The sequence below is a fragment of the Streptomyces sp. NPDC047017 genome (genome assembly GCF_040644175.1).
Lineage (GTDB): Bacteria > Actinomycetota > Actinomycetes > Streptomycetales > Streptomycetaceae > Streptomyces.
In genome coordinates, this window is sequence record NZ_JBEYVW010000006.1 from 236,957 (window position 1) to 351,461 (window position 114,505).

The 114,505-nt window shown below is 73.3% G+C and carries 93 protein-coding genes and 1 riboswitch (2 of these 94 cut by a window edge); of the genes, 23 read left to right on the plus strand and 70 right to left on the minus strand.

Translation table 11 applies throughout. From position 1 onward, the window contains the following. The 4 genes from ABZ858_RS12890 to ABZ858_RS12905 form a co-directional block, all read right to left on the minus strand. Positions 1-107, minus strand: the start of a protein-coding gene (locus ABZ858_RS12890) for a hypothetical protein (RefSeq protein WP_361375798.1). It extends 886 nt beyond the left edge of the window; the window shows 107 of its 993 coding nt (coding positions 1-107); its start codon is at positions 105-107; its stop codon lies off the left edge, out of view. Positions 108-120: 13 nt separating this feature from the next. Further along, positions 121-417 (minus strand): DUF4193 domain-containing protein, encoded by a 297-nt coding sequence (locus ABZ858_RS12895; RefSeq protein ID WP_005481602.1) that lies wholly within the window; start codon positions 415-417, stop codon positions 121-123. A 396-nt stretch (positions 418-813) separates the two neighbouring features. Next, positions 814-2,055: a HAMP domain-containing sensor histidine kinase gene (locus ABZ858_RS12900; RefSeq protein WP_361375801.1), complete on the minus strand. Its 1,242-nt coding sequence runs from the start codon at positions 2,053-2,055 to the stop codon at positions 814-816. Between the two features lie 6 nt (positions 2,056-2,061). Further along, complete coding sequence (locus ABZ858_RS12905) at positions 2,062-2,715, minus strand: response regulator transcription factor (RefSeq protein ID WP_007385219.1); 654 nt, start codon at positions 2,713-2,715, stop codon at positions 2,062-2,064. Between the two features lie 430 nt (positions 2,716-3,145). On the opposite strand from ABZ858_RS12905, the gene ABZ858_RS12910 reads away from it, so the two are divergent. Further along, positions 3,146-3,319: a hypothetical protein gene (locus tag ABZ858_RS12910; RefSeq protein WP_361375804.1), complete on the plus strand. Its 174-nt coding sequence runs from the start codon at positions 3,146-3,148 to the stop codon at positions 3,317-3,319. 255 nt (positions 3,320-3,574) lie between these two features. On the opposite strand, the gene ABZ858_RS12915 is transcribed toward ABZ858_RS12910, so the two are convergent. Then, complete coding sequence (locus ABZ858_RS12915) at positions 3,575-4,390, minus strand: inositol monophosphatase family protein (protein ID WP_361375807.1); 816 nt, start codon at positions 4,388-4,390, stop codon at positions 3,575-3,577. A gap of 8 nt (positions 4,391-4,398) precedes the next feature. After that, positions 4,399-5,526, minus strand: a complete 1,128-nt coding sequence (locus ABZ858_RS12920; protein ID WP_361375810.1) for a ferrochelatase — start codon at positions 5,524-5,526, stop codon at positions 4,399-4,401. A gap of 124 nt (positions 5,527-5,650) precedes the next feature. Between ABZ858_RS12920 and ABZ858_RS12925 the strand changes: the two genes are divergently transcribed. Both ABZ858_RS12925 and ABZ858_RS12930 read left to right on the plus strand, forming a co-directional pair. Continuing rightward, complete coding sequence (locus ABZ858_RS12925; protein ID WP_361375813.1) at positions 5,651-6,889, plus strand: MFS transporter; 1,239 nt, start codon at positions 5,651-5,653, stop codon at positions 6,887-6,889. After that, positions 6,849-8,168, plus strand: a complete 1,320-nt coding sequence (locus ABZ858_RS12930) for a D-arabinono-1,4-lactone oxidase (RefSeq protein WP_361375816.1) — start codon at positions 6,849-6,851, stop codon at positions 8,166-8,168. Before ABZ858_RS12925 ends, ABZ858_RS12930 begins: the two co-directional genes overlap by 41 nt. Here ABZ858_RS12930 and ABZ858_RS12935 read toward each other — a convergent pair. Next, entirely contained in the window at positions 8,092-8,925 is an 834-nt protein-coding gene (locus ABZ858_RS12935) for a hypothetical protein (protein WP_361375819.1), read from the minus strand. The genes ABZ858_RS12930 and ABZ858_RS12935 overlap by 77 nt on opposite strands. Positions 8,926-9,413: 488 nt before the next feature. On the opposite strand from ABZ858_RS12935, the gene sepH reads away from it, so the two are divergent. Further along, positions 9,414-10,445 carry a septation protein SepH gene (gene sepH / locus ABZ858_RS12940; protein ID WP_361375822.1) on the plus strand — a complete coding sequence of 344 codons (1,032 nt, stop codon included), beginning with the start codon at positions 9,414-9,416 and terminating at the stop codon, positions 10,443-10,445. A gap of 122 nt (positions 10,446-10,567) precedes the next feature. On the opposite strand, the gene ABZ858_RS12945 is transcribed toward sepH, so the two are convergent. After that, positions 10,568-11,419, minus strand: a complete 852-nt coding sequence (locus tag ABZ858_RS12945; RefSeq protein ID WP_361375825.1) for a sulfurtransferase — start codon at positions 11,417-11,419, stop codon at positions 10,568-10,570. 239 nt (positions 11,420-11,658) lie between these two features. Here ABZ858_RS12945 and ABZ858_RS12950 point away from each other — a divergent pair, with 239 nt between their 5' ends. Beyond that, positions 11,659-12,495 carry a VOC family protein gene (locus tag ABZ858_RS12950; protein WP_361375828.1) on the plus strand — a complete coding sequence of 279 codons (837 nt, stop codon included), beginning with the start codon at positions 11,659-11,661 and terminating at the stop codon, positions 12,493-12,495. On the opposite strand, the gene ABZ858_RS12955 is transcribed toward ABZ858_RS12950, so the two are convergent. From ABZ858_RS12955 to ABZ858_RS12970, 4 genes are all read right to left on the minus strand, one after another. Then, positions 12,484-13,134, minus strand: coding sequence for a thymidine kinase (locus ABZ858_RS12955; RefSeq protein ID WP_361375831.1), 651 nt, complete (start codon positions 13,132-13,134; stop codon positions 12,484-12,486). The genes ABZ858_RS12950 and ABZ858_RS12955 overlap by 12 nt on opposite strands. Before the next feature lie 96 nt (positions 13,135-13,230). Beyond that, on the minus strand, positions 13,231-14,424 hold the full coding sequence (locus tag ABZ858_RS12960; protein WP_361375834.1) for a nucleotide pyrophosphatase/phosphodiesterase family protein: 1,194 nt from the start codon (positions 14,422-14,424) through the stop codon (positions 13,231-13,233). Further along, positions 14,424-15,020, minus strand: a complete 597-nt coding sequence (locus ABZ858_RS12965) for a DUF5998 family protein (RefSeq protein ID WP_361376179.1) — start codon at positions 15,018-15,020, stop codon at positions 14,424-14,426. The genes ABZ858_RS12960 and ABZ858_RS12965 overlap by 1 nt, the downstream gene beginning before the upstream one ends. A 50-nt stretch (positions 15,021-15,070) precedes the next feature. Next, entirely contained in the window at positions 15,071-18,337 is a 3,267-nt protein-coding gene (locus tag ABZ858_RS12970; RefSeq protein ID WP_361375837.1) for a GNAT family N-acetyltransferase, read from the minus strand. A 223-nt stretch (positions 18,338-18,560) separates the two neighbouring features. On the opposite strand from ABZ858_RS12970, the gene ABZ858_RS12975 reads away from it, so the two are divergent. After that, complete coding sequence (locus ABZ858_RS12975; RefSeq protein WP_361375840.1) at positions 18,561-18,842, plus strand: HPr family phosphocarrier protein; 282 nt, start codon at positions 18,561-18,563, stop codon at positions 18,840-18,842. A 347-nt stretch (positions 18,843-19,189) separates the two neighbouring features. Here ABZ858_RS12975 and ABZ858_RS12980 read toward each other — a convergent pair whose 3' ends face one another. The 4 genes from ABZ858_RS12980 to ABZ858_RS12995 form a co-directional block, all read right to left on the minus strand. Further along, positions 19,190-19,849 carry a GntR family transcriptional regulator gene (locus tag ABZ858_RS12980; protein ID WP_361375843.1) on the minus strand — a complete coding sequence of 220 codons (660 nt, stop codon included), beginning with the start codon at positions 19,847-19,849 and terminating at the stop codon, positions 19,190-19,192. Between the two features lie 264 nt (positions 19,850-20,113). Then, positions 20,114-20,872, minus strand: coding sequence for a peptidoglycan DD-metalloendopeptidase family protein (locus ABZ858_RS12985; protein WP_361375845.1), 759 nt, complete (start codon positions 20,870-20,872; stop codon positions 20,114-20,116). A 12-nt stretch (positions 20,873-20,884) separates the two neighbouring features. Further along, a riboswitch (cyclic di-AMP (ydaO/yuaA leader) is annotated at positions 20,885-21,047 on the minus strand. A gap of 231 nt (positions 21,048-21,278) precedes the next feature. After that, complete coding sequence (locus tag ABZ858_RS12990) at positions 21,279-22,667, minus strand: pitrilysin family protein (RefSeq protein ID WP_361375848.1); 1,389 nt, start codon at positions 22,665-22,667, stop codon at positions 21,279-21,281. Continuing rightward, positions 22,664-24,037 carry a pitrilysin family protein gene (locus tag ABZ858_RS12995; RefSeq protein WP_361375851.1) on the minus strand — a complete coding sequence of 458 codons (1,374 nt, stop codon included), beginning with the start codon at positions 24,035-24,037 and terminating at the stop codon, positions 22,664-22,666. The genes ABZ858_RS12990 and ABZ858_RS12995 overlap by 4 nt, the downstream gene beginning before the upstream one ends. Positions 24,038-24,457: 420 nt before the next feature. Between ABZ858_RS12995 and ABZ858_RS13000 the strand changes: the two genes are divergently transcribed. After that, positions 24,458-26,914, plus strand: coding sequence for a DNA topoisomerase IV subunit A (locus ABZ858_RS13000; RefSeq protein WP_361375854.1), 2,457 nt, complete (start codon positions 24,458-24,460; stop codon positions 26,912-26,914). Here ABZ858_RS13000 and ABZ858_RS13005 read toward each other — a convergent pair. Together ABZ858_RS13005 and ABZ858_RS13010 are read right to left on the minus strand one after the other, a co-directional pair. Then, positions 26,911-28,173 (minus strand): GTP-binding protein, encoded by a 1,263-nt coding sequence (locus tag ABZ858_RS13005; RefSeq protein ID WP_361375857.1) that lies wholly within the window; start codon positions 28,171-28,173, stop codon positions 26,911-26,913. The genes ABZ858_RS13000 and ABZ858_RS13005 overlap by 4 nt on opposite strands. Positions 28,174-28,265: 92 nt before the next feature. Next, a complete protein-coding gene (locus ABZ858_RS13010; protein WP_361375860.1) occupies positions 28,266-29,432 on the minus strand; it encodes a citrate synthase in 1,167 nt (388 codons plus the stop codon). 99 nt (positions 29,433-29,531) lie between these two features. On the opposite strand from ABZ858_RS13010, the gene ABZ858_RS13015 reads away from it, so the two are divergent. The 3 genes from ABZ858_RS13015 (at position 29,532) to ABZ858_RS13025 (ending at position 33,814) form a co-directional block, all read left to right on the plus strand. Further along, positions 29,532-30,791: a citrate synthase gene (locus ABZ858_RS13015; RefSeq protein ID WP_361375863.1), complete on the plus strand. Its 1,260-nt coding sequence runs from the start codon at positions 29,532-29,534 to the stop codon at positions 30,789-30,791. 54 nt (positions 30,792-30,845) lie between these two features. Then, a complete protein-coding gene (locus ABZ858_RS13020; RefSeq protein ID WP_361375866.1) occupies positions 30,846-31,820 on the plus strand; it encodes a sucrase ferredoxin in 975 nt (324 codons plus the stop codon). A 236-nt stretch (positions 31,821-32,056) separates the two neighbouring features. Then, positions 32,057-33,814: a sensor histidine kinase gene (locus tag ABZ858_RS13025; protein WP_361375869.1), complete on the plus strand. Its 1,758-nt coding sequence runs from the start codon at positions 32,057-32,059 to the stop codon at positions 33,812-33,814. 113 nt (positions 33,815-33,927) lie between these two features. Here the strand turns inward: ABZ858_RS13025 and ABZ858_RS13030 are convergent, their stop codons facing one another. The 3 genes from ABZ858_RS13030 to ABZ858_RS13040 form a co-directional block, all read right to left on the minus strand. Beyond that, on the minus strand, positions 33,928-34,974 hold the full coding sequence (locus ABZ858_RS13030; protein WP_361375872.1) for an ABC transporter substrate-binding protein: 1,047 nt from the start codon (positions 34,972-34,974) through the stop codon (positions 33,928-33,930). Between the two features lie 88 nt (positions 34,975-35,062). Continuing rightward, positions 35,063-35,926: an ABC transporter permease gene (locus tag ABZ858_RS13035; RefSeq protein WP_361375875.1), complete on the minus strand. Its 864-nt coding sequence runs from the start codon at positions 35,924-35,926 to the stop codon at positions 35,063-35,065. After that, entirely contained in the window at positions 35,916-36,731 is an 816-nt protein-coding gene (locus ABZ858_RS13040) for an ABC transporter ATP-binding protein (RefSeq protein WP_361375878.1), read from the minus strand. The genes ABZ858_RS13035 and ABZ858_RS13040 overlap by 11 nt, the downstream gene beginning before the upstream one ends. Before the next feature lie 161 nt (positions 36,732-36,892). On the opposite strand from ABZ858_RS13040, the gene ABZ858_RS13045 reads away from it, so the two are divergent. Continuing rightward, a complete protein-coding gene (locus tag ABZ858_RS13045) occupies positions 36,893-37,585 on the plus strand; it encodes a response regulator (RefSeq protein WP_361375881.1) in 693 nt (230 codons plus the stop codon). Between the two features lie 35 nt (positions 37,586-37,620). On the opposite strand, the gene ABZ858_RS13050 is transcribed toward ABZ858_RS13045, so the two are convergent. The 6 genes from ABZ858_RS13050 to ABZ858_RS13075 all read right to left on the minus strand — a co-directional run bounded on the left by ABZ858_RS13050 (position 37,621) and on the right by ABZ858_RS13075 (position 44,712). Further along, positions 37,621-39,219, minus strand: coding sequence for a cation acetate symporter (locus tag ABZ858_RS13050; RefSeq protein ID WP_361375884.1), 1,599 nt, complete (start codon positions 39,217-39,219; stop codon positions 37,621-37,623). Then, a complete protein-coding gene (locus ABZ858_RS13055; protein ID WP_361375887.1) occupies positions 39,216-39,773 on the minus strand; it encodes a DUF485 domain-containing protein in 558 nt (185 codons plus the stop codon). The genes ABZ858_RS13050 and ABZ858_RS13055 overlap by 4 nt, the downstream gene beginning before the upstream one ends. Before the next feature lie 68 nt (positions 39,774-39,841). Continuing rightward, positions 39,842-40,534, minus strand: a complete 693-nt coding sequence (locus tag ABZ858_RS13060) for a response regulator transcription factor (protein ID WP_361375890.1) — start codon at positions 40,532-40,534, stop codon at positions 39,842-39,844. Then, complete coding sequence (locus tag ABZ858_RS13065) at positions 40,531-41,682, minus strand: histidine kinase (protein WP_361375893.1); 1,152 nt, start codon at positions 41,680-41,682, stop codon at positions 40,531-40,533. Before ABZ858_RS13065 ends, ABZ858_RS13060 begins: the two co-directional genes overlap by 4 nt. Beyond that, positions 41,679-42,212, minus strand: coding sequence for a DUF1453 domain-containing protein (locus ABZ858_RS13070; protein ID WP_361375896.1), 534 nt, complete (start codon positions 42,210-42,212; stop codon positions 41,679-41,681). Before ABZ858_RS13070 ends, ABZ858_RS13065 begins: the two co-directional genes overlap by 4 nt. Before the next feature lie 376 nt (positions 42,213-42,588). Beyond that, on the minus strand, positions 42,589-44,712 hold the full coding sequence (locus ABZ858_RS13075; protein ID WP_361375899.1) for a DNA topoisomerase IV subunit B: 2,124 nt from the start codon (positions 44,710-44,712) through the stop codon (positions 42,589-42,591). Between the two features lie 440 nt (positions 44,713-45,152). On the opposite strand from ABZ858_RS13075, the gene ABZ858_RS13080 reads away from it, so the two are divergent. Beyond that, positions 45,153-45,383 carry a hypothetical protein gene (locus ABZ858_RS13080; RefSeq protein WP_361375902.1) on the plus strand — a complete coding sequence of 77 codons (231 nt, stop codon included), beginning with the start codon at positions 45,153-45,155 and terminating at the stop codon, positions 45,381-45,383. Between the two features lie 110 nt (positions 45,384-45,493). On the opposite strand, the gene ABZ858_RS13085 is transcribed toward ABZ858_RS13080, so the two are convergent. The 7 genes from ABZ858_RS13085 to ABZ858_RS13115 all read right to left on the minus strand — a co-directional run bounded on the left by ABZ858_RS13085 (position 45,494) and on the right by ABZ858_RS13115 (position 57,437). Beyond that, positions 45,494-46,354, minus strand: a complete 861-nt coding sequence (locus ABZ858_RS13085) for a serine protease (RefSeq protein WP_361375905.1) — start codon at positions 46,352-46,354, stop codon at positions 45,494-45,496. 119 nt (positions 46,355-46,473) lie between these two features. Next, positions 46,474-48,015 (minus strand): RNA polymerase sigma factor, encoded by a 1,542-nt coding sequence (locus tag ABZ858_RS13090; RefSeq protein WP_361375908.1) that lies wholly within the window; start codon positions 48,013-48,015, stop codon positions 46,474-46,476. 506 nt (positions 48,016-48,521) lie between these two features. Continuing rightward, complete coding sequence (locus ABZ858_RS13095) at positions 48,522-49,409, minus strand: FCD domain-containing protein (RefSeq protein WP_361375911.1); 888 nt, start codon at positions 49,407-49,409, stop codon at positions 48,522-48,524. A 162-nt stretch (positions 49,410-49,571) separates the two neighbouring features. Continuing rightward, the gene (locus ABZ858_RS13100) at positions 49,572-52,280 is read right to left on the minus strand and encodes an ATP-binding cassette domain-containing protein (protein WP_361375914.1); all 2,709 of its coding nucleotides are present in this window, start codon (positions 52,278-52,280) and stop codon (positions 49,572-49,574) included. A gap of 134 nt (positions 52,281-52,414) precedes the next feature. Beyond that, positions 52,415-53,173 (minus strand): NUDIX domain-containing protein, encoded by a 759-nt coding sequence (locus ABZ858_RS13105; protein WP_361375917.1) that lies wholly within the window; start codon positions 53,171-53,173, stop codon positions 52,415-52,417. A gap of 130 nt (positions 53,174-53,303) precedes the next feature. Beyond that, entirely contained in the window at positions 53,304-55,487 is a 2,184-nt protein-coding gene (locus tag ABZ858_RS13110; protein ID WP_361375920.1) for a glycogen debranching N-terminal domain-containing protein, read from the minus strand. 192 nt (positions 55,488-55,679) lie between these two features. Continuing rightward, complete coding sequence (locus tag ABZ858_RS13115) at positions 55,680-57,437, minus strand: DUF4192 domain-containing protein (protein WP_361375923.1); 1,758 nt, start codon at positions 57,435-57,437, stop codon at positions 55,680-55,682. Positions 57,438-57,567: 130 nt separating this feature from the next. Between ABZ858_RS13115 and ABZ858_RS13120 the strand changes: the two genes are divergently transcribed. Further along, positions 57,568-59,733, plus strand: a complete 2,166-nt coding sequence (locus tag ABZ858_RS13120) for a RecQ family ATP-dependent DNA helicase (RefSeq protein ID WP_361375926.1) — start codon at positions 57,568-57,570, stop codon at positions 59,731-59,733. A gap of 227 nt (positions 59,734-59,960) precedes the next feature. Beyond that, positions 59,961-60,575, plus strand: coding sequence for a hypothetical protein (locus ABZ858_RS13125; RefSeq protein WP_361375929.1), 615 nt, complete (start codon positions 59,961-59,963; stop codon positions 60,573-60,575). Between the two features lie 429 nt (positions 60,576-61,004). Here ABZ858_RS13125 and ABZ858_RS13130 read toward each other — a convergent pair whose 3' ends face one another. From ABZ858_RS13130 to ABZ858_RS13140, 3 genes are all read right to left on the minus strand, one after another. Beyond that, positions 61,005-61,631, minus strand: coding sequence for a hypothetical protein (locus tag ABZ858_RS13130; RefSeq protein WP_361375932.1), 627 nt, complete (start codon positions 61,629-61,631; stop codon positions 61,005-61,007). Between the two features lie 68 nt (positions 61,632-61,699). Then, positions 61,700-62,401 (minus strand): ribonuclease HII, encoded by a 702-nt coding sequence (locus ABZ858_RS13135; RefSeq protein ID WP_361375935.1) that lies wholly within the window; start codon positions 62,399-62,401, stop codon positions 61,700-61,702. An 82-nt stretch (positions 62,402-62,483) separates the two neighbouring features. Then, on the minus strand, positions 62,484-63,107 hold the full coding sequence (locus ABZ858_RS13140; RefSeq protein ID WP_361375938.1) for a TetR/AcrR family transcriptional regulator: 624 nt from the start codon (positions 63,105-63,107) through the stop codon (positions 62,484-62,486). A 177-nt stretch (positions 63,108-63,284) separates the two neighbouring features. Here ABZ858_RS13140 and ABZ858_RS13145 point away from each other — a divergent pair, with 177 nt between their 5' ends. Continuing rightward, complete coding sequence (locus ABZ858_RS13145) at positions 63,285-64,835, plus strand: MFS transporter (RefSeq protein WP_361375942.1); 1,551 nt, start codon at positions 63,285-63,287, stop codon at positions 64,833-64,835. 339 nt (positions 64,836-65,174) lie between these two features. Here the strand turns inward: ABZ858_RS13145 and ABZ858_RS13150 are convergent, their stop codons facing one another. The 3 genes from ABZ858_RS13150 to ABZ858_RS13160 all read right to left on the minus strand — a co-directional run bounded on the left by ABZ858_RS13150 (position 65,175) and on the right by ABZ858_RS13160 (position 67,434). Then, complete coding sequence (locus ABZ858_RS13150) at positions 65,175-66,083, minus strand: ADP-ribosylglycohydrolase family protein (RefSeq protein ID WP_361375945.1); 909 nt, start codon at positions 66,081-66,083, stop codon at positions 65,175-65,177. Positions 66,084-66,106: 23 nt separating this feature from the next. Further along, positions 66,107-66,766: a histidine phosphatase family protein gene (locus tag ABZ858_RS13155; RefSeq protein ID WP_361375948.1), complete on the minus strand. Its 660-nt coding sequence runs from the start codon at positions 66,764-66,766 to the stop codon at positions 66,107-66,109. A 62-nt stretch (positions 66,767-66,828) separates the two neighbouring features. Next, the gene (locus ABZ858_RS13160) at positions 66,829-67,434 is read right to left on the minus strand and encodes a YdbC family protein (protein WP_361375950.1); all 606 of its coding nucleotides are present in this window, start codon (positions 67,432-67,434) and stop codon (positions 66,829-66,831) included. Between the two features lie 157 nt (positions 67,435-67,591). Here ABZ858_RS13160 and ABZ858_RS13165 point away from each other — a divergent pair, with 157 nt between their 5' ends. Then, the gene (locus ABZ858_RS13165; protein WP_361375953.1) at positions 67,592-68,125 is read left to right on the plus strand and encodes a TerD family protein; all 534 of its coding nucleotides are present in this window, start codon (positions 67,592-67,594) and stop codon (positions 68,123-68,125) included. 88 nt (positions 68,126-68,213) lie between these two features. Here ABZ858_RS13165 and ABZ858_RS13170 read toward each other — a convergent pair whose 3' ends face one another. Both ABZ858_RS13170 and nrdR read right to left on the minus strand, forming a co-directional pair. After that, positions 68,214-71,105, minus strand: coding sequence for a vitamin B12-dependent ribonucleotide reductase (locus ABZ858_RS13170; RefSeq protein WP_361375956.1), 2,892 nt, complete (start codon positions 71,103-71,105; stop codon positions 68,214-68,216). Between the two features lie 160 nt (positions 71,106-71,265). Continuing rightward, on the minus strand, positions 71,266-71,826 hold the full coding sequence (gene nrdR / locus ABZ858_RS13175) for a transcriptional regulator NrdR (protein ID WP_361375959.1): 561 nt from the start codon (positions 71,824-71,826) through the stop codon (positions 71,266-71,268). A gap of 607 nt (positions 71,827-72,433) precedes the next feature. On the opposite strand from nrdR, the gene lexA reads away from it, so the two are divergent. Further along, entirely contained in the window at positions 72,434-73,213 is a 780-nt protein-coding gene (lexA, locus tag ABZ858_RS13180) for a transcriptional repressor LexA (protein WP_361375962.1), read from the plus strand. A 148-nt stretch (positions 73,214-73,361) separates the two neighbouring features. Here the strand turns inward: lexA and ABZ858_RS13185 are convergent, their stop codons facing one another. From ABZ858_RS13185 to ABZ858_RS13200, 4 genes are all read right to left on the minus strand, one after another. Continuing rightward, a complete protein-coding gene (locus ABZ858_RS13185; RefSeq protein ID WP_361375965.1) occupies positions 73,362-75,350 on the minus strand; it encodes an ATP-dependent DNA helicase in 1,989 nt (662 codons plus the stop codon). Positions 75,351-75,474: 124 nt separating this feature from the next. Further along, the gene (locus tag ABZ858_RS13190) at positions 75,475-76,248 is read right to left on the minus strand and encodes a GNAT family N-acetyltransferase (RefSeq protein ID WP_361376182.1); all 774 of its coding nucleotides are present in this window, start codon (positions 76,246-76,248) and stop codon (positions 75,475-75,477) included. Positions 76,249-76,283: 35 nt separating this feature from the next. Next, entirely contained in the window at positions 76,284-78,263 is a 1,980-nt protein-coding gene (locus tag ABZ858_RS13195) for an IucA/IucC family protein (RefSeq protein ID WP_361375968.1), read from the minus strand. A gap of 72 nt (positions 78,264-78,335) precedes the next feature. Continuing rightward, the gene (locus tag ABZ858_RS13200) at positions 78,336-79,844 is read right to left on the minus strand and encodes a diaminobutyrate--2-oxoglutarate transaminase family protein (protein ID WP_361375971.1); all 1,509 of its coding nucleotides are present in this window, start codon (positions 79,842-79,844) and stop codon (positions 78,336-78,338) included. 331 nt (positions 79,845-80,175) lie between these two features. On the opposite strand from ABZ858_RS13200, the gene ABZ858_RS13205 reads away from it, so the two are divergent. Together ABZ858_RS13205 and ABZ858_RS13210 are read left to right on the plus strand one after the other, a co-directional pair. Continuing rightward, the gene (locus tag ABZ858_RS13205) at positions 80,176-81,414 is read left to right on the plus strand and encodes a hypothetical protein (RefSeq protein ID WP_361375974.1); all 1,239 of its coding nucleotides are present in this window, start codon (positions 80,176-80,178) and stop codon (positions 81,412-81,414) included. Positions 81,415-81,580: 166 nt separating this feature from the next. Further along, positions 81,581-82,798 carry a hypothetical protein gene (locus ABZ858_RS13210; RefSeq protein WP_361375977.1) on the plus strand — a complete coding sequence of 406 codons (1,218 nt, stop codon included), beginning with the start codon at positions 81,581-81,583 and terminating at the stop codon, positions 82,796-82,798. 95 nt (positions 82,799-82,893) lie between these two features. Here the strand turns inward: ABZ858_RS13210 and hflX are convergent, their stop codons facing one another. The 6 genes from hflX to miaA all read right to left on the minus strand — a co-directional run bounded on the left by hflX (position 82,894) and on the right by miaA (position 91,397). Next, a complete protein-coding gene (gene hflX, locus ABZ858_RS13215; protein ID WP_361375980.1) occupies positions 82,894-84,387 on the minus strand; it encodes a GTPase HflX in 1,494 nt (497 codons plus the stop codon). Positions 84,388-84,583: 196 nt separating this feature from the next. Further along, entirely contained in the window at positions 84,584-86,092 is a 1,509-nt protein-coding gene (locus ABZ858_RS13220; protein ID WP_361375983.1) for a M1 family metallopeptidase, read from the minus strand. A 296-nt stretch (positions 86,093-86,388) separates the two neighbouring features. Next, positions 86,389-88,587: an HD domain-containing protein gene (locus ABZ858_RS13225; protein ID WP_361375986.1), complete on the minus strand. Its 2,199-nt coding sequence runs from the start codon at positions 88,585-88,587 to the stop codon at positions 86,389-86,391. Between the two features lie 299 nt (positions 88,588-88,886). After that, positions 88,887-89,756 (minus strand): diaminopimelate epimerase, encoded by an 870-nt coding sequence (gene dapF, locus ABZ858_RS13230; RefSeq protein WP_361375989.1) that lies wholly within the window; start codon positions 89,754-89,756, stop codon positions 88,887-88,889. Between the two features lie 100 nt (positions 89,757-89,856). Then, positions 89,857-90,351, minus strand: coding sequence for a hypothetical protein (locus tag ABZ858_RS13235; protein WP_361376185.1), 495 nt, complete (start codon positions 90,349-90,351; stop codon positions 89,857-89,859). Between the two features lie 107 nt (positions 90,352-90,458). Next, positions 90,459-91,397, minus strand: a complete 939-nt coding sequence (gene miaA, locus ABZ858_RS13240) for a tRNA (adenosine(37)-N6)-dimethylallyltransferase MiaA (protein ID WP_361375992.1) — start codon at positions 91,395-91,397, stop codon at positions 90,459-90,461. Positions 91,398-91,629: 232 nt separating this feature from the next. Here miaA and ABZ858_RS13245 point away from each other — a divergent pair, with 232 nt between their 5' ends. Next, a complete protein-coding gene (locus ABZ858_RS13245; protein WP_361375995.1) occupies positions 91,630-91,911 on the plus strand; it encodes a hypothetical protein in 282 nt (93 codons plus the stop codon). Positions 91,912-91,936: 25 nt separating this feature from the next. Continuing rightward, positions 91,937-92,290 (plus strand): antitoxin, encoded by a 354-nt coding sequence (locus ABZ858_RS13250; RefSeq protein WP_361375998.1) that lies wholly within the window; start codon positions 91,937-91,939, stop codon positions 92,288-92,290. 140 nt (positions 92,291-92,430) lie between these two features. On the opposite strand, the gene ABZ858_RS13255 is transcribed toward ABZ858_RS13250, so the two are convergent. The 14 genes from ABZ858_RS13255 to ABZ858_RS13320 form a co-directional block, all read right to left on the minus strand. Next, on the minus strand, positions 92,431-93,144 hold the full coding sequence (locus ABZ858_RS13255) for a class III extradiol dioxygenase subunit B-like domain-containing protein (protein WP_361376001.1): 714 nt from the start codon (positions 93,142-93,144) through the stop codon (positions 92,431-92,433). 54 nt (positions 93,145-93,198) lie between these two features. Next, entirely contained in the window at positions 93,199-94,728 is a 1,530-nt protein-coding gene (gene miaB / locus ABZ858_RS13260) for a tRNA (N6-isopentenyl adenosine(37)-C2)-methylthiotransferase MiaB (protein WP_361376004.1), read from the minus strand. 56 nt (positions 94,729-94,784) lie between these two features. Then, positions 94,785-96,002 carry an LLM class flavin-dependent oxidoreductase gene (locus tag ABZ858_RS13265; protein WP_361376007.1) on the minus strand — a complete coding sequence of 406 codons (1,218 nt, stop codon included), beginning with the start codon at positions 96,000-96,002 and terminating at the stop codon, positions 94,785-94,787. After that, a complete protein-coding gene (locus tag ABZ858_RS13270; protein WP_361376010.1) occupies positions 95,999-97,363 on the minus strand; it encodes an NtaA/DmoA family FMN-dependent monooxygenase in 1,365 nt (454 codons plus the stop codon). Before ABZ858_RS13270 ends, ABZ858_RS13265 begins: the two co-directional genes overlap by 4 nt. Positions 97,364-97,365: 2 nt before the next feature. After that, positions 97,366-98,304, minus strand: coding sequence for a fumarylacetoacetate (FAA) hydrolase (locus tag ABZ858_RS13275; protein ID WP_361376013.1), 939 nt, complete (start codon positions 98,302-98,304; stop codon positions 97,366-97,368). Positions 98,305-98,320: 16 nt separating this feature from the next. After that, entirely contained in the window at positions 98,321-99,646 is a 1,326-nt protein-coding gene (locus ABZ858_RS13280) for a pyridoxal phosphate-dependent aminotransferase (RefSeq protein WP_361376016.1), read from the minus strand. Between the two features lie 95 nt (positions 99,647-99,741). Beyond that, positions 99,742-101,751 (minus strand): AMP-binding protein, encoded by a 2,010-nt coding sequence (locus tag ABZ858_RS13285; RefSeq protein ID WP_361376019.1) that lies wholly within the window; start codon positions 101,749-101,751, stop codon positions 99,742-99,744. Then, a complete protein-coding gene (locus tag ABZ858_RS13290; protein WP_361376022.1) occupies positions 101,748-102,872 on the minus strand; it encodes a Glu/Leu/Phe/Val dehydrogenase dimerization domain-containing protein in 1,125 nt (374 codons plus the stop codon). The genes ABZ858_RS13285 and ABZ858_RS13290 overlap by 4 nt, the downstream gene beginning before the upstream one ends. Before the next feature lie 51 nt (positions 102,873-102,923). After that, positions 102,924-103,487, minus strand: a complete 564-nt coding sequence (locus ABZ858_RS13295) for a gamma-glutamyl-gamma-aminobutyrate hydrolase family protein (RefSeq protein ID WP_361376025.1) — start codon at positions 103,485-103,487, stop codon at positions 102,924-102,926. A gap of 11 nt (positions 103,488-103,498) precedes the next feature. Then, positions 103,499-104,269 (minus strand): acetylglutamate kinase, encoded by a 771-nt coding sequence (locus tag ABZ858_RS13300; protein ID WP_361376188.1) that lies wholly within the window; start codon positions 104,267-104,269, stop codon positions 103,499-103,501. Positions 104,270-104,403: 134 nt separating this feature from the next. Continuing rightward, a complete protein-coding gene (argC, locus tag ABZ858_RS13305; protein ID WP_361376028.1) occupies positions 104,404-105,474 on the minus strand; it encodes an N-acetyl-gamma-glutamyl-phosphate reductase in 1,071 nt (356 codons plus the stop codon). Further along, positions 105,471-106,319, minus strand: coding sequence for a RimK family alpha-L-glutamate ligase (locus ABZ858_RS13310; RefSeq protein WP_361376031.1), 849 nt, complete (start codon positions 106,317-106,319; stop codon positions 105,471-105,473). The genes argC and ABZ858_RS13310 overlap by 4 nt, the downstream gene beginning before the upstream one ends. 1 nt (position 106,320) lies before the next feature. Further along, the gene (locus ABZ858_RS13315; RefSeq protein ID WP_361376034.1) at positions 106,321-106,506 is read right to left on the minus strand and encodes a lysine biosynthesis protein LysW; all 186 of its coding nucleotides are present in this window, start codon (positions 106,504-106,506) and stop codon (positions 106,321-106,323) included. Between the two features lie 82 nt (positions 106,507-106,588). After that, on the minus strand, positions 106,589-107,740 hold the full coding sequence (locus ABZ858_RS13320; protein WP_361376037.1) for an isopropylmalate synthase: 1,152 nt from the start codon (positions 107,738-107,740) through the stop codon (positions 106,589-106,591). 211 nt (positions 107,741-107,951) lie between these two features. Between ABZ858_RS13320 and ABZ858_RS13325 the strand changes: the two genes are divergently transcribed. Continuing rightward, positions 107,952-108,824: an arylmalonate decarboxylase gene (locus ABZ858_RS13325; RefSeq protein ID WP_361376040.1), complete on the plus strand. Its 873-nt coding sequence runs from the start codon at positions 107,952-107,954 to the stop codon at positions 108,822-108,824. 115 nt (positions 108,825-108,939) lie between these two features. Here the strand turns inward: ABZ858_RS13325 and ABZ858_RS13330 are convergent, their stop codons facing one another. The 4 genes from ABZ858_RS13330 to ABZ858_RS13345 form a co-directional block, all read right to left on the minus strand. Continuing rightward, entirely contained in the window at positions 108,940-109,629 is a 690-nt protein-coding gene (locus ABZ858_RS13330) for a response regulator transcription factor (protein WP_361376043.1), read from the minus strand. Between the two features lie 28 nt (positions 109,630-109,657). After that, positions 109,658-110,803, minus strand: a complete 1,146-nt coding sequence (locus tag ABZ858_RS13335; RefSeq protein WP_361376046.1) for a transposase — start codon at positions 110,801-110,803, stop codon at positions 109,658-109,660. 417 nt (positions 110,804-111,220) lie between these two features. Next, a complete protein-coding gene (locus tag ABZ858_RS13340; protein WP_361376049.1) occupies positions 111,221-112,498 on the minus strand; it encodes an MFS transporter in 1,278 nt (425 codons plus the stop codon). A 163-nt stretch (positions 112,499-112,661) separates the two neighbouring features. Beyond that, on the minus strand, positions 112,662-113,222 hold the full coding sequence (locus ABZ858_RS13345; protein ID WP_361376052.1) for an SDR family oxidoreductase: 561 nt from the start codon (positions 113,220-113,222) through the stop codon (positions 112,662-112,664). A 244-nt stretch (positions 113,223-113,466) separates the two neighbouring features. On the opposite strand from ABZ858_RS13345, the gene ABZ858_RS13350 reads away from it, so the two are divergent. After that, positions 113,467-114,505, plus strand: partial view of a BTAD domain-containing putative transcriptional regulator gene (locus ABZ858_RS13350; protein WP_361376055.1) — the start only. 2,438 nt of this gene lie beyond the right edge of the window; the window shows 1,039 of its 3,477 coding nt (coding positions 1-1,039); the start codon lies at positions 113,467-113,469; its stop codon lies beyond the right edge, outside the window.

Below are 114,505 nucleotides of genomic sequence, written 5' to 3' on the forward strand. Positions count from 1 at the left end.
GAGGGGCCTCGCTCGTGGTCACGCGCGCTGTGGGAGCCGTCGGACGGTCCCGAGTCCGCTCCCCTGCGGAGGAAGCGGCGCTTCCAAGGAGGGGTCGAGCCAGTCACGGCCGACCCTGCCTCAGTCGCAGTCGCGGCAGATCGGCTGGCCGTTCTTCTCGCGGGCCAGCTGACTGCGGTGGTGCACCAGGAAGCAGCTCATGCAGGTGAACTCGTCCTGCTGCTTGGGCAGCACCCGGACGGCCAGCTCCTCGTTGGAGAGGTCCGCGCCGGGCAGTTCCAGGCCTTCTGCCGCCTCGAACTCGTCTACGTCGACGGCGGAGGTCGACTTGTCGTTCCGCCGGGCCTTCAGTTCTTCAAGACTGTCCGAGTCGACGTCGTCATCGGTCTTGCGTGGAGTGTCGTAATCGGTTGCCATGTCGCTCTCCCCCTCTGGGTGTCTGCGGGTGTCTCCAGCGCACGTAACGCGTGAGAGGCCGGACTTGTGCCCGACCTGAGGCGGAGATTTTGCCTCACATCAAGGTCTGTTACTCAATCGACACCCAACCGGACTCCTCAAGAGTGATCGGGTTGGATGGCGATGGGGACCGTACACGGTTCGAATGTCGCACTTCAAAGCGGTCTCACCGTGTACTTCCCGTGATCAGGACCCCCGAAAACCCGGATTCTTCCGACTTTTCGCCGCCCTGAATGATCACGCAGAGTAGATGGCCGGAAATCCGCGCATGTGATCGATCACACACGGAGAGGCCACTGCGGGCACGGGGAAATTCCGCGACAAGCGAACAACTCCCCCGTGCTGCCACCCATGATCTCAGACGGGCAGGGTGACCCGCATCACGAGCCCTCCTCCCTCGCGCGGCCGGGCCGAGATGTGGCCGCCGTGCGCCCGCGCCACCGAGCGCACGATGGACAGCCCCAGGCCGACGCCCTTGTCACTGCCGGTGCGCTCCGTGCGCAGCCGCCTGAACGGCTCGAAGAGATTGTCGATCTCGTACGCCGGGACGACCGGGCCGGTGTTGGCGACGACGAGGACCGCCTGGCCGTGCTGGACGTCCGTCGTGACCTCCACCCAGCCGCCGTCCTCCGCGCTCGGCACGTTGTAGCGCACCGCGTTCTGCACCAGGTTCAGGGCGATCCGCTCCAGCAGTACGCCGTTGCCCTGGACGACGGCCGGCTGGTAGGCGGCACGGATCTCCACGCCCTTGGCCTCAGCCTCCGCGTGCGTCTGGTCGACGGCCTGGGAGGCGACCTCGGCGAGGTCCACCGGCTTGCGCTCGACGATCTGGTTGTCGCTGCGGGCCAGCAGCAGCAGGCCCTCGACGAGCTGCTCGCTGCGCTCGTTGGTGGCCAGCAGCGTCTTGCCGAGCTGCTGCAGCTCCACGGGCGCCTGCGGGTCGGACAGGTGCACCTCAAGCAGCGTGCGGTTGATCGCGAGCGGGGTGCGCAGCTCGTGTGAGGCGTTGCCGACGAAGCGCTGCTGGGCGGTGAAGGCCCGCTGCAGCCGCTCCAGCATGTCGTCGAAGGTGTCCGCCAGCTCCTTCAGCTCGTCGTCGGGGCCGTCCAGCTCGATCCGCCGGGACAGGTCGGACCCGGCCACCGCGCGCGCGGTGCGGGTGATCCGGCCCAGCGGCGACAGCACGCGCCCGGCCATGGCGTAGCCGAAGGCGAAGGCGATCACGGCCAGCCCGAGCAGGGTGAGCAGCGAGCGGCTCAGCAGGTCGTCCAGGGCGTGCTGGCGCTGCTGGTTCACACAGGCGTTCAGGGCCTGGTTCAGCTCGTTGGCGGGCAGCTTGTCCGGGAAGTTGCAGGTGTCGCTGGAGATCGAACCGGAGACGATCTTGAAAGGCAGATCGCTCCCGGCGTTCAGCGCGTTCGCGGCCAGCAGGTAGATGATCGACAGCAGCAGGATGCCGGCGATCAGGAACATGCCGCCGTACAGCAGGGTGAGCCGTATCCGGATGGTCGGGCGCAGCCACGGGAAGGGCGGCTCCGGCCTCCTGGGGTCCCAGGTGGGCTTGGGGGGCGCCTGGGGCGGCGCCGGCGTCGCTGCCACGGCGGATCAGATCCGGTAGCCGGAGCCGGGCACGGTGACGATCACCGGGGGCTCACCCAGCTTGCGGCGCAGGGTCATCACGGTGACCCGCACGACGTTGGTGAACGGGTCCGTGTTCTCGTCCCACGCCTTCTCCAGGAGCTGCTCGGCGGAGACGACCGCGCCCTCGCTGCGCATCAGGACCTCCAGGACCGCGAACTCCTTCGGCGCCAGCTGGACCTCCTTGCCGTCGCGGAAGACCTCCCGGCGGTTGGGGTCCAGCTTGATCCCGGCACGCTCCAGGACCGGCGGCAGAGGCACACTCGTACGCCGGCCGAGGGCGCGTACCCGCGCGGTCAGCTCGCTGAACGCGAACGGCTTGGGCAGGTAGTCGTCGGCGCCGATCTCCAGGCCCTCGACGCGGTCGCTGACGTCACCGGAGGCGGTCAGCATCAGCACGCGCGTGGGCATGCCCAGCTCGACGATCTTCCGGCACACGTCGTCGCCGTGCACGAGCGGCAGGTCGCGGTCGAGGACCACCACGTCGTAGTCGTTGACGCCGATGCGCTCCAGGGCGGCCGCACCGTCGTACACGACGTCGACGGCCATGGCCTCCCGGCGCAGTCCGGTGGCCACCGCATCGGCGAGCAGCTGCTCGTCCTCGACGACGAGTACGCGCACGTCGCTTGTCCTTCCTGTGTCCGCTCACGCGGCGCCGGTCGGGCACCCGCGGGCGGGGATCTTCATGGGTGTGTTGCCTCCATCCTGCCCTTTTCGGCCATAAGTCGGCTGTAAGCCGGGGCAGGAGGCGGCCGCGGGCAGGGGGTCCGCGGGGCGCTCGGGGCGGGGGAATGCCGAACTTTCTCGCGCGGTCGAGGTTTCCGCGCGGGGGAGCTGGGGGAGGACGGCTTTACACCCCGCGATCACGCTCTGCATGTGCCGCACCACCAAGCGGTACACCGCGTTCCGCTTCCCGCAGAGTGGGCGTGGGTGTCCGGCACCGTCGCCGCCCGGCAGGGCAGCGCTGGGCACCTGCGGGAGACGTGATCGCCCCTTCCGATCGGCACACCCCCGTGCCACCGACCCACGACCCAGGACGAGGGGGCGCAGCATGGACGCATTCACCGCAGGACTTCTGCAGCGCATAAAGACGACCGAGTCCGACCTGACCCGGGCTCGTGACGAGGGCGACGACTTCCTCGTCGAGGTGGAGCTGGCCGAGCTCGACGACCTGCGCCGCCTCGCCGCCGAGCACGGTGTGGAGGTCGGCATGACCGGCGTCTGAACAGCCCGCCCGCACAACGGAACCCCGGCGAATCCAGCGCCGGGGTTCCGTTTTTTCTGCTCGTTCGCCTACGGGGCGCTCAAGCCGGTGCCGGGAGACCGATCGTGCTCAGCGCTTCGCGCCTCCGCGCGTTCGGTCTCCCGGCACCGGCGCGCCCCTTCGGCTCTCTCGCGGCCGGCGCGTGGGGGCAGGCACCCTGGGACGGCCCGCGCCGTCGGCCGGTGCGGGCCCTGGCGGCGGCGCAGGCCCCCCCCCTCAGTCGTGCCAGGCGCCGAAGTCCTCCAGGAGGTTCTGGAGGGGCTCGAAGACGCCCGGGGTGGCGGCGAGCGTCAGGTCGCGGGAGACGCGCTCTCCGGAGCGTCCACCGGTCACCACGCCCGCCTCGGCGGCGATCAGGGCACCGGCGGCGTAGTCCCACGGGTTCAGGCCCCGCTCGTAGTAGCCGTCCAGGCGGCCCGCGGCCATGTCGCACAGGTCGATCGCCGCCGAGCCGCCACGCCGGATGTCGCGCACCAGCGGGATCAGCCGGCGGACGACGTCGGCCTGGTGGGTGCGGACCTCGGCGACGTAGTTGAAGCCGGTGGCGATCAGGGCCTGGTCCAGGGGCGGCGCGGGGCGGCAGGCCAGCTTGCGTTCGCCGGCCCAGACGCCGGTGGCCCAGGCGCCCCGGCCGCGCATCGCGTGGAAGGTCTCCCCGCGCATCGGGGCGGACACGACGCCGACGACGGTCTCGCCGTCCTGCTCGGCGGCGATGGACACCGCCCAGGTGGGCAGGCCGTAGAGGTAGTTCACCGTGCCGTCCAGCGGGTCGATGACCCAGCGGATGCCGCTGGTGCCCTCGGTGGCGGCGCCCTCCTCGCCGAGGAAGCCGTCCTCGGGACGCCGGTCGGCGATCAGGCCGGTGATCAGCTTCTCGGCCGCGATGTCCATCTCGGTGACGACGTCGATCGGGCTGGACTTGGTGGCGGCCACGGCGAGATCGGCGGGGCGGCCGTCGCGGAGCAGCTCTGCGGCCCGGCCGGCGGCCAGGCGGGCGAGTTGCAGCAGTTCCGTGTGCAGCGGGTCGGTCACGGCGCTCCTCACGCGTAGGGGCTGTCGGCGCCCGCGGCGGCGGGACGGGGGGCGCGGGCCGGGCAGCAGCCCACCGGGCAGAGGTCGTGGCTCGCGCCGAGCGCGCCCAGGGCGCACGGGGAGACCCGCTGCCCGCGCGCGGTGGCGGCGCGCTCCAGGATCAGGTCGCGGACGGCGGCGGCGAACCGCGGGTCGGCGCCGACCGTGGCCGAGCGGCGCACCGGCAGGCCCAGCTCCGCGGCCTTGGCCGTGGCCTCGGTGTCGAGGTCGTAGAGGACCTCCATGTGGTCGGAGACGAAGCCGATGGGCGCCATGACGACGGCCGGGGCCCCGGCCGCGCGCCGCTCCTCCAGGTGGTCGCAGATGTCCGGCTCCAGCCACGGGATGTGCGGGGCGCCGGAACGCGACTGGTAGACGAGCTGCCAGGGGTGGTCCTCGCCGGTGCGTTCGCGGACCGCGTCGGCGATCAGCCGGGCGACGTCCAGGTGCTGGCGGACGTAGGCCCCGCCGTCGCCGTGCTCCTCGGCCGGGCCGGAGGTGTCGGCGGCGGAGGTCGGGATCGAGTGGGTGGTGAAGGCCAGGTGGGCGCCGGCGCGGACGTCCGCGGGCAGGTCGGCGAGGGAGGCGAGCACGCCCTCGATCATGGGTTCGATGAAGCCCGGGTGGTTGAAGTAGTGCCGCAGCTTGTCGATCTCCGGCAGCTCCAGGCTCTCGTCCCGGAGGGCGGCCAGGGAGTCGGCGAGGTTCTCGCGGTACTGGCGGCAGCCCGAGTAGGAGGCGTAGGCGCTGGTGGCCAGGACCAGGACGCGGCGGCGGCCGTCGCGGACCATGTCCCGCAGGGCGTCGGTCAGGTAGGGCGCCCAGTTGCGGTTGCCCCAGTAGACCGGCAGGTCCAGGCCGTGCTCGGCGAAGTCCTTGCGCAGGGCGTCCAGCAGGGCGCGGTTCTGGTCGTTGATGGGGCTGACCCCGCCGAACAGGAAGTAGTGCTGTCCGACTTCCTTGAGGCGTTCCTTGGGGATGCCGCGTCCGCGCGTCACGTTCTCCAGGAACGGGACCACGTCGTCCGGCCCCTCCGGGCCGCCGAACGAGAGCAGGAGCAGGGCGTCGTACGGGGTGGCATCGAGCACGTCTGGCATGTCTCGATCCTGCCACCCGGCACCGGCGGCCGTGATCCGGACCCGTACGCGCCGGTGCGTCGGGGCCGTCGGGTCCGTAAGCTGTATCAGGTAGCTTCACGCCTTACCCGACCCCGGAGACCCTGTGCCCTCCCCGTACCGTGCCCTGTTCGCCGCGCCCGGCTCCAAGGGCTTCTCCGCCGCGGGATTCGTCGGCCGGATGCCGCTGTCCATGATGGGCATCGGCGTGGTCACGATGATCTCGCAGCTCACCGGGCGCTACGGCCTCGCGGGCGCGCTCTCGGCCACCATCGCGCTGGCCGCCGCCGGGGTCGGGCCGCAGGTGTCGCGGCTCGTCGACCGGTACGGGCAGAGCCGGGTGCTGCGGCCGGCCACGCTCGTCGCGCTGGCCGCGGCGGCGGGGCTGCTGCTGGCTGCCTGGTTCCGCTGGCCGGACTGGGTGCTGTTCGTGTGCGCCGCCGGGATCGGCTCGGTGCCGTCGCTCGGCGCGATGGTCCGCGCGCGCTGGGCGGCGCTGTACCGGGGGACCCCGCAGCTGCACACCGCCTACTCGTTCGAGTCGGTGGTGGACGAGGTCTGCTTCATCTTCGGGCCGATCGTCTCCATCGGCCTGTCGACGGCCTGGTTCCCGGAGGCGGGGCCGCTGCTGGCCGCCTGCTTCCTGGCCGTGGGCGTCTTCTGGCTGACCGCGCAGCGCTCCACCGAGCCGGTGCCGCACCCGCGCGGGCAGCACAGCGGCGGCTCGGCGCTGCGCTCGCGCGGCCTCCAGGTACTGGTGGCCACCTTCGTGGCGACCGGGTCGATCTTCGGGGCGGTCGACGTGGTCACCGTGGCCTTCGCCGACGAGCAGGGCCACAAGAGCGCCGCCAGCGTCGTGCTCGCGCTGTACGCGGCCGGCTCGTGCTCCGCGGGCGTGCTGTTCGGTCTGCTGCGGCCCTCCGGAGCGCCCGCCCGCCGCTGGCTGCTGGGCATATGCGCCATGGCCGTGAGTATGATCCCCCTCCTACTGGTCGGAAACTTGCCGTTCCTGGCCGTGGCGCTGTTCGTTGCGGGCCTGTCCGTCGCTCCCACGATGATCACGACGATGGCCCTCGTCGAAGAGCACGTACCACGCGCGCACCTGACCGAGGGCATGACCTGGGTGAGCACCGGCCTCGCGGTCGGGGTGGCGCTGGGCTCGTCGGTGGCCGGCTGGGTGATCGACGCGGCCGGCGCGCGGGCCGGGTACGGGGTTCCGGCGGTGTCCGGGGCCGTCGCGGTCGCGGTCGGTTTCCTCGGGTTCCGCCGGCTCAGCAGGCCGGCTCCGGGTCGTGGAGGCTCCGTTGAGCAGCACACTGGGCGCGAAGAACGGCACATGGCGTAACTGGGGCGGCAACGTCACCGCCCGCCCCGCGCGGGAGGTCGCCCCCGCCTCGGTGGAGGAGCTGGCCGCGGCCGTGCGCCGGGCCGCCGAGGACGGCCTGACGGTGAAGGCGGTCGGCACCGGGCACTCCTTCACGTCCATCGCCGCCACCGACGGCGTGTTGATCCGCCCTCAACTGTTGACGGGCATCCGCGGCATTGACCGGGACGCCATGACCGTCACGGTCGAGTCGGGCACCCCGCTCAAGAGGCTCAACATGGCCCTCGCGCGCGAGGGGCTGTCCCTGACCAACATGGGCGACATCATGGAGCAGACGGTGTCCGGGGCGGTCAGCACCGGCACCCACGGCACCGGCCGCGAATCGGCCTCCATAGCGGCCCAGATCAAGGGCCTGGAACTGGTCACGGCGGACGGTTCCGTGCTCACCTGCTCCGCGAAGGAGAACCCGGAGGTCTTCGCTGCCGCCCGGATCGGCCTGGGCGCGCTGGGCATCGTCACGGCGATCACCTTCGCGGTGGAGCCGGTCTTCCTGCTCACCGCCCGCGAGGAGCCGATGCCCCTGGACCGGGTGCTCGCCGACTTCGACCAGCTCTGGGCGGAGAACGAGCACTTCGAGTTCTACTGGTTCCCGCACACCGGCAGCACCACCACCAAGCGCAACAACCGCAGCGCGGGCCCCGAGCGGCCGGTGAGCCCGGTCAAGGGCTGGCTGGAGGACGAGCTCATCTCCAACGGCGTCTTCCAGGCGGCCAACTGGGTCGGCCGCGCGGTGCCCGCCACCATCCCGGCGATCGCCCGGATCTCCAGCAAGGCGCTGTCCGCGCGGACGTACACCGACATCCCGTACAAGGTCTACACCTCGCCGCGCCGGGTGCGGTTCGTGGAGATGGAGTACGCCGTCCCGCGCGCGGCCGTGACCGGGGCGCTGCGCGAGCTGAAGGCCATGATCGACCGGTCCGGGCTGCGGGTGAGCTTCCCGGTGGAGGTGCGCACCGCGCCCGCCGACGACATCACGCTGTCCACCGCCTCGGGCCGGGACAGCGCGTACATCGCGGTGCACATGTTCCGCGGCACCCCCTACCAGCGGTACTTCACGGCCGCCGAGCGCATCCTCACCGCGCACGAGGGCCGCCCGCACTGGGGCAAGATCCACACCCGGGACGCGGAGTACCTCGCGGGGGTCTATCCGCGCTTCGGCGAGTTCACGGCGCTGCGGAACCGGCTGGACCCGGACCGCCGGTTCCAGAACGACTACTTGCGGAGGGTGCTGGGTCAGTAGCGGACGCGCCGGGCTCCGGGGTCGTGCCGCCGTCACCCGCCGTGCTCCCGGGAGTGGTGCCGTCGCCCGCGGCGCCCCCGGGGTCCTCCTGCCCGCCGCCCGTGCTCGCGCCGGGGGTGGGGCTCACCGTCGTACCGCGGTCCGGGCCGCCGGAGGGGGCGCCGGACGGCGACGTGCCCGAGGTGCCGTCACCCGATCCGGGCCCGTCGGCCGGCGAGGTGGACGGCTTCGGCGTGTCGTCGCCGGAACGCGGTGGAGTCGCGCGGTGACCGGTCACGGCCTTGCCGACGGTCGTGCCCTGGCCGCCACTGAAGCTGCTGCCCGACACCGCCTCGTAGACGGTGATGCCGGCCATGGTGACCCCGAAGACCAGAGCGGCCGCGACCGCCGGCCGCTTCCAGCTCTTGACCCGGGCCCGGTAGACGGTGCCCTCGGTGAACTCGCCGTGCCCCGGCGCCCCCTGCCGCTCGCCGGGGACGCCGGCCGGGGACGGCCGGGCCGGGATGGTCACGGTGCGGATCTGTTCGCCGGTACGCCGGAAGAAGTGCTGGAAGACCGAGCCGCCGCAGGTGGCGACCACGCTGACGACGCCGGCTCCGAGGATCGTGCCGTAGACGCCGAAGTAGGAGGCGAGCTTGGCGGCCACCACGGCCGCCACGGCACTGCCGGCCACCTGGGCCACGCTCAGGTCGAGCCGTTTCCTCCGCACCTCCTCCCCCGTGCTCGGCACCTCACCGCTGTCGGACCTTTCGCGCATACCCGGACCTTGCCTGCCTCTCTCACCCAGGGCCGAATCTTCAGGACATGATCGGCCGACTGCACGAGAAAGGGACGTACGGACGAAACCGTTAGTTCCATTTCTGGCGATTCCGTGAAGTACGCCACGTTCATGATCGATAAAACCGGTCAGTGGCGGTCAAGTCCCGTCCGCTGCCCGAAGTTGGGCGGCGCGCCGATCCACGCACGTGGTCCGAATGGAGTACTGTTGCGAGCCCTGGGGCCGGTCTCCCACCAGGGTGTCCGGGACCTGCTGGACCGCCGGGAGGGGGCTGGTTGCACAGGGTGACGGCGTTGGTCACGGAGCGTTGTGAACAGGTAACCGTGCCATAACGGCGATCCAGGGCCCGCGCCCGACACGCCGGGCAACTCGGCAAGGTTGTGGCAGGCTGCACCCGGGCAGGCCACACTCGACTAGCGGAAGCAGCGACGCACGTGACGTCGGCAGGCACCACCCGGGAGGTCCCCATGCCCGAACTGCGTGTCGTGGCCGTCTCCAATGACGGCACACGGCTGGTGCTGAAGGCTGCGGACAGCACGGAGTACACGCTTGCGATCGACGAACGGCTCCGCGCCGCCGTGCGCGGCGACCGTCCCCGCCTCGGCCAGATCGAGATCGAGGTGGAGAGCCATCTCCGCCCCCGCGACATCCAGGCGCGTATAAGAGCGGGAGCGACCGCCGAAGAGGTGGCCCAGCTCGCCGGCATCCCCGTGGACCGCGTCCGGCGCTTCGAGGGCCCGGTGCTGGCCGAGCGCGCCTTCATGGCCGAGCGGGCCCGCAAGACCCCGGTCCGCCGCCCCGGCGAGAACTCCGGCCCGCTGCTCGGCGAGGCCGTCCAGGAGCGGCTGCTGCTGCGCGGCGCCGAGAAGGACACCGTCCAGTGGGACTCCTGGCGCCGCGACGACGGCACCTGGGAGGTCCTGCTGGTCTATCTGGTGGCGGGCGAGCCCCACTCGGCGAGCTGGACGTACGATCCGCCGCGGCGCCTGGTGCAGGCCGTCGACAGCGAGGCACGCTCCCTGATCGGCGAGTCCGACGACCTGGGCACACCGGAGCCGAGCTTCCCGTTCGTGCCGCGCATCGCCCGGCTGCCGCGCGACCGCCCCCTCGACCGGGACCGCGACCGCGAGCGTCTCGCGCTGCCCGCGCAGCCGGCCGAACCGGCCGAGGAGAGCGCGGGCGAGCGCGACTCGCTGACCAGCCTCCTTGAGGCGGTGCCGAGCTTCCGGGGCGACCTCGTCGTCCCCGAGCGCGCGCCGGAGCCCGCGGAGGAGCCCGACGAGGAGGCGGCGGTGGAGGAACCGCCGGCCCCCGCGGCCTCGGCCGGGTCCGCCTACGCGGACGTGCTCATGCCCCGCTCGGTCGGCAGCCACCGCGACCGCCTGGTCGGCGCGACCGACCGCCAGGCCGAGGCGGACGGCGTCCGCCCGGGCCGCCGGGCCGCGGTGCCGAGCTGGGACGAGATCGTCTTCGGCACCCGCCGCAAGAAGCAGGAGTAGGCGTCACGCGCGGGGGCAGGCGGCCCGCACCAGGCCGGTGCGGGCCGCCTGCCCTTGTCCGTACGGGGCCGCCTGCCTCTGTCCGTACGGCGCCGCCCGGCCCTGTCCGTACGCCCGTCGGGCTACTGCGGGTCGGGGCCGACCGCCACCGGCCGGGACGGGTCCGCGGACCACTCGGACCACGAGCCGGCGTACAGGGCCGCGGGGATGCCCGCGACGGCCAGCGCCAGCACCTCGTGCGCGGCGGAGACGCCCGAGCCGCAGTAGACGCCCACCTCCGTGCCGTCGGCCGCGCCCAGCCCCTCGAACCGCGCCCGGAGTTCGGCGGCGGGCAGGAACCGGCCGTCCGGGCCGACGTTCTCGCCGGTGGGCGCGGACACCGCGCCGGGGATGTGGCCGCCCACCCGGTCGATCGGCTCCACCTCCCCGCGGTAGCGCTCCCCCGCGCGCGCGTCGAAGAGCACGCCGGACCGGGCGAGGGCCGCGGCCGCGTCGGGGCCGAGCAGCCCCAGCGCGCCCACAGCGGGCGTGAAGTCGCCCTCGGCGGGCTCGGGCACCGTCGTCTCCAGCGGTCCCTCCCAGGCCGCCAGGCCCCCGTCCAGGACCCGTACGTCGGGGTGCCCGGCCCAGCGCAGCAGCCACCAGGCGCGCGCGGCCGCCCAGCCCTGCCCGCCGTCGTACACGACCACCGGGCGGGCCGAGGAGACTCCCGCGCGGCGCATCGCGGCACCGAACTCCTCGGTGCCGGGCAGCGGATGGCGGCCGGCCGCGCCGGGCGGCGCGGCCAGTTCGCGGTCCAGGTCGACGAAGACGGCGCCGGGGATGTGGCCCGCCGCGTGAGCGGCGCGCCCGTCGAAGGACGGCGCACCGGCCGCCTTGGCCGTGCTCAGCTGCCAGCGGACGTCGAGCAGCACCGGCGGGCGGGGCCCGGCGAGCGCGGTCGCGAGTTCGGGTGCGGTGATGATCGGATTCATGGTCACCATCCTCGCGCACGGGGTGGCCGCGGCGTCCAGGTCCGGCTACTCTGCTCGGCCGGACAGGTCCGGTCACCAGGCGTACGGGATCGGCCACATGCTGTGCAACTGATCGACATCTGTCGGCAAGCGCACCGAAACGGGCGGGAACCGCACATGGGGCATCCTCCCGTCGTGGGTCCGGGGTCCGCAGAGCGGAATCGACACGGCCACCGCGAGGGGCCGAGAAGAGAGAGACGATGACGGAGGAACCGGAACCGTCCGGCCGTGCCGGCCGGACACCCATCGGCCGCACGCCCGGCACACCGTGCTGGGTGAGCCTGATGGTCCACGACGTGGCCGCGACCCAGGCCTTCTACGCGGACCTGTTCGGCTGGGAGTTCCAGCCGGGCCCCAGCCGGCTCGGTCCGTACGTACGGGCCCTGCTGGGCGGTCAGGAGGTGGCGGGCATCGGCCGGCTGCCCGCGGACCTGCGCCTGCCCGTCGCCTGGACGCCGTATCTCGCCTCCGACGACGTGGACCTGACGGCCGAGCGGGTGCGGATGTGCGGCGGCACGGTCGGGGTGGGGCCGCTGGACGCGGGCGAGGCCGGACGGCTGGCGATCGGCTCCGACCCCTCGGGCGCCGTCTTCGGCGTGTGGCAGACCGCGGACCGGCACGGCACGGACCTCGGTGCCGGGCCCGGCACCCCCGCCTGGAACGAGCTGCGGACCTTCGAGACCGCGAACGTCGCCAAGTTCTACGGCACGCTGTTCGGTTACGAGGAGGAGCGGACGGCCTCCGACGACCCCGCGGGGACCGACCATGTGACCTTGCGGCTCGACGGCCGCCCGGTCGCCGGGATCCACGGCCTGGGGCAGGCGCTGCCGCGCGACCGGGGCCCGCACTGGACGACGTACTTCGAGGTCACCGACCCGGACAGCGCCCTGGACCGCGTCACCGGCCTCGGCGGCCGAGCGCTCGCCGCGGCCCGGGACACGGCGCGCGGCCGGGTGGCCCTGGCGGCGGACCCGGAGGGTGCCCGGTTCGCCCTGATCCGCAGCCGGCCCGCCGCGGACGGTCACTCAGGAGGGTGACACCGGCAGGACGTCCGGTGACAGCGCGGCGGCCCGCGCCGAGGCCGCCGTCATCCGGCGGCGGTGGTGCCGGCGGCACAGCACCTCGTAGCCGACCTCGTCCGCCGACTGGTTGACGTCGCCGACCACCACCTGGGCGCCCTCGACGACCATGACGCCGCCGACCGTACGGGCGTTGTGCGTGGCCCGGGAGCCGCACCAGCACAGGGCCTCGACCTGGAGCACCTCGACCCGGTCGGCGAGTTCGACCAGGCGCTGGGAGCCGGGGAACAGCTTGGAGCGGAAGTCGGTGGTGATGCCGAAGGCGAAGACGTCGATGTCCAGGTCGTCGACCACGCGCGCGAGCTGGTCGATCTGCTCCGGCGCGAGGAACTGGGCCTCGTCCGCGATGACGTAGTCGGCGCGGCCGCCCTGGGAGAGGTGGTCGACGAGGTACCCGTACAGGTCGACGCCGTCCTCGACCTCCACGGCGTCGGTGACCAGGCCGAGGCGGGAGGAGAGCTTGCCCTCGCCGGCCCGGTCGTCCCGGGTGAAGATCATGCCGGCCAGGCCGCGCGCCGACCGGTTGTGCTCGATCTGCAGAGCCAGTGTCGACTTCCCGCAGTCCATCGTTCCGGAGAAGAACACCAGCTCGGGCATGGGGGTGGGGGCACCTTTCGGTGGGGGCGCGGGCAGGACGTGCGGGGGGGCGTACGGGGCAGGAGGGGGCGTACGGGCGGGTCGGGGGTGTGTGGGTCAGGGGCGTACTTCGAGGAGGGGGACGAGCTGCTCGGCGGGCGTCATCGAGCCGTGGTTGCCCACCATGGAGGACTCCTTCGGCTCCCGCTCCGAGGCGATGAGCAGCACGTCGTCACGGGCGGCGGCGACCACGTCACCGATCCGCGCGTACACACGGTCGTCGATCCGCGGCCCGAACCAGCCCGCCTCGACGGCCTCGTCCCGCGAGGCCACCCAGAACTGCTCGCCGAGCACCTCGCGCCAGCAGGTCAGCACGTCGCCCGCGGCGCCCGGCACCGCGTACACGTGCCGGGCCCGGCCCTCGCCGCCCAGCAGGGCGACCCCGGCGCGCAGCTCCCAGTCCTCGTCGAAGTCGATGCGGTGCTCCTCGTCGAACGCGATGTCGACCATGCCGTGGTCGGCGGTGACGTAGAGGGCGCTGCGCGGCGGGAGCTGCTCGGCCAGGCGCTGGACCAGCCGGTCGACGTGCATCAGCTGGCCGCGCCAGGTGTCGGAGTCCACGCCGTAGCGGTGGCCGGCGCCGTCGAGTTCGGAGTAGTACGTGTAGACGAGGGCGCGGTCGGCGGCGGCCAGCTGCCCGGCGGCCACGTCCATGCGGTCCTCGCCGGTCAGCCGTCCCAGGAACGTTCCGCCGCTGAGCGCGACCTTGGTCAGCGGGGTGTTCTGGAAGGCCGGGGAGGACACCTGCGCGGCGTGCACACCGGCCTGCTGGGCCAGCTGGAAGACGGTGGGGTACGGCTGCCAGGCGCGCGGGTCGGTGTACGGCTGCCAGCGCAGCTGGTTCATCAGCTCGCCGGTGGCCGGGTCGCGCACGGTGTAGCCGGGCAGGCCGTGGGCGCCCGGCGGCAGGCCGGTGCCGACGGAGGCCAGCGAGGTCGCGGTGGTCGCCGGGTAGCCGGCGGTGATCGGCCGGCCGGTGCCGCCGCGCGAGCTGCCGAGCAGGGAGGTCAGGAAGGGCGCTTCCGCGGGGTGCTCCCCGAGCTGCTGCCAGCCGAGCCCGTCGATCAGGAAGACGCAGGCGCGGTCGGCCGGGGCCAGTTCGCCGATCGCGGCCGTCATGTCCGGTACGCCCATGCCCGCGGCCAGCGTGGGCAGCAGGTCGGCGAGCGAGCCGGCGCCGTACTCGGGGACGGGGGCGGAGTCGACGGCCAGGGGCTCGGGGTGGTCCCAGGCGGTGGGCTGTGCCGACATCAGCGGGTGACGTCCGCGGTGGCCTCGGAGATGGCCTGGGCGAAGGCGAGGGTCTGACGCACCGTCTCCGGTCCGTCCCCGGCCTCGCTGACCCGGAGGCTGAGGTCGTCGGCGGTGGAGCTGCCCGTGTAGCCGTGGTCGGCCTCGCAGTTGGGGTCGCCGCAGGCGGCGGGCTCCAGGTCGATGCGGGAGACCGCGCCCCAGCCGATGGTCAGCACGACCTCGCGCGGCGGCGTGCCCGGCGTGTACTGCTCCGGGTTGGACACCACCCGGCTGACCACGACCGACGAGATCCGGCCGATCTTCACCGACTCCGTGGACGTGGTGGCGTACGGGGTCGGGGAGGTGCTGTCGGCGGCCTGCTCGTCGGTGTGGCTGACGATGAAGCGGTTGCCGGTGAGGACGAGCACCGTCACGTGCCGCCGTACTTCGTTCTGGTCGAAGGTGGTCTCCTGGTGGACCAGGTACGACCGGATGGGCTCGCCGCCCACGGCGGCCTCCACCGCCTCGGCCACGAGAGCCGGGTAGTAGCCGCTGCGTTCGATCGCCGACCGCAGCCCCTGGGTCGTCGTACTGGTCTTGGCCATGCCGTCCATCCTACGGGGAGGCACTGACTGCGAGGCACCGCTGCGCACGGGAAACCCGGTCAGTAGGCGGGGAGCGTGCGCGGGCCCAGGTCGTCGCGGGCGGGCGGGGGCGCGAGGCGCACACCGGCGCCGAGGACGCTCACCCCGTGCGGGGCGACGACCACCGGTTCCAGGGTGACCGCGACCACCTCGGGGTGGTCGTCGACCAGTCGCGAGACGCGCAGCAGCAGCTCCTCCAGGGCGGGGGTGTCCACCGGCGCGGAGCCGCGCCAGCCGAACAGCAGGGGGGCCGTCCGGATGGAGCGGATCATGGCGGTCGCCTCCCGGTCGGTGACCGGGACCAGCCGGTGCGCCATGTCGTCGAGCAGCTGGGAGGCGGCCCCGGCGAGCCCGAAGGAGAGCACCGCGCCGGCCGCCGGGTCGATGACGGCCCGCACCACGGTGTCGACGCCCCTGGGTGCCATCGCCTGCACCACCGGCCGCACCTCCTGCGCGGTCCCGAACAGCTCCGTCAGCTCCGCGTAGGAACGGCGCAGTTGCTCCTCGTCGGTGAGGTCCAGGCGGACGCCGCCCAGGTCGGCGCGGTGCCGCAGGTGCGGGGCGGTGGCCTTGAGGGCGACCGGGTAGCCGAGGGCGCGGGCGGCTTCGGCGGCGGCGTCGGGGGTGGGGGCGGGCAGGGCGCGGCGCACGGGGATGCCGTAGCGGCCGAGCAGCTCGCAGGTCTCCTCCGGGCCGAGGGTGCGGCCCTGCCCGTGCGCGAGCAGCCGGGCGACGAGGGCGGCGGCGCCCTTCTCGTCGATGTCCTCGTACTCGGGCACCTTGGCGGGGTGGGCGGCCTCCTGCCGCCACTGCCCGTACCGGACGGCTTCGGCGAGCGCCCGCACGGCCCGCTCGGCGGCGGGATAGGCGGGGATCAGGCTGGAGCGGACGCCGGGGGGCTCGGGGGGTGGGGCGGTCGGGTGGGAGGCGGGCCGGGTGGTCGAGTGGGCGGAGGCTGGGGCGGTCGGGTGGGTGGGGGCCAGGGTGGTCGGTTGGGCGGTCGGGTGGGTGGGGGCCGGGTCCGGGGCGGGGCGCGGGTGGGGAGTGGCGTAAGGGAAGGCGGGGGTGGGGTGGGCGGCCTCGGTGGAGTGGGGTGGTGGGGCGGCGTGCGGGTGCGCGTGCGGACCGCAGTCGGCCTTGGGGCCCGTTCCGGTCTCGGGGTTCGGGTCGGGCTCGGGGTTCGGGTCGGGCTCGGGGTTCGAGTCGGGCTCGGGGTTCGAGTCGGGCTCGGGGTTCGAGTCGGGCTCGGAGGTCAGATCGGGCCTGGGGGCCGAGTCGGGCCTGGAGGCCGGGTCAGGCTTGGGGGCCGGGGCTGGCTCCGCCTGGCCGCGGGTGGGCGCGGGGCCTCGGCTGGGCTCCGGGGGCCGGCCGGGCAGGGGGTGCCCGGGGCTGCCGTTGCGGCCGGGCTGGGGCGGGCCGGCGGAGCCCGGGCCCGTGCTGGCCGCGGCCGAGAGCGCCTCGGCGAGGCCGCCCAGTTCGACGTGGACCACGAGCACGGGCTTGCCGGGCGTCGCCCGGGCGGCCGAGCGGAGCGCCGCGGCGAGGGCCGCGTCCTCGGCGGCCCCCTCCCCCACGGCCGGGATGGCGGTCACGACCACCGCGTCACTGGTCTCGTCGGCCAGCGCCCGCGACAGCGCCGCACGGAAGTCCTCCGCCGACGCGGCCGTGGTCAGGTCCTGCGGCGGCTGCGGGCGCAGCCCCTCGGCGAGGCAGCGGTCGTACGTCAGTACGCCCAGCGACTCGGAGTTGCCCAGGATCGCCACCCGCGGTCCGGCGGGCAGCGGCTGGCGGGCCAGCAGCAGCCCGGTGTCGACCAGCTCCGTGATGGTGTCGACCCGGATCACGCCGGCCTGCCGCAGCAGCGCGGAGACCGTGGCGTGCGGCAGCCGCGTCGCCCGGACGGCGTGCCCCTGGGGCCCCGATCCGGCGCCCTGCACCACCACGAGCGGCTTCGCCGCCGCCGTCCGCCGGGCGAGGCGGGTGAACTTGCGCGGGTTGCCGATGGACTCCAGGTACATCAGGGCGACGTCCGTGTCCGGGTCGTCGTACCAGTACTGGAGAACGTCGTTGCCGGAGACGTCCGCGCGGTTGCCGGACGAGACGAAGGTCGACACGCCCGTCACCCCGGTGACGCCGCCGCCGCGCCGGTGCAGCCGGGACAGCAGCGCGATGCCGATGGCCCCCGACTGCGCGAACATCCCGATGCGGCCGGGGCGGGGCAGCTCGGGGGCCAGCGAGGCGTTGAGCCGGACGTCCGGCGAGGTGTTGACGATCCCGAAGGCGTTCGGGCCGACGATGCGCATGCCGTACGCGCGCGCGAGCCGCACCAGGGCGCGCTGGCGCTCCCGGCCCTCGGGACCGCTCTCCGCGTACCCGGCGGAGATCACGACGAGTCCCTGCACGCCGTGTTCACCGCACTCGGCGACCACCTCGGGGACGTGGTCGGCCGGCACGGCGACCACCGCGAGGTCGACCGGTCCTTCGATGTCCCGCACCGAGCGGCGGGCGGGCACCCCGTCGATCTCGGCGCGGTCCCCTTCGAAGGCGCGGTTGACGGCGTACAGCCGACCGGTGAACCCGGCCTCGCGCACGTGGTCGAGGATGCTGCGGCCCACTCCCCCGGGCGCGCGCCCCACGCCGATGACGGCGACCGAGCCCGGCGCCAGCAGCCGGCGCACCGACCGCGCCTCGGCGCGCTGCTCCCGCGCGCGCTGGACGGCCAGTGACCGGTCGGTCGGCTCGATGTCGAACTCCAGGCGTACGACACCGTCCTCGAAGCTGCGCTTCTGGGTGAACCCGGCATCCGTGAACACCTTGATCATCTTGGTGTTGGCGGGCAGCACCTCGGCGGCGAAACGGCGGATGCCGCGCTCGCGGGCGACGGCCGCGATGTGCTCCAGGAGGGCGGAGGCGACCCCTCGCCCCTGGTGGGCGTCCTGCACCAGGAAGGCGACCTCGGCCTCGTCGGAGGACGCGGCCCTGGGGCCTGCCCCGAGCCGGTCGTAGCGCACGGTGGCGATGAACTCGCCCCCGACGGTGGCCGCGAGCCCCACCCGGTCCACGAAGTCGTGGTGGGTGAAGCGGTGCACGTCCTTGGCGGACAGGCGCGGGTAGGGCGCGAAGAAGCGGTAGTACTTGGACTCGTCCGACACCTGCTCGTAGAAGCTGACCAGCCGGTCGGCGTCCGCGGCGGTGATGGGGCGGATCCGCGCGGTGCCGCCGTCGCGCAGCACCACGTCGGCCTCCCAGTGGGCGGGATACTCGTGCCGGTCCGACGAGGTGTGCATGCGCCCCAGCGTACGGCTCGGGTCCGACAGCGGCGCGAGGCAGTCTGAGACAGTCTGTGGGGACACACGCGGCCACGCGCGGGCGTCACCCGTGCCGGACCGAGGCCGCGGCCCGGCACCGCTCCACACCCTTGTGGGCGTGGGACACCGTGCCGCTCCGGGCGTGCTCCAACGTGTGGGAAACTGGTCTAGACAACCTGAGACACCTGAAGGGCAGCATCACATGGCTGAGCGCCGCGTCAACGTCGGCTGGGCCGAGGGCCTCCACGCCCGCCCCGCTTCCATCTTCGTCCGGGCCGCCACGGCCTCAGGGGTTCCCGTGACGATCTCCAAGGCCGACGGCAACCCCGTCAACGCGGCCTCCATGCTGGCCGTCCTCGGCCTGGGCGCGCAGGGCGGCGAGGAGATCGTCCTCGCCTCCGACGCCGAGGGCGCGGACGCCGCCCTGGACCGGCTGGCCAAGCTGGTCGCCGAGGGGCTCGAAGAGCTTCCCGAGACGGTCTGAGCCGGACGGCTCGGGCCACGACCGGACGGCTCGGACCGACCGGACGGCTGGGACCGACCGGACGGCTGGGACCGACCGGACGGCTCGGGCCGGGGAGAACCGCGTCGCCTTTTCGGGCGGCGCGGTTTCGCATTTCCCGGCGTTACGTATTTTCCGGGGTTACGTATTTTCCGGGGTTCCGCACGTTCCGGCGTCACGTATTTTCCGGCACGCGCCGGCGGCGGCGTTTCCCATTCCCGCAGGCCCCGCGGGCGACGAAAAAGGCAGCGCTCGCCAATACCGCAGATTTCCCCTCCCCCTCGGTCCGCGTCACCGCCGGGCATTCCCTTTTGTATACGGCACCCGTGTTAATTCCGTGCGCTCGTCGTGTTGACGGCGCGTTTCGCGTTCCTCACGCGGTGCGCGGCCAGTACGCGGCCGGTGTGCACGGCGGTCAGGGCCCGGGCGCGTTCCCCGTCACGGCGTGCCACCGCGTCCACGATGGCGCCGTGCTCGGCCCAGGACTCGGCGGGGTCGGCCGGGGTCTCCACGGTGTACATCCAGGCGGTCTTGTGCCGCAGCTGGATCAGCGTCGTGGTCAGCGCGGAGCTGCCGCACGCCTGGGCGAGCGTCTCGTGGAACCAGGCCCCCAGGGAGCGCAGTTCCTCGCCGCCGCCGTGCGCGGCCCGCTCCCGGCCCAGCCCGACCAGGCCGCGCAGCACCTTCAGGTGGGCCTCGGTGCGGCGCTGGGCGGCCCGGGCGGCGCCCAGCGGCTCCAGCAGCGCCCGCATGTCGAGGAGGTCGGCCGCTTCCTGCTCGGTCGGCTCCGCGACGCACGCGCCCACATGCCGCCGGGTCACGACGAACCCCTCGGCCTCCAGGGTGCGCAGCGCCTCGCGCACGGGGACGCGCGAGACGCCGTAGCGGCGGGCGAGGACCTCCTCGGTGAGCCGGCTGCCGCGCTCGTGGACACCGGCGACGATGTCGTCCCTGATCGCCGTGCACACCGAGTGCGCCGGAACACGCATGACCGACCTCCGCCTGAATTCCCGCGAGACACCGACGATGAACGCGTGTTCCGCGACTCCATGACGACGCGATCCACGCCTGTGCGACTCTATGACAATGCGCGGGAATTTCCGACGGCAGGCCAAAATCCATGGATATTTTTTGGACAATGCCGGGCCCGGCGCGGCGAGGGGTCCGGAACGCCGAAAGCCCCGGCCGATGGGCCGGGGCTTTCGGTCTGCCGCCGCGTGCGGTGTCGCTCAGGGCGCGTGCGGTGTCGTCGCTCAGGCGTTCACGCCGTGCTTGCGGAGGTAGGCGACGGGGTCCACGTCGGAGCCGTAGTCCGGGGTGGTGCGGGCCTCGAAGTGCAGGTGCGGTCCGGTGACGTTGCCGGTGGCGCCGGACAGGGCGATCTGCTGGCCCGCGGTGACCTGCTGGCCCACCGAGACACCGATGGACGACAGGTGGCCGTACTGGGTGTACATGCCGTCGGCCATCCTGATCACGATCTGGTTGCCGTACGCGCCGCCCCAGCCGGTCTGGACGACGGTGCCGACGCCGACCGCGTGCACGGTGGTGCCGCTCGCGGCGTGGAAGTCGATGCCGGTGTGGGAACCGGAGGACCACAGGGAGCCGCCGGTCTTGTAGCCGGTGGAGACGTAGGAGTCCGCGATGGGCGGCACGAAGGTGTTGAGGCGCTTGCGCTCGGCCTCGCGGGCGGCGCGCTCCTTGGCCTCGCGCGCCTGCTGGGCCTGCTCGGCGGCCCGCTTGCGCGCGGCCTCCTGGGCCTTCTTCTGCTCGGCGGCCTGCATCTGGGCGGTGGCCTGCGCGTCGATCTTGTCGGCGACGACGTCACCGAGGGAGACGACCGGGGTCAGGCCGGTGTCCTGCGGGGTGGGAGTCTCGGCGGCCAGGGCCGGGGAGACGGCGAGCGTGCCGATGACGCCGGTGGTGGTGAGGGCCGCGACACCCGCCGCGCGGGCGGTGGTGCGGTGCATCCGGCCAGGGCGGCGGTGCTTCCCGGCGGCGCGCGTGAACGCCATGGAGACGGTGGTCCTTTCCTTCCCTCTCGCCTACCGGGTTAGCTGACGGGTTCGGAGCAGGAAGGTCTCCTACGGGCCCCCGCGCTCGCGCGCGGACGTCCGATTCACCCCAGGGACTGGATGGGTCCCCGGCTCCCCTGGCTCGCGCCGTACGGGGACTCGGCGATGACTGTCCGGTGCCGCGGGTGCGGCGCACTGCCTGACGGACAGCCGGACCGACGCTAAGGGCGGCCGCTTTCAATTCCCAAACGGATCCGTGTTTTTGTTGCGCAGGCCACAGGGCAGACAGGCAGCCTCTCCCCCAATTCGGACAAGGCAGGGCCCTGGTGACGCTTCGGTCACCAGGGCCCCACGCGCGCGTGCCTCGTGTCGCGCGCCGGCCGCGGGACGCGGCCGGGCAGCGCCGCTACTCGGCGGCCACGACGGTGACCGGACCGATACCCAGGGCCTCCACGGGCTCCTTGATCTGCGCCGCGTCACCGACGAGGACCGTCACCAGCCGGTCCGCCGGGAAGGCGTTGACGACCGCCGCGGTGGCCTCGACGGTGCCGGTCTCGGCGAGCTGCTGGTAGAGCCTCGCCTGATAGTCGTCGGGCAGGTGCTGCTCGACCTGGTCGGCCAGCGTGCTCGCCACGGCGGCGGCCGTCTCGTACTTGAGCGGCGCCACGCCGACGAGGTTCTGCACGGCGACGTCCCGTTCGGCCTCGGTGAGGCCCTCGGCGGCGAGCTTGCGCAGCACCGTGACGAGGTCGTCCAGGGCCGGGCCGGTGTTCGGCGTGTCGAACGAGCCGCTGATCGCGAGCATCGCGGCGCCGGAGCCGTCGGGGGCCGAGCGCAGCACCTGGCCGAACGACCGCACCCCGTAGGTGTAGCCCTTCTCCTCGCGCAGGACGCGGTCCAGGCGGGAGGTGAGGGTGCCGCCGAGGCAGTAGGTGCCGAGCACCTGGGCGGGCCAGACGCGGTCGTGCCGGTCGGGTCCGATCCGGCCGATGAGCAGCTGGGTCTGGACGGCGCCGGGACGGTCCACGATGACCACGCGGCCGGTGTCGTCGGCCGTCACCGGCGGCACCGGGTGCGGCTTGGCGGGCGAGCCCGTCCAGGTGCCCAGGGTCTGGCCGAGCAGCTCGTCGAGGTCGATGCCGGTGAGGTCGCCGACGACCACGGCGGTGGCCGTGGCCGGGCGTACGTGCCGGTCGTAGAAGGCGCGGACGGCGGCCGCGTCGACGGCGCTGACGGTCTCCTCGGTGCCCTGGCGCGGCCGTGACATGCGCGCGCCGGCCGGGAACAGCTCCTTGGAGAGTTCCTTGGCGGCACGGCGGGAGGGGTTGGCCAGCTCGTGCGGGATCTCGTCGAGCCGGTTGCGCACCAGCCGCTCGATCTCGGACTCGGCGAACGCGGGCGCCCGCAGGGCGTCGGACAGCAGGCCGAGGCCCTTGGCGAGGCGGGAGGCCGGGACTTCCAGGCTCAGGCGTACGCCGGGGTGGTCGGCGTGCGTGTCCAAGGTGGCGCCCGCGCGCTCCAGTTCGGCGGCGAACTCCTCGGCGGAGTGCTGGTCGGTGCCCTCGGAGAAGGCCCGCGCCATGATCGTGGCGACGCCGTCCAGGCCGGCCGGCTCGGTGTCCAGGGGGGCGTCGAGGAGTACCTCCACGGCGACGACCTGCTGGCCGGGGCGGTGGCAGCGCAGCACCGTCATACCGTTGTCCAGGGTGGCGCGCTCGGGGGCCGGGAACGCCCACGGGGTGGCCTCGCCCGCCTGGGGCCGGGGGTGGAAGTCCATCGTGGCGAGCTGGGTCACTTCGCCGCCTCCTCGGTGTCGTCGGTGGCCGCGGCGTCCGCGTCCGGTGCCGTCTCCTGTGCGTCGGCCGGGGTCGGCTCGTAGACGAGGACCGCGCGGTTGTCGGGACGCAGCCGGGCCTTGGCGACCTCCTGGACCTCCTCCGGAGTCACCTCCAGGACGCGCTGGACGGCGGTCAGGGCGAGCTGCGGGTCGCCGAACAGGACGGCGTAGCGGCACAGTTCGTCGGCGCGGCCGGCGACCGTGCCGAGCCGGTCCAGCCACTCGCGCTCCAGCTGCGCCTGGGCGCGCTCCATCTCCTCGGCGGTCGGGCCGTCCTCGGCGAACCGGGCCAGCTCCTCGTCGATGGCGGCCTCGATGACCGGGACCTCGACGTCACCGGAGGTCTTCACGTCCAGCCAGCCCAGGGAGGGCGCGCCGGCCAGGCGCAGCAGGCCGAACCCGGCGGCGACGGCGGTGCGGTCGCGGCGCACCAGCCGGTTGTACAGGCGGGAGGACTCGCCGCCGCCGAGGACGGTCAGCGCGAGGTCGGCCGCGTCGCACGCGCGCGTGCCGTCGTGCGGGAGCCGGTAGGCGGCCATCAGGGCGCGGGCCGGCACCTCCTCCTCGACGACCTCGCGCAGCTGCCCGCCGATGACCTCGGGCAGCGAGCCGTCGCGGGGCTGGGGCTTGCCGTCGTGGGACTCGATGGAGCCGAAGTACTTCTCGACCCAGGCGAGCGTCCGCTCCGGGTCGATGTCGCCGACGACCGACAGGACGGCGTTGTTGGGCGCGTAGTACGTCCGGAAGAACGCCCGGGCGTCCTCCAGGGTGGCCGCGTCCAGGTCCGCCATGGACCCGATGGGCGTGTGGTGGTACGGGTGGCCCTCCGGATAGGCGAGGGCGGTCAGCCGTTCGAAGGCGGTGCCGTAGGGGACGTTGTCGTAGCGCTGGCGGCGTTCGTTCTTGACGACGTCGCGCTGGTTCTCCATCGACTCCTCGTCGAGGGCGGCCAGCAGCGAGCCCATGCGGTCGGCCTCCAGCCACAGGGCCAGCTCCAGCTGGTGGGCGGGCATGGTCTCGAAGTAGTTGGTGCGCTCGAAGCTGGTGGTGCCGTTGAGCGAGCCGCCGGCGCCCTGCACCAGCTCGAAGTGGCCGTTGCCCGTCACCTGGGCGGAGCCCTGGAACATCAGGTGCTCGAAAAGGTGAGCCAGGCCGGTGCGCCCCTTGACCTCGTGACGGGAGCCGACGTCGTACCAGAGGCACACCGCCGCGACCGGGGTCAGGTGGTCCTCGGAGAGCACCACGCGCAGGCCGTTGGCCAGGCGGTGCTCGGTCGCTGTCAGGCCGCCGGAGCCTGCCTCGGCTGCGGCCGTGTGACCCATGGGCATGTACGTCCCTTCGATCGCGATGGCGGCCCGGAAACCGCCCTGTTCCTGCCGGTCCTGCCACTGTATGCAAGCGTGCGGACGCCTGGCGAAGTTCCCGGGGCCGGGGCCGTACGCCGAGAGCGAGAACGAACGAGGGGGCGCGCGAGTGCCGGACGTGGGCGGCCGAGGGCGGCGGCCGTGAGCGCCGGGTGCGGTACGCCGGGGGGGCGGGAGGCGCGCAGGTGGCGGGACGCGCCCGCGCGCGCCGGTCGTGCCGGGCGGCCACCGCCGCCGCGGGACGGGTTCCCTACCGGGCCGGAAGCCCCCCGGGAACGGCCGTCTTGACGTCCGCGGGGTGGGGTCTGGTCCGCGTTGTCAGTCCGGCGGTCCACAATGGTCGGCGTCAGATCCCGTCCACGCTTCAGCAAGGAGCCGGCAGCGATGGCCCGCCGCAGCACGAAGACCCCGCCGCCCGACGACCCGTTCGAGGAGAAGATCCTCGACATCGACGTCGTCGACGAGATGCAGGGCTCCTTCCTCGAGTACGCGTATTCGGTCATCTACTCGCGCGCCCTGCCGGACGCCCGCGACGGCCTCAAGCCGGTGCACCGGCGCATCGTCTACCAGATGAACGAGATGGGCCTGCGCCCCGAACGCGGCTATGTGAAGTGCGCCCGCGTCGTCGGCGAGGTCATGGGCAAGCTCCACCCGCACGGCGACGCGTCGATCTACGACGCGCTGGTGCGCCTGGCCCAGTCCTTCTCGATGCGCGTCCCCCTGGTCGACGGCCACGGCAACTTCGGTTCCCTGGGCAACGACGACCCGCCGGCCGCGATGCGGTACACCGAGTGCCGCATGGCCGAGGCGACGAGCCTGATGACCGAGTCGATCGACGAGGACACGGTCGACTTCGCGCCGAACTACGACGGCCAGGAGCAGGAGCCGGTGGCGCTGCCCGCCGCCTTCCCGAACCTGCTGGTGAACGGCTCGTCGGGCATCGCCGTCGGCATGGCCACGAACATGCCGCCGCACAACCTCGGCGAGGTCATCGCGGCCGCCCGCCACCTGATCCGCCACCCCAACGCGGACCTGGACGCCCTGATGCGGCACGTCCCGGGCCCCGACCTGCCCACCGGCGGCCGGATCGTCGGCCTGTCCGGGATCCGCGACGCCTACGAGACGGGCCGCGGCACCTTCAAGATCCGCGCCACGGTCTCGGTGGAGACGGTGACCGCCCGCCGCAAGGGCCTGGTCGTCACCGAACTGCCCTTCACGGTCGGCCCGGAGAAGGTGATCGCCAAGATCAAGGATCTGGTCGGGTCGAAGAAGATCCAGGGCATCGCCGACGTCAAGGACCTCACCGACCGCGAGCACGGGCTGCGCCTGGTCATCGAGATCAAGAACGGCTTCGTGCCGGAGGCGGTCCTGGAGCAGCTCTACAAGCTGACGCCGATGGAGGAGTCCTTCGGCATCAACAACGTCGCCCTGGTCGACGGCCAGCCCCTCACCCTGGGCCTGAAGGAACTCCTCGAGGTCTACCTCGACCACCGCTTCAACGTCGTACGGCGCCGCAGCGAGTACCGCCGCGGCAAGCGGCGCGACCGGCTGCACCTGGTCGAGGGCCTGCTCACCGCGCTGGTCGACATCGACGAGGTCATCCGGCTGATCCGGTCCAGCGAGAACTCGGCGCAGGCCAAGCAGCGCCTGATGGAGCGGTTCTCGCTGAGCGAGATCCAGACCCAGTACATCCTGGACACCCCGCTGCGCCGCCTGACCAAGTACGACCGCATCGAGCTGGAGGCGGAGAAGGAGCGGCTCAACGCGGAGATCGAGGAGCTGACCCGGATCCTGGACTCCGACGCGGAGCTGCGCAAGCTGGTCTCGGCGGAACTGGGGGCGGTGGCCAAGAAGTTCGGCAACGCCCGGCGCACGGTGCTCCTGGAGGCGGGTGCCGTGCAGGTCGCGGCGGTGCCGCTGCAGGTGGCGGACACCCCGTGCCGGGTCCTGCTGTCCTCCACGGGGCTGCTGGCCCGTACGGCCGACAGGGAGCCCTTCGCGCGGGAGGCGGGCGGCAGGCGGAGCAAGCACGACGTGATCGTCTCCGCGGTCCCGGCCACGGCCCGCGGCGAGGTGGGCGTCGTGACGTCGGCCGGCCGCCTGCTGCGGGTGAACGTCGTCGACCTGCCCCAGCTGCCCCCCACGGACGCGGCGCCGAACCTCTCCGGAGGGGCGCCGATCGCCGAGTTCGTGTCCCTGGAGGACGACGAGACGGTGGTGTGCCTGACCACGCTGGACGAGTCGTCGCCGGGCCTGGCGATCGGCACCGCGCAGGGTGTGGTCAAGCGGGTGGTGCCCGACTATCCGTCCAACAAGGAGGAGTTGGAGGTCATCACCCTCAAGGAGGGTGACCGGATCGTCGGCGCGGCCGAGCTGCGCACCGGTGACGAGGATCTGGTCTTCATCACGGACGACGCGCAGCTCCTGCGCTACCAGGCCGCCCAGGTCCGCCCGCAGGGCCGCCCGGCCGGCGGCATGGCGGGTGTCAAGCTCACCGAGGGCGCCAGGGTCATCTCGTTCACGGCCGTGGACCCGGCCGTGGAGGCGGTGGTGTTCACCGTCGCGGGTTCGCGCGGGACGCTGGTCGACTCCGTGCAGACGACGGCCAAGGTGACGCCGTTCGACCAGTACCCGCGCAAGGGGCGGGCCACCGGCGGGGTGCGCTGTCAGCGGTTCCTGAAGGGCGAGGACTGCCTGTCGTTCGCCTGGGCGGGACCCGTCCCGGCGCTCGCCGCCCAGAAGAACGGCACCCCGGCCGAACTGCCCGAGATCGACCCGCGCCGCGACGGCTCGGGCGTGTCGCTGGCGAAGACGGTGGCGGTGGTGGCGGGGCCCGCCTAGGCGGGCGGGTCCTCGCCGGGGCCCGTGGGGTCGTCGGACTCCATGGGTCCCTTGGCTGGTTCGTCGGGCTCCAGGGGCTCATCGGGCTCCATGGGGCCCGCGGATTCGTCGGGCTCCATGGCTTCCGCGGGCTCCGGGGACTCCACCGGTTCATCGGGCTCCGCGGAGTCCTCGGCCTCGGGGCCGCGCACGTAGCGCAGGACGCCCCACATGCCGTGCTCGTCGGCGTGCGGGGTGTCCTGCGCGCACGCGCGCAGTTCCTTGTCGAGGGCGGACGTGTCGATGCCGGAGCCGATCAGCACGAGCTGGGTGCGGTGCGGCCCGCCGGGCGGCCAGGGCTCGGGGTAGAAGCGCAGGAACCGCCCGACGGCGTGCACGGCGTAGCGGTTGCGGGGGTCGTGGGCGCCGAAGCCGACGTACCCCTTGATGCGGTAGAGCCCGTCGGGGCGGCTGTCCAGGAAGGACATCAGCCGGCGGGGGTCCAGCGGCGTGTCGGAGGTGAAGGAGAGGCTGTCGTAGCCGGTGTGCAGATGGCCGGTGTGCAGATGGCCGGTGTGGTGGTCGGCGCCGCCGTCCTCGTCGAGCAGGTGCAGGTCGTCGAAGGACAGCTGCCCGACACGCTCCTCACCGGGCCGGCAGTCGAAGAGGAACTCGGGGTCGACGCGGCCGTAGGAGGCCGCCACGACGGCGGCCCCCTCGACGAGGGACCGCACGGTAGTGAGCACCCGTTCGGCGCCGCCCTCGGCCCGGTCGGCCTTGTTGACGACGACGAGGTCGGCCAGCGCGAGGTGCCGGTCGATCTCCGGGTGCCGGGCGCGCGTGGCGTCGAACTCGGCGGCGTCGACGACCTCGACGAGCCCGCCGTAGACGACCCTGGGGTTCTCGCTGGCCAGCACCATGCGGACCAGTTCCTGGGGTTCGGCGAGCCCGCTGGCCTCGATGACGATCACGTCGACGCCGGTGCCAGGGCGGGTGAGCCGGCCGAGGTAGTCGTCCAGCTCACCGGCGTCGACGGCGCAGCACAGGCATCCGTTGCCGAGGGAGACGGTGGAGTCGCCGAGCGCGCCCGCGACCGCCATGGCATCGATCTCGATGGCGCCGAAGTCGTTGACGATCGCGCCGATGCGGCTGCCGCCGCTGTGGTGGAGGAGGTGGTTGAGGAGGGTGGTCTTCCCGGAACCGAGGAACCCGGCGAGCACGACGACGGGGATCTGCTGACCGGTCCGGCTCGGTTCCGGCTCCTTGCTCGGCTGGCTCACCGCGCGACCTCTCTCCCACCGACGCGGGCGCCGGCTCTCGGCCCGGCGCGCCTACGAGGACTGCGTACGGTCCCAGGATACGAGCCGGCGGATCACCACAGGGCCGGCACGGCCACCGGCGGCTCCGGTCCGACGTACCGTGCCACCGGCCTGATGATCTTCGGGTCCTGCGCCTGTTCCAGGATGTTGGCGCTCCAGCCCACCACGCGGCCCGCCGCGAAGGTGGGGGTGAACATCTCGCGGGGCAGCCCGCAGAGTTCCATGACGACGCCCGCGTAGAACTCCACGTTCGTGTGAAGTTCCCGGCCGGGTTTCAACTCCGCGAGGATGGCCTCGACCCGGCGTTCGACCTCGGCGGCGAACTCGACCCGTGGTCCGCCGAACTGCCGGGCGATGTCGCGGAGCATGCGGGAGCGGGGGTCCTCGGTCCGGTAGACGGCGTGGCCGAAGCCCATGACGCGGTCGCCGCCCAGGACCCGTTCGCGGATCCAGGAGTCGATCCGGTCCGGGGTGCCGATCGCGTCCAGGGTGTCCAGTGCCCTGCTGGGCGCGCCGCCGTGCAGCGGCCCCGACAGGGCTCCCACCGCGCCCACCAGGCAGGCGGCCACGTCCGCGCCGGTGGACGCGACGACGCGCGCCGTGAAGGTCGACGCGTTGAAGCCGTGGTCGATGGTGGAGATCAGGTACTGCTCGATCGCCCGTGCGCGCCGCGGGTCCGGGTCCGAGCCGGTCAGCATGTAGAGGTAGTTCGCGGCGTACGAGAGGTCTTCGCGCGGCTCCACCGGTGCGAGTCCGCCGCCCAGCCGGTGCAGGGCGGTCAGCAGTGTGGGTACGGCCGCGCAGGCCACGAGGGTGTCCTCGCGGCGCCGGTCCGCGTCGATGTCGTAGACCGGGCGGAAGTTGCGCGCCGCGCCCAGCAGGGACAGCGCGGTGCGCATTCCGGCGAGCGCTCCCGCGGGGCGGGCGGCCGCCGCGATCGCGGGCAGGGCCGCGCGTACCTCGGCGGGCAGCCGGCGCAGGGCGGCCGTGCGGGCGGCGAAGGCGGCGCTCTGCCCGGCGTCCGGCAGTTCGCCGTGGACCAGGAGGTGCCAGACGTCCTCGAAGCGCCGGGTCCGCGCGAGGTCGACGGCCGAGTACTGGCGGTAGTGGTAGAAGCCCTCGGTGCCCCGTACGTCCCCGATCCCGGTGTCGGTGACGACGACGCCCGCGAGGCCGCGCGGTACGTCGACGAGGGGGGCGGTGGCCCTGTTGATGGACATGTCGTTTCCTCCCTGACTTGATTTGACTGTCCATGCTTGACTTCAGACCTGTCAATATTGATTGAATCAATGCAATCACGAGACGGATACGGTGTGCCCATGCGCGATCACGAACCCGCCGCCGGGACCGCGGGGCGGCGGCTGACCACCAGGGAGACCGCCGAACTGCTCGGCGTGAAGCCCGAGACCGTGTACGCCTACGTCAGCCGCGGCCAGCTCGGCAGCAGACGCGAACCGGGCGGCCGTGGCAGCACCTTCGACGCACTGGAGGTCGAGGCGCTCGCCCGCCGCAACCGGCGGGAGGGCGGCGGGAGCGCGGGCCAGGGCGGTGAGCTGTCGGTGCGCACCGGGATCACGCTCATCGACGAGGACCGGTACTACTACCGCGGGGTGGACGCCGTCGACCTCGCCCGGCGGCACTCCTACGAGGAGGTCGCCGAGTGGGTGTGGACCGGCCGGCTCCGCCCGGACGCCGTCTTCACCGCCCCCGAGACATCCGTCGCCGCGGCCCGCCGTGCCGTGGAGGCGCTGCCCGAGCACGCCGGGCCCACCGACCGGCTGCGCGTCGCCGCCATCGCCGCCGCGGCCGCGGACCCGCTGCGCTTCGACCTGTCCGAGGACGCCGTGCTCGGCACCGCGCGGGTCCTCATCCCCACCCTCGTGGCCGCCCTGCCCCCGGCCCGCCGCGGCCGCCCCCGCGACCAGGGCCCGCTCGCCCACCGGCTGTGGGCCCGGCTGACCGGGCAGGACGCCGACGAGGCGTCGCTGGCCGCCCTGGACTCGGCACTCGCCCTGCTGGTCGACCACGACCTGGCCGCCTCGACGCTCGCCGTGCGGGTGGCCGCCTCCGCCCGCGCGCACGCCTACGCCGCCGTCTCCGCCGGACTCGGGGTGATCGAGGGCCCGCTGCACGGCGCGGCCGGCGGCCTCGCCCACCGGCTGATCCTGGAGGTGCTGGACCGGGGCTCGGCGGGCCCGGTCATCGCCGACGAACTGCGCGAGGGCCGCCGCGTCCCCGGTCTCGGCCACCGTCTCTACCAGGGCGAGGACCCGCGCGCGCGGGCGCTGTTCGGCCTCCTGGAGGAGATCCCGCGGGCCGCCCCTGCCCTGGCCGCCGCCCGCGACATCGTGGCCACCACCGCCCGCCACACCCCGCTGCACGCCAACGTCGACCTGGCCCTGGCCGTGCTCACCGCCTCCTGCGGCATGCCCTCCTCCGCGAGCGAGACCATCTTCGCGGTGGCCCGCACGGCGGGCTGGATCGCGCACGCCCTGGAGGAGTACGGCGAGCGCCCGCTGCGCATGCGCCCGAGCGGCCGGTACGTGGGCCCGCGCCCGCCACGGCCGCTGCCGGGGTAGGTCACCCCGACGGCCGGAAGTCGCCGTACGCCCAGTCAGGTTAGGCTCACCTGTGTGAGTACGTGCTCGACCGCCTCCCGGCAACTCGACGAGTCGCCGGCCGCCACCGCGCCCACGGCGACGACCTGGCTGCTGCTGGAACAATCCGGCCCCTGGGGCGCCAAGGCGCTCACCTCCAGTCACCTGGCCCCGGCCCTGGGGCGGGCCCTGGAGAAGGCGGCCCAGGGCACCGGCGTCCGGGTGGCGCTCATCCGCCGCCCCGGACGGCACGCCGACTGCCATACGCCGTCCGTGCGGCAGGTGTACGCGGCCCACACCGTTCCCGGCAACGCATGGCTGCACAGCGCCATGACCGCCGACCCGGAGCGCCTGCTGAGCCTCGATTTCGCCGCCCTGGGCAGGGGTGAGCACCACTCCTTCGGCACGGTGCTCCGGGGACGGCCGCACACCGGGGACCCGCTCGCGCTCGTCTGCACCAACGGCAAGCGCGACCGGTGCTGCGCGCTGCTCGGCCGGCCCCTCGCCGCGGAACTGGCCGCCTCCGGGGTCCGCGGCGCCTGGGAGGTCACCCACCTCGGCGGCCACCGCTTCTCACCGACCCTGCTGGTCCTGCCGTACGGGTACGCCTACGGCAGGGCCGAGGCGCACTCCGTCAAGGAGGCCCTGCGCGGCGTCCGCGAGGGCCGGGTGGTCCTGGAGGGCTGCCGGGGCCGCACCGCCTGGGAACGCCCGGGACAGGCCGCGGAGCTGGCCGTGCGCGCGGCGGCCGGCGAGCACCGCGCGGACGCGCTGCGCGTCGTACGCACCGACGCCCTGGACACCGGCGCCGCCCCGGGACCCCATGGCGCCGCACCCCGCTGGGAGGTGACCGTCACCCACACCGACGGGCGCTGCTGGCACGTCACCGTGGCCCAGGGCGCCTCCCTGCCGACCCGCCCGGAAAGCTGCGGAGCGGCGGTGCTGGGCGCACCGGCCCGCATGGACGTGGAGGCCGTCCGGGAACTGGCGGTGCACGGACCGTCCCGCTGAGACACGACGGGCGGTGCGGTCGGGCGAGGTGCGAGGCGGCACGATCCCAGCCGTGACAGGCAGCGTGACCGTCCCGCCGGGAACAGACCGCATGTGATCGCCCCGCCGGGGCACCGGTCGGGCGCATCGCCCCACCTGGAAAGCGGTCGCTCCCCGCCCCCTCCCGGCTGATCACCCGGGAGATCCCCACCGCACCTCCGGGGGCCGCCCCCAGCGCCCCGCGTACCGTCATCGGCATGAGCCCCCCTCCCCCCGCACGCCGTCGGCGCCTGCGCCTGCCCCGGCGGGTGTTCTCGCAGGTGCTGCTGATGCAGCTGGCGATCGCCGCGGGGGTCGCGGTCCTCGCGACCGGGCTGTTCCTCGCACCGCTCGGCCATCAACTCGACGACCAGGCGATGCGCCGCGCGCTCGCCATCGCCCAGACCACCGCCCAGGACCCCCAGGTCGCCCGCGACCTCCAGAACACCGCGCCGCGCGCGGACGGTCCGGTGCAGCGCACGGCGGAGCGGATACGGAAGGCCACCGGCGCCGAGTACGTCGTGGTGATGGACCTGCGGGGAACCCGCTGGTCGCACGCGGACCCGCGGCAGATCGGCGAGCACGTCTCCACGGACCCCGGTGCCGCTCTCGCCGGCCGGGACGTCATGCAGATCGACACCGGCACCCTGGGCCGCTCGGCCCGCGGCAAGGTGCCGCTGTACGACACCGGGCACCGCCTCGTCGGGGCGGTCTCGGTCGGCATCGCCTACGACAGCGTCCGCGCCCGGCTCGGGCACGCCGTCCCGGGCCTGCTCGCGTACGCCGGCGGCGCCCTGGCCGTGGGCGCGCTGGCCGCCTGGCTGGTCTCCCGGCGGGTGCAGCGCCAGACGCGGGACCTGGCCTTCTCGGACATCGCGGGGCTGCTCGCCGAGCGGGAGGCGATGCTGCACGGCATCCGGGAGGGCGTCGTGGCCCTGGACCGCGGCGGCCGGGTCCGGTTGCTCAACGACGAGGCGCGGCGGCTGCTCGGCATCGGTGACGAGGCTGTCGGCCGGTCGCTCGACGAAACGCTCGGCGCGGGCCGTACCACCGACGTGCTGGCCGGACGGGTCAGCGGCACGGACCTGCTCACCGTGTGCGGACAGCGGGTCCTGGTCGCCAACCGGATGCCCACCGACGACGGCGGCGCCGTCGCCACCCTGCGCGACCGCACCGAACTGGAGCAGCTCGGCCGGGAACTGGACTCCACGCGCGGGCTGATCGACGCGCTGCGCGCCCAGGACCACGAGCACGCCAACCGCATGCACACGCTGCTCGGGCTGCTGGAGCTGGAGATGTACGAGGACGCGGTGGAGTTCATCGGGGAGGTGGTCGGCGACCACCGGGCCACCGCCGAGCAGGTCACCGAGAAGATCCGGGACCCGCTGCTCGCCGCCCTGCTCGTCGGCAAGGCGACCGTCGCGGCCGAGCGCGGCGCCGCGCTGTGGATCTCGGACCGGACGTGGCTGCCGGACCGGCTGGTCGATCCCAGGGGGCTGGTGACGATCGTCGGCAATCTGGTGGACAACGCTCTCGACGCGGTCGCGGCGACCCCGCACGCGCGCGTGGAGGTCGAACTGCGCACCGAGGGGCGTACCGCCGTCCTGCGGGTCTGCGACACCGGGCCGGGCGTTCCGGCGGCCCAGCGTGGTCTGGTCTTCACCGAGGGCTGGTCCACCAAGCGGCCGCCCGCGCACGGCCGGCGCGGCATCGGTCTCCCGCTGGTGCGCCGGCTCGCCGAACGGCAGGGCGGGAGCGTGACGGTGGGCGAGGCGCGCGGCGGGGGCGCGGAGTTCACGGTGGTCCTGCCGGAGGCGCTCGCCGGGCCGGACCTGGAGCCCCTGGGCACGGCTCCGGCCGGTGCGGGCCCCGCACGTCCAGGTTCCGCACGTCCGCACCCCGCGCATCCGGGTCCCGCCGCTGTGGAGCCCGTCCTCGGCGGCCCGTCGCACGACGGCGAGCAGGAGCCGCGCTGATCGTCCGGCGGTCCCTGAAGGAGGCCGAAGAGCCCCTGTCGGCCCAGGAGATCGCGGGCCGCCCTCACACCGTTGCGTGTGGGCGGCCCGCCGCTGAGGACACGCGTCGGGCGTCAGCCGGTGGCCTTCTTCACGAACTCCGTGGTGTACGTCCTGCTCAGGTCCACCTCGGCGTTCTTGACGTTGGGGTTGAACGCCTTGAGGACCTTCTCGACGGTCTCGGGACCGTTGACGGGCATGACGCCGTCCTTGGTGAACATGGGCAGGGTGCTCTTGATCGCCTCGGCGTAGAGCGTCTTGTCGCCCTGTGAGTAGTCGGCGGGCATCTTGGCGGCGATCTCGGAGGCGCTGTGGGTGGACATCCACTTGAGTGTCTTGACGAGCGCGTTGACCAGCTTCTGGACGGTGTCCTTGTGACCGTTGACCCAGTCCGTCTGCATGTACAGACTTGACGACGGGTACGGGCCGCCGAGCGCGGCCTGCGCCCCCTCGGGGGTCCGCATGTCGAGCAGGATCCTGCCGGCCTTCTTGTCCAGGATCGTCGCGACGGTCGGGTCGGTCGTCATGCCGGCGTCGATGGAGCCCTGCTGGAGGGCGGAGACGAAGGTGGGTCCGGCACCGACGGCGACCGGGGTGAACTCGCCGACGTCCACGCCGTTCTGGACCGCGAGGTACTTGGTGAGGAAGTCGGTCGAGGAGCCGAGCCCGGTGACGCCGAGTTTCTTGCCCTTGAAGTCCTTCGGTGAGGTGATGTCGCCCGCCGCCTTGCCGGAGACGACCTCCACCTCGCCGGGCGCGTGCGAGAACTGCACCACGGACTCGATGTCCTTGCCCTTGACCTGGAGATCGAGGGTGTGGTCGTAGAAGCCGACGGCGCCCTGGACCTGGCCGGAGACGAGCGCGGTCTCGGCCTGGACACCGGCGGGCTCGCTCAGCAGTTCCACGTTCAGGCCCTCGGCGTCGAAGTAGCCGAGGCGCTGGGTGAGCATCGCGGGCAGGTAGATGACCTTGTCCAGGCCGCCGACCATGATCTTGACGTGCTGTCCCTTGCCATTGCCCCCCGACGAGGAACCGGCCGCGTCGTTGGCGCAGGCGGTGAGACAGGACAGGGCGAGCAGGCCGGCGGCGGCCGGCGCCACGACTCTGGTGGTCTTGCGCATGACGGTTTCACGTCCTTGTGAGAGGGCGGTACGAGGAGGCGGAGGACGGGCTGAGGACGGGCTGAGGGCGGGCCGTGTCCGCGGTCGCTCAGTGTCCGGAGTCCGCCGGCTTCCAGCGGAAGATGCGGCGCTCGGCGAAGGTGAGCAGGCCCTCGGCGACGAGGGCGACGGCGGCGAGGATGACCATCGCGGCGTACACGCCGGCCGCGTTGAAGGTGCCCTGGGACTGCGCGACGAGCAGGCCGATGCCCTTGGTTGCGCCGATGTACTCGCCGACGACCGCGCCGATGAGCGCGAAGCCGAAGCTGACGTGCAGGCTGGTGAAGATCCACGAGGTCGCGGACGGGATGACCACCTGGAACGTCACCCTGCGGTCGCTCGCGCCCAGAATCCGCGCGTTGGACACCAGATCGCGATCGACCTCCCGGGCGCCCTGGAAGGCGTTGAAGAACACCGGGAAGAACACCAGGACCACGGCCGAGGCGATCTTGGAGACCGGACCGAGGCCGAACCAGATCACGAAGATCGGGGCGAGCACGATCCTGGGCAGGGAGTTGAGCACCTTGATGTAGGGGCCGAGGACATCGGCGAGAAAGGGGACGCGGCCCAGCGCGATACCGAGGACGACACCGGCCACCACGCCGACCGCCCAGCCGAGCAGCGCCTCGTAGAGCGTGTACCAGATCTGCTCGCCCAGCGATCCCTGCGCGGTGCCGTGGCTGATCCAGGTCCAGATCTGGTCCCAGATCCGCGAGGGCATCGAGAAGTTGAACGGGTCGATGGCCTCGGTCCGGGAGAGCGCCTCCCACAGGCCGAGCACCGCCACCAGGAGCAGCACCCGGGCCGCGGTGACGACCGCCCTGCGCCTGCGGGCGGCGCGGGCCCGGGACCGCGCCCGGTCCGGCGCCTTGGCGGTGCCGGCCACCGGGGTGCCGAGGAGTTCAGGCGACATGGGCGGCACCCCGCTCGCGGGTGATGCGGACCTCTTCGCCCAGGGACTCCCAGATCTCGCGGTAGATCTCGATGAACTCGGTCCGCAGCCGCACCTGCTCGACCTTGCGCGGCCGGGGCAGGGCGATGTCGAAGACCTGCTTCACGGTCGCGGGACCGGCCGTCATCACGACCACCTTGTCGGCCAGCGCGATGGCCTCCTCCAGGTCATGGGTGACGAAGACGACCGAGGCGCCCGTGCCCTCCCACAGCTCCAGCAGCTCGTCCGACATCAGGGCCCGGGTCTGCACGTCGAGCGCCGAGAACGGCTCGTCCATCAGCAGGATCTCGGGGTCGTTGACGAAGGTCGCGGCGAGGGCGACCCGCTTGCGCTGGCCACCGGAGAGCTGGTGCGGATAGCGGTCCTCGAACGCGGCGAGCCCGACCCGGGCCAGCCACGCGCGCGCCTTCTCCTTCGCCTCGGCCTTGGGCGCGCCGCGGAACCGCGGCCCGGCCATCACATTGGACAGCACCGTGCGCCAGGGGAAGGTGGCGTCCTGCTGGAAGACGAAGCCGACCTTGCCGCCGACGCCCCGGACCGGCTCGCCGGCCACCAGCACCTCGCCCTCGGTGGGCTCCTCCACTCCGCTGACCAGGGTCAGCGTGGTCGACTTGCCGCAGCCGGTCGGGCCGACCACGGCCACGAACTCGCCTCGGCGGACAGTGAGGCCGAGATCCCGCACCGCGGTGTGCAGGCCCCCGGACGGGGTCCTGAACGTCTTGCTCGCGCCCCGCAGCTCGATGGCGGGGCTGTCTTCTGCGCTCATGGCCCGGGACGGTAGGTGTGGCCCCCGCCACGGCAGCAGTCTTCTGGGCGCAAGCCGTTCTTTTGCTCGCAAGCACCTGTTGTGCTCGTTTTGCTCGCGCTACAACAACGGAGCCGGAAGACGGGCTGCACGCTCGCCAGGCCTGGAGAGGAAGAGGCCCGATGATTGACGTCCTGGTGGTCGACGACGACTTCCGTGTCGCCGAGATCAACGCCAAGTACGTGGGAAAGGTTCCCGGTTTCCGGGTGGCCGCCCGCGCGCACAGTGCCACCCAGGCGCTGACCACCGTCCAGCGCGGAGCCATCGACCTGGTCCTGCTCGACCACTACCTGCCCGACCGCACCGGTCTGGAACTCGTCCACCGGATGCGCGAACAGGGCCTGGGCACCGACGTCATCATGATCACGGCGGCCGGCGACGTGACGACCGTGCAGCAGGCGATGCGCCTGGGCGCGCTGCACTACCTGGTCAAGCCCTTCACCTTCGCCGCGCTGCGCACCCGCCTGGACTCCTACGCGGCCCTGCGCCGCACCGTCGACCGCGTCGGCGGGCGCGGAATCGCCGGCCAGGAGCAGGTGGACCGGATCTTCGGCGCGCTGCGCACCACGCCCGCGCCCTCCTCCCCTGGCCTGCCCAGTGGGCACTCGGAGCCGACCACGGACCTCATCTGCGGTGTCCTGCACCGCGCAGGGCAGGCCCTGTCGGCCCACGAGGTGGCCGCCCGCACCGGCCTGAGCCGCTCCACCGCCCAGCGCTACCTTCGCCACCTGGAACAGGCCGGCCGACTGCGCCTGTCGCTCAAGTACGGCGACACCGGACGCCCGGAGCACCGCTACGCCTGGGTGGCCCCGTAGCGCAGGAGCTGCCCCTGCCTGCGGATCGTGTACGGCTATACGGCCCCGGCTCCGGTGAGCGACCGCACCTCCGTCTCCGCGTGCTTGGCCTCGTCCGGGAGTTCGCCGGAGGTGACGGTGCCGAGCCAGCCGGCGAGGAATCCGAGCGGGATGGAGACGAGCCCGGGGTTCTGCAACGGGAAGTACTGGAAGTCCACGCCCGGGAACAGCGAGTCGGGACTTCCGGAGACCACCGGCGAGAGCACGACGAGTCCCAGCGCCGGGATCAGCCCGCCGTACACGGCCCACACCGCGCCCCGGGTGGTGAACCCCCGCCAGAACAGCGAGTAGAGCAGCACCGGCAGGTTCGCGGAGGCGGCGACGGCGAACGCGAGACCGACCAGGAAGGCGACGTTGAGGTCACGGGCGAGCAGACCGAGGGCGATCGCCACCACTCCGACGCCGGCGGCCGCCGCGCGCGCCACGGCGACCTCGCTGCGCCGGCGGCCGCCACGGCGCCGCAGCGAGGCGTACAGGTCGTGGGCGACGGACGCCGAGGAGGCGAGCGTGATCCCGGCGACCACCGCGAGGATGGTGGCGAAGGCGACGGCGGCGACCACCGCGAACAGCACTGTGCCACCGGTGGAGTCCGCGCCGCCGCCGAGGTCGAGGGCGAGCAGGGGGACCGCCGTGTTGCCGGCCGCGTTCGACCCCCGCAGGGCCTCGGGCCCGACGATCGCGGCGGCACCGAACCCGAGGACGATGGTCATCAGGTAGAAGCCGCCGATGAGCCCGATGGACCAGATCGCCGAACGCCGGGCGGCCCGCGCGGTCGGCACGGTGTAGAAGCGGGACAGGATGTGCGGCAGCCCACCGGTGCCGAGCACCAGCGCGAGCCCGAGGCTGATGAAGTCCAGGCGCGCGGTCCAGCCCCCGCCGTACCGCAGCCCCGGCGCCAGGAAGGCGTTCCCGTGGCCGCTGCGCCGGGCCGCGCCGAGCAACAGATCGTCGAGGTTCCCGTGGAAGCGGACCATGACCAGCACGGTCAGCACGACGGTGCCGCCCAGCAGCAGGGCCGCCTTGACGATCTGGATCCAGGTGGTGGCCCGCATCCCGCCCAGCGACACATAGATCACCATCAGCGCGCCGACACCGATCACGGCCCACGCCTGCGCGGCCCCGCCGTCCCCCGTCCGCCCGAGGAGCAGGGCCACCAGGCTGCCCGCGCCCACCATCTGCGCGACCAGATACAGCACGGACACCGTGACCGAGGAGGTCCCCGCCGCGATCCGCACCGGCCGCTCGCTCATCCGGGCCGCGACCACGTCCGCGAGCGTGAACCGCCCGCAGTTGCGCACCAGTTCCGCGACCAGGAACAGCACCACCAGCCAGCCGACGAGGAATCCCACCACGTACAGCACACCGTCGTAGCCGAACAGCGCGATCAGCCCGGGCACGCCGAGGAAGGAGGCGGCCGACGCGTAGTCGCCCGCGATGGCGAAACCATTCTCCCAAGGTGAGAAGAGCCGCCCGCCCGCGTAGAACTCCTCCGCCGAGCCGTGCCTCCTGCGGCCGGCCCACATGGTGATGGCGAGCGTGACCGCGACGAACACACTGAACAGCAGCAGCGCCGGCGTCCGATGGCTGCCGGTCACGACGCACCTCCCCGGGCGATGTCCCGTGTCAGTTCCTGGGTGTGCCAGCGCAGTTCGAGCGCGGCCCGGTCCCGGCGCAGCCGCGCGTGCCGCGCATAAGCCCAGGTGAGGAGGAAGGTGGTGAGGAACTGTCCGAGACCCGCGAGCATCGCCACGTTCACCGCGCCCGCCACCGGCCGCGCCATGAACCCGGGCGCGGTCGTCGCGGTCACGACATAGCCCACGTACCAGATCAGGAAGGCCGCGACCGTCGGCACCACGAACCGCCGGTACCGGCTGCGCACCTCCTGGAACGCCGCACTGCGCTGCACCTCCAGATACACCTCGGCCGCCGCACCGGCCCCCGGCCCGGTCCGCTCCTCCCGGCGGGCGGCCGGCACGCGCTCGCCGGAACCGCCGGCGCCCTCCCTCTCGCCCCAGCCGGACGCCGGCGCGTCGCACCAGGGGTCGCGGTACCTCATGTCCTCGTGCGCCGGAGCCGGGCCTTCCCGATGCCCGGGGCCCTCCCCGGAACCGCCCCCGCTCCCGTGGGGCCGACCGTTGCTTGACTGCATGCCCAAGGATGGGCAGAACGGGAGGACCCCCGGCTTCCTTCCCTCCGCCGTTCACTCCATCAGGTGACTCACCGTACCGGTGGCTGTGCCAATCCGTGCGCGTACGCGTACCGCACCGCCTGCGCACGGTCCTTGAGGCCGGCCTTGGCGAAGAGGTTGTTGATATGGGTCTTCACGGTCGCCGTGGAGACATGCAGCCGGCCGGCGATCTCCTGGTTGCTCATCCCCTCCGCGATGAGCGCCAGCACCTCGCACTCCCGCACGGTGAGCCCGTCCGGCGCCTCGACGGCGGGAGCGGCCGGCCGGGGCTCGGGGCCGGGCTCGGAGAGCCGCTCCAGCAGCCGCCGCTGGATACCGGGCGAGAGCCCCGCGTCCCCGGACAGCACACTCTCCACCGCCCGGACGATCTCGTCACCGCCCGCGTCCTTGGTCAGATAGCCGCGCGCCCCCGCTCTCAGCGCGGGGAACAGCGACTCGTCGTCCGCGTACGTCGTGAGGATCACCACCTGGGTCCCCGGATGCTCGGCACGGATCCGCCGGGTGGCCTCGACACCGTCGCAGCGGGGCATCCGCAGGTCCATCAGCACCACGTCCGGAGCGACCTCCGCGACGAGCTTCACCGCCTCGTCCCCGTCCGCCGCGGAGCCCACGACCTCGATGCCCGGCAGCAGCCCCAGCAGCATCACGATGCCCTCCCGGACGACCGTCTGGTCGTCCGCCACCACCACCCGCGCGGGCTTGCCGCCGGTCTCCTCCGTCATACCGGCACCTTCAACGTCACCGCGAACCCCTCCTCGTGCGGCCCGGCCTCCAGTGAGCCGCCCAGCAGCTCGGCACGCTCCCTCATGCCCAGCAGACCGTACCCGCCCCCGGACCCGGCCAGGTCGCCCGGCGTGCCACCGGAGTCCCTGACGTCCAGCTTCACCTGGTGCTCGCCGTACTCCAGCCGGACCCGGACCTTGGCCCCCGGGGCATGCTTGCGGGCATTGGTCAGGGCTTCCTGGGCGACCCTGCGCACGGCCTGCGACGCCTCGGCGGGCAGGGGCCTGCTGTCACCCGAGACGGTGACCTCGGCACCGGCGTTCGCTCCCACCAGCTCGTTGAGGAACTTCTCCAGCGGGGTCAGTTCGCCGCGCAGCGCGGACAGTGCCTGCCGGGTCTCGGCGAGTCCGTCGCGGGCCATCCCGCGCGCCGCCACCACCCGCTCCAGGATCCGGTCCCGGTCCGCCCCGCGTTCGATCAGCAGCCGGGCTGCCTCCAGGTGCACGAGCTGTGCCGACAGGCTGTGGGCCAGCACGTCGTGGATCTCCCGGGCGATCCTCGCCCGCTCCGCCAGCGCCGCCGAGTCCGCCTCCGCCGCCCGCGCGGCCCGCTCCTGGGCGAGCAGCCGCTGCGCGTTGCCGCGCGCCTCGGCGTCGAGCCGCAGCACGTATCCGGCGAGGGCGAGGCCGATCGTGGTGACGACGGTGGTGAGCCACTTGTCGTCGTTGGCCACGGAGTAGGCGGCGAGTGCGAGCGCCGTCACGGGCGCGGCCGCGGCGAGCGGCAGCCGTTCCAGCGCGGCGACCGCGCAGCCGCACCAGATGACCAGGGCGGGTACCGCGAAGCCTCCGGTGTGGGCGGCGATCGCGATGCCCAGGAGCACCGCCAGCAGGCCCAGGGACGGCCAGAGCCGATGCGCGAACGTGGTCCGGAAGAAGCCCCAGGCGGCGGCTGCCGCCGCCAGGACCCCCACGGCCGCCGCGACGGCTCCCCAGACATGGACGTGGCTGTTGCGGAAGGCGCCCCACAGCAGGACGGCCATCACCACCAGCCGCACCACCCACCCGAGGAGGCGTCGGGGCTGCGAGACTCCCTCGCGGCCCAGTGCCTCCTGGGAGGGCCAGCGCGTCCAGACGTTCTCCGTCACGCGCGCTCCTTCCACGCGGGTTGGGGCCTGCCGCCACCGTACGCCGCGGTCAGGCTGTCCGCCGAGGCGTCCGAGGTGAGGGCCTTGGTCCGCCAGACGAGGACGCCCGAGCGGACGAGCAGGGTGGCGGCCAGGGCGATCATCACGGCCGAGCTGCCCTGGTGCACGCCGAGCAGCACACCGAGCCCGAACAGGCCGGCCCGCAGGACGATGCCGCCGATCCACACGGTCACGCTGGCCTTGGTGCTCTTGGTCCACACCGCGCCGTCCGGTTCCGTCCATATCCGGGTGGTCCACGCCCACCCGGACCCGATACCCAGGCCGATGACCAGTTCGGCGGCGAGGAGCGCGATGGATCCGGCGCGATGGTGGGGGTCGATCAGGCCGGGTTCGCGGAGTGCCACGACCGCGAGGATCACGGGCAGCAGCCACCAGCGCCGGTCGGCGTCGAGCCGACGGGCCCGGAACTGGCGCGAGATCACCAGGGCGGCGACGGCAACGATCACCAGCGCGTTGACGAGCCCGGACATCGGAGCCTCCATGAGCGGGAAGGAGAAGCCGACGGCGAGTCCCGTCGACGCCTTCGACGCTACGGAAAATCACGTGCGGGCTGATCGGAGCCAGGGTGGATCACGGGTGGAACCTCTGATCCCCGGTTCTCCACCCGGGGGTGGAGAACCCCCCGCAGGCCGCGGCACGGCGCTACCTGGCATCGGACCGGGTTGCGGCAGCGGGCGCGGCACGGAGTCCGGTTCCCACCGCACCGCACCGGGGCGGGTCTGGTGCGGTGCGGCCCGGACCGGACCCCGTACCGGGAAGGGACCGACCCCCGTACCCGGAAGGGCGAAGCCCGCCACCCGTTCTCCCCCGCCCGCCCCCGTCGGCTCCCCGGGCCGGACGAAGCGACTACGCGTCGATGCGCGAGCGGTCCAGCGTCGCCGCCGAGCTGGCGATGAACTCCTTGCGAGGGGCCACGTCGTTGCCCATCAGCAGGTCGAAGACCCCTTCCGCGGATTCCAGGTCGGAGAGGTTGATCCGGCGCAGGGTGCGGTGGCGCGGGTCCATGGTGGTCTCGGCCAGCTGGTCGGCGTCCATCTCGCCGAGACCCTTGTACCGCTGGATCGAGTCCTTGTACCGGATGTTCTTGCTCTGGAACTCCAGCAGCTTGTCGCGCAGCTCCCGGTCCGAGTACGTGTAGACGTACTTGTCCTGGCCCTTCTTCGGCTGGACCAGCTCGACCCGGTGCAGCGGCGGCACCGCGGCGAAGACCCGGCCGGCCTCGACCATGGGCCGCATGTAGCGGTGGAAGAGGGTCAGGAGCAGGGTGCGGATGTGGGAGCCGTCCACATCGGCGTCGGTCATCATGATGATCTTGCCGTAGCGCGCCGCGTCCAGATCGAAGGTCCGGCCGGAGCCCGCTCCTATCACCTGGATGATCGCGCCGCACTCGGCGTTCTTCAGCATGTCCGTGACGGACGACTTCTGGACGTTGAGGATCTTGCCGCGGATCGGCAGCAGGGCCTGGAACTCGGAGTTCCGGGCCAGCTTCGCGGTGCCGAGCGCGGAGTCGCCCTCGACGATGAACAGCTCGCTGCGGTCGACGTCGTCGCTGCGGCAGTCGGCGAGCTTGGCGGGCAGCGAGGAGGACTCCAGGGCCGTCTTGCGGCGCTGGGCGTCCTTGTGCTGGCGGGCCGCGATCCGGGTGCGGGCGGCCGCGACGGCCTTCTCCATGACCACCCGGGCCTGCTGGGCGGCGTCACGCTTGGTGGAGGTCAGGAACGCCTTGAGTTCCTTGCTGATCACGGTGTTCACGATGCGGCGGGCCGCCGAGGTGCCGAGGACCTCCTTGGTCTGGCCCTCGAACTGGGGCTCGGCGAGACGGACCGTGACGACCGCGGTGAGGCCCTCCAGGGCGTCGTCCTTGACGATGTCGTCCTCGGCGACACGCAGCAGCTTCTTGGCGCGCAGCACCTCGTTCATCGTCTTGGCGACGGCCTGTTCGAAGCCGGCGACGTGGGTGCCGCCCTTGGGGGTGGCGATGATGTTGACGAAGGAGCGCAGGGTCGTGTCGTAGCCGGTGCCCCAGCGCATCGCGACGTCCACGCCGAGTTCCCGGGTGACCTCGGTGGGCGTCATCTGGCCGTGCTCGTCCAGGACCGGGACCGTCTCCTTGAAGGTGCCCTGTCCACTGAAGCGGAGGACGTCGCAGACCGGCCTGTCGCTCGCCAGGTACTCGCAGAACTCGCTGATACCGCCGTCGAAGCGGAAGGACTCCTCGCCCTTGCTGCCGCCCTCGCCGAGCCCGTACTCGTCCCGGACGACGATGGTCAGTCCGGGCACGAGGAACGCCGTCTGCCGGGCCCGCTGGTGCAGGTTCTCCAGGGAGAGCTTCGCGTCCTTGAGGAAGATCTGGCGGTCGGCCCAGTAGCGCACGCGCGTGCCGGTGCGGGACTTGGGGATCTTCTTGGTCTTGCGCAGGCCGCCCTTGGCCTCGAACCTGGCCTCGGCGCCGTTGCCCGTGAAGGCGCCGGGCACGCCGCGCCGGAAGCTGATGGCGTGGGTGTGACCGCCGCGGTCCACCTCGACGTCCAGCCGCGCGGACAGGGCGTTGACCACGGAGGCACCGACACCGTGCAGACCGCCGGAGGCGGCGTAGGAGCCGCCGCCGAACTTGCCGCCCGCGTGCAGCTTGGTCATGACGACCTCGACGCCGGACAGGCCGGTCCTGGGCTCCACGTCGACCGGGATGCCGCGGCCGTTGTCCCGCACCTCGACGGAGGCGTCGTCGTGCAGGACGACCTCGATGCGGTCGCAGACGCCCGCCAGGGCCTCGTCCACGGAGTTGTCGATGATCTCCCACAGGCAGTGCATCAGACCGCGGCTGTCGGTCGACCCGATGTACATGCCCGGGCGCTTGCGGACGGCTTCGAGCCCCTCAAGGACGAGCAGGTGCCGCGCGGTGTAGTTGGAACCGTCCCGGTCTGCTCCTGCCAGCAGCGCTGTGGACGGCACGGACGTATCGGCGGTCACGCGGTTCGCTCCTCGCTGAATTTCAGATGAGGCCCTGGTGGGTAAGGGCGCGGCTTCGGTTGCCGCTCAGAGGGTACCGAGCCCTGGTAGAGCCCTTGTAACGCAACCCTCGGCAGCGTCCTACACTAGTCGAGAGTCGTATGTACGTTCGATCCCTCGATGGAGTGAAGCACATATCACGTTCCCTTCGGGGCATGAACCATTTAGGCTCCGGGCACGTCCTCATGAACAACCGGCAACCCAGCCGGGAGGACCGACCATGACCGACAGCGCGAACCCGTAAGACACGCAGAAACGTAATACGGCACATTCGCCGCCAAACCGGCAACGGACAGCCGCCTCGGGAAGATTTTTCGAGGAAAAGCCGCGAGCGGGAACGTTTGGGGCTGGTTGGATGTTGACCCTGGTACGACAGCTCGTCGAGCTAGAGAAGAGGCGACGTGACTACTGTTCTGACCCCCGCGAGCCCGCTGACGGCCGCTGACCGGTGCGACCGCTGCGGCGCCCAGGCGTACCTTCGCGTCGTCCTGCTGAGCGGCGGAGAACTGCTCTTCTGCGCCCACCACGGTCGCAAGTTCGAGCCGGAACTCAAGAAGATCGCCGCTGAGATACAGGATGAGAGCGAGCGCCTGACCTCCGTTCCGGAGAAGGCGTCCGAAGAAGAGCGCTGACAGAGCGCTGATATCTCGCACGACGAGCCAGCGTCGGCGAAGGCCGGCACCCGGGCGGCCGCTCCTGACACACAGGAGCGGCCGCCCGTCGTCGTGCCCGGTGCCCCCGGTCAGGCCCGCCCCGCCCCCGGGCGCGCCTTCTGGAGACCGCCGACCCGGCGCAGTGTCCGTACGACGTCGGACACCCGCGTGTAGACGCCGGGGTTCCCCGCGCGCCCGCACCCGTTCCCCCAGGAGACAAGCCCGATCAGCCGCCCCCTGGCCACCAGCGGACCCCCGCTGTCGCCCTGGCAGGCGTCCCGGCCGCCCCCTCGCTCACCCGCGCACAGCATCGACCCGGACGTGTACGTGCCCTCGACACTGCCCGGATACGCCCGCTCGCACTGGGCGTCGGACAGTACATGCACGTGCGCGGCGTGCAGGCTGGTCGGGTAGGCGGCGGTACCGGACGTATCGCCCCAGCCGTAGACCGTGGCACTCGTACCGGGGGCGTACGCCGCGTCGCCCGCGCCCGCCATCGGGATGACGGCGTTCGCCGGAAGCGGCTCGGCGAGCGTGATCACGGCGAAGTCGCCCGAGTGGGTGTCTCTGTCGTAGCCCGGATTGACCCAGGTGGCCTGGACCGGGATCTCCCTGCCCTGCTGGGAGAGCAGGTCCGTACGGCCCTCGATCACCTTCAGATCACTGGTCGGTGGCGCGCCGACGGCATCCGCGCCCAGGCAGTGGGCTGCGGTGAGCACGGCGTTGCGGGCGACGGCGACCGCGCCGCAGAACTGCCCCGCGCGGCTGCCTCCGAACCGGTCGCGGCTGGAGAGCGCCACGGTCCACGGGCTCTGCGACACATCGACGGGGAAGCCGCCGACGACAATGCTGCCGGCTGCCGCCGGCGCCGCGCTCACCAGCGGTATTGCGGCTCCCGCGCTCGCCAGGACCAGCGGCCCGGCCAGTGCCCGGGCAATACGGCGTCGCATGCGCTCTCCTCACTCTGGGATGATCGTCGGACACCCAGAGTCGGGCAGAGCGGCACGGTCCGCAGCACGAAGGCCCGGCTCCCCGAGGGGAACCGGGCCTTCGCTGTCGTTCGACCGGACTAGTCGAGGTAGTCGCGCAGCACCTGCGAACGCGACGGGTGGCGCAGCTTCGACATGGTCTTGGACTCGATCTGACGGATCCGCTCACGCGTGACGCCGTAGACCTTGCCGATCTCGTCGAGGGTCTTGGGCTGGCCGTCGGTGAGACCGAAGCGCATGGAGACCACGCCCGCCTCGCGCTCGGAGAGCGTGTCGAGGACGGAGTGCAGCTGCTCCTGCAGGAGGGTGAAGCTGACCGCGTCGGCGGGGACCACGGCCTCGGAGTCCTCGATGAGGTCACCGAACTCGCTGTCGCCGTCCTCGCCCAGCGGGGTGTGCAGCGAGATGGGCTCGCGGCCGTACTTCTGGACCTCGATGACCTTCTCCGGGGTCATGTCGAGTTCCTTGGCCAGCTCCTCCGGGGTGGGCTCGCGGCCCAGGTCCTGGAGCATCTGGCGCTGGACGCGCGCGAGCTTGTTGATGACCTCGACCATGTGCACCGGGATACGGATGGTGCGGGCCTGGTCGGCCATGGCGCGGGTGATCGCCTGACGGATCCACCAGGTGGCGTACGTGGAGAACTTGTAGCCCTTGGTGTAGTCGAACTTCTCGACCGCGCGGATCAGACCGAGGTTGCCCTCCTGGATGAGGTCCAGGAAGAGCATGCCGCGGCCGGTGTAGCGCTTGGCCAGCGAGACCACCAGACGGAGGTTGGCCTCCAGGAGGTGGTTCTTGGCGCGGCGGCCGTCCTCGGCGATGATCTCCAGCTCGCGCTTGAGCTTGGGGGCGAGCTTGTCCGCGTTGGCGAGCTTGTCCTCGGCGAAGAGACCGGCCTCGATGCGCTTGGCCAGCTCGACCTCCTGCTCGGCGTTGAGCAGGGGGACCTTGCCGATCTGCTTGAGGTAGTCCTTGACCGGGTCGGCCGTGGCACCGGCGGCGGCGACCTGCTGGGCCGGGGCGTCGTCCTCGTCCTCGTCGGAGAGGACGAAACCGGCGCTCTCGGTGCCCTCCGGCTCCTCCGCGCCCTTCGGTTCCTCGAGAACCTCGTCCTCGACGAGTTCGGCGTCGTCCTTCTTGGCGGTGGTCTTCTTGGCCGCCGTCTTCTTGGCCGCGGCGGTGGTCTTCTTGGCCGCGGTCTTCTTCGCGGCGGTGGTCTTCTTGGCCGCGGCCCTGCCGGCGGCGGTCTCGTCCTCGGCGGACGTGTCCACGGCAGGCGCGGCCGGAGTGGCGGTGGCGGTGGCCTTCCTGGTGGTCACCGTCTTCGCCGCGACCGTCTTGGTGGCGGTGCGCTTGGCCGGGCTCTTCGCTGCGACGCTCTTCCGGGTGCGCTTGTTTGGCTCCGCGGCACTGACCATCAGCGTCACACCCTCTTCCTCGAGGATCTGGTTGAGGCTGCGCAGTACGTTCTTCCACTGAGTGGCCGGGATCTGGTCAGCTTCGAAGGCCCGACGCACATCGTCGCCGGCGATCTGCCCCTCAGCCTTTCCCCGCTCAATGAGCGCCATGACAGAGACGGACTCGGCGATCTCCGGCGGGAGCGTACGGGATGTGCTGGCCGACACGAACAACCTCTCGGAACGTTGGAAAACGGCTTCCGGCCCCGTCCACAGTGGACAGGAGCCGACCACCGGCCTGGGGATGGGCCGACGGCGCGGGCGGGGGCCGGGAAGAGCACAGCGCCACCACTGGCGTCTGTATTCCCTCCGCGGCTGTCACCTCTTAGGTCATCGCGTGGCTTCCAGGAGCGTTACGCCCAATCCGCGTGGCCCGAGTCACACCCCGTAAGTGCGCAAAAGCAGTCAGAAAAGGGCAGAGCGGAGCAGTGGGCGACACGTGCGACATCCGTCGAGGCTTTCGCCCGCGCGCCGCCAGCGGCTTTCGGGCCGAAGCTCGCACGCAGGGCACGCGCGGACCCCACCGAGTGCGCCGGAGGAACCGGCGGGGTCCTGCGAAGGCCGTTCACCGCCCGGGAAAGGCCGCGGCAGGACCGGCGGGGGTCCGGCCGGGCGGGGCCACGGGAGGACAGGAGTCCGGCCGTGCCGCCCGCGTCCGGAGTGCCGCTCGCGGCTCAGTGCTCGCGCGGCGCGGGGACCACCCGCTCGATCTCGGGGTGGACCGTGAGCAGCTGGCGCATGGCCGCTTCCGCCGCCGCGCCGTCGGCGGCGGCGAGCGCGTCGACGATCCGGCCGTGCTGACCCACGGACGTCTCGTTCGGCCGGTCGCATCCCGTGACCGGGCCGCCGGACACCTGGAGGGCGGCCGAGACGATCCCGGAGAGGTGCTCCAGCATCCGGTTGCCCGCGACCTGGATGAGGAGGCCGTGGAACTCGGTGTCCGCGCGGGAGAAGGTGAGCGCGTCACCCTGCGCCAGCGCGTGCCCCATGATCTCGACCATGTCGCAGAGGCGCTGCTGCACGTCCTCGCGCCCGTGCCCGGCGGCGAGCCGCGCGGCGAGCGGCTCGATCGTCCAGCGCAGCTCGCTCAGCTCCCGGCGCTGGTCGTCGCGCTGCGGCCCGAAGGCCCGCCACTCGATGATGTCCGGGTCGAGAAGGTTCCAGTCGCTGACCGGGCGCACGCGCGTGCCGACGTTCGGCCGGGCGCTGACCAGGCCCTTGGCCTCCAGGACGCGGAGCGACTCGCGGACGACGGTGCGGGAGACCTCGAACCGCTGCCCGATCTCCTCGGGCACCAGCGGGCGGTCGGCGCCCAGGTCCCCGGAGACGATCATCTGTCCCAGCTGCTGGACGAGTTGGCCGTGCAGTCCGCGGCCGCGGTTCCCCGCGGTGCGGCGGCCCACGCGCCCCAGCTCCGTGTCCCCGCCCTCCCAGGCGGGGCTTCCGACACGGTCGGGGACGGGCGCCTCGGCGTACGGGTAGCGGTCGAGTTCGCCCGGGCCGGCCAGACCGGAGTCGGTGGAGCGGGCGGCGGTCATCATGGTGTGCGCAAGGGTACTCACGGATCCTTTGTCGGCGTTGCTTCCAACTCCCTTGAGGTCTTTGGTGAAAAGCACACGAAAGGGTGATCGCTCACTTCGTCGCAATTGACGCCTTATCGGAAAGAAATGTGCTTTCCGTGGGGAGTTGCGCATCATGCTCGACCGGAAGCGTGCGAAGGGTTGTCATCGGGTTCTGTTCCGCAGGGTCGTCAGCGCAAACCCCCCCAGCAGCACCAGGAGCGACAACGTGAGGGCGCCGCCCACCGGTTGACCGATCACGCGGGCCGCGGCGGCCAGGTACCGGTCCCCGCCGAAGGGCCACGGCAGCAGGAACGTCCGCCGCAGCCGCGCGGGAAGGCCGTCCGCGTCCCACGGCGTTCCGCCCAGCGCCTTCTCCACCAGGGGTACGACGACGACCGGTACAGCGACCACCGCCGCGAGACCGGCGGTGGCGGACCGGAACAGGCCCGCGGCCAGTACGCCGGCCCAGGCGCAGCCGACGACGAGGCCGATCCAACTCGCCACCGGCGAGAGCCAGTCGCCGGGAACCTGGGTGAGCTCCCGTCCGTATACGAGGTACAGCACCTCGGCGTCGCAGCCGATCGTGAGAAAGGCCAGCAGCAGCGTGGCGGCGGCGGCGACGAGGAGTTTCGCGGTGAGCAGGCCGAGGCGGCGGGGGACGGTGCCGCGGTCGGCCGCCAGCGCGGGGTGGCGGAACTCGTCGCCGAAGGCGAGCGCGCCGAGCAGCCCCGCGCCGAGCGCGGCGGGCGGCAGGGGAAGCTCCTGCGGCCACGCCGCCAGCAGTCTCGGCTGCGGTGTGTGGCCGATCTGTCCCATGACCAGGGCCATGAGGGCGGAGACGACGAGGACGGTGGCGCAGATGACGAATCCGGTGCTGATGCCGCAGGCGCGGCGCAGCTCGTAGCGCAGGGGCCGCAGCGGGCTGCGGCCGAGGCGTACGGAGATGGGGGGTGGCAGGGGGGACGCGGTGCCGAGGGCGGCGGCCTCCGCCGGTCGCGGGGTGGGGATGGAGGGCTGCGCGGTCGTGGCGTGCCGGGTGGTGGGCCGATCAGTGGCGGGGCGGGCGGTGTGATGGTCGGTCTGCGGGGCGGCCGCGCTTCCCTTTCGGGTGCCGGAGCGTCGGCGGGCTGAGAGCCGCGCGGCGACGAAGGGGAAACGGTTCGGGGCGTCCGTACGGGCTGACGTGCCCGCACGGGCCGACGTGTCCGAACGGGCCGGTGCGTCCTGGGACCGCGCGGAGGTGAGCGCGGCCGCCGGGCGGGCGATGGTGTGCTTTTCGTCGGAGTACGCGGCCCCGGGCGGATCTTCGGGGTGGGCCGGTGCGGAGGGGCCGCTGCGGCGGGCGCGGATGGAGGAGCCGAGATCGTCGGAGCGCAGGGGGCGGAAGCGGCTCCCGGCGCGCACCGGCGCGGAGTCACTGTGCGCGGAGGCCGCTGGGGGTGCGCCGGTGGAACATGCGGTGTCCGGTGCGCCGGGCGCGCGGTCGGCGTGCGCGGTCGCCGGGGCGGGGTCGGACCCGGCGCGGGAGGGGCCTTCGGACGGTCGTCCGGCGAGGCGGAGCGTTTCGGCGTGCGCGGAAACCATCTGCTCCTCGGGAAGTCCGGCCCGCTCCTCGTGGCTGGCGTCGAGCGGCTGGTCGTTTTCCATCGCGGCGGCGAACAGGGCGTCGAGGCCACCCGTGGCGCGCGCGGACTCGGCGGACACGCCGGCCGCTTCACCGGCGGGGAGCGCGGGAGGGGCATCGGCGGCCTCCGCCGCCGGCCCGTGGGGCGCGGCACCGGCGACGGACGAGGTGCTGCCGGGCCCCGCCGCCTCGCCGGTCGTCGACCTGCCGTGCGTGTCCGTGTCGATGGCCTCGCGAGCGCCGGTGGGCTCGCGTCGTCCGGTGAACCGTGCGTCGCCGGCCGCCGACCGCCCCGCACCGGCCTCCGGCGCCGGCTGGTCCGGGCGCTCCCCCGCCGCCTGCTCGACCGCCGGGTTCGGTACCGCGGCACCGGCACCCATGTCGCCCACCTCGTCCGCGAGTTGGTGGACGAGGATGCCGTGCCGGAAGGCGGTCTCACCGATGTCGGCACAGGTACTTCCGTAGACGGACAGACGGTTGCCGTCCTCGCGGACGACTTCGACGGAGTGGCGGGCGGTGCGCGCCTCCTTGGTCAGGACGGCCGCGAGGCGGGTGGCGTGCGGGCTGCGGACGGCGACGCGGGGGCGCAGCCGGTGGCGGGCGAAGTCCGTGGCCTCCTGGTCGGCGACGAGAGTGCCGCATTCCAGGGTGACGACGCGGTCGGCCGTGCGCGCCGCCTCCTTGGGGTCGGCGGTGGTGAACAGGACCGTGCCGCCCTGGGTGGCGTGTGCGCGCAGCATGCCGTGCAGCCAGCGGCTCTCGCGCGGGGACAGTCCTCGGGCGGGGTCGTCGAGCACCCAGGTGTGCGGGTCGGCCAGCAGTACGCAGGCCAGGCCCAGGCGTCGGTCCATGCCGCGTGAGAGGGTGCCCAGTCGCTCCTCCCGGAAGCTGACGAGCCCGACGACTTCGAGTACTTCGTCGGCGCGGCGGGCCGGAAGACCCGCTGCCGCGCAGAGCATGCGCAGGTGTCCGCGGACGGTGCGGGCGGGGTGACCGGGGACGTCGCCGAGGAGGGCGCCGACCTCGTGTGCCGGGTGCGGGATGCGGTGCAGGGGGCGTCCCTTGAAGTAGGTGATGCCGCGGCCCTGTTGAAGTTCGAGCATGAGTCTGAGCGTCGTCGTCTTGCCCGCGCCCGCGGTTCCCAGGAGCGCGGTGACACGCCCCGCGTGCGCTTCGAAGGAGACGTCGTCGACGGCGGGCGTAAGGCCCTTGCGGGAGTCGCTGGTCAGTCCGAAGGCCTGGATCACCCGCAGCAAGATAGCGCGTTATGTACCTTTTTTCGGGATCGCGACGCGCATACGGGATCGTCGGTGTTCGACTCGCCTTCTTGTTCGCCCTGCGTGCACACGTCCGGCAGGCGTGGCGCCGGGGGCGGCGGAGGTCAGACTTCGGGGCGCAGCATGGGCGGGTTGAGCAGTGTGGCGCCTCCGGCCCGGAAGAGCTGGGCGGGCCTGCCGCCCTGGCGGGTGGTCGTGCCGCCGGTCGGTACGAGGAAGCCCGGGGTGCCCGTCACCTTGCGGTGGAAGTTGCGCGGATCGAGTGCCACGCCCCACACCGCTTCGTAGACACGGCGCAGTTCACCGACGGTGAACTCGGCCGGACAGAACGCGGTCGCCAGCGACGAGTACTCGATCTTCGAGCGGGCCCGCTCCACTCCGTCCGTCAGGATCTGGACGTGGTCGAAGGCGAGCGGGGCCGCAGGCTCGCCCTCCCGGCCGTAGCCGCCCTGCTGCAGCAACTCCTCCACGGGTGCCCAGCGGGCGTCGCCGGCGTCCCCGCCGGCCCTGGGCGCCGGCAGGTCCGGAGCGAGGGCGAGGTGGGCGACGCTGACGACTCGCATCCGGGGGTCGCGCCCGGGGTCGCCGTAGGTCGCGAGCTGTTCGAGGTGGGCGCCGTGGTCCTGGGCGGGCGCGGCGGGGTCGTGGGCGTGCAGGCCGGCTTCCTCGGCCAGTTCGCGCGCTGCCGCCTGCGCCAGGTCCTCGTCGGCCCGTACGAAGCCGCCCGGGAGCGCCCAGCTCCCCTGGAACGGGGACTCCGCCCTGCGCACCGCCAGCGCGCACAGGGCGTGGCGGCGGACGGTCAGCACGACCAGGTCCACGGTGACGGCGAAGGGCGGAAAGGCTGACGGGTCGTAGGGCATGCGGTGATCATAGTCGTCTGCCTGACGATAAACACTCCCTTCGCCGGCCGCATCGATGGCTGGTCCACGAGATCCGCCACGGTTTCCGCCGATCGTGTCCCGTCCTCGTGCGGTACGCCGTCGTGCGAGGTCACGCTCCTAGCTGGAGACCGTCGGCCGCCTCCTCCACGAGGGCGAGGCCGAGCCGGCTGACCCGTACGGCGAACGGGGCACCGGCCACCCGCAGCCCGGTGAGGCCTAGCTCGCCGAGCGGTGCCGTGCGCAGCGGGCGCAGCGTCACTGTCCGGGCCGGGGTGTCCGGGCGGATCCCCGCGCACGCGGTCAGCAGCAGGACGGCCGCTGCCGCAGCGGTGGCCGCGGGACGGCAGGCCGCGGGGTGCGGCACCGGGGCGCCGCCGACGGCGCGCTGCGCCCCGGCGAACATCTCGGGCAGCCGGTGGCCGAAGGCGTCGGCCGCCGCGAGAACGCCCCGCAGCAGCGCGCCGGCCTCCTTCTCGTGGCCCGCGGCGGCCAGGCCGGCGACGGCCACGGCGGTCTCCGCCACCCGCACCGCGCCCGCGCGGTGGCCGAAGGGGTTGTGTCCCGCCTCTTTCGCGGCCAGTCCCCGCAGGCCCCAGCCCGAGTCCATCGCGGGGCTCCCCAGCAGCCGGGCGAGCTGCTCGGTCCGTCTGCCGTCGAGCAGCCCGGGTGCGTACGCGCCGCCGCCCAGCAGTCCGGTGTCGAGGAGGTGGGCGGCGGCCGCGTCCAGGTGCGGCAGCAGCCGGCCGTCGGGGGCCCGGCCCACCGCCGGTCTGCCGCCGCCCGGGTCATCGATCCAGAACTCGTCCCGGAAGGTTGTCCGCAGCCGCTCGGCCCACTGCCGCAGTCCTGCGGCGCCCGGCCGGCCGAACGCGTCGAGCAGGTCCGCACCGAGTACGGCCGCGCGATGCGCGTGTGCCTGAGTCTCGGAGCGGACGGGCCGTCCGGGCAGCGGGTCGCACAGATATGTGCCGTCGTCCACGGCCGTGCGCAGCCAGGTCAGGCAGCGCTCGGCCGCCGGGAGCAGTTCCTCCGTCTCCTGGTCGGGCAGCCCCCAGCGGCGCGCCTCCGCGAGCAGGGCGGGGAAGAGCAGGGTCGCCTCCGTGCCGGTGCTGCCTGGCGGCAGGTGCGGGCCCGCGTCGCGTCGCGGTCCGGGGATCATGCCGTGCCGTGGTCCCGGGCCGGTGTGCTGGGCGCGGGCGAGGGCGCGCAGGGTTCCGGCGGCGAGGCGGGTGCCCAGGGGCAGCGCCATCCGGGCCGCGACGAGCGCCTCGGCCGGCGCCAGCCCGCACCGCCAGGGTGCTCCGGCCGCGAGGTACAGGTCGGCGGGGTGGGCCGGGTCGCGCAGCAGCAGCGCCTGGAGGTCGGCGATGCCGGTGCGCAGGAGGGCCTCGGCGCCGGGGGTGTCGCCGGTGGCCCGGGCGTCCGCGAACGGGCTCGTCGCCGCACGGCCCGCGGCCCGGACCGGCCCCGCGCCGTCCTGCCGCACCCGCAGTTCCACGGTCGCCGTGCCGCCGGGGGGCAGCTCGAACTCCCAGCGCAGCAGCCCGGCGGAGGCCAGCGCGTCCGTGGGCGGCGGGTCCGCGGTGACCGACGCGCGCACGGCGCCGAGGGACCAGCGCAGGCCCGCGCCACGGACGCTCGCGGGCCGTTCACCGCCCGTGCGGCCGGAGGCGATCTCGGCCAGGTCCGCGAGGTCCGTGCCGAGGGCCACCTCCAGGGGCAGGCGCAGCGGGCGGGGGGCCGCGCTGCGCAACATGATCCGTTCGGTGCCGTCCGCGTCCCGGGTGCGTTCCACGAGAACGTCGGGGTCGGGGCCCGCGCCGGGCGAGGCACGCAGGACGCCCGTGAACCGCACCTGACCGGCCTCGGTCATCAGGGCCTGCACCACCAGCGGTTCGCGCCCGGCGACCCGGACCTGGCAGCGGGAGAGCAGGCGTCGGCCCGCGCGGTAGAACCCTTCCAGGCCGCGCCCGCTCAGCTGGCCCTGGGCGGTCGAGATCGCCAGCCCGGGGAGGGCCACGCAGATCAAGGCGTCGTGGGTCGGGGGCAGCTCCGCCAGGCCGCGTGTGCCGGGCTGCGCCGCCGCGCGCGGGACTCCCCAAATGGCCGGCTGGACGCGCTGCGGACTGACCGGGGCGGGGCGTGGTGGACCGGTGCGTCTGGTGGCGGCCGGGGCGGTTTCGAAGGGGGGCGAGGGGGCGAGGGGTGGGGAGCTGAGAGCCGTGGTGTTGAGTGCTGCGGGGTTGAGGGCTGTGGGGTCGCCGGTGGTACAGGGCGGAGTCTGCTGGTGCATGGGGCGGCTTCCTCTGCGCTCTGAGGGCCTCGGGCGGGTGCGGTGCCTGACGCGTGCTCCGGAGGGGCACGTGAGGGGCGCGGGGGTGGCCCGTCCGAGTGCTCCGCCACTCAGGTGAACGGTGCGGGGCTCGCCGGGGTCACGCCTGTGGCCGGGCGAGCCGTCCGAATGGCGGCTGGACGGACGGCGTGTTCACGTGTCTTCGCCTCCGGCCTCGCTCCTCGGGGCAGCTGCGGCCGATCGGCTCGCGCCCCGGCCGTGTGTGCCGTCCTTCACCGCGGCTCGTGTGCCGTCCTTCACCGCGGCTCGTGTGCCGTCCTTCACCGCGGCTCGTGAGCGGGTGCGTGCCGACGGTCCGGACGGGCCGGGACGGGCGTCGCCGGTCCGGGCCGTCGGCGGGCGGGTCCCGTCCGCGGCTCGGCGGGCCGGGCCCGACGCGTCGGGCCGTGATCGGCGCCGACGGCGTGACGGCGTCTCCGTCTCCGCCTCAGCCTCCGCCGAGGACCGGCTGTCCGCCTCATCGGTCACCGCAGGTGGCAGCGTGGTGCCCGTCCGGTCGTGCTTCGTCGGCCGACCGGCCCTCCGGGCGTCGGCCCGCGCCGTGTCACCGCTGTCCTCCCTGTCGCTGGGGTGCTCCAGGTCCTCCGCCGCCCGCGCGCCCCCGCTCGCTGTTCCGGCCGTCCCGTCGTCGGCCTGTGCCTCCCCGGCGTCCTGCTTCTCCCCCGGCCCCCGGTCCCCGGCGGTGGGTTCCGCGGTCCGTGACGGTGTCCGTGTACGCGCGCGTTCCTCGCGCTCCGTGCGCAGGCAGCGGCGGACCGACTCCGGGTCCAGTCCCTCGTTGCAGGCCTGGTGGAGCAGGCGGGCGAACAGGTACTCGGGGTCGGCGCCCAGTGCCATGGCGAGGGCTTCGCGGGCCTCCAGTCCGTCACCGGTCGACCAGGCCACCCAGCCCGCGAGGGTGAGCGGCGCGGCCGCGTGCTCCCCGTACGGGCCGACGCAGCGGCGGGCGAGGGCGCGCCACAGCCTCAGCGCCGGACCGGCCTCGTCCCCCTCCATCCACTCGGCCGCGCGGTCGCGGGTGGTGCGGTCCTGCAGGCCGAGGATCAACGAGGCCGCCTCTTGGTGGTCGAGGAGTCCGTCGTCCCGGAGGTCGGCGGCGGGAGCGGCCCCGGGGGCCAGGGGTGCGGCGGCGAACCGCCGCAGGACCCGCCCGGCGAGTTCCAGGGTGTCCTCGGCCACCGCCGCGCGGCTCGACTCGTCGAGGATCCTGGGCACCAGGGCGCGGCCGGCGGCGTCGAGCGCGGCCTCCTGCTCCCGCGCGGCGGAGTTCTCCCAGGGGAGCAGCCGGGCATGCAGCTCCCGCAGTGTGCCGCGTACCTGGAGGCCGGCGTAGGTCGCCGCGGCGGCCAGCACGGAGGTGCCCGGCAGTCCCATGGGCCATCCGTCGTCGGGGCAGCAGACGTCGGTGGGGCAGCAGTAGGACCAGAAGCGGCCCCCGGAGATGCACAGGGCCTCGATCACCGGGACGTCGAGGTGGCCGCACTCCGTGCGCAGCTTGTGGGCCAGCGGCTGGAGCCGGCGCATGACGTCCTGCCCGGACTCGCCGGCCGCCGGCTCCTGGCAGAGGAACGCGACCATCTGCTCGGGCTTGGCGCCCCTGCGCTCACCGCCGGTGATCAGGCCGTGCGCCAGCTGCCGGGCCGCCGAGGGCCAGTCGCCGCCGTTCGCGGGGATGCCGAGCCTGGCCCGGCCGCCGAACCGGCCACGGCCGTCCTGATCGTGCAGGGCGACCAGGACGATGGAGTCCTCGGGCCGATACCCGAGCAGATAGGGCAGGGCGTCGGCGAGCTCCGCCGGAGTGCGCAGGGTGATCTGGTGCTCGGGGCCGGGCCCGTCGTACGCGATGTCACCGTTCTCGAAGGGGCCGGTCGCTTCGCTGTGATTCGTCATGCGCCGACGATCTCGCGGAAATCGGCATTCCGCTTTGACCTGTGGATAAGTCGGACCAGGGACACGTCAAGCCAGCGCCGGGACACCCCGCCCCGCCCCGATTGTCAGTGCCGTCCTGTTGTATGGACGCATGGAGCACACGAGCAACGCGGAACTCCGGGCGGCGGCCGACGCGGTCCTCGCCCGCCTCGTCGGGGACGGCACGGGCGCGGCCCGGCTGCGCGAGGACCAGTGGCGGGCGATCGAGGCGCTGGTCGCCGAGCGCCGCCGGGCCCTGGTCGTGCAGCGCACGGGCTGGGGCAAGTCCGCGGTGTACTTCGTGGCCACCTCCCTGCTGCGCTCACGGGGAAGCGGCCCCACCGTGATCGTCTCCCCGCTGCTCGCGCTCATGCGCAATCAGGTCGAGGCCGCGGCCCGGGCCGGCATCCACGCCCGCACGATCAACTCGGCGAACACCGAGGAGTGGGACACCGTCCAGGCCGAGATCAACGAGGGCACGGTGGACGTCCTGCTGGTCAGCCCGGAGCGGCTCAACAACCCCGACTTCCGTGATCAGGTGCTGCCCGAGCTGGCGGCGGCCACCGGGCTGCTCGTCGTGGACGAGGCGCACTGCATCTCCGACTGGGGACACGACTTCCGCCCGGACTACCGGCGGCTGCGCACCATGCTCACCGAGCTGCCGCCCGGCGTACCGGTCCTCGCGACCACCGCGACCGCCAATGCCCGGGTGACGGCCGACGTGGCCGAGCAGTTGGGGACCGGCGACGCCGCGGGTGCCCTGGTCCTGCGTGGTCCACTGGACCGGGAGAGCCTCAGCATGGGTGTGCTGCGGCTGCCGGACGCCGCGCACCGGATGGCCTGGCTCGCCGACCACCTCGACGACCTCCCCGGTTCCGGCATCATCTACACGCTCACCGTGGCCGCCGCCGAGGAGGTCACCGCCTTCCTGCGGAACCGCGGGCACACGGTCGCGTCCTACACCGGCCGGACGGAGAACGCCGACCGCCAGCAGGCCGAGGACGACCTGCTGGCGAACAAGGTCAAGGCCCTGGTCGCCACCTCGGCCCTCGGCATGGGCTTCGACAAGCCCGACCTCGGCTTCGTCGTGCACCTCGGTTCGCCCTCCTCCCCCATCGCCTACTACCAGCAGGTGGGCCGCGCGGGCCGCGGTGTCGAGCACGCCGAGGTGCTCCTGCTTCCGGGCAAGGAGGACGAGGCCATCTGGGAGTACTTCGCCTCGCTCGCCTTCCCCTCGGAAGAGCTGGTGCGCCGCACCCTCGACGTGCTCGCCCGGGCGCAGGGGCCGGTCTCGCTGCCCGCCCTGGAGCCCCAGGTCGAGCTGCGCCGTTCCCGTCTGGAGGCCATGCTCAAGGTGCTGGACGTGGACGGCGCGGTCAAGAGGGTCAAGGGCGGCTGGGTCTCGACCGGTCAGCCGTGGACGTACGACGCGGAGCGCTACGACTGGGTCGCGCGGCAACGGGCCGCCGAGCAGCAGTCGATGCGGGAGTACGCGGCCACGACGGGCTGCCGGATGGAGTTCCTGCAGCGCCGGCTCGACGACGAGAGCGCCAAGCCCTGCGGCCGCTGCGACAATTGTGCGGGCGTCCGGTTCACCGCCGACATGTCCACGACGGCCCTGGACGCCGCCCGGGTGGACCTCGGCCGGGCCGGGGTGGAGGTGGAGCCGCGGCGCATGTGGCCGACGGGCCTGCCCGCGATCGGCGTCGATCTCAAGGGGCGTATCCCGGCGGGCGAGCAGGCTTCGACGGGGCGTGCGCTGGGGCGCCTGTCCGACATCGGCTGGGGCAACCGGCTGCGGCCGATGCTCACCCCGCACGCGCCCGACGGCCCCGTGCCGGAAGATGTGGCCCGCGCCGTGGTGGGCGTGCTGGCCGACTGGGCGAAGGGTCCGGGCGGCTGGGCCGCGGCCGCGCCGGACGCGCAGGACCGCCCGGTCGGTGTCGTCACCATGACGTCGCGCAGCAGGCCCCGGCTCATCCACTCCCTGGGCGCGCACATCTCGCAGATCGGCCGGCTGCCGCTGCTGGGCACCGTGGAGTACACCGAGGACGCCCACCGGATGTCCCGGAGCAACAGCGCCCAGCGCCTCAAGGCCCTCGACGGAGCCCTGACCGTGCCGCCTGCTCTGGCCTCGGAGCTGGCCGACGCCGCGGGCCCGGTGCTCTTGGTGGACGACTGCACCGAGACCGGCTGGACCCTCGCGGTCGCCGCCCGGCTGCTGCGAAGAGCCGGCGCGCGGGCGGTGTTGCCGCTGGTCCTCGCCGTGCAGGGCTGAGCGGCACCAGGCGTCGCCGGGCACATCCCTGGGTAGGGATATAAGGCGCGGGTCGCCTGATAACGCCCGGCGGCTCCAATTGCTCGTTGCCGCATCCCGGTTCGACAGGAAGAATTGAAGTCCGCTCCCCGCGCGGCTCGGCCGTGATCCGGTAGGGCCCTGCCGCGGTGCGGGCTCCCCGCATCCGACCCCGCCCGCAGTGTGGGCGCGTAGCCGAAGGGAGGAACGTGACCTTCGGATTCGCTCCGTCCTCGGCGGCCTCGCTGCCGACGTCCGCCGCCTCCGCCCAGCGTGTGCTCGAACCCTCGGAGTGGGCGGCCGCGGGCATTCCGCTGCTGCGCAACCCGCGGGAGGTCGTCAGCGGGCTGCACGCCCGGCACCACCCGGGTCCGTCCACCGCCGTGGTCGCGGTCCTCGATCCGGACGAGCGGCTGCGGGCGAGCGCCTCGTTCCGCCACCGTCCGGCGCCCGCCGACGGCTGGATGTTCCGCAACGCGCTCCTGGCCCAGTTGCGCCGGGTCATCCCGCACGATCTGCGGCGCCGCACTCCGGTGCGCACCGCCGTACTGCTCTACTGCCGTGAGGGCGACGCGCGTTGGACGGAGGAGGACGGCGCCTGGATGTGGGGCCTGCGTGACGCGTGCACCCTGCATGGGCTGCGCTGCGGCGCGTACATCACCCTGACCCGGGACGGCTGGCAGGTCCTCGGCGAGGGGCGCGGTGGGCGTCGCCCGAACTCCGGCTCGGCGCCGGAGCCCTTCGGCGCGGCCGAGGCGGCGCCCCCGGCGCCCCGGACCGGAGGGGCGGCTTCCGACGTTCTGCGCCGCGCGGCGGCCCGCTGACGCCGACTCCGCACGGAAGCCAGCTGACTCCGCCCGTCGGCTCCGGCTGCTGACCGCTTCCCGCCGTGGCGGCCGCCGCCGGGATGTCGTCCGGGCGCGCCCGACGCCCCAGCCACTCCGGTGGCGCCCACGGCATCGGCGTCCCGGACCCGTAAGAGACCGCGGACCAGGGCCGGATGGGACTGGGACCACGGACGAGTACGGGACCGAGTACGGCACCGCAGTCCGCTGCGAGCCATGTCCGGTCACTTCACACGCCGACGGCGCCCCGGACGCCGTCTCAGCCGTCGCGGTCCGCGATCAGCGGTCTGCGGTCAGCCGCCCGCGCCGCGCCCACCGCACGCGAAGCAGCCGCCGTGCGGTGACTCCGCCACGACGGCTGTCGTGCCGTACTCCCCCGGAAGGGCCGGCGCCCGAGCCGGAAGCGGCTCAGACGCCCGCGCCCAGCACCGAGTTGATCTGCTGCGGGTCCCCGCAGACGATCAGCAGCGTGCCGGCCTGGGAGTGTGCCTGCGGCAGGGCCGAGGCGAGGACGTCGGTGCCGCCGTTGACGGCGACCACGACGACCGGACGGGACGCCGCACGGGCGGCGCCGGCAGTGTCCGTGTAGAACACGTCGTCGCCCGCGTCGTGCTGCGCCCAGTAGGACGTCTCGCCGAAGGACAGCTCGTGGGCGGCCCAGGGGTGGGGGTCGCCGGTGGTGATCACCAGCACGTCCCCGGGGGTGCGACCCGACTCCAGGAGCAGGTCGACCGCTTCCTCGGCGGCGTCGATCGCTCCCTCGGCCGAGGCGGGGATCAGCTGGATCTGCGGTGCCGCCGGGGCGGCGGGGACAGCCGGAGCCGATGGCGCCGGCTTGGTCGCGGCCATTTCCCGGGGCATGCGTTGCGCCGGCGGCGCCGGCCGCACAGGGCCGGGGCGACCGGGGCGCGGCGCAGCCGCAGGGCGGGGGCCGGGTACGGGACGGGGGGTCGGCGCGGTGCGGCCGGTGGCCGAAGTGGCGCGGGGACCCTGGGCACTCTCGTGAATCTGAGGCTCCTCGGGAAGGAGAGGCATGAGCTGATGTTTATCAAACATTGGTGCGGCCCGCGTCGGCGGGTGGCACATCGGGGCGGGCGGAGTCGTCAGAAGTCGAAGCCGAGTTGGCCCTCGATCTCCGGAACGCCTCCGTCCATCCAGACACGGGTCTTCTTGAGGTGCCGCCAGCGCGGCAGCGCATCAAGATACGCCCACGACAGCCGGTGGTACGGGGTGGGCCCCCGCTCCTCCAGCGCGGCCTTGTGCACGGGTGACGGGTATCCGGCATTGGCCGCAAAACCGAAGTCTGCATGGTCGAGGCCCAGTTCGGCCATCATTTTGTCGCGATAGACCTTGGCGATCACCGAGGCCGCCGCGACAGCCACGCACGACTGGTCGCCCTTGATCACCGTGCGGACCGTCCAGGGGGCGCCGAGATAGTCGTGCTTGCCGTCGAGGATGACCGCGTCCGGGCGGACCGGCAGCGCCTCCAGGGCACGCATCGCCGCGAGCCGCAGCGCCGCGGTCATCCCGCGGCCGTCGATCTCCTCCGGCGAGGCGTGCCCGAGGGCGTACGCCGTCACCCACTGCCGCAGTTCCGCGGCCATCTCGGTGCGCCGCTTGACGGTGAGCAGTTTGGAGTCGGTGAGGCCCATGGGGGGCCGGCGCAGTCCGGTGACCGCCGCGCAGACGGTGACGGGGCCGGCCCAGGCGCCGCGCCCCACCTCGTCGACACCGGCGATGACCTTGGCTCCGGTCGTGGCGCGCAGGGAGCGCTCGACGGTGTGAGTGGGTGGTTCGTACGGCATGGCGCCCTCAGCCTACGCCGCCGGGATCCGGCTGTGACACCCCGGTCCCCCGGCGTTCCCGGTGCCCCGTGGGGCGCGGCGGTCAGGGCGCGGCCGGGCGCAGCAGCGGCATCATCAACTGGTCGATCATCTCTTCCAGATCCTGGTCCGTCCATTCGCTCGTGCACATCTTCGAGCGGTACATCATCATCGCCGGGATGGCGTCGAAGACATAGCCGTTGGCCGCGTCCGGCCGCACCTCGCCCCGCCTTATCCCTCGTGTGACGACTTCGCGGAGCAGCCTGATGGTCGGCTCCACGACGGCGTCGAAGATCACTCCATGGAAGCGCTCCACCTGGGTCGCGTCGCATTCGTGAACCACGGCCTGCAGGGCGGTGCCGGGGCGCGAGAACATCGCCTCGCGGGCCCGCAGGCACAGCGCGAGCAGGTCCTCGCGCACGCTTCCGCGGTCCGGGACGCCTCCGACGGGCGGCAGTCCGGTCTGCAGGGCGTCCGCGACGAGGTCCTCCTTGGTGGGCCAGCGGCGGTAGACGGCGGCCTTGCCCGTCTGGGCGCCGGCCGCCACGCCTTCCATGGTGAGGCCCTTCCAGCCGACCGTGCCGAGTTGGTCCAGCGCGGCATCGAGGATCGCACGTTCGAGCACGGCGCCGCGCCGACGGGGGGAAGCCGTCCGGGCGGGGGCGTCCGCCCGGCGCGAGGTAACCATCTGTCGCCTCCAGCGAGCAGGGAGCGGATTCTTCGGGGTGGGAGGCCGAACGGCGGCGGGGGGGGACGCGCCGCGTGACGGAGCCACCGAGTGAACGCTTGCGTTCACTAGCGGGGACTCACTACCGTTGGCCCGGCAGTGAACGGAACCGTTCACTAAAGCTGGCGTGGGGGACCCATGGCGACAACCTCTCAAGTGATCCAGAACCAGGAACCGGGGGCGGCCCGCCGGGCGGGACATCCCGGACTCGCGCTCACCGTCATCGCGGCCTGCCAACTGATGGTGGTACTCGACGCGACGATTGTGAACATCGCGCTCCCGCACATTCAAGACGCGCTCGACTTCAGCACCACCGACCTCACCTGGGTCGTCAGCGCCTACACGCTCACCTTCGGCGGTCTGCTGCTCCTGGGCGCCCGGGCCGGTGACATCCTCGGCCGCCGCCGGGTCTTCATGACGGGCATCCTGCTGTTCACCTTCGCCTCGCTGCTCGGCGGGGTCTCCCAGGAGCCCTGGCAGTTGCTGACCGCGCGCGCCCTGCAAGGGGTGGGCGGCGCGATCGCCTCGCCGGCCTCGCTGGCGCTGATCACGACGACCTTCCCCGAAGGCCCCGAGCGCAACCGGGCCTTCGGAGTGTTCGCCGCCGTCTCCGCCGGTGGCGGCGCCATCGGACTCCTCGCCGGCGGCATGCTCACCGAGTGGCTCGACTGGCGCTGGGTGCTCTTCGTCAACGTGCCCATCGGAGTGCTGATCGCCCTGGTCACGCCGTTGTACATCAACGAGTCCGAGCGGCACCCGGGACGCTTCGACATCTCCGGCGCGCTGACCTCGACGGTGGGCATGGCCGCTCTCGTCTACGGCTTCATCCGCGCCTCCGAGAACGGCTGGCGGGACGGTCTCACGCTCGGGTCCTTCGCGGCGGCGGTCGTCCTGCTGGCGGCCTTCGTCCTCATCGAGCGGCGCGCCAAGGAGCCGATCACACCGCTGCGCATGTTCGCCGACCGCAACCGGTCGGGCACGTACGTCATCATGCTGAGCCTGGCCGCGGCGATGTTCGGGGTGTTCTTCTACATCGTGCTGTTCGTGCAGAACGTCCTGGGCTACAGCCCGATCAAGGCGGGACTGGCCTTCCTTCCGGTGACCGCCGCGATCGCGGCGGGTGCGGGGCTGTCGCAGCGGTTCCTCCCCGCGCTCGGCCCCAAGCCGTTCATGGTCACCGGCTCGGCCCTGGCGGTGACCGGACTCTTCTGGCTGACCTTCATCAGCCCGGACAGCTCCTACCCCGGGGGCGTGCTCGGGCCGATGCTGGTGTTCGGTTTCGGGATGGGGCTGAACTTCGTCACCGTGACGGTCACCGCCGTCTCGGGTGTCGCCCCGCACGAGGCGGGCGCCGCCTCCGGGCTGCTGAACGCCACGCAGCAGGTGGGCGGCTCGCTGGGGCTGTCGATCCTGACCACGGTGTTCGGCTCGGCCACCAAGGACGAGGCGAAGAAGCAGCTGCCGAAGTTCCTCACCGAGGGGTCCGCGGAACAGAAGGCGCAGTTCGCCAGGTCCCGTCAGCTGCCCGCGCCCTGGGGGCACGAGGTGCTGGCCCACGGGATCTCGACCGCCTTCGTCCCGGCCGCCGCGATGGCCCTGCTCGGCCTGGTGACCGCCTGGCTGGTCATCCGCGTCCGCAAGAGCGATCTGGCGGCCCTGGCCGGAACGGCGGGCCCGGGGATCGGCTGACGACGGCACCGCGCGGGCCGACCGGAACCACGCACCGCCGAACGCCACGGGAAGGCGTCCGCGACCGCCCGGCCGACCCGCGCACCGCCGCCGCCCACCACCGGCCAGGAAAGCTCCGCCACTGGGCCGGAACCCGGCCACCGCCGCCGCCAGGGCGGCCACGACCACCACCGCCGGCAGCACAGCGAGTACAGTCCACTCCCGCCCTCTCATGTCCCACCCACCTCCGAGTCCCCCGCCCGTCACCACCGGCCCCCGCCCCGGCGGCGACGGACCGACACCAGCACAACGGGCTCCGGTCACGCAGAGTTCCCGGCGGACACGGACAGTTCGCACGGCTCAGGCCGGCAGCGGCACCCAGTCGGGCAGCGCCTCCGTGTCGCGAACCCACTCGGCCGGTGGCGCGCCCGCCTCCCCGGCGGCCAGGACGCCGCCCACGATGGCGCAGGTGGTGTCCACGTCACCGCCGACCTGGGCGGTCCTCCAGAAGGCGCCCTCGAAGTCACCGAGGGACCGGGCGGCCGACCAGAGCGCGAAGGGCACGGTGTCATGGGCGCTCGTCCGCCGTCCGCAGCCCAGGACCGCCGCGACGGTGGTCGCGTCGCCGTAGTCGAGCATGCCCCGGGCGCGGCGCAGCCCGGCCCCGACCGCGCTGCGGCCCGGTACGAGGGCGATCACGCCGTCGAGCAGCGCCCCGGCGCTCGGCGGACCGCCGGGGGCGGCGACCAGGGCGGCGGCCGCGGCGACGGCCATGGCCCCCACGACGGCCTCGCGGTGCTGGTGGGTGGGGTAGGCCGAGATCTCCGCCTGATGCGTGGCCTGCTCGGGGTCGTCCGCGTACCAGGCGCCCAGGGGCGCGATCCGCATCGCGGCGCCGTTGCCCCAGGAGCCCCGGCCGTTGAAGAGCGCGGCGGCCAGCTCCCGCCAGTCCCCGCCCTCCCGGACGAGGCGCAGCAAGCGGTTGACCGCGGGGCCGTAGCCCCGGTCGAAGTCGTGGTGATGGGCGAAGGACCGGGCCAGCGCGTCCTGGTCGATGCGGTGGTGGGCGGCGAGGACGGCGACCACGGAGCAGGCCATCTCGGTGTCGTCGGTCCACTGCCACGGGCCGGGCGGCAGCTCGCGGCGCTTGAGGAGGGGGTAGTTCGCCGGTACGAAGAACTGGGAGCCGAGCGCGTCGCCCACCGCGAGTCCGCGGGCGGCGGCCAGGGCGCGTTCCAGGCGCCCGCCGGGAGAGAAGTCAGAGGTCATCGCTGGGTCACTCTATCCAGTGGTCATCCGATGGTCCCGAACGGCGCCGGGTCGCGCCAGCGCTTGAACGGCCGGTCCATGGCGTATCTGTCGTCGTCCCCGAGGACGAGCATCCGCATCTCGGCGTTCCCGGGGTTGGACAGGCACTCGAATTCCGCGACCGTCCAGTGGAACCAGCGCATGCAGAACAGCCGCATGGCCAGGCCGTGGGTCACCAGGAGCACGTTCGGCGGGTGGTCGGGGGCCTCGAAGCTGCGGAAGAGGCTCTCCAGGAAGCCGCCGACCCGGTCGTAGACGTCGGCGCCGGACTCCCCCTGGGCGAACCGGTAGAAGAAGTGCCCGTAGGCGTCCCGGTACGCCTTCTGGAGGCGTACGTCGTCACGGTCCTGCCAGTTCCCCCAGTCCTGCTCGCGCAGCCGGGGCTCCTCGCGTACCCGTATGAGATCGGGGTCGAGGTGGAAGTGCTGGAGGGTCTCGTGGGTGCGGCGGTAGGGGGAGACGTACACGCTCACGCGTTCCCGGCCGAACAGGTCGCGCAGTTCCTTGCCGGTCGCCTCGGCCTCCCGGCGGCCCCGCTCGGTCAGGGCCAGAGCGTGGTCGGGCTCCCGCTCGTAGACGGAGTCGTCGGTGTTGCCCGTCGACTCGCCGTGCCGGACAAGAACGATGCGCCGTGGTCGTGCCATGCCAAAACACTAGATCGGGTGACGTCCGATCGAAGACTCGAGCGGCCCCCGTACGGCGTAGGTCACACGGTCCAGGTGGGCTCCAGGTCCACGAGGGCGCCGGTCAAGGCGGCGACGTCGGACTCGGTGCGGGCGCGCAGGGCGAGCCGCTCCACCCGCTCGGTGCGGTACTTGCCGTGCTCGGCGGAGGACTGCCACATCGACAGGACCAGGAACTCGTCGCCCGGCGCCTCGCCGAACAGGCCGCGGACCATGCCGGGCGAACCGGCCATCGCCGGGTTCCACACCTTCTCCTGCATCAGCGTGAAGTGCTCGGCGTGCTCCGCGTGCACCCGGCACAGCGCCACCCGCACCAGATCCGCGTCGGTGAAGCGCGGCTGGAAGCCCGTCTTCACGTCGAAGCGGTGATCGAAGAGCCGTACCCTGGCGTCCTTGAACGTGCCGGCCTGGGCGGCCGCCAGCCGGTCGTGCGAGCGGGCCATGAAGGAGTCGTAGAAGGCGCGGCTCTCCCAGAAGGCGAACACATGGGCCACGCCCTGCCGGCCGCGGCTCCAGCCACCCCCCTGTCCCCGAAACCCCGGCTCCCCCAGAAGCCCCGCCCACTTCCGCTGCCCCCGCTCGAAGCCGCGGCGGTCCACCACGGTGCAGCGAATCCACTTGACCAGCACCGCGCCATCGTACGGCCCTCGGCGTGGCGTCGGTCACTTTCCTGGGGACAGCGCCCGCGCAGGGGTCCGCGCGCGCGTGGCACGATGGACAACGAGCGCTCCCCATCCGGTGGTTGGGACAGACGAGGGCGCGTGAGGACGGGGAAGGGGAGGTCCGTTGAGCGGGCTCAGCAAAGGGATCCGCAAGGTCGAGGTCGCACTGAAGTGGGACCCCAGTCCGACGGGGCAGCCGCCCACCGATCTGGACATCGTGGCGGGCACCTACCTGGCGGGCGATCCGTACGGCGCGCCGGACTACCTGGTGCACTTCGACAGCCGCTCGCCCGACGGCACGATCTATCTGAACCGGGACAGCACGGACGGCAAGGGCTTCGGCTGGGACGAGGTCATGACGCTGGAGCTGGACCGGCTCTCCGAGCGGTACGCGCGCGTGGTGATCGGTGTGGTCGTCCAGCAGGCCGCCGGGCACCGCCCCTTCGCGGGCGTGCTCGATCCGGGGCTGCGCATCCGCGAGGGGTACACCGTGCTGGCCGAGGACGACTTCGGCGGTGTACCGCGGGCGACCGCGGCCGCCGTCGCCGAGTTCGCCCGGGACGAGTCCGGGAGCTGGCAGTTCCGCTCCGGCGTCCACGGCTTCGAGGGCGACCCGGCGGACTTCACCGGCGTGATGGGCCGCGCGCACCGGCCGTGACCGCAGACGTGGGAAACAGGTAAGGGGCGCCGGCCATGGCCGGCGCCCCTTACCTGTCAGCCTTTCACCTCACGGCACGGCCGTCAGGTCAGCTGCAGCCGCTCGTCGAGCCGCAGCCCTCGCAGATGTAGCACGAGCCGGCGCGCTGCATCTTGGTGCCGCAGGAGAAGCAGAGCGGGGCGTCGGCCTGGATGCCCAGCTGCATCTCGACCAGCTCGGCGCTGGTGTGCGCCTGCTTCGGGGCGGGCGCGGCCGCCTCGGTCTCGGCCTTCGGGGTGGCGACGGCCTTCAGGTCGGTCTGCCGCGGCGCGGACTGGGCCAGGCCCTCCACGTCGACGTCCTCGTCGATCGGCTCGTACGAACCGGTCTCCAGGTGGCGCTGGCGCTCCTCGGCGGAGTGGATGCCGAGCGCGGAGCGCGTCTCGAAGGGCAGGAAGTCCAGCGCCAGGCGGCGGAAGATGTAGTCGACGATCGACTGCGCCATCCGCACGTCCGGGTCGTCGGTCATGCCGGCCGGCTCGAAGCGCATGTTGGTGAACTTCGAGACGTACGTCTCCAGCGGCACGCCGTACTGGAGGCCGACGGAGACCGCGATGGAGAAGGCGTCCATCATGCCCGCGAGGGTCGAGCCCTGCTTGGACATCTTGAGGAAGACCTCGCCGAGACCGTCGTCCGGGTAGGAGTTGGCGGTCATGTAGCCCTCAGCGCCGCCGACGGTGAAGGAGGTCGTGATGCCGGGCCGGCCCTTCGGGAGACGCTTGCGGACCGGGCGGTACTCGACGACCTTCTCGACCTTGGGCTGCTGCTTCTCCTCGGCGGCCGCGGGCTTCTTCTCGGAGTCCTTGGTCTTGGCGGAGAGCGGCTGGCCGACCTTGCAGTTGTCGCGGTAGATCGCGAGCGCCTTGACGCCCAGCTTCCACGCCTCGTAGTAGATCTCCTCGACCTCCTCGACGGACGCCGTCTCCGGCATGTTGACCGTCTTGGAGATCGCGCCGGAGATCCAGGGCTGGATCGCGGCCATCATGCGGACGTGGCCCATCGGGGAGATGGTGCGCTCGCCCATGGCGCAGTCGAACACCTCGTAGTGCTCCTGCTTGAGACCGGGGGCGTCGATCACATTGCCGTTCTCGGCGATGTGGGCGACGATCGCCTCGATCTGCTCCTCCTGGTAGCCCAGGCGGCGCAGGGCCTGCGGGACGGTGCCGTTGACGATCTGCATCGAGCCGCCGCCGACCAGCTTCTTGAACTTGACCAGCGCGAGGTCGGGCTCGACACCGGTGGTGTCGCAGGACATCGCCAGGCCGATGGTGCCGGTCGGCGCCAGGACGGACGCCTGGGAGTTACGGAAACCGTTCTTCTCGCCGAGGCGCAGCACGTCCTGCCATGCCTCGGTGGCGGCGGCCCACACCGGGGTGTCCAGGTCGTCCATGCGGTGGGCGGTGGCGTTGGCGTCGGAGTGCTGCTTCATGACGCGCTGGTGCGGCTGGGCGTTGCGGGCGTAGCCGTCGTACGGGCCGACGACCGCGGCCAGCTCGGCGGAGCGCTTGTAGGCGGTGCCGGTCATCAGGGAGGTGATGGCACCGGCGAGCGCGCGGCCGCCGTCGGAGTCGTAGGCGTGGCCGGTCGCCATCAGCAGGGCGCCGAGGTTGGCGTAGCCGATGCCGAGCTGGCGGAAGGCGCGGGTGTTCTCGCCGATCTTCTGGGTCGGGAAGTCCGCGAAGCAGATCGAGATGTCCATCGCGGTGATGACCAGCTCGACGACCTTGGCGAAGCGCTCGGACTGGAAGGACTGGCTGCCCTTGCCGTCGTCCTTGAGGAACTTCATCAGGTTCAGCGAGGCGAGGTTGCAGGACGTGTTGTCCAGGTGCATGTACTCGCTGCACGGGTTCGAGCCGTTGATGCGGCCGGACTCCGGGCAGGTGTGCCAGTGGTTGATGGTGTCGTCGTACTGGATGCCCGGGTCGGCGCAGGCCCAGGCGGCCTCGGCCATCTTGCGGAAGAGGGACTTGGCCTCGACCTCTTCGATGACCTCGCCGGTCATCCGGGCGCGCAGGCCGAACTTGCCGCCCTGCTCGACCGCCTTCATGAACGTGTCGTTCACGCGGACGGAGTTGTTGGCGTTCTGGTACTGGACGGACGTGATGTCGTCGCCGCCCAGGTCCATGTCGAAGCCCGCGTCGCGCAGGGCGCGGATCTTCTCCTCCTCCTTGACCTTGGTCTCGATGAAGTCCTCCACGTCGGGGTGGTCGACGTCGAGGATGACCATCTTGGCGGCGCGGCGGGTGGCACCGCCGGACTTGATGGTGCCGGCCGAGGCGTCGGCGCCGCGCATGAAGGAGACGGGACCGGAGGCGTTGCCGCCGGAGGAGAGCAGTTCCTTGGAGGAGCGGATGCGGGAGAGGTTCAGGCCGGCGCCGGAGCCGCCCTTGAAGATCATGCCCTCTTCCTTGTACCAGTCGAGGATCGACTCCATGGAGTCGTCGACGGACAGGATGAAGCAGGCGGAGACCTGCTGGGGCTGCGGGGTGCCCACGTTGAACCAGACGGGGCTGTTGAAGCTGAAGATCTGGTGCAGGAGGGCGTACGCCAGCTCGTGCTCGAAGATCTCGGCGTCGGCGGGCGAGGCGAAGTACTTGTAGTCCTCACCGGCCTTCCGGTACGTCTTCACGATGCGGTCGATCAGCTGCTTGAGGCTGGTCTCGCGCTGCGGGGTGCCGACGGCACCGCGGAAGTACTTGCTGGTGACGATGTTGACCGCGTTCACCGACCAGAAGTCGGGGAACTCGACGCCACGCTGCTCGAAGTTGACCGAGCCGTCGCGCCAGTTGGTCATGACGACGTCACGGCGCTCCCAGCTCACCTCGTCGTACGGGTGCACGCCCGGGGTGGTGTGGATGCGCTCGATCTGCAGTCCCTTGTTCCCCGCCTTGCCGCCCTTGGCGCGGGAACCTCGTGCCGGACCGCTCGCCGTCTCTGTCATGCCGCCTCCCTGTACGGGCAAAACGCCCTGAAGTGCCCCGATGTTCCGGGGACACGGTGTGCTGTCTGGTACTGCGGGCATCCCGGTCGCTGCCGCCCGCAGCCGTCTTCCTCGCCGCCGCCGGGCCGGCCCGGACCCGCGGTCCGGACCGGCCCGCCGATCAGTCGGCGGCGCGCGCGGGCACGGGGACGTCAGGCGTCCCACCGCGTCCGCGATCGTCTTCCTGGTTCCCCGTGACGGCGTCGTCGCCGTCCTCGCGCTCCGCGGCGGGGCGCCGCGTCTCTTCCCTGAGTTCCGCGATGGCGGACTCGAAGTCCTCCAGCGAGTCGAACGCCCGGTACACGGACGCGAACCGCAGGTAGGCGACGAGGTCCAGCTCCTTCAGGGGGCCGAGTATGGCCAGCCCCACCTCATGGGCGGCGACCTCGGCGCTTCCGCTGGCCCGCACGGCCTCCTCGACCCGCTGGCCGAGCTGGGCGAGCGCGTCCTCCGTGACCGGCCGCCCCTGGCACGCCTTGCGCACGCCGTTGATGACCTTGGTACGGCTGAACGGCTCGGTGACTCCGGCCCGCTTGACCACCATGAGCGAACACGTCTCGACGGTGGTGAACCGGCGGGAGCAGTCGGGGCACTGGCGGCGCCTGCGGATCGACGTGCCGTCGTCCGTCGTACGACTGTCGACGACACGGCTGTCGGGGTGCCTGCAGAAGGGGCAGTGCATGGCTCCAACCCTCCTCACAGCAGACTCATGGGCCTCGCCGGACCTCAGGAGTCCCGCGAAGCAGCCCCAAGCATAGGCGATGACCGGAGGGCCGGAGACCCGGGGGAACACAACTTGTGGGCTGCTGTAGCCATCCAACCACTACATGTAGGGATCGGCTCGTACGCGCGCCGCGCCCCGCACGTGTCGTGCGGGCGTGGCGACACAGCGTGACCCGGGACGGGTGGCGGACACCACGGCGAACACGCCGGTGCCCGTCCGTTCCGCCCGGCTCGGGCAGGGATTACCGTGAGCGCCGGGCGGAGGAGCGGCGGGACTGCGCGGCCCGGCGGCACCGGCACTCGGTCGGCTCGCGGTCGGCACTCGGCCGACGGGGCGGCTCGATGCGGCCGGTGGCACACCGGGGCGGCGCCCGCGGGGGCGCGTCCCGGCGGTGAAGAGTACAGCGATCGGCCCTTTTGTCCGACGGCCGCCACGTCAGCCATACACCCATTCACAAGATCAAGTCAGGCGATTCCCGCTTTTTCACTCGAACGTGTGTTTGGCGCAACCTTTCGAAAGCAACTACCGTTGTGCCGGAGGGAGACCATCGAGAGGGGCCGACGACGTGACCACCACCGCAGACAGTGCGACCATCACTGCCCAGGACCGCCTCCAGGGCCGATTCGAGCCGGTGCATGCGATGAACGAAGCCGCGAGTCCCGAGGGGCAAAAGCGCTCCCTCCCGGGCCGACCTCCAGGCATCCGGGCGGACAGCTCGGGCCTCACCGACCGGCAGCGCCGGGTGATCGAGGTCATCAGGGACTCGGTCCAGCGGCGCGGCTACCCGCCGTCCATGCGGGAGATCGGCCAGGCCGTGGGGCTGTCGAGCACCTCTTCGGTGGCTCACCAGCTGATGGCACTGGAGCGCAAGGGCTTCCTGCGCCGCGACCCGCACCGCCCGCGCGCCTACGAGGTCCGCGGCTCGGACCAGTCCAGCACCCTGCAGGCCACGGACACTGTGGGCAAGCCGGCCGCGTCGTACGTCCCGCTCGTCGGGCGGATCGCCGCCGGTGGCCCGATCCTCGCCGAGGAGTCGGTCGAGGACGTCTTCCCCCTCCCCCGGCAGCTGGTCGGTGACGGTGAGCTGTTCGTCCTGAAGGTCGTCGGCGACTCGATGATCGAGGCCGCGATCTGTGACGGGGACTGGGTGACGGTCCGCCGCCAGCAGGTCGCCGAGAACGGCGACATCGTGGCCGCCATGATCGACGGCGAGGCCACCGTCAAGCGCTTCAAGCGCGAGGACGGCCATGTCTGGCTGCTCCCGCACAACGCGGCCTACGAGCCGATCCCCGGTGACGACGCGACCATCCTCGGCAAGGTCGTGGCCGTCCTGCGGCGCGTCTGAGCACCGCCGCGGGCGGGCCGCCGACCCGCCCCTCGATCGGGCCCCGGAACCTCTGCGCCGGTTCCGGGGCCCCATGCTGTCCGGAGCTGTCCGGTGCCGGGCGGCGAAGGGGTGGCCGAAGCCCGGCAGTGAGCCCCGATCACCCCGCTCACCTGGCCGCCGGCTCCTCCTCCGCCTGCCGGGCCGCCGCGTCGATGGCCGTCAGCGACCTGCGGACCTGATCGCGGTCGGTGGTGTACCAGAAGTCCGGCAGCGACGCCTTCAGATAGCTGCCGTAGCGGGCGGTGGCCAGGCGCGGGTCCAGGACGGCGACCACGCCCCGGTCGCCCGTGGCCCGGACCAGACGCCCGGCGCCCTGGGCCATCAGGAGGGCCGCGTGGGTCGCGGCGACGGCCATGAAGCCGTTGCCGCCGGCGTCCTCGACGGCCTTCTGGCGGGCGCTCATCAGCGGGTCGTCCGGGCGCGGGAAGGGGATCTTGTCCATGACGACCAGCTGGCAGCTGGGGCCCGGCACGTCGACGCCCTGCCACAGGGAGAGCGTGCCGAACAGGCACGTCCTCGGGTCGGCCGCGAAGTTCTTGATCAGCTCGCCCAGCGTCTCCTCGCCCTGGAGCAGCACCGGGAACTCGGGGAGGCGGGAGCGCAGCTCCTCCGCGGCGAGCTGGGCGGCCCGCATCGACGAGAAGAGGCCGAGGGTCCGGCCGCCCGCCGCCCGGATCAGCTCCGTCAGCTCGTCCAGCATGTCCCCGCGGTCGCCGTCGCGCGCGGGCCGCGCCAGATGCTTGGCGACGTAGAGAATGCCCTGCTTGCGGTAGTCGAAGGGCGAGCCGACGTCCACGCCCTTCCACTGCGGTACGTCCTCGCCCTCCGTGCCCTCCGGGGCCAGGCCGAGCGAGGCGCCGACGCCGTTGAAGTCGCCGCCGAGCTTGAGCGTCGCGGAGGTGAGCACCACGGAACGCTCCGCGAACAGCTTCTCCCGCAGCAGGCCCGACACGGACATGGGGGCGACGCGCAGGGAGGCGCCGAAGCGGTCGTGGCGTTCGTACCAGACGACGTCCCACTCGGAGCCGTTGGTGATCCGCTCCGCCACACCGTGCACGGACTCCACGGAGGCCAGCGCCTGCTTGCGCACCGCGTCCTCGTCCTGCACCGACTTGTCACGGGTCGCGCCGATCCCGGAGATCACATTGCGGGCGGCGTCCCGCAGCGCCAGCAGCGCGTAGCCGAGGTCCTCGGGGACCTCCTCCAGGCGGCCGGGCAGCGCCAGCTCCATCAGCCGCTCGAAGCCCTCGGCGGCGGTCTGCAACTGGTCGGCGGTCTTCTCGTTGACGAGTTTCGCGGCGCGGCGCACCGCGCGGTTGACCTGCCCGGGCGTGAGTTCGCCGGTGGCGACGCCGGTGACCCGGGAGACCAGTTCGTGCGCCTCGTCGACGATCAGCACCTCGTGCTGCGGGAGGACGGGGGCGCCTTCGATGGCGTCGATGGCGAGCAGGGCGTGGTTGGTGACGACGACCTCGGCGAGCTTGGCGCGCTCCCGGGCGTTCTCGGCGAAGCACTCGGCGCCGTACGCGCACTTCGAGGCGCCCAGGCACTCCCGGGAGGAGACCGACACCTGCGCCCAGGCACGGTCGGACACGCCCGGCGTGAGGTCGTCGCGGTCCCCGGTCTCCGTCTCGTCCGCCCAGTCGCGCATGCGCAGCAGGTCCTGGCCGAGCTTGCTGGTGGGCGCGGCCGCCTCGAACTGGTCGAACAGGCCCTCCTCCTCGTCCTGCGGGACCCCCTCGTGCAGGCGGTGCAGGCACAGGTAGTTCGACCGGCCCTTGAGCATGGCGAACTCCGGGCGGCGGCGCAGCAGCGGATGCAGGGCGTCGACGGTGCGCGGCAGATCCCGTTCGACGAGCTGGCGCTGCAGGGCGAGCGTGGCGGTCGCCACGACGACCCGGTCCCCGTGCGCGAGGGCGGGCACGAGGTAGCCGAGGGACTTTCCGGTACCGGTGCCGGCCTGGACCAGCAGGTGCGAGCCGTCGTCGATCGCGTCCGCGACGGCTTGGGCCATGGTCACCTGGCCGGGGCGCTCCGTACCGCCGACGGCGGCGACGGCGGCATGCAGGAGTTCGGGGAGTGAGGGCTTCGTCATAGCGCGACCACCCTACGGCCCGGCACTGACAAACGAGTACGGAAGGCCGGGACCGGGGCCAGGACCGGGGCCGGGACCTGGGGCGCGGCACGGACTCCATGCGGGGCGGGACGGTGGCGGCAGGTCACAGCAGGCCGCGCGCGCAGCGGTCGCGGAGCATGAGGGCGGCGCGCTTGCCCGGCAGGTCCACCTCGGCCGACAGCCGGAATCCGGCGGTCAGGAAGGCGGCGATGGAGGCCGCGTTGCGCAGGTCGGGCTCCGCGACGACGCGGGCGCAGGCGGGGCGCCGGTCGAGGATCAGGTCGGCGGCGGCCCTGAGCAGGGTGCCGCCGAGGCCCCGGCCCCGGTCGCCGGGGGCGCCGATGAGGAGGTGGATCCCGGTGTCGTGCGGCCTGGCCGGGTAGTGCCGGGCCAGGGGGTCGAGGTCCGCCCGGTAGATCTCCCAGTAGCTCATCGGGGTGCCGTCGAGCAGCCCGAGGCAGGGGGCGCTGCGGCCGTCCCCGGACAGCTGCGCGCGCAGGTGCTGCCGGGTCACGCTCTGCTCGCCGTCCAGCTGCCAGAACGCGGCGACCGCCGGATCGTTCATCCAGCGGCTGACGAGGGACAGGTCGCGTTCGAGCCGGACGGGGGCCAGTCGGAACGCCCCGGCGGAGGTGGGGGTCGGACCCCAGTCGTCGATGCCGTCGAGGAGGTCGTCCCCGGCGGCGGGGCCGGGGCCGGGCTCCGCGAAGAGGGCGGCGAAGTCGTCGGGCAGGTGCAGGTCGAGGGTGTCCTCGGCGTCGGTGTCCTCGGCGTCGGTGTCCTCGCCGCCCGTGTCCAGGGCGGCCGTGGTCGTGACAGCGGTGGCCGGGGCGGTGGAGGCGGGGTCCGTGACGGCGCCGGCGTCGGCGGGAGGTATGGCGCGCTCCTCTCGGAAGGTGGGCCGGTCGGCCCTCAGACGTACAGGGGGTTGGTGACGGTGACGTAGACGGACTGGGTGTCGACCGGGCCGACCAGCTCGTCGAGGCCGTGCAGGCGGGTCAGCAGGTTGGCCTTGCAGCGCAGCACCGGCGAGTCCAGCAGGCGGGCCGGGAGGGGGGAGCGGGTGCGGGCCGGACCCGTGGCGGCCTCGCGCAGGAAGCGGCGGAAGGCGGCCAGGAGCACCCGTTCGTCGGCCAGCCGCTGGGAGCCGAAGGCGCCGACGAGACCGAACACGTTGTTCAGGGCGAGGTAGTAGGCGAAACGTTCGTCCGTGACCTCGTCGGGGACGAAGGTGTCACTGCGTGCACCGATGCCCGGCAGCAGGGCGTCGAGTTCCGCGTGCCGGGAGGCGCGGAAGTAGTAGCCCTGGTTGTCGCGGTAGCGGGCGCCTACCGGCCAGCCGTCCGCGTCGAGCAGGAGCAGGGTGTTCTGCTGGTGGGCTTCCAGGGCGATGCCCGCTTCGCCGTCCAGCCACAGCACGGGGCGGACCACGTGTTCGAGGTAGCGCAGGAACCACTCGGCGGCGACGGCCCCGCTCGGCCGGCCGGTGCGCTGGGCGAGGCCGGTGACGATCTCGGCGAGCCGGGACCGCAGGGCCGGGCCGGTGCCGGGACGGCCGGACCGCTCCGCCCGGGTGCGCGGCTCCGCCTGTGCGCGGGGGCGGGGTGCGACGAGGGCGGCGACGCAGGAGACGTCGTCGGCCGGGGCGAACGGGTTGTGCCGGATCATCACGTCCAGTCCGGGCACGGGGGCGCCGTCCTGGTCGTCGACGGCCAGCCAGGCCGGGTCGCGGACGATGTCGAAGCCGGGGTGGGCGGCCCGCCAGCGCCGGGAGAGGCCGGCGCGCAGCAGGCGGTGGACCTCGACACCGCGGTGCAGTTCCTTGCGGAGGTTCTCCCGGCGCGAGTTGGTGATGCGCAGGGCCAGCGACAGTTTGAGCATGGCGGGCGCGCCGGTGCGGTGGACGGTGCGCACGGAGGAGGTGGGGTGCCAGGAGGGGCCGTGCGGGCCGAGGTCGCGCAGGAGTCCGGCGTCCAGCAGCGCCGCCGTGTCGGCGCGGTGCCGGACCTCGCGCGCCTGCCACGGGTGCAGCGGCAGGGCGGCGTGTCCCTCGGGCAGCGGCAGTCCCGCTCCGGCGAGCCGGGCCGTGAGCCGCGCGGCGGGGACGGGCCGCCCGGCTTCGGTCCAGGCGGAGTCGGTGGCGAGGACGGCGGGGGCGACCGCCATCCAGTGCAGCGGGAAGGAACCGCGTGTCTCGGGCGAGTACGGGCGGGCCTCGGCCTCCGACAGGCCCTCGCGGCTCTTGGGGGCCGGATGCAGCGGGTGGCCGAACACCAGGGCCTGTTCCGCGGAGAGGAAGAGGTCGGGCCCGTCGGCCGGGTCCTCGCGCCGGTCGCTCAGGAAGAGGGCGGTGCGCCGGACGGAGTCGGCGACGCGGGCCAGGAGATCGACGGGCGGGGCGGTCCAGGAGGACGGTGCCGGTGCGGGGGATGTTTCTGAGGTGGGCGTTTCGGGGGCGTGCGCCGCTGGGGCGTGCGCCGCCGCGGTGGACGCTTCCGCGGTGGGCGCCCCTGTGGTGGACGTCTCTGCGGCGGGCGCCGTCGAGATGGTCACGGCCGTGGCGGCGGTCGTCGTGGCGGCTTCGCGGGCGAGCAGGGCGGCGACCGTGACGGCGTCGGCCGGGCCTGCGGACTCCGGGGCGCCGGCCAGGCGCGGTGGGCCGAAGCGGTGCCAGCCGGTGGGTGACCAGTGGTGGACCGGGACGAGCAGGGCCGTTCCGGTGGCCTGGAGGGGGATACGGAGGGTGCCGTTCCCGGGGTCGGCGGTGTCCGTCTCGCGCACCCAGCAGCGCAGGAGGTTCTCCACTCCGGCGGCCTGGGCGGCCGTGTGCGGGTCGGGGTGCTCCAGGAGGTCGGTGGCCGTGCCGTGCGGCGGTTCCTGGGTGGTGTTCAAGAGGGTTCCTGGGGGTGTCGGGGTGTCGGGGTGTCGGGGTGGGGAGGTGGGGAGGTGGGGAAGGCGAGGGCGCTAGGCCCGCGCTCCGGCCGGGTGTCCGGCGGCCGCCGCGGCGATCGCGTCGGCCAGCCGGTCCAGTACGGCCTCCGCCTGCTCGTCGGTGAGGGTCAGCGGCGGCAGGAGGCGTACGACACTCGCGTGGCGGCCGCCGAGTTCGACGATCAGGCCCCGGCGCAGGCATTCCCGCTGGACGGTGGCGGCGAGTCCGGGCGCGGCGGGCAAGGGCGTACGGGCCTGCGGCAGGAAGGCGGTCGCCTGGCTGTCGTGCTGCCCGTGGGCCGCCACGGCGTCCCGCCCGGCCGCCTCCGCGCCGCCCCGCCCGTACTCCCCCGGCTCACCCGATGCACCCGATGCACCCGATGTGCTCGACTCACCCGCCGGATCGACCAGTTCCAGGCCGAGCATCAGTCCGCGGCCCCTGGCCTCGCCGACGCAGGGGTACCGCTCGGACAGTTCGCGCAGCCGGGAGAGCATGCGGGCGCCCAGGGCCGCGGCGTGTTCGGCGAGGCGGTTCTCGCGGACGTGGGCCAGGGTGGCGGTGCCGGCCGCCATGGCGAGCTGGTTGCCGCGGAACGTCCCCGCGTGCGCGCCCGGTTCCCACACGTCGAGGTCGTCGCGGTAGACGACGACGGCCAGCGGCAGGCTGCCGCCGATGGCCTTCGACAGCACCATCACGTCCGGGGTCACCCCGCTGTGCTCCACCGCCCAGAAGGCGCCCGTGCGGCCGACCCCGGTCTGGACCTCGTCGGCGATCAGCGGCACGGACCGCTCGGCGGTGAGCCGCCGCATGCGCCGCATCCAGTCGTCCGGCGCGGGGAGCACCCCGCCCTCGCCCTGCACGGGTTCGACGATCATCGCGGCGGGCAGCGGGACGCCCGACTTGGGGTCGTCCAGCACGGACCGCGTCCAGCGGGCCGCGAGTTCGGCTCCCTGGGGGCCACCGACACCGAACGGGCAGCGGTAGTCCTGCGGGTAGGGCAGCCGGGCGACCCGTACGTCCGAGGCGTGCCCGGAGGCGGCCAGCGCGGCGGCGGTCATGCCGTGGTAGGCGCCGGTGAACGCCATGATCCCGGTGCGGCCGGTGGCCGTCCGGACCAGCTTGAACGCGGCCTCCACCGCGTCCGTGCCGGCCGGGCCGCAGAACTGCACGCGCGCGTGGCCGGCCAGTCCCGGCGGCAGGGTGCGGAACAGCTCGGTGACGAAGGCGTCCTTGACGGGGGTGGCGAGGTCGAGGGCGTGCAGCGGGGCGCCCGAGTCCAGGACCCGGCGGACGGCCTCCAGGACGACGGGGTGGTTGTGGCCGAGGGCCAGGGTGCCCGCGCCCGAGAGGCAGTCCAGGTAGCGCCGGCCGTCCGCGCCCTCGATGGTCAGCCCGCGGGCCCGTACCGGCACGATCGGCAGGGCGCGCGCGTAGGTGCGCGCCGCCGACTCGCGCGCCGACTGGCGGCGCAGGATCCCCTCGTGCAGGGCACGCGCCCCGTCCGGCGCGCATCCGCCGGGCACCGACTCCGTCACGGTCACGGCTCCCTGTCCTCCCGCTCTCCCACGGACGTCCTCCCGCTCTCCCCGCACACCTGCCGCGGGGAGCCGGGCCGCCCCTGCTGACGGCGTGGGGCGTCCGGACACGGACAGCGGGCCCCCCACCGCTACAACCGCGCACGGTCCGTCCGGTTACGGGTTGCCCCAAGATCCTTGCCGTGACGGAACTGTTGCCGTTCCGTCGGCGGTCCCCCACAGCGAGCGCATAGTGTGTGATGCCGTTCCACCTGCCGTGACGTGCGTGAACCCGGTCCGGGCCGCGCGCGGGCACGGCCGTGCCGGCAAGTACGTACATTTCAGGGGGAGTCGAAACATGCGACCCATACGCCCGTCCGCCACCGCTCGCCGGGGAGGGAGCGCCCGCCGCCGGGCATTCCTCGTGCCGGCCACCGTCGCCCTGGTCTCCGCGCTGGCGTTCACGGCCACCGGCTGCAACTCGGGCGACGACACGCACGCGGACGGCAAGTCCTCCGCCTCGGCCGGCGCGGCCGACACGGACGGCACGGGCGACGGCGCGGTCAAGGTCCCCGAGGACATCCGCAAGAAGCTCAAGGCGCACGGGATCGACATCGACAGGTGGAAGAACGGCGCCTGGAAGAACTGGAACAAGGACGACTGGCTGCGCGAGGCCGACGACTTCGTCAACCCGATCATCAAGGGCCTGTGGAACCCGGACCGGATGCGCCGGGCCAAGGACCCCGACAAGGGCGTCGCCAACGACATCTCCGGTGACCAGGGGGTCACCGACCCGGCCCCGGCGCCGGTGCGGGCCCGCGCGGTGTCGCCCACGTACCACACCAACGCGGCGACGGCGGGCAAGGTCTTCTTCGACTCCCCCGAGGGCACGATGGTCTGCTCGGCGACGGTGGTCGAGGACCCGGCCCACCCCGGCAAGTCCAACATGGTCTGGACGGCCGGCCACTGCGTGCACGCCGGCAAGAAGGGCGGCTGGTACCGCAACATCGCCTTCGTGCCGTCGTACAACGACGCGGGCCGCAGCACCGCCCAGTTGCAGGGCGCCACCAAGGACCAGGTCGCCCCGTACGGGGTGTGGTGGGGCGACTGGGCGCAGACCTCCGACCAGTGGATCGAGCAGGGCGGCGCGACCGGCGGGCAGGGCGCCAGTTACGACTACGCCGTCATCCATGTGACGCCGGAGAAGGGCGGCAGCGGCAAGTCGCTGGAGGAGACCGTCGGTTCGGCGCTGCCGGTGGACTTCAACGCCCCGGCCGTGCCGAAGGTGCGGAGCATCACCGCGACCGGCTACCCGGCCGCGCCGCCGTACGACGGGCAGTTGCTCTACCAGTGCCAGGACAAGCCGGGACGGCTGTCGGTCACCGCGTCCGACCCGACGATGTACCGCATCGGCTGCACCATGACCGGTGGTTCCTCCGGCGGCGGCTGGGTCGAGACCGGCTCGGACGGCAAGCCGGCGCTGGTCTCCAACACCTCGATCGGCCCGGTGACGGCGGGCTGGCTGGCCGGTCCCCGGCTGGGCACGGTGGCCAAGGGCGTCTACGACTCGGTGAGCAAGAAGTTCGCCGGGCAGTGAGCCGTACGCAGTGAGCCGTACGCGGTGACGAGCCGGTGAGTCGACCGGTCCGCAGCACGCGTCCACGGCACACACCCGCAGCACACATCCACAGCGCACAGACGAGCGCGCGGCCCTCGGGCGCGGCGCGCGGCGCACCCACGAACCAACGGGGGTTCATCGCATCATGCGTTCCATACGTACGTCTCCCACGCCCCGGCGCGGGCGCCGGCGCACGGCCGTCGCCGCCACCGGGCTCGTCGCGGCCCTGGCGCTCACCGCGACCGCCTGCGACGGCTCGGGCAAGGACGACGCGAGCGGCAGGCCCGGCGCGTCCGCCTCGCAGGCCGCGACCGGCGGCGGCAGCGGCGGGAGCGGTGGCGTCCACGTCCCGGCCGACATCGCCGGCAGGCTCAAGGCGCACGGCATCGACGTCGACCAGTGGACCAGCGGCGGCTGGAAGAACTGGGACAAGGACAAGTGGCTCAGCTCGGCCGAGGACTTCGTCAACCCGGTGATCAAGGGGCTGTGGAAGCCCGAGCGGATGAAGTCCGCCAAGGAGGCCAACAAGACGGTCACCAAGGACGCCGCCGCCGACCAGGGCGTCAGCGACCCGGCCCCGCGGCCCGTGCGGGCCCAGGCCGAGAAGACGCCGTACCACCGGCACGCGGCCCCGGTCGGCAAGGTCTTCTTCGACTCCCCCGAGGGCCCGATGGTGTGCTCGGGCACGGTCGTCAAGGACGTCAACCACCCGGGCAAGTCCAATCTGGTGTGGACGGCCGGCCACTGCGTGCACGCCGGCCAGGCCGGGGGCTGGTACCGCAACATCGCCTTCGTGCCGTCGTACAACGACTACGGCAAGTCCGCCTCCCAGCTCAGCGGCGCGACCTCCGCCGAGGTCGCCCCGTTCGGCGCCTGGTGGGCGGACTGGGCCTCCACCTCGAACCAGTGGATCCAGGGCGGCGCCGAGACCGGTGGCGCGGGCGCGCCGTACGACTACGCGGTGCTGCACGTGAAGCCGGAGTCCGGGTCGAAGTCGCTGGAGGAGACCGTCGGGGCGCTGGACGTGGACTTCTCCGCGCCGCAGGCGAACCAGGTCACCACCATGGGCGCCTGGGGCTACCCGGCCGCGCCGCCGTACGACGGCCTGAAGATGTTCCGCTGCCTGGACCGGCCGGGCCGGCTGTCGCTGAGCCCGGCGCTGCCGGCGATGTACCGGATCGGCTGCACCATGACCGGCGGTTCCTCCGGCGGCGGCTGGTTCCGGGTGGTGGGCGGCAAGACCGAGCTGGTGTCGAACACCTCGATCGGCCCGTCCGACAACACCTGGCTCGCCGGCCCGCAGCTGGGCCCGGTCGCCGAGGCGCTGTACCAGAACATGAGCCGGACCTACGGCGGTCGGTGATCCCGCGATCCCTGCCGCCGTACGCGCGCGAGAGGGCCCGCCTCCTTCCGGTGAAGGGGGCGGGCCCTCGCGCTGTACCGCGCTCGGCGGGTGGGTCAGAGCGCGGGCGCCGGCACGTAGGGTGCCAGGTCCGCGGCCAGCTCCTCGTGCACCCGGGCCTTGAGCAGGGTGCCCTCCGCGGTGTGCTCCTCGGAGATCACCTCGCCCTCGGTGTGGGCGCGGGCGACCAGCTTGCCGTGGGTGTACGGCACCAGCGCCTCGATCTCGACGGACGGCCGGGGCAACTCGACGTCGATCAGCGCGAGCAGCTCGGCGATGCCCCGGCCGGTACGGGCCGACACCGCGATCGAGTGCTTCTCGGTGCGCAGCAGCCGCTGGAGCACCAGCGGGTCGGCCGCGTCCGCCTTGTTGACGACGACGATCTCCGGTACGTCGGTGGCGCCGACGTCCCTGATCACCTCGCGCACGGCGGCGAGCTGCTCCTCCGGGGCCGGGTGCGAGCCGTCCACCACGTGCAGGATCAGGTCGGAGTCGCCGACCTCCTCCATGGTGGAGCGGAACGCCTCGACCAGGTGGTGCGGCAGGTGCCGGACGAAGCCCACGGTGTCGGCCAGCGTGTACAGCCGTCCGCTCGGGGTCTCGGCCCGGCGCACGGTCGGGTCCAGGGTCGCGAACAGCGCGTTCTCGACCAGGACGCCCGCGCCGGTGAGGCGGTTGAGCAGGGAGGACTTGCCGGCGTTGGTGTAGCCGGCGATGGCGACGGAGGGCACCTTGTTGCGGCGGCGCTCCTGGCGCTTGATCTCGCGGCCGGTCTTCATCTCCGCGATCTCCCGGCGCATCTTCGCCATCTTCTCGCGGATCCGCCGCCGGTCCGTCTCGATCTTGGTCTCACCGGGACCGCGGGTGGCGAGGCCGCCGCCCTTGCCGCCGCCCATCTGCCGGGACAGCGACTGGCCCCAGCCGCGCAGCCTGGGCAGCATGTACTGCATCTGGGCGAGCGCGACCTGCGCCTTGCCCTCCCGGGACTTGGCGTGCTGGGCGAAGATGTCCAGGATCAGGGCCGTACGGTCGATGACCTTGACCTTGACGACGTCTTCCAGGTGGATCAGCTGGCCCGGACTCAGCTCACCGTCGCAGATGACGGTGTCCGCGCCCGACTCCAGGACGATGTCGCGCAGCTCGTCGGCCTTGCCGGAGCCGATGTAGGTGGCCGCGTCCGGCTTGTCGCGGCGCTGGATCACGCCGTCGAGCACGACCGCGCCAGCGGTCTCCGCGAGGGCGGCGAGTTCGGCCAGGGAGTTGTCCGCGTCCTGCACGGTCCCCGAGGTCCAGACGCCGACGAGGACGACCCGCTCCAGGCGGAGCTGGCGGTACTCGACCTCGGTGACGTCCTCGAGTTCGGTGGAGAGGCCCGCGACACGGCGCAGGGCCGCGCGCTCGGAGCGGTCGAACTGGTCGCCGTCCCGCTCTCCGTCGATCTCGTGGCTCCAGGCGACGTCCTCTTCCATCAGGGCATCGGCCCGGAGACCTTCGGGGTGGTGGTGCGCGAGGCGCTTGGTGGCCTGGGAAGAGGAAGAAGAGGAGGTCATTGGGTCCTTACGTCGATGGGAATCCGTGGTGCGCCGGCGGAGGGGCTGCGGAGTCCGGCGGGACGCGCCGGCCCTTCCGTCACCTCTCTCAACACACGGGGGCGCCGGGAGATTCCCGTGTGCCGTGCCGTGCCGACCCTCAGATGGTCGCACGGCACGGCCCGTCTCGGCACCGCGTTATCCGCTCACCGTCCGCTCACCGCTTGGCCGTCCCCGGCAGCGTCCCGGTCTTGGTGGTCCGCGGCGGTGGCTGCTGCTTCCAGTCGGCGTGGCCGGGCATCGGCGGGGTCTTGGGGTCGTACAGCCAGGCCCGGAAGAAGGCGCTCAGATCGCGTCCGGCGATGTCGGAGGCGAGCCGTTCGAAGTCGGCCGTGCTCGCGGTGGAGTCCCGGTGGTCGCGCACCCAGGCGCGTTCCAGGCCCTCGAAGGCCGGGGTGCCGATCTCCTGGCGCAGGGCGTACAGGACGAGGGCCGCGCCGTCGTAGACGTTCGAACGGAAGATCCCGATCTTCTGGCCGGGCTGGGGCGGCTTGGGCAGCGCGGGGGGCCCGCCGGCGGCGCGCCAGCGGTCGGAGGCGCCGTAGGCGGCCTTCATCCGGGCCTCCATGGACTTGTGCGCCTTCTCGTCGGCGTACAGGGCCTCGTACCACGTGGCGTGCCCCTCGTTCAGCCACAGGTCGGACCAGGAGTGCGGGCTGACGCTGTCGCCGAACCACTGGTGGGACAGCTCGTGCACCATGACCGACTCGACGTACCACTGCGGCCAGGCCGGGTCGGTGAACAGTTCCTTCTCGAACAGCGAGAGGGTCTGTGTCTCCAGTTCGAATCCGGTGGTGGCGGAGGCGGCGAGCACCCCGTACGTCTCGAAGGGGTAGCGCCCGACCTTGCTCTCCATCCAGGCGATCTGGTCCGGCGTCCTGGCGAGCCAGGGTTCGAGCGCCTCGCGGTCGGCGGTGGGGACGACGTCCCGTACCGGCAGGCCGTGCGGGCCGGTGCGGTGCAGCACGGTGGAGCGGCCGATGGAGACCTGCGCCAGCTCGGTGGCCATGGGGTGGCGGGTGCGGTACGTCCAGGTGGTCGCCCCGGTGGCCCGGGCGGCGACGCCGTCGGGCAGGCCGTTGGCGACGGCCGTGTAGCCCTCGGGGGCGGTGACGTGGATGGTGAACAGGGCCTTGTCGGAGGGGTGGTCGTTGCAGGGGAAGACCAGATGGGCGACGTCGGCCTGGTTGGCCATGGCGAGGCCGTCCGCGGTGCGCACCCAGCCGCCGTCCCGGCCCTTCTCGGACACCGGGTCGCTGGTGTGGTGGACGGTGATCCGGGTCCGGCTGCCCTCGGCCAGCGGGGTGCGCGGGGTGACCACGAGGTCCTCGCCCGCCGTGGCGAACTCGGCCGGTACGCCGTCGACCAGCACGGAGTCGACCGTGCCGTGCGCGAAGTCGAGGTTGATCCGGTCCAGGTCCTCGGTCACCCGGGCGTCGATGGTGGTGACGCTGCGCAGCGGCTTGCTGTTGTCCCCGGAGTAGGCGAAGGAGAGGTCGTACGACTGCACGTCGTAGCCCGGGTTGCCCAGCTCGGGGAAGAGCCGGTCGCCGACACCGAGCGCGGTGGGCGGCGCGCTCGCGGCGAGGAGGCAGACGGAGACGGCGGAGGCGAGGAAGGCCGCCTTGAGGCGGCGCGGGGCGCGGGAGCGGGGGGTGCGCGGCATGCCCCACCGCTATCAGCGCGGGGGCGCGCGTCGGCGACGGCGCGCGCCGGTCCCACCCGAACGGGTGCTCGGGGGTGCGTACAGGCGTACGCCGGAGGGTGGGGGGTGCGGGCGCGCCGGGTGGGTTGTAGCCGGGGTGCGCCGGGCCTGCGGTCGCGGTGAGCTGGGCGGGCCCGGGGCTGCGGATCAGCTCTCCGGGGCCGGGCAGGGCGCAGCTGAGGGCCAGGGTGTGGTGCCTGGGGTGCGCCCAGCGGGGCCGGTCGCCGTGCGCGGGGTGGGTGAGCCGGAGGCTCGGGTCAGGTCTGTGGGGGCTGGGGGTGGGACCGGGTGCGGCTGACGTCGTAGACGCCCGGGACGTTGCGCATCGCTCGCATCAGGGCGGGCAGCCGGGCGGCGTCGGGGAGGTGCAGGGTGTACGTGTGGTGGACGCGCTGCTGGGTCGGCGGGGCCACGGTCGCCGAGACGATCTCGACGCCTTCCAGGGCGATGGCCTCGGTGAGGTCGGCGAGCAGATGGGGGCGGCCGAACGATTCGGCAAGCAGCGTGACGCGGCACTCGGCGGTGTCGCCCCAGCGGACGCCGATCTCCGCGCGCCCCGCGCTCTTCATCCGGTCGACCGTGGCGCACTCGGTCCGGTGCACGGTCACCACGCCGCCGCGGACGGTGAACGCGGTGACACGGTCGGGCGGCACGGGCGTACAGCAGCCGGCGAGCCGGACGCTGGCGCGGCGCCCGTCGACGACGACGGCGCTCGCCGGTCCGGGCCGGCTGCCGCGCCGGCCCGGAGCGGGCGTGTCGGGAGTGTCGGGCGGCTCGGGGCCCTCGGCGGGGCCCGCGGGGGTCCCGGGTACGTCGTCGGCGGGGGCCGCCGGTGCCGGGTGCGCGGCCAGCCACCGCTGGATGGCGATGCGGGCCGCGGGGGTGTGCGCGTGGTCCAGCCACTCACGGGACGGCTCGGAGGCGGGTTCCTGGCCCATGAGGAGCTGGACGGTGTCGCCGTCCTTGAGGACGGTGCTCAAGGTGGCCAGCCGGCCGTTGACGCGGGCGCCGATGCAGGCGTGGGCGTCCTCGCCGTACTGGGCGTAGGCGGCGTCGACGCAGGTGGCCCCGTCGGGCAGGCCCAGGGTGCCGCCGTCGGGGCGGTAGACGGTGATCTCGCGGTCCTGGGCGAGGTCCTCGCGCAGCGTGGACCAGAAGGTGTCGGGGTCGGGCGCGGCCCGCTGCCAGTCGAGGAGGCGGGAGAGCCAGCCGGGACGCGTGGGGTCCACGCGTTCGCCGTCGCCCGCGGGTTCCTCCGAGGGGGCGGCGTCGGGACTGCCGAGCGCGATCACGCCCGCCTCGGCGGCCTTGTGCATCTGGTGGGTGCGGATGAGGACTTCGACGATCCGGCCGTCCGGACAGGACCCCGCGGATGTGTCCGCCCGGGCCGCGGGGAGGGCGACCGCGGTGTGCAGCGACTGGTACAGGTTGAACTTGGGTACGGCGATGAAGTCCTTGAACTCCGAGACGACCGGGGTCATGCAGGTGTGCAGTTCACCGAGGACGGCGTAGCAGTCGGCGTCCTCGTTCACCAGGACCAGCAGCCGGCCGAAGTCGCAGCCGCGCAGCCGGCCGCGCTTGCGGGCCACGCGGTGCACGGAGACCGAGTGCCGGGGCCGGACGAGGACGTCGGCGGGGATGCCGGCCTCGCGCAGCACGCCGCGGACCTGTTCGGCGACCTCGGCGAGCGGGTCGCGCGGGCGGGCGGCGTTCTCCGCGATCAGCTCGCGGGTGCGGGCGTGCTCCTCGGGGTGCAGGATCGCGAAGACCAGATCCTCCAGTTCGGTCTTGAGCGCCTGCACGCCGAGCCGTTCGGCGAGCGGGATGAGCACGTCCCGGGTCACCTTGGCGATCCTGGCCTGTTTCTCCGGGCGCATCACGCCGAGGGTGCGCATGTTGTGCAGCCGGTCGGCGAGTTTGATCGACATCACGCGGACGTCGTTGCCGGTGGCGACGAGCATCTTGCGGAAGGTCTCCGGCTCGGCGGCGGCGCCGTAGTCGACCTTCTCCAGTTTGGTGACGCCGTCGACGAGGTAGCGGACCTCCGCGCCGAACTCCTCGCCGACCTGGTCGAGCGTCACCTCGGTGTCCTCGACCGTGTCGTGCAGCAGGGACGCCGTCAAGGTGGTGGTCTCGGCGCCGAGTTCGGCGAGGATCAGGGTGACGGCGAGCGGGTGCGTGATGTACGGCTCGCCGCTCTTGCGCATCTGGCCGCGGTGCGAGGACTCGGCCAGGACGTAGGCGCGGCGCAGTGGTTCGAGGTCGGCGTCGGGGAAGTGGGCGCGGTGGACCTCGGCGACATGGCCGATGGCATCGGGCAGGCGGTCGCGCGCGGCGGGGCCGAGCACGGCGGCCCGGCCCAGGCGTCGCAGGTCGATCCGCGGGCGGGCCCGCCTCCGGGGCGCCGACGGCGCCACCGGGCCCGGGGCCGCAGGATTCGTGGCATCCGCACTCATGGGCACCTCCGGCTGCGTGGACCGGCGGACGGGGTGCCCCAGGGCGTACACGGCTCAGGGGTTGGCGTCGGATCCCCCGTCCGGGCCGGTGCTTGATGCTACCGAGCCCAGCACACTCCTCCGACCGCCTCTCGGCCAGCGTGAAACGGATCACCCATTCGAGCGACGCGGAGAAGGTTTACGGTTTTCGGTCAGGTGTCGTACGAGTGGCCGTGGATTCACATCCCGGCCGGGGCCGACGGCATCGATCTTGAGCCGGCACCGGTCCGCGGGCTCTGTGATGGCCGGTCGGCCCTCGGTCAGCCGGCCGCCTTTTCCAGCCACTCCCTATCGATCTCGCCTTCGGCGACGATCACGGCGGGGCCGGTCATCTCGACCTCGCCGTCCGGGTGCTCGGTGATGACCAGGGTGCCGCCGGGCACGTCGACCGTGTAGGTCGCCGGCGTGCCGGTGACGGCGGGGTCGACTCCGTCGCGGCGGGCCGCCGCCACGGCGACGGCGCACGCGCCCGTGCCGCACGAGCGGGTCTCGCCGGAGCCGCGCTCGTGCACCCGCATCGCCACGTGGCGGGGGCCCCGGTCGGCCACGAACTCGACGTTCACACCGTCCGGGTAGGCGTCCGCCGGGCTGAACGGGGGCGGCGAGAGCAGGTCGCCGGCGTGCGCGAGGTCGTCGACGAAGGCGACCGCGTGGGGGTTGCCCATGTTCACGTTGCGGGCGGGCCAGCGGCGCCCGCCGACGCCGACCTCCACGTCCCCCTCGGGGAGGCGGGCGCGGCCCATGCCGACGGTCACGTCGCCGTCCTTGGCGAGGTGCACGGTCTTCACGCCCCCGCGCGTGGCGATCGCGAGGTCGCCCTCGGTCGCGTGCCCGGCGTGCTGGAGGTAGCGCGCGAACACGCGTACGCCGTTGCCGCACATCTCGGCGACCGAGCCGTCGCCGTTGCGGTAGTCCATGAACCACTCCGCCTCGGCGGCCATCCCCCGGGCCTCCGGGTGCGCGGCCGAGCGCACCACGTGCAGCACGCCGTCGCCGCCGATGCCCGCGCGCCGGTCGCACAGGGCGGCGACGGCGGCCGGGGACAGGTCCAGCGCGTTGTCCGGGTCGGGGAGGATCACGAAGTCGTTCTCCGTGCCGTGACCCTTGAGGAAGGCGATGCGCGTGCTCATGCCTCGATCGTACGGGGTGGGTAGGACAGTGCCCCCGGGCGTACAGCATGGGTACGACGGTGCCCCGCGTCGCCCACGGGCCGGGGCGGGGCCGTCCGGGTCAGCGCAGCCGGGCGACCCGCCACACGGCGAGCACCACGGCCACGGCCGCGAGCAGGACGTACAGGGCGAGCATCCGCCAGTCGGGGCGGCGTCCGGAGCCGCGCGGCGGCACGCCCGGCCAGGTGTACCCGACGCGGCGGGCGGCCATCATGCCCCAGCCGGCCGCGCAGGAGCAGATCAGCAGGCCGAGCATGGCGATCACGGCGCCGCTGTCGCCGTCGAAGGCCAGCGGGAAGGCGAACATCAGCGAGCCCACGGCGGCCAGTCCCACGATGGGGGCGAGCTGCCAGATGCGCAGCCGCCGCTGCGGACGCAGCTCGACCTCCACCTCGGGGGCGAACATCTCCTCGGGCTCCGGGCCGTCCGCCGTCACACCGCCCTGGGTGTCGTCGGGGCCGTCCGGGCTCAGCGCGCCCTCGTCCGGTTCCGCACCGACGCGCTCCACGGCGGTGCGCTCGGTGCCTTGTGCGGTGTCACGAGGGCCGGCCTCCATCGCCACGCGCCCTCCCAACTAGGGTTCCACTTGTCGATCGCAGCTTGATGATGGCACGGCACCGGATGCCTGGATGACGGCCTGGGCTTCCCGATGCCATCACGTGATCAGGCTGTAACCGGTCGTTCGACCAACGCCAGCGCCCGGTGCGGAAGTTCCGCCGCGTCCGCCGCGGCCCCGCTCAGCCAGTGCACGCGCGGGTCGCGCCGGAACCAGGAGTCCTGGCGGCGCGCGAAGCGCTTGGTGGCGCGGACCGTCTCCGCGCGCGCCTCCTCCATCGTGCACTCCCCCGCGAGCGCCGTGAGGATCTGCTGGTAGCCGAGTGCGCGGGACGCCGTACGCCCGGCGCGCAGGCCCTGCGCCTCCAGCGCGCGCACCTCGTCCACGAGCCCCGCCTCCCACATCCGGTCGACCCGGCGCGCGATGCGCTCGTCCAGTTCGGGGCGGGCCACGTCGACGCCGATCTGCACCGTGTCGTAGACGGAGTCGTGGCCGGGCAGGTTCGCCGTGAAGGGCAGGCCGGTGATCTCGATCACTTCCAGGGCGCGCACGATGCGGCGGCCGTTGCCGGGCAGGATGGCCCGCGCGGCGTCGGGGTCGGCGGCGGCCAGGCGGGCGTGCAGCGCCCCGGAGCCGCGCAGGGCCAGTTCCTCCTCCAGCCGGGCGCGCACCTCGGGGTCGGTGCCGGGGAACTCCAGGTTGTCGACGGCGCCGCGCACGTACAGGCCGGAGCCGCCGACCAGGACCGGCCAGCGCCCCTCGGCGAGCAGGGCGTCGATCCGCTCGCGGGCCAGGCGCTGGTACTCGGCCACGGAGGCCGTGACCGTCACGTCCCAGACGTCCAGGAGGTGGTGCGGTACGCCGGCGCGCTCCTCGGGCGTCAGTTTCGCGGTGCCGATGTCCATCCCCCGGTAGAGCTGCATGGAGTCGGCGTTGACGACCTCGCCGCCGAGACGCTGGGCCAGGAAGACGCCGAGATCGGACTTTCCGGCCGCGGTGGGGCCGACGACGGCGATGACGCGGGGGGCGGGGGGTGCGCTGCTCACGGCACCAGTCTCGCAAACCTCCGGCGGGCTCCTCGAACGAGCTACGTGACGGGACGCGCACGGGGTCGTTGCCCGTTGCGAGGTTCCCGCGGCCGGATTCCGGCGGGCCGAGGCGCGGGCGCCCGTGGACGGACACGACGGGTCACGCGGGATGTCTTCCGCACGAGTAACGTAGGGAGTTGAGATGGGCGTTTTTGCGCGACTTCTCCGGAGGTCCAAAGCCGCGGAGGAGGTGCCGGCCACCACCGACGAGCCGGCCGCGGCGGTGACGGAGGGTTCCGGGGCGGACGGCGCCGCGGCCACGGCCGTGGCGGGTTCCGCCGCGGTGGACGGCGCCGCCGAGGACGGTGCGGCACGGGCGGCACGGGCCGAGGGCACGACCGCGGACGCCGACGGCACCGGATCCGGCGGCACGGACGCCGGGACCGGTGCCGCCGACGGCGTGGAGATCCCCGAGCAGCAGTCCGCCGACGAGTCGGCCGGGCACGGGGCCGGCGAGGGCGCCCGCAGGTGAGTGACCCCGCCAGGGAAGGTGAACCATGGGTCTGCTGGACAACATGAAGGCCAGGCTCGGCCCGGCCAAGGACAAGGTGTCGGACCTCGCGCAGCGGCACGGGGGCTCGATCGAGCAGGGCCTCGACCGGGCCGCGAAGGCGGTCGACGAGAGGACCAAGGGCAAGTACAGCGACAAGATCAACGCGGGTACGGGCAAGGCCAAGGAGGCCGTGGACCGGCTCGCCCACCGCGGGCAGCCGGGTGCGGACCCGAGTCCGGGCGCGAGCAAGGGGACGGGGCCGGGTCCCGGTCCGGGTCCCGGCTCGGCGCCGCAGGGCGGCCCCGACCGGACGCCGCCCGGGGGGACGCCCCCGCAGGATTCCCCGCCCATGTCCTGAGCGGCGCGGCGGCGGCCGGCCGGGAGGCGCACTCGTCTCCCGGCCGGCCGCCGCTTCGTTCTGTCACCGCTTCGTCTTGTCACCGCTCCGTTCGTCACCGTGGACTCCTTCGCCGGCGGCGGAGGGCCCGGGGTGCGGTGTCAGGACCAGGTGGCCGCGAAGTAGCCGACGCCGTACGGGGCCTCGGTGTGCAGCAGGGTGCCGGTGAGGCCGGTGGGCTCGGCGGCGCCCGCGAGCACCTGCCAGGGGGCCCGGCCGGACGCCTTCAGCTCGTACGCCAGATCGGCGTCGAGGGCGGTGAGCGCCGCCCCGTCCGCCGTGTCCAGGGCGCGGGCGACCTCCGCGTCGAAGGGTCCGGCCCGTTCGTCGAGGTAGCCCGGCGCCTTGAGCGAGCGGCAGGCGCTGCCGTCGCCCATCACCAGCAGCGCCACCCGCCCGGCCGCCGCGGCGATGTCCCGGCCCGCCGCCAGGCAGTGCCCGGGCGCCAGCCGCTCGTCCACACCGAGGCCCTCGACCGGGGCGTCCGACCAGCCGGTCCGCTCCAGCAGCCAGGCGGCGACGGCGAGCGAGGGCGGCAGCTCCCGCCCGGACGTGGTGCCGGTGTCCCGGCCGAGCCGTACGTCCAGGTCCACGCCGAAGCCGCGGAACGATCCGCGGGTGCCCTCCGGGTACCGGCCGCCGCCGGACTCCTCGGCGGGCCCCACGACCACGAGCCGGTCCGGCCGGGCGGCGGCGAGCACCCCCAGCGCGTCCGTGCAGGCGGCGCGCAGGGCGTCCAGCTCGGGCGCGGCCCCCTGGGCGACGGCGGGCACGAGCAGGGGCGGGCAGGGACTCACTGCGGCGGCGACAAGCATGATCGGCAGGGTAACGCGTGCGCCGGGGCGCGGGGCGGGCCCCGGCGGCGTGGCTCAGTCGCAGCCGCAGCCGCTCGTGGCCGCGACCGGCAGCGGTTCCGGGGCGCCGATCTTCGGGAGGCCCAGCATGACGCCGGCCGGCTTGGCGGCGGCCTCGGCGGTGCGCTGCTGCCAGGCGTCGCCCGCGCGGGTGCGGCGCACGGCGAGGACCGGGCCCTCGGCGAGCAGGTGGTGCGGGGCCGCGTAGGTGATCTCGACGGTGACCACGTCGCCGGGGCGGACGTCCTGGTCCGGCTTGGTGAAGTGGACCAGGCGGTTGTCGGGGGCGCGGCCGGACAGGCGGTGGGTGGCACCGTCCTTGCGGCCCTCGCCCTCGGCGACCATCAGCTCCAGCGTGCGGCCGACCTGCTTCTTGTTCTCGTCCCAGGAGATCTCCTCCTGGAGGGCGACGAGGCGCTCGTAGCGCGCCTGGACGACCTCCTTGGGGATCTGGCCGTCCATGGTCGCGGCCGGGGTGCCGGGCCGCTTGGAGTACTGGAAGGTGAACGCCTGCGCGAACCGCGCCTCGCGCACCACGTGCAGGGTCTGCTCGAAGTCCTCCTCGGTCTCGCCGGGGAAGCCCACGATGATGTCGGTGGTGATCGCGGCGTGCGGGATGGCGGCGCGGACCTTCTCGATGATCCCGAGGTAGCGCTCCTGGCGGTAGGAGCGGCGCATCGCCTTGAGGACGGTGTCGGAGCCGGACTGGAGCGGCATGTGCAGCTGCGGCATGACGTTCGGCGTCTCGGCCATGGCGGCGATCACGTCGTCGGTGAAGTCGCGCGGGTGCGGGGAGGTGAAGCGGACGCGCTCCAGGCCCTCGACGCTCCCGCAGGCGCGCAGCAGCTTGCTGAACGCCTCGCGGTCGCCGATGTCGGAGCCGTAGGCGTTGACGTTCTGGCCGAGCAGGGTGATCTCGGAGACGCCCTCGCCGACCAGGGCCTCGACCTCGGCGAGGATGTCGCCGGGGCGGCGGTCCTTCTCCTTGCCGCGCAGCGCCGGGACGATGCAGAAGGTGCAGGTGTTGTTGCAGCCGACCGAGACCGAGACCCAGGCGGCGTACGCGCTCTCGCGCCGGGTGGGCAGCGTGGAGGGGAAGGTCTCCAGGGACTCGGCGATCTCCACCTGGGCTTCCTCCTGGACGCGGGCGCGCTCCAGCAGGACGGGCAGCTTGCCGATGTTGTGGGTGCCGAAGACGACGTCCACCCAGGGGGCCCGCCGCACGATGGTGTCGCGGTCCTTCTGTGCCAGGCAGCCGCCGACCGCGATCTGCATCCCGGGCCGCCGCGCCTTCCTGGGGGCGAGGTGGCCGAGGTTGCCGTAGAGCCGGTTGTCGGCGTTCTCGCGTACCGCGCAGGTGTTGAAGACGACCACGTCCGCGTCGCCGTCCGAAGCCTCGGGCGCCCGTACGTACCCCGCGTCCTCCAGCAGCCCGGCCAGCCGCTCGGAGTCGTGGACGTTCATCTGGCACCCGTAGGTGCGGATCTCGTAGGTCTTGGAGGAGGGGGCGTCCACCACGGGGCTCCGGTCGCTGCTGCTGGTCATGGCTCAAGGGTAGGCGGTCCCGGAGGGGTGGTGGACTTCGCTCCGCCGGCGCTCCCTCAGCGCTCCCTCGGCCCCGCGTAGCGGCTGGCCGGGCGGGGCAGTCCCAGGTGCCCGCGCAGGGTGTCCGCCGCGTACGCCGTGCGGAAGGCGCCGCGCCGCTGCAACTCCGGGACCAGGCGCCGGGTGATCGCGGTGAGGTCGTGCGGCAGCGCGCCGGGCCGCAGGCGGAAGCCGTCGAGTCCGGCGTCGCGCCAGTCGAGCAGCAGGTCGGCGAGGTCGCCGGGGGTGCCGGTGAAGATCTCGGCGTCGGAGGTCTGCGCGGCGCCGTCCAGGTCGTCCAGGCGGCCCTTGCGGCGGGCCGCGGCGCCCGGCTCGTCGTCCAGCAGGACCACGAGTTCGGCGAACCGGAGCAGGGGGCGGGCGCGCTCGTCGCGGCCGGTCGCGGCCACCGCCGCGTCGACCTGGGCGAGGATCGCCGCGGTGTCCTCGCGGTCGTGCGGCGTGACCTGGACGAGGTCACTGGCGCGGGCCGCGAACTCGTACGGCGTGGAGGCGTGGGCGAGGCTCGCCACCAGTGGCTGGCCCTGCGGGGGGCGCGGGGTGATCGACGGGCCGCGCACGCTGAAGTGCGGGCCCTCGAAGTCGATGTGGTGGAGCTTGTCCCGGTCGATGAAGCGGCCGGTGGCCGCGTCCCGTATCTCCGCGTCGTCCTCCCAGCTGTCCCACAGCCGCCGCGCCACCTCGACCACGTCGGCGGCCTCGTCGAACAGCGGGCGCAGCCGGGCCGCGATCAGCTCGGGGTGGCGGGCGTCCTCGTCGGTGACCACGGGGGTGGTGCGGCGGCCGAAGTGGGCGGCGTCCGCGGCGCGGGCGGCGATCTGGGGGCGCCAGCCGGCCCGTCCCCGGGAGGCGAAGTCGAGCGTGGCGATGCCGATGGCCAGGTGGAACGGCTCGGTGTGGGTGACGTTGGTGGTGGGGACCAGGCCGATCCGGCGGGTGAGCGGGGCGAGGCGGGCCGCCAGCAGCACCGCGTCCAGGCGGCCCCTGACCTGATCGGTACGTTCGTCGGTGCGGTGGAAGGCGGCGGACTGGAGGCCGAGGGCGTCCTCGAAGGTGACGAAGTCGAGCAGCCCGCGCTCGGCCTCGGTGACGAGATCGGCCCAGTAGGCGGTGGTGAACAGGTCGCGGGGCCGGGCGCCGGCGGCCCGCCAGGCGGCCGGGTGCCAGCCGGCCCCGTCCAGGGCCACGGCCAGGTGCAGCGGGTTCCCGGTCATGACGCCGTCCCTTCCCGGCCGTGTCCGGGCCGTGCGGTGTGCGGGGGTGTGCCCAGGCCCAGGTGGTCCCGGAGGGTGGTGCCGGTGTAGTCGGTGCGGAAGACGCCCTTGTCCTGGAGGAGGGGCACCACCCGGTCCACGAAGTCGTCGAGGCCGCCGGGGGTCAGGTGGGGCACCAGCACGAAGCCGTCGGCGCCGCCGCTCTGCACGTAGTGGTCGACGGCGTCGGCGACGGTGCGCGGGCTGCCGGTGAAGGTGGGGCGGCCGCTGACCTCGATGACCAGGTCGCGGATGCTCAGGCCGCGGGCGTCCGCCAGTGCGCGCCAGCGCCGCGCGATCTCGTCGCGGTCCCGGCGGAAGACCGAATGCCCCTTCAGGAGCTGGGAGTCGGGCTCCGGGTCGATGTCGGGCAGCGGTCCGTCCGGGTCGTACCCGGACAGGTCGCGGCCCCAGACGGCCTCCAGGTGGGCGATCGCGGTCTGCGGGCTCACCAGGGCGCGGGTGATCTCCTCGGCGTGGGCGGCGGCCTCCTCGTCGGTGTCGGCGACGACGGCGCCGGCGGTGGGGAGGATCTTCAGGTCGCCGGGGGCGCGGCCGTAGCGGGGCAGCCGTTTCTTGACGTCCTGGTAGAACGCGCGGGCCTCGTCGAGCCGGTTGTACTTGCTGAAGACGACCTCGGCGTCCGAGGCGGCGAACTCGCGGCCCTGCTCGGACTCCCCCGCCTGGATGATCACCGGGTGCCCCTGGGGGCCGCGCGGGGTGGTGAAGGCCCCGCCGATGTCGAAGTGCGCGCCGCGGTGGGCGAAGGCGCCGGCCCCGGCGCGGACGAACTCCCCCGCGGCCGGGTCGGCGCGTACGTCGCCGTCCTCCCAGCTGTCCCACAGCTCGCGGGCGGTGGCCAGGAACTCGGCGGCGCGGGTGTAGCGGTCGGTCTCGGCGAGGAAGCCGCCGCGGCGGAAGTTCTCGCCGGTGAAGGCGTCGAAGCTGGTGACGATGTTCCAGGCGGTGCGGCCCTCGCTGAGGTGGTCCAGGGTGGCGAGCCTGCGGGCCACGTCGTAGGGCTCGTTGAAGGTGGCGTTGACGGTGGCGGCCAGGCCGAGGCGGGTGGTGACGGCGGCCAGCGCGCTGAGCACCGTCAGGTTCTCGGGGCGGCCCACGATGTCCAGGTCGTAGACATGGCCCTTGTGCTCGCGCGGGCGCAGTCCCTCGGCGAGGAAGAAGAAGTCGAACTTCCCGCGCTCGGCGGTACGGGCCAGTTCGGCGAAGGAGTCGAAGGCGATCTGGCTGCGCGAGCGGGGGTCGGACCAGACGGTCACGTTGTGGATGGCGGGCAGCTGGGCGGCGAGGTGGATCTGCTTCACGGTCACGCCCACGGCTCGGCGGGGGCGGGCAGCGGGGACGGGGAGACGTACCGCACCGCGTTCTCGAAGGCCACGCCGTGGCTCTTGACGTCGATGGCGATCCGGTCCCCGTCCGCGATCCGGAAGCCGTCGTGGAAGCTGGCCTCGTCGGCGCCCAGCAGGACGTAGTTGACCAGGCCGGGGCGGCGCACCGCCGGGAAGGAGAACAGGTGCTCGGCCATGTCCCCGATCCGGAAGTACAGGGCGTCGCCGCCGCAGTCGAAGCCGCCCTCCCAGGCGGTGGCGCCGTCGCGCACGATGGTGACCCTGCCGGTGGCCGAGCGCGGCGGCGGGCCGAGGAACAGCCACGGGGACAGGGCGGTGTCGCACAGCTTGCAGTACGGGTTGTAGCCGGGGTCCTGGCGGTGCAGGCCGATGTCGCACAGGTCGTTGCCGAAGGTGTACCCGGCGTAGCGCGGGGTGCCGTCGGAGTCGTTGACGTAGACGAGGGCGATCTCGGGCTCCTCGATGAGGGCGACCGGGGCGGCGGGCACGGTCAGTGGTTCGCCGGGCAGCCGCACCCAGTCCCCGAAGCCCTTGAAGAACCACTTGGGCGGGGTGAACTCGCCGTCCTCGGGGGCCCGCTGGCCGCCCCACTTCTTCGTGTGGGTGCCCATGAACCCGCTCAGCAGCGCGTCGCCCGCGCGGGTGGGCAGCAGCGGGGCGAGCGGGCGCAGTTCCGGGTCGTCGCCGGGGACGGTGACGGTCGCGGCGCCCTCGGTGAGGGCGGCCCGCAGCGCGGCCGGGGAGCCGTCCGTGGCGATGACGGCGGCGGCCAGGGCGCCCTCGGGGACGCGGTACAGGGTGTGCGGTGTGCCGGGTTCGGGCCGGCCGAAGCCGATGTGGCGTTCACCCCGGTGGAGCGCCTCGAACAGGACGGGAGGAAGGGGCTGCTGGGACATGCGGTGCTCCTCGGAGTCAGGGGGCCGGAGTGGTCAGGCGGCGGGAAGGCCGACTGGTGGGGCGGGGGGCGGTGAGGTCGGTCAGGACCTCGCCGATCCGCTCGACGGCCGCGGCGATCCACGGCAGGCGCAGGGGGTCGGCGGCGGTGAGCGCGGCCGTGCGCCGCTCGTCGTCGTCGCCGTAGAGGCGGCTGGTGGCGGCGCGGATCCGCAGGGCGTCGCGGGGCTCGCCGAAGGCGGAGGCCGGCAGGACGCCGACGCCATGGCGTTCCAGGAGGTGGCGGGCCAGGTCGTCGCCGCCTCGCACGCCGTGCAGCGCGGCCAGCCGGTCCCGCAGCGGCGCGAAGTCCGGGTAGAGGTAGCAGGTGGCGGCGACCGGTGCCAGGAGGGCCCCGGCGGCGGTGAAGCGGGCGGCGACCGCGCGCACCACCGTCTCGTGCAGGCGGCGGCTGGCCGCGACGCGCTCGGTGATCTCCGGCGGCTCCGCGAAGGCGTACGCGGCGGCCGCCTGGACGGGGGCGGGCGCGGTGGACCAGAGCTGGCTGGCGACGGAGACGAGCCGAGTGCGCAGGGCGTGCCCGAGGTCGCTGTCGGGCAGCCGGGCCACACCGGTGCGCCAGCCGCCGAGCGCGAGGTTCTTGGTGAGGCCGGTGGTGACGACGGTGCGTTCGGGGGCCTCCAGGGCCGGGGACCGGGCGGGGGCCGCGGCGCCTTGGACGTCGTAGACCAGATCGCAGTAGATCTCGTCGGAGATGACGATCAGGCCGAGTTCGCGGGCGGCCTCGGCCAGGCGGCGTACCGTGCCGGGCGCGGCGACGGTGCCGGTCGGGTTGTCCGGCACCGTCACCACCACGGACCGGGGGTCCTGCCCCTGGGCCCGCGCCCGCAGCACGGCCTCGCGCAGCCGCCCCGGGTCGGGCACCCCGCCCTGGCCCGGCACGATCGGTACGGGCAGCGGGCGGGCCCCGGCGAGCCGGGCCTGTGCCGCGTAGCTGACCCAGCTCGGCACCGGGACGACCACGTCACCGCCGACGGCGAGCAGCAGCGCGTACAGGAGCGGCTTGCTGCCCGGTCCGGCGACGACGAGCCCGGGGTCGGTGCCGAGGCCGCGCCGCGCCCAGTACCCGGCGGCGGCGGCGCGCAGTTCCGGGCTGCCGGGCACCGGTCCGTACGCGGTGCGGTCCGCCGCGGCGGCGAGCCGTTCGCGCAGCGCCGGGTGGGCGGGCAGCCCGATCTCGCCGCTGGTCATCGCCAGCACCCGTTCCCCGGCGCGGCGCCTGCGCTCCAGGATCTCGTCGGCGGCGAGGGTGGCCGACAGGGAGACCGGGGTGGGCTCGGGCATGGGGACTCCAACGGTCGAGGGGCGGGGGCCGGGTCGCGGGGCGGTCGAGGGGCGGGGGCGGCCGGGGCGGAGGGGAGGCGACGGGCTCGGGCCCGTCAGCCGGGCGTGGCGTAGCGCTGCCGCAGCTCCGCCTTGCGGACCTTGCCGGTCAGGGTTCTGGGCAGGGCGGGCAGCGGTTCCAGGCGGTCCGGCAGGAAGCGCGGGTCGTGCCCGGACTCCCGCAGCAGGGTGTGGAGTTCGTCGAGCGAGGGTCCGGTGTCGCCGTAGGGGGCCACGACGGCGCAGATGACGGTCCCGGTGCCGCCGTCGGGGGCCGGCAGGCCCACCAGGGCGGCCTCCGCGGCCTTCGGGTGGCCGGTGATGACCTCCTCCAGCTCGGTCATCGGCGCGAACCGCCCGTCGCGGACGATCGCGTCGCGGGCCCGCCCGAGGACGCGGATGCCGCCACGGCCGTCGTCCCGGGCGAGGTCGCCGGTGTCGAACCAGCCGTCCGCGCCGAGTTCCGCCGCGAACGCCTCGGGGCGCCGGTGGTAGCCGAGGGAGAGCGAGGCGCCGCGCACCTGGAGGCGGCCGGCCGGGTCGGTGGCGCCCTCGATGCCCGAGGGGGCGATACGGGTCTCCATGGCGTCGATGGCGCGGCCGTTGCTGCGGGCGGCCCAGTCCTCGGGGTCCTCGGGCCGGGTCATGGTGACCGGGCCGTTCTCGGACATGCCCCACAGCGAGTGGGCGCGTGCCCCGAGGGTGGCGTGCACCTCGTCGGCGAGGTCCTTCAGGACGGGCGCCGAGCCGACGACGACATGCCGCAGCGAGCCGGTGTCGCGGTGGACGGCCCGCTGCGCGGCGGCGACGTCGGCGAGGGTGGCGGGCGGCCCGTAAAGGAGTGTGGCGCCGTAGCGTTCGACGAGGTCGAGCAGGGCCTCGTTGCGGCGGATGTCCTGGAAGGCGACGGTGCCGCCGAGCAGTACGGTCGCGAGGACGCCCTGCGCGAAGCCGGAGTAGTGCACGAGCGGGGTGGACACGGCCGCCACCCAGTCCTGCCGGTCCTCTCCGGCGCCGAACGCGTCGACGTAGCCGCGCACCGCCGAGTGGACGGTGTTCTGGCTGTGCAGTACGCCCTTGGACAGGCCGGTGGTGCCGGAGGTGAACAGGACCACGAACGGCTCGTCAGCCGTCAGCGCCAGGCCGTCCAGGTCCCGTGCGCTGTCCGGGTGCTCTTCCCGGGGTACGGCCGTGAAGTGGTCGTGGAAGGAGAGCGCGCCCTCCGGTACCGGGCCGTCCACCACCACGACGTGCTCCAGCGTGGCGAGTTCGTCCCTGAGCGCGGTGGCGGTCCGGGCCGGGGAGGTGCCCTGCCAGTCGGGGAGCGTGACGAGGACCCGCGCGCCGGTGAGGGTGAGGCGGTGGCGGAGTTCGGGCTCGGGGCAGACGGGCGCGATCGGGCAGATGACGGCGCCCACGCGCTGGGCGGCGAAGATCAGCGGCACCGTCTCCCACCGGTTGGGCAACTGGACGGCGACGAAGTCGCCCCGCCGCACCCCGAGGCCGAGCAGCGCGGCGGCGAACCGGTCGGTCAGCCGAACGAGTTCGCCGTAGTCCAGGGTGTCGGTACGGGACTCGGTGACGCGGCGGGCCGCGACGGCGAGCTTGCGCGGGCGCTCGCGGGCGTGGCGCCACAGGTCGTCCAGGAAGGTCTCCTCCCGCCACCAGCCGCGCCGCCGGTACTCGGCGGCGCGCTCCGGGGGGACCGGCGAGACGGGGCCGGTGTACCAGGCGGCGAAGCCGGGGGCGGGGGGCGGGGGCTCGGGTGCGGGCGTGGTGACGATCGCGGGTGCGGGCGTGGTGGCGGTCGCGGGTGCGGGCGTGGTGGCGGTCGCGGGTGCGGGCGTGGTGGCGGTCGCGGGTGCGGGCTCGGTCGCAGGCGCAGGCGCAGGCTCGGTCGCAGGCGCCGTCGCCGTCGCGGGCTCGGGCTCGGGCTCGGTCGTAGGCTCGGGCGCCGTCGCGGGATCGGTCACTGGCGCTGGCGCTGTCGGGGACTCGGTCGCGGGGGAAGCGGACCGGTCGGGCGGCCCGGCGGCGGGCTGCGCGGGCTCGGTCGTGGTCGTCATCGGCGCTCCTCGCGGCGGACGTCGAGCAGTTCCGGCAGCGGATCGCCGGCCCGGGAGGCGGCGATCTCCAGCAGGTCCCGGGTGTTGCGGCGGACCCGGTCGGCGACCCAGTCGAAGACCCACTGCTTGCGGGCGTCCGCCGGGAGGTCGAAGGGGACGACCCGGGTGACGGCCAGCGCGGCCGAGCCGGCGCCGCCGATGTTGGCGATCACGCCGGGGACCAGGGTGGCCCCGGAGGCGGCGGCCTTCTCCTTCGCGGCGGCGCTGGAGGCGAGGTTGGCGCCCTCGACCACGAGCCCGGCCCGCAGCCGGTGCGCGTTCTCGGCGCTGAGCGCGTGCTTCTGCGCGGCGAGGACCAGCAGGTCGGCGTCGACGTCGAGCCAGGCGTCCGGCTCGCCGGAGAGCGTGACGTGCTGCGGCAGCCGGGAGCGGTCGATGCGCCCGAAGTCGTCGGTGACGGCGGCCAGCTCGGCCACCGGCAGCCGGTCCGCGCTGATGGTGCCCTGCACGTCCGCGACGCCGACGACGACGTGCCCGCGCTCCTCCAGGAAGCGGGCGACGGCCCGGCCCACCGCGCCGAAGCCCTGCACCACGACCCGGGCGGGCCCGCTGTGCCCGCTCGCCTCCAGGGCGGTGACCGCCGCCACGCCGACCCCGTGCCCGGTGACGTCGAGCAGCGGCTCGTAGTACGTGCGCCAGTCGATCGGCATGTCCGGCACGCCGAGCCGGTAGCGCGGGTCGTAACCGGCCTCGGCGAAGAACACGGCCCGGTCCGCCGAGGTGACGCCCATGTCGATGCCGAGGTGGATGCCGCCGTGCAGCAGCGGCTTGACGGTCCGGCCGAAGGTGCGGAACGTCTCCTCGCGGCCGCTGCCGTCGGAGACGATGCCGCCCTTGGCGCCGCCGATACGCAGGCCCGCCAGGGTGAACTTGTCGGTCATGTCGCGGGCCAGGCCGCGCACTTCCTCCTCGGTGACGCCCGGGGTCATCCGTACGCCGCCCATGGCCAGGCCGTCGACGAGGGTGTCGACGACCACCCAGCCCTTGACGGCGCCGCCGCTGCCGTTGAGGTGGACGGTGAACGCGGGCTCTTGGCCGTCTTGCGGAGCACTAGCACTCATGGACAACTCCTCCAGGTCTTCGGGTGGTTCGCGGGTGCGATGCGGGTGGGGTCACCGGTAGAGCCGCGTGAAGCCGCGCAGGATCTCCAGGCCGTCGCTGCGGAACTCCAGGTGCGCCTGGGAGCCGTGGACCCGGCCGTCCTCGGAGCGCAGGAACTCCACCGGCGCGTGCTCGGAGCGGCCGATGGACCGGTAGCCCTCCGGGGCCGCCCGCAGGTACAGGGTGTGACGGTGGAAGACCGTCACCGTCGGCTTCACGTACGCGAAGAGCGGTTCCTCCTTGTCGACCTGCGCCTCGTGGCCGCCGACCCGCTGCGGCCCTTCCGCGAGCTGCCCGCCGGCCGCGACGGCGAGGATCTGCATGCCGCCGCAGATCCCGAAGACCGGTACGCCGGCGGTGGTCACGAGGTCGATCAGCGGCCGGTAGTGGTCGCGGTCGTAGGCCCGTACCTTGGTGCCGCTCAGCACGATCGCCTGGTAGCGGCCGCCGAGCCGGGCGGGCACCGACGCCACGTCCACCGCGTCGGTGTCCGAGCCCAGTTCCTCGAAGCGGGCGCGGAGCTGTTTCAGGGACAGTGTTCCGTTGTTGACGACCAGCACACGGGGGTGCGCCACGTACGTGCTCCTCATTCTCGGGTGATGACGGTTCCGGTGCGGCCGGCGGTCAGGTCGGTGACGGGCGCGCTGCCGATCACGACCTGCTCCACACCCCTGTCCAGGGCCTCGCCCGCGGCCCGCAGCTTCTTGCGCATGCCTCCGGTGGCGCCCTTGTCGCGGAACTCCGCCGCGGCCCGCGCCCCGATCCGGCGCACCGGTTCGCCGTCGATCAGCAGGTGGGCGACGTCGGTGACGAGGACCAGGCGGGCGGCGCGGACGGCGCCCGCGAGGGCCGCGGCGGCCCGGTCGGCGTCGGTGTTGACCTCCTGGCCGGCCTCGTTGCGGGCCAGCGGGGTGATCAGGTGGGCGTGGCCGGGCCGCGGGTCCTTCAGCGGTTCGGTGTCCACGCCGGTGATCGGGCCGACGCGGTTCTCCAGCTCGACGAGCTGCTTGTCCCGCCACCACCAGCGTTCGGCCTGCCCGGCGCGGACCAGGCCGTCGCTGCCGAGCAGCCGCTCGGCGGTGATCCCGCGCGCGGCGAGCAGGTCGATGACCTGGATGCCCAGACCGGCGCTGACGGTCTTGATGTCGGCGATCACCTCGGGGGTGGTCCACCGGCTCTGGTTGCCGTAGCGGTCGCGCAGGATCGCCGAGGGTGCCCGGTGGCGCGGATGGAACCGCTTGAGCGGCTTGGACCAGCCGTGGACGAGGATCAGGGGCCGCGTCCGCCCCAGCTCGGCCAGGTCGTCCCACCAGGCGCCGTCCAGCTCGTCGAGGCAGCTGCCGCCGAGCTTGACCACGACCGGCGCGGGGCCGTCCGGCGCGGGGCCGCCCTGGCCGCGGCCGTCCTGCGCGGGGCCGTCCTGCGCGGGGCCGTCCTGCGCGGGGCCGTCCTGCGCGGGGCCGTCCGGCGTGCCGGACTTCGCCGTCCCGGTCATGCGGGCATCACCGGCTGCATGGTCAGCCCCGTCTCCTGGGGCAGTCCGAACCGGATGTTGGCGGCCTGCACGGCCTGGCCCGCGGCCCCCTTGACGAGGTTGTCGAGGGCGGCGAGGACCACGATGCGGCCGCTGTCGTCCTCCTCGTCCCGCAGCACCGTCACATCGCAGAAGTTGGAGCCGAGCACGGCCTGCGGGTCCGGTACCGGGATCAGCGTCTCGGTGTGCCGGCGCACCCGGACGAACGGGTGGTCCTTGAAGTACCGCAGGTACGCCCGGTGCAGCTCACGCTGGCCGAGCGGCCCGGCATCCTCGGCGGGGAAGACGTAACTGCTGGTCAGCAGGCCCCGAACGTGCGAGACACCGTACGCGGACATGGTCAGCGAACCGATGGTGCCGGCTCCGTCGCGCGTCAGGAAGTCACCGACCTCGGCGGCGTGCCGGTGCCCGGTCGGGGCGTACGGTGCGATGGCCCCGCTGCGGAAGGGGTGCAGGTCGGCGGTGCGCAGCTGGAGGCCGCCGCCGCTGGAGCCGCTCTTGCCGTCGACCACCACGGTCTTCAGGTCCAGGCCGAGGCCCAGGGTGAGCGGGGCGAGTCCCAGGGTGATGGCGGTGGCGTAGCAGCCGGGCAGCGAGATCAGCGGGGCGTCGGCCAGCCGGTCGCCGACCAGTTCCGGTACGCCGTACACGAAGCGGTCCGCGAGGTCGGCGCGCCGCCGCACCTTCGGGTACCAGCGGTCGTGCAGGTGCGGGGTGCGGATGCGGAAGGCTCCGCTGAGGTCGATCACCGCCGGGACGCGGTCGGCCAGCAGGGCGGCGAGTTCCGCCGAGACCGGCGCGGGTGTGGCGAGGAAGACGACGTCGACGCGGTCGGCGATGTCCTCGGTGACGGGCTCCACGGTCAGGCCCAGGTCGAGGCGGAGGCCCGGGTGCAGTTCCGCCGGGCGCCTGCCGATGCGGGAGGAACCGCCGAGGAAGGTCAGCTCCAGGCCGGGATGGTGGGTGATGAGTCGGATGAGGTCGCCGCCGGCGAGCCCGGAGGCGCCGACCACTCCTGCGCGGATCATGCGAGCAGCTCCTGCAGCCAGCGGCCGATGGCCGACGCGATGTCCGCTCCGGTGGCCGAGGCCACCGCCCGGAACGCGGGGGCGTGGTTGACCTCGTTGACGAGGAGGCCGTCCGGGGTGCGGAAGAGGTCGACTCCGTAGATGCCGGGGCCGAGTTCGGCCACGACGCCGTCGACGATCTTCAGGATGTCGGGGTCGTGCGCGAGGGCGCGGTGCTTGTTGCCGAGCGCCGCGTTGGTGCGCCAGTCGGTGCCGCCGCTCTCGAACTCGGCGGCGCCGACCAGTTCCCGGCCGACGACGAGGCAGCGCACCGAGGAGCCGCCGAGGTACGGCTCCACGAGTCCGGCCTGCTCGAAGGCGTGCCCGAGGTCCTCGACGTAGTCGTACACGGACTGGGCGGTGTCGGCGTCGCGGAGCAGGGTGACCCGCTTGCCCATGCCGCCGAAGACCGGCTTGAGGACCAGCGGCAGTTCCAGCTCCGCCAGCGCCCGGGTGAAGTCCGTGCGGGACAGCACGAGCCGGAAGTCGGGCACGGGCACGCCCGCGGTGTGCAGCAGGGCGCGCAGGGCGGCCTTGTTCTCGCAGGCGTGGATGGCCCGTGCGGTGTTGAGGGTGCGGACCCCGGCGGCCTCGGCGAGGGTGGCGATCAGGCCGCCGCGGGTGTAGCTGCGGCTGCGCACCAGCAGCAGGTCGTAGTCCTTGACGGAGGGCGCGTCCGGGTCGCCGAGGCCCAGGGACTCGTCGTTGACCCAGTCGGCGCGCAGGCCGAAGTCCGGGGCGGCCTGGATCAGCAGGCGTTCCTCCCAGCCGAGCCGGTCCGCGACGATCGCGACGGCGTTGCCCATGTCACTGGCCCCAGTCGCGGAGCTGGACCTCGACCATCCGCAGGGCGAGGCGGCCGTCCTCGACGCCCTCGACCCGCAGCGTGAGCAGGCACTCCGGGCAGGAGAGGGTCTCGCCGCGCACGACCGGCGGCACGGTCAGGCCGGTCTCGCACTCGGGGCAGGCGCCGGAGAGGGTGGCGGTGGGCATGGGGGAACTCCGTTCGTGGACGGGCGTGGTGAGGGTTGGGGAGGTGCGGGTGGGACGTGTCAGGTGGGCCGGCGGGGGTGTCTCAGGCGGGCTGGAAGTCGACGGCCGCCTTGCGGATCGCGTCCCGGTCGAGCAGCGGGCCGCCCGCCCGCTCCTGGCGTTCGGTCAGCCAGGGGGTGAAGGCGTCGACGTCGACGTCGATGCCCGAGTCGGCCAGCGCCCACCGGACCAGGGCCGGGGTGAGGCGCCTGCGCACCCGCAGTTCCCGCTGGTTGCCGACGAGTTCGGCGGGCAGCGTCTCGTACGCCTCCGGGTTGCTGAGCTGGCCCGGAAGCTCGTAGGCGAAGGCGTGCGGGGTGGTGGGCCCGGACTGGAAGGCGTCACCGAGGCCGGCGCCGCGCAGGGCGAGGCGGGACAGCTCGGTGAGGTGGGTGAGGTCGAAGCGGGTGTCGCCGTGCATGACGCGCAGCGCGGTGAGCAGTTCGGCCAGCGGGGCGTTGCCGCCGCGCTCACCGATGCCGCCGACGGTCGCGGAGATCCACCGCGCGCCCGCGCGGACGGCCGCCAGCGAGTTGGCGACGGCCATGCCGAGCATGTGGTGCGAGTGGATCTCGATCTCCGCGCCGTCGAGCGCGGTGAGCCGGCCGATCACCTCTTCCATCTGCCAGGGCGACAGCTGGGCGACGGTCTCCGCGAGCCGGAAGCGGTCGGCACCGGCCTCGAACCCCGCGCTCACGTACGGGACGAGCCGCTCAGCGGGGGTGCGGGCGCCGTCCTCGCCGCTGAAGGTGACGTGGAAGCCGCGCTCCTTGGCCTGGGTGATCGCGGAACGGGCCAGCGCGGTGAGGAACTTGGCGCTGGACGAGCCCAGTTTGAGCGCGGCGTGCTGCTCGGAGGTGGGGATGGAGTACATGATGTGCCGCACGCCCAGGCGGGCGGCCTCGTCGAGTGCCGTCGCGACCTGCCGGCGGTCGCGCACGACGACCAGCGTCATGCTGCGCTCGGGGCCGATCTCCTCGTGGGTGGCCAGGACGAGATCGGCGTCCTTGGAGTCCGGGCCGGACACCATGCCCACCTCGACCAGCTCGACGCCGGTCCGCACCAGCAGGGAGGCGATGGCCGCGGCGTCCTTGGGCCCGAACTCGACGCCGGCCATGTGCGCGGAGTCGCGCAGGGTGGCGTCGGATATCCGGGGTGATCCCGGAACCGTACCGGGGATTTCTGTCGCAGCCATGGTCCGTCACTCCTTCTCCGGGATGGTCCGCTGCACTGCCCCAAAGCCTCTTCGGCAAGGCGGCGGAAAACAAGGTCCGCCGTGTCAGAACTCCTTGGGCAAATGTCAGGGAATGACAAGGGGAAAAGGCCGTGCAAGGTTCCTGTCCGCCCTCGACAAATCTGCGGGAGCGCACTGCCATGGGCGCGCCTTACGTCCTACGGTGGATTTCATGGACCTTTTCTCACTGCCTCGGCTGGGGGTCGTCGTACCGCCGGAGAACCCCACGGCGGAACCGGAGTTCAATAGCCTTCTGGCCGCCCGCATGAATGTGTACACGTCCCGTTTCCCGGTGACCCCGGGAATCGGGCTGCGGGACATGCTGGAGACGTACAACGCCGTACTGCCGGGCACGCTCGGCGACTTCGGCCGGCTGCGGCTGCACGCCGCCGTGGTGGCGTGCAGCGCCTCGCACTACCTGCTGGGCCCGGACGGGGACCGGGACTTCTGCGAGCGGCTGTCGGACCGGGCGGGCTTTCCCGTGCGGTCCTCGACCCAGGCGATCCTGGCGGCCTGCGAGGCGCTGGGCGTGTCCCGGCTGACCCTGGTCTCCCCGTACGAGTCGTGGCTCACCGACACCTCCCGCGCGTTCTGGGAGCGGGCCGGCCTCACGGTCGACGGCGTGCTGCGGGTACCGGCGGCGAAGGACCCGGCGGGCCGGGACCACTACGACCCGTACGAGGTGACGCCCGAGGCGCTGCTGCGGCGCATACGCGAGGCCCGGCTCCCCGGCGACACGGCCCTGCTGTTCACCGGCACGGGCATGGCCACGCTCGCCGCGCTGGACCGGCTCGCCGGGGAGGACGGCCGGCGCACCCTGCTCACCTCCAACCTGGCGTCGGCCTGGTGGGCACTGCGGGCGGCGGGCGACGACGGAGGCGGCGCGAGCGGGGGCGCGGGTGCGGGTGCGGGCGGGGGCGCGGGTGCGGGCGGGGGCGCGGGTGCGGGTGCGGGCGGGGGCGGGGGCGCGGGTGCGGGCGGGGGCGGGGGCGCGGGCGGGGACGCGCATCCGCTGTTGCGGCGCCTGGAACGGGCGGCGGCCTGATACGCGGCGGGGGCTGGGCCGGACCGTCCACCGCTCCTCAGCCGCCCGAGCCGCCCGAGCCCCCAGCCGCCCCGGCCCCTCAGCCACCTCCCGTCCCTCAGCCACCTCCCGTCCCTCACCCCTCGGCCGGTTCCGGCACGCGGGAAGCATGGCCCATCCGGTATCCCACCCCCCGTACGGTGATGATCCACCGGCTGGAACCGAGTTTCGCCCGCAGGCTGCTGACATGGGTGTCTATGGTCCGGCTGGCACTGCCCCAGCTGCTCCCCCACACCCTTTCCATCAGCTCATTGCGCGACAGCACGGTTTCCGGGGTGGCGGCCAGGGTGTAGAGCAGTTCGAATTCTTTCGACGTGACCGGGACGACCCGGTCGTGCAGGCGTACTTCCTGGATGCGCGGGTCCATGTGGAGGGGGCGCAGGGAAATGGGCCCGATGGTGTCCCGTACCGGACGGGCGCGGCGCAGCACCGCCTCGATACGGGCGCCGATCTCCCGGAATCCCCAGGTTTTCGCCACGCAGTCGTCCGCGCCCGCGTTGAGGGCGAGCACCCGGTCGAGTTCGTCGTCGGGGTCGGTGACGGCGATCAGCGGGGTGCCGCCGCCGCTGCGCACGGACCGGCACACCTCCAGTCCGTCGATGTCGGGCAGTTCCAGCGAGAGCAGCACCAGATCGGCGTCGCGGTAGCTCCGCAGGGCGCGCGCGCCGGTGTGCACGCTGCGCGCGGCGTACCCCTGCCGCCGCAGGTCGTGCACCATGGCTTCGGCGGTGGCGGTGTCCCGCTCCACCACGAGTACGTTCGTCACGTGTCCCGTCCCTTCTCCTCGCCCGTCATCAGCCCGCCACGCCGGTGAGTTCGGCGGGCGGCGGCGCCGGTGCCCCGGGAGTGGCACGGGATGCTCCGTACAGGTGTTCGTAGACGTGTGCGGCGGAGGCCATGGTCATGTGGTGGTGCCAGCCGGGGAAGGACCGGCCCTCGAAGTCGAGCACGCCGTACCGTTCCCGCAGCGTGCCGACGGCCGTCCGGGCGGCGGTGCGGACCCGGCCGAGACCGAGCACCTCCTCCACCCGCCGGTCCACCAGGGTGGTGATCCAGTACCGGGTGCCGCGGCCGTTCGGGTCCGGCTGTTCCAGGACGCGGTACGTGCGCGCGTCCCCCTCGGCGCCGGGGCCAGGGCCGGGGTGGGGCAGCCGGACCGTTCCCTGGTAGGTGCGCACGGGCACCGCGCGGGAGCGGCCCTCCGTGTTCCGGGCGGCCATGAGGTGCGCCTGCCGGGCGTGCCGGGCGGCCATCAGCGCGCCCACGGTGCTCACGGCCGGGAGGTGCTGCCCGACGAGCACGGCCTGGCCGGGACCGACCTCGCACACCACCTCGCGTCCCAGCCGGGCGAGCCCGGCGAGCACCCCGGTCGCGTCCTCGTACCGGGTCAGGTCGAGCACCCAGGGGACGTCGGGCGCGTGGGCGAGTGCGCCGGCGGCGTGGTCGACCACGTGGGCGCCGGCCGGGCGCGCGGTCTCCGTCTCCGGTACGCGGGCGCGGCGCCGGCGCGGGGCGTCGTGCTCCCAGGGGCCGCTGAGCAGCAGGCTCCAGTCCAGCGGTAAGCAGTGGGTGTCCGTGGCCAGGAAGAGACCGAGGGCGCGCTGGCAGTTGACGGTGCGCCCGGTCGTCCCGTCCACGCGGCGGTGCACCCCGACGGAGTGCTCGCCGGTCTTGGGGATGATCAGTTCGGCCACGGTCCAGGCGAGCGGGGTGGCGGCGGCCGCGGCCCGGCGGGCGAGCCGGCGCCGCACCGGGCGCCAGTCCCACGGGCTGGCGTTGATGAACTGGTCCAGGCCGTGCACCGCCGAGGAGGGCAGGGCCGGGGCCCGCCCGAGACGGCGTGGTGTTTTCTTGCCGGAGACATGGATCAGGGCCCAGAGATACTCCCGGGCCCAACGGCGCTGTTCCGCCCGGCGAAGCGATCTGAAGACGTCGTCCACGAAACTCCGTATGGACGCGCCTTCGCCCGGCATGGCCGACCGTATCCCGCTTGACGACATGTGAGGGGTCCCCCTTGATTACGTACTGATCGCACTCATGTCAGTGCATGGCGCATCCGCACGGGATACAAAAATACCGCCCGGAGCGGCAATGTCGAGGCTGGCTTATCACTTCGCCAATTCGCGCTCTGATCTGCGCGAACGGCCGTTGTGACGCCATTTTTCGACTGCCGGAATGTCAACGGCGCATGAAAAGTTGACGCAGCACCGAAAGCGGCTAATGGCCGCCGAAGGCCGGGGGACGTACCTTCGGCGGCCGGCAGGGGGGCCGGGCGGCGGTCCGGGAGACGTGCGGTGCCGAGCCGTACGGGGCGGCAGGCGCCACTTCCGCGGCAGGCGCCGCTTCCGCGACAGGCCCTAGTCGGCGGACCGCCGGGCCGGGAAGCCGTGGGGGCGGGCGGCGAGGACGACGGCGAGCACCGGCAGCAGGAGCAGCAGCACGCTCCAGGGGAAGGAGTCGCTGCCGGCGACGTCCAGCAGCACACCGCCGATGACCCCGCCGGCCGCCATCGCCACGTTCCACAGGGTGACCAGCATCGCCTGGGCGGAGTCGGCGTGCTCGCCGCCCGCCTCACCGGCCGCGGTCTGCAGCAGGGTGGGCACCCCGCCCCAGCCCAGGCCCCACAGCACGGCGGCGACGTAGACGAAGGCGGTGTGGTCGGCGAGCACCGCCAGCACGGCGGCGGCCACGGCGACCAGCAGGGCGCTGGCGACGGTCAGGGCGCGCAGCCGGCGGTGGATCTGGGCGCCGACGATCCAGATGCTCGCCAGCGAGGCCGCGCCGAAGACGAGGAGCACCAGATCGGTGTTGCCGCCCAGGCCCAGGTCGTCGAGGAAGGTGGCGATGTAGGCGTACAGGATGGTGTGGGCGAGGACGAAGACGAGGGTGACGAAGAGGACCGGGGTCACGCCCGGCACGCGCAGGGCCTGCAGCATCCTGGGGCGCTCGCCGCGTTCCTGCCCCGGGTAGTCCGGCACGGCCGCGGTGATCCACAGCAGGAGGACCACGGTGAGCGCGGTCATGGCGAGGAAGGCCACGCGCCAGTCGGTCACCTTGCCGAGGAAGGTCCCGGCGGGCACGCCGAGCGAGAGGGCCACCGGGATGCCCGCCATGGCGATGGCGATCGCCCGGCCCTGGAGCTGGGGCGGCGCCATGCGCCGCGCGTACCCGGCGAGCAGCGCCCAGGCCAGGCCGGCGGCGACGCCCGCGACGAAACGGGCCGCCATGGTCAGCCCGTAGGCGGAGGACACGGCCGTGACGGTGTTGGCCAGGGCGAAGCCGCCCATGGCGGTCAGCAGCAGCCGCTTGCGCCGCCAGCCCGCGGTGGCCGCGGTCAGCGGGATCGCGGTCAGCGCGGTGCCGATCGCGTAGATGGTGACGGTCTGGCCGGTCGCGGACTCGCTCACCTTGAGGTCGTGGCTCATCGCGGGCAGCAGGCCCGCCGGGAGGGTCTCGGTGAGGCTGGTGATGAAGACGGCGGTCGCCAGGGCGAGCAGGGCGAGGAGCGGGAGCCGCTGCGGCTCGCCGCCTCCCGCCGCGCCGGTCTCGGCGCCGGCGCCTGCGGCGGCGCCTGGACCGGTGCCGGGTCCGGGGCCTGCGGCGGAACCGGCCGCGGTGTCGGGTGCGGTGCTCATGTGAGGTACTCCGTGGGTTCTGGGGACGGGAGGGGGTGAGGGGGGTGAGGAGGGCGGGAGAGGGTGCGGGGGGCTGCGGGTGAGGGGTCTGCGGGTGAGGGCGCGAGCCCGGGCCTGGACCTGAGCCTGGACGTGGGCCTGACCTGAACGTGGGCGCCGGGCGTCACACGTGCCCGAGGCCGCCGTCGACCGGGAGCCGGGCCCCGGTCGTGAAGGTCGCGTCGGTCGCCAGGAAGAGGGCGGCCCGGGCGACCTCCTCGGCGGCGCCGAGGCGGCCCAGCGGCGGCAGCGGCACGGCGGCGCCGCCCGGCGCCTCGATACAGCCGGGGGCCACCGCGTTGACCCGGATGCCACGGGAGACGGCCTCCGCGGCGAGCGCGTGCACACCGGCGGAGGGCGGCCCGTCGGAGGACGGCCCGGCGGCGGTGAGCACCGCGGCGCCGCCGTCCTTCAGCCGGGGCAGCAGCAGCCGCGCGGCCGGCACGGTGTCCGCGAACAGCAGGTCCACCTCGCCCCCGGCGGAGCCGAGGCAGGTACCGAGGGCGGCCGGGGCGACGACCCGGGCTGCGGAGCCGAGTTCGGCGGCCGCGCGGTCGCGCTCGTGCGGTGTGGCGGCGGTCAGCACCACTTCGGCACCGCCTTCCACCAGGCGCTTGGCGATGGCCAGGCCGATAGCGGCGCTCTCACCGACGACCACGGCCCTCCGGCCGGCGTATCTGGTCATGCCTGCCGCTCCCTCCGTGCGGTCGCTCCCGCCGGACGCGCGGTACCGTCCGGCAGGACCGAGCGTGCGCCCCGGCACTTCGGGAAACCTTCGGACCGGCTGAGGGCCGGAGCCTTCGGACAGGCTGAGGGCCGGAGCCTTCGGACAGGCTGAGGGCCGGAGCCTTCGGACAGGCTGAGGGCCGGAGCCTTCGGACCTGTTGCGGGCCGCCCGGACGTATGCAGGCGCATATACAGTGATCCGCATGCGGTTTGGGGTGCTCGGGCCACTGGTGGTGTGGGACGACGCGGGCGAGACCGTCAGGGTCCCCGAAGTCAAGGTCCGCGCGCTGCTCGCGGATCTCCTCGCGCACGACGGCGGCCCGGTCTCCGCGGACCGCCTCATCGAGGACCTGTGGGGCGACCGGCCGCCGGGCAGGCCGGCGGGCGCCCTGCAGGCCAGGGTCTCCCAGCTGCGCCGGGTCCTCGGCCGGGACCGGGTGGTGCGGCAGCCGCCGGGTTACCGGCTGCGGCTCGACGGCGGCGCGGACGAGGTGGACGCCGTACGGTTCCACGCGCTGGTGACCGAGGCGCGCCGCGAAGAGGCCCCCCGGGCGCGGGCCGCCCTGCTCACCGACGCCCTCGCGCTGTGGCGGGGGCCGGCGTACGCGGACTTCGCGGACGAGGAGTTCGCCCGGGGGGCCGCGCAGCGCCTCGCGGAGCAGCGGCTGTCCGTGCTGGAGGAGCAGGCGCAGGCGCGGCTGGAGGCCGGGGAGCAGGTACTGCTGGTCGGTGAGCTGGCGGACCTCGTGGCCCGGCACCCGCTGCGCGAACGCCTGCGCGCCCTGCACATGAGGGCCCTGTACGCGGCCGGCCGGCAGAGCGAGGCCCTGGCCTCGTACGAGGAGCTGCGCGCCCGCCTCGCCGAGGAACTGGGCGTCGACCCCGGCCCCGAGCTGAGCACCTTGCGGCAGGCGGTCCTCCGCCAGGACCCGCACTTGAGCACCCTGCGTCAGGCATCCCCGGGCCAGGACCCCCAACCGGCGGCACCACGAGGGACGTTCCGGAACCAGGACCCGCAGTCGCCCCCCACCCGCACGGAGTCCACCACCCGCACAGACTCCACCACCACCCCCCGCTCCCACCTCCCCGCCCCCCTCACCCCCCTCATCGGCCGGCACCGCGCCCTGGCCGAACTGTCCGGACTCCTCGGCTCGGCCCGCCTGGTGACCCTCACCGGTCCCGGCGGCGTCGGGAAGACCCGCCTGGCCGTGGCCGCGGCCCGTGCGGCGGAGCAGGACGGCG

What these genes read in the sequence shown, in the direction of transcription:
- ABZ858_RS13155 (WP_361375948.1), bottom strand. Translation starts at nt 66,766, where the DNA reads ATGGCACGACCACGGCGCATCGTTCTTGTCCGGCACGGCGAGTCGACG.
- ABZ858_RS13105 (WP_361375917.1), bottom strand. Translation starts at nt 53,173, where the DNA reads ATGCCCTACGACCCGTCAGCCTTTCCGCCCTTCGCCGTCACCGTGGAC.
- sepH (WP_361375822.1), top strand. Translation starts at nt 9,414, where the DNA reads ATGCCCGAACTGCGTGTCGTGGCCGTCTCCAATGACGGCACACGGCTG.
- ABZ858_RS13220 (WP_361375983.1), bottom strand. Translation starts at nt 86,092, where the DNA reads ATGCCGCGCACCCCCCGCTCCCGCGCCCCGCGCCGCCTCAAGGCGGCC.
- ABZ858_RS13055 (WP_361375887.1), bottom strand. Translation starts at nt 39,773, where the DNA reads ATGCAGTCAAGCAACGGTCGGCCCCACGGGAGCGGGGGCGGTTCCGGG.
- ABZ858_RS13135 (WP_361375935.1), bottom strand. Translation starts at nt 62,401, where the DNA reads ATGCCGTACGAACCACCCACTCACACCGTCGAGCGCTCCCTGCGCGCC.
- ABZ858_RS13325 (WP_361376040.1), top strand. Translation starts at nt 107,952, where the DNA reads ATGGACCTTTTCTCACTGCCTCGGCTGGGGGTCGTCGTACCGCCGGAG.
- ABZ858_RS13235 (WP_361376185.1), bottom strand. Translation starts at nt 90,351, where the DNA reads ATGGAGGCCGGCCCTCGTGACACCGCACAAGGCACCGAGCGCACCGCC.
- ABZ858_RS13345 (WP_361376052.1), bottom strand. Translation starts at nt 113,222, where the DNA reads ATGACCAGATACGCCGGCCGGAGGGCCGTGGTCGTCGGTGAGAGCGCC.
- nrdR (WP_361375959.1), bottom strand. Translation starts at nt 71,826, where the DNA reads ATGCACTGCCCCTTCTGCAGGCACCCCGACAGCCGTGTCGTCGACAGT.
- ABZ858_RS12995 (WP_361375851.1), bottom strand. Translation starts at nt 24,037, where the DNA reads ATGCCCATGGGTCACACGGCCGCAGCCGAGGCAGGCTCCGGCGGCCTG.
- ABZ858_RS12965 (WP_361376179.1), bottom strand. Translation starts at nt 15,020, where the DNA reads ATGGACGGCATGGCCAAGACCAGTACGACGACCCAGGGGCTGCGGTCG.
- ABZ858_RS13290 (WP_361376022.1), bottom strand. Translation starts at nt 102,872, where the DNA reads ATGAGTGCTAGTGCTCCGCAAGACGGCCAAGAGCCCGCGTTCACCGTC.
- ABZ858_RS12985 (WP_361375845.1), bottom strand. Translation starts at nt 20,872, where the DNA reads ATGGCGTTCACGCGCGCCGCCGGGAAGCACCGCCGCCCTGGCCGGATG.
- ABZ858_RS13265 (WP_361376007.1), bottom strand. Translation starts at nt 96,002, where the DNA reads ATGACCGGGAACCCGCTGCACCTGGCCGTGGCCCTGGACGGGGCCGGC.
- ABZ858_RS12970 (WP_361375837.1), bottom strand. Translation starts at nt 18,337, where the DNA reads ATGCACACCTCGTCGGACCGGCACGAGTATCCCGCCCACTGGGAGGCC.
- ABZ858_RS13145 (WP_361375942.1), top strand. Translation starts at nt 63,285, where the DNA reads ATGGCGACAACCTCTCAAGTGATCCAGAACCAGGAACCGGGGGCGGCC.
- ABZ858_RS13315 (WP_361376034.1), bottom strand. Translation starts at nt 106,506, where the DNA reads ATGCCCACCGCCACCCTCTCCGGCGCCTGCCCCGAGTGCGAGACCGGC.
- ABZ858_RS13085 (WP_361375905.1), bottom strand. Translation starts at nt 46,354, where the DNA reads ATGCGACGCCGTATTGCCCGGGCACTGGCCGGGCCGCTGGTCCTGGCG.
- ABZ858_RS12980 (WP_361375843.1), bottom strand. Translation starts at nt 19,849, where the DNA reads ATGCGTGTTCCGGCGCACTCGGTGTGCACGGCGATCAGGGACGACATC.
- ABZ858_RS13255 (WP_361376001.1), bottom strand. Translation starts at nt 93,144, where the DNA reads ATGCTTGTCGCCGCCGCAGTGAGTCCCTGCCCGCCCCTGCTCGTGCCC.
- ABZ858_RS13070 (WP_361375896.1), bottom strand. Translation starts at nt 42,212, where the DNA reads ATGTCCGGGCTCGTCAACGCGCTGGTGATCGTTGCCGTCGCCGCCCTG.
- hflX (WP_361375980.1), bottom strand. Translation starts at nt 84,387, where the DNA reads ATGACCTCCTCTTCTTCCTCTTCCCAGGCCACCAAGCGCCTCGCGCAC.
- ABZ858_RS13000 (WP_361375854.1), top strand. Translation starts at nt 24,458, where the DNA reads ATGGCCCGCCGCAGCACGAAGACCCCGCCGCCCGACGACCCGTTCGAG.
- ABZ858_RS13035 (WP_361375875.1), bottom strand. Translation starts at nt 35,926, where the DNA reads ATGTCGCCTGAACTCCTCGGCACCCCGGTGGCCGGCACCGCCAAGGCG.
- miaB (WP_361376004.1), bottom strand. Translation starts at nt 94,728, where the DNA reads ATGACCAGCAGCAGCGACCGGAGCCCCGTGGTGGACGCCCCCTCCTCC.
- ABZ858_RS13120 (WP_361375926.1), top strand. Translation starts at nt 57,568, where the DNA reads ATGGAGCACACGAGCAACGCGGAACTCCGGGCGGCGGCCGACGCGGTC.
- ABZ858_RS13205 (WP_361375974.1), top strand. Translation starts at nt 80,176, where the DNA reads ATGCGACCCATACGCCCGTCCGCCACCGCTCGCCGGGGAGGGAGCGCC.
- ABZ858_RS13045 (WP_361375881.1), top strand. Translation starts at nt 36,893, where the DNA reads ATGATTGACGTCCTGGTGGTCGACGACGACTTCCGTGTCGCCGAGATC.
- dapF (WP_361375989.1), bottom strand. Translation starts at nt 89,756, where the DNA reads ATGAGCACGCGCATCGCCTTCCTCAAGGGTCACGGCACGGAGAACGAC.
- ABZ858_RS12920 (WP_361375810.1), bottom strand. Translation starts at nt 5,526, where the DNA reads ATGCCAGACGTGCTCGATGCCACCCCGTACGACGCCCTGCTCCTGCTC.
- ABZ858_RS13010 (WP_361375860.1), bottom strand. Translation starts at nt 29,432, where the DNA reads ATGTCCATCAACAGGGCCACCGCCCCCCTCGTCGACGTACCGCGCGGC.
- ABZ858_RS13060 (WP_361375890.1), bottom strand. Translation starts at nt 40,534, where the DNA reads ATGACGGAGGAGACCGGCGGCAAGCCCGCGCGGGTGGTGGTGGCGGAC.
- ABZ858_RS13285 (WP_361376019.1), bottom strand. Translation starts at nt 101,751, where the DNA reads ATGACGACCACGACCGAGCCCGCGCAGCCCGCCGCCGGGCCGCCCGAC.
- ABZ858_RS12955 (WP_361375831.1), bottom strand. Translation starts at nt 13,134, where the DNA reads ATGCCCGAGCTGGTGTTCTTCTCCGGAACGATGGACTGCGGGAAGTCG.
- ABZ858_RS13115 (WP_361375923.1), bottom strand. Translation starts at nt 57,437, where the DNA reads ATGACGAATCACAGCGAAGCGACCGGCCCCTTCGAGAACGGTGACATC.
- ABZ858_RS13320 (WP_361376037.1), bottom strand. Translation starts at nt 107,740, where the DNA reads ATGGCTGCGACAGAAATCCCCGGTACGGTTCCGGGATCACCCCGGATA.
- ABZ858_RS12935 (WP_361375819.1), bottom strand. Translation starts at nt 8,925, where the DNA reads ATGCGCGAAAGGTCCGACAGCGGTGAGGTGCCGAGCACGGGGGAGGAG.
- ABZ858_RS12960 (WP_361375834.1), bottom strand. Translation starts at nt 14,424, where the DNA reads ATGTCGGCACAGCCCACCGCCTGGGACCACCCCGAGCCCCTGGCCGTC.
- ABZ858_RS13040 (WP_361375878.1), bottom strand. Translation starts at nt 36,731, where the DNA reads ATGAGCGCAGAAGACAGCCCCGCCATCGAGCTGCGGGGCGCGAGCAAG.
- ABZ858_RS13210 (WP_361375977.1), top strand. Translation starts at nt 81,581, where the DNA reads ATGCGTTCCATACGTACGTCTCCCACGCCCCGGCGCGGGCGCCGGCGC.
- argC (WP_361376028.1), bottom strand. Translation starts at nt 105,474, where the DNA reads ATGATCCGCGCAGGAGTGGTCGGCGCCTCCGGGCTCGCCGGCGGCGAC.
- ABZ858_RS13250 (WP_361375998.1), top strand. Translation starts at nt 91,937, where the DNA reads ATGGGTCTGCTGGACAACATGAAGGCCAGGCTCGGCCCGGCCAAGGAC.
- ABZ858_RS13170 (WP_361375956.1), bottom strand. Translation starts at nt 71,105, where the DNA reads ATGACAGAGACGGCGAGCGGTCCGGCACGAGGTTCCCGCGCCAAGGGC.
- ABZ858_RS13030 (WP_361375872.1), bottom strand. Translation starts at nt 34,974, where the DNA reads ATGCGCAAGACCACCAGAGTCGTGGCGCCGGCCGCCGCCGGCCTGCTC.
- ABZ858_RS13015 (WP_361375863.1), top strand. Translation starts at nt 29,532, where the DNA reads ATGCGCGATCACGAACCCGCCGCCGGGACCGCGGGGCGGCGGCTGACC.
- ABZ858_RS13140 (WP_361375938.1), bottom strand. Translation starts at nt 63,107, where the DNA reads ATGGTTACCTCGCGCCGGGCGGACGCCCCCGCCCGGACGGCTTCCCCC.
- ABZ858_RS13225 (WP_361375986.1), bottom strand. Translation starts at nt 88,587, where the DNA reads ATGAGTGCGGATGCCACGAATCCTGCGGCCCCGGGCCCGGTGGCGCCG.
- ABZ858_RS13025 (WP_361375869.1), top strand. Translation starts at nt 32,057, where the DNA reads ATGAGCCCCCCTCCCCCCGCACGCCGTCGGCGCCTGCGCCTGCCCCGG.
- ABZ858_RS12895 (WP_005481602.1), bottom strand. Translation starts at nt 417, where the DNA reads ATGGCAACCGATTACGACACTCCACGCAAGACCGATGACGACGTCGAC.
- ABZ858_RS13130 (WP_361375932.1), bottom strand. Translation starts at nt 61,631, where the DNA reads ATGCCTCTCCTTCCCGAGGAGCCTCAGATTCACGAGAGTGCCCAGGGT.
- ABZ858_RS13150 (WP_361375945.1), bottom strand. Translation starts at nt 66,083, where the DNA reads ATGACCTCTGACTTCTCTCCCGGCGGGCGCCTGGAACGCGCCCTGGCC.
- ABZ858_RS13110 (WP_361375920.1), bottom strand. Translation starts at nt 55,487, where the DNA reads ATGCACCAGCAGACTCCGCCCTGTACCACCGGCGACCCCACAGCCCTC.
- ABZ858_RS12975 (WP_361375840.1), top strand. Translation starts at nt 18,561, where the DNA reads ATGGCTGAGCGCCGCGTCAACGTCGGCTGGGCCGAGGGCCTCCACGCC.
- ABZ858_RS12950 (WP_361375828.1), top strand. Translation starts at nt 11,659, where the DNA reads ATGACGGAGGAACCGGAACCGTCCGGCCGTGCCGGCCGGACACCCATC.
- ABZ858_RS13310 (WP_361376031.1), bottom strand. Translation starts at nt 106,319, where the DNA reads ATGGGCAACGCCGTCGCGATCGTCGCGGACCGGCTCGGCTGGGAGGAA.
- ABZ858_RS13185 (WP_361375965.1), bottom strand. Translation starts at nt 75,350, where the DNA reads ATGACGAAGCCCTCACTCCCCGAACTCCTGCATGCCGCCGTCGCCGCC.
- ABZ858_RS13275 (WP_361376013.1), bottom strand. Translation starts at nt 98,304, where the DNA reads ATGTCCCAGCAGCCCCTTCCTCCCGTCCTGTTCGAGGCGCTCCACCGG.
- ABZ858_RS12910 (WP_361375804.1), top strand. Translation starts at nt 3,146, where the DNA reads ATGGACGCATTCACCGCAGGACTTCTGCAGCGCATAAAGACGACCGAG.
- ABZ858_RS13280 (WP_361376016.1), bottom strand. Translation starts at nt 99,646, where the DNA reads ATGCCCGAGCCCACCCCGGTCTCCCTGTCGGCCACCCTCGCCGCCGAC.
- ABZ858_RS13340 (WP_361376049.1), bottom strand. Translation starts at nt 112,498, where the DNA reads ATGAGCACCGCACCCGACACCGCGGCCGGTTCCGCCGCAGGCCCCGGA.
- ABZ858_RS12945 (WP_361375825.1), bottom strand. Translation starts at nt 11,419, where the DNA reads ATGAATCCGATCATCACCGCACCCGAACTCGCGACCGCGCTCGCCGGG.